Source organism: Rhizobium brockwellii (genome assembly GCF_000769405.2).
Classification (GTDB): Bacteria; Pseudomonadota; Alphaproteobacteria; order Rhizobiales; family Rhizobiaceae; genus Rhizobium; species Rhizobium brockwellii.
This window is the reverse complement of the sequence record NZ_CP053440.1, coordinates 400,452-511,318: the sequence shown is the minus strand read 5'-3', so window position 1 is coordinate 511,318 and position 110,867 is coordinate 400,452. Positions and strand designations below refer to the sequence as shown.

Here is a 110,867-nt window from a genome sequence, read left to right as displayed (position 1 = left end):
TAAACCCAGTGGAGACATTGATGACACGGCCATTATCGCGAATGTGGTCGGCCACTGCCTGGATCAGGAAGAACGGCGCCTTGTAGTTAATCGTCATCACCTCATCGAAAGCAGCTTCGCTCGTCTGCTTCAACGGCAGTGCCGGCGCAATGCCTGCATTGTTCACCAGAATATCAAGAGCGGACGAGCCCGTCTCGGTACGCGCGGCTTCGCTGAACTGCGCCCAGAGATTGTCGGCCGCCTCCTTGCCTTGTCTCAGATCAGCCTTCACACCGACAGCCTTGACACCAAGCGCCTCGATGTCGCGTACGGTGGCATTGGCCGCATCCGCGTTGGCGCTGTAGTGCACGCCAATCAGCGCCGCACCCTCCTTCGCAAACGTAAGAGCAACCGCCCGACCGATACCGCGCGAACTTCCAGTGATCAGGGCTATCTTATTTACTAGTCTTTGAGACATGGATCTCACTCCGTTGCTAAATTAAATAGTGATCCCTATGATAAGAGGTGAAGCCAGCCTGTCAACTATTTAATAGGGGTCGCTATTTTAATGACGAATCCGGTCCGCAAACGAGGCAGACCACGCGTGCTTGATCGCGACGTCGGGCTCGACATCGCGGCACGCTTGTTCTGGGAACGCGGCTACGAAGGAACCTCGACGGCCGACCTCACGAAGGCCATGGGGATCAATCCGCCGACTCTCTATTCGATGTTCGGCTCAAAGGAGGAATTGTACCGTCAGTCGCTCGACTTCAGCATTGCCCGTGAAAACAGTCGCCGGTTGGAAATCTTGCAATCCGACCTCCCGGTTCATGAAGCCCTAAGCCTCTACCTTTACGATATCGCTGATGGTGACACCCAGCCGGACAGGCCGCGAGGTTGCATGGTCTCGACGGCGGTCCTGCAGCACGCGGAAGAGAATGCGTCAGTGGCGCGGATGACGGCGGCATTGCGCGAGACCTCGATGCAGACCCTTAAAGCTCGCTTCGACCGGGCCGTCGAGGAAGGCGAATTGCCGGCGCAAACGGATACCGATACGCTCGCGCGCTTCTATGGCGCGATTATCCAGGGCATGTCCGCACAGGCCTGCGATGGAGCCTGCAATGCGCGGCTGAAGCGGATGATCGACATCGCACTCACGGCCTGGCCCGGGAAGCGTAGCACCTAACGGGGAGCTCGGCCCTAAGGCTCGTGAACTGCTCGTGCTGACCGCAAGCGTCACAGAACTTTTTTGGTGATTGCCCACGGGCGCCTTGAGCGGACACGAGCTCTCGACATCATATTTGTCTTCGCCGCTTTCGCATTAAGTCAACTGCTTGGCATTCGAAGCGGAAGACAGCCTACTCTCCAAACGGAAGTTCAATTTCTTCGCGGTTTTTTCTTGCTCCCTCGATCAGGACCGTGTGGAGCCGCTCGGCATCTTGTGCCGGCAGCATTCCCGCCCCGGTTCGAATACCTTCTTGCCACGCAGACCCGCGCTCCCATGCTTCGTTGTAGACGAGCGCCAAGTCGGCAGATCGCCTTGTCTGCTGCAGGGCTTCAAAGAGCCGCGCAGCTTGACGAACGTCCTTCTCTCGCTTCGCCGGCCCCTGCCCGTCAGTGTGTCGGCGGCTGGCGACTATGAGCTTGTGGACCGCATACCGGGACGGATCGGGGACGACGACTGGGACACCGCTTCGGTGGAGCAGCATTGTCCTGACGGGTTCCCTTATGAGGAAGTCGAGAAAGCGTAGTGGGTCCGCGCCGGCGCCACCAAGGGCAGGCATTTTCGCCGGCTGGTCAATGTAATCATCCGAACCACGATTCGACGTCAGGAATTCAACCCTGTAGCCGTCGGCATTCTGAAACGCCGACGAGGCCGCGGATCCCGATCGATGTGGGACTGGCCGGAAGCTGGCGTCGACGCCCTGCAGCAGCTCAACGATCGGCGGCAGACTGTCTTCAAACTCCCGACTGATGGCATAGTTCTGGGCGATGTCCGCATCGCCGGTCAGGATCGCAGCCATCGTCGCTTATTATCTCCTCTTGCCTGTGCTTTCCGAATTCCTACAGCTTTACCCGGAGGTCGAACTCGATCTGGATTTTAACGACCGCATCGTCGATCTCATCGACGAGGGCGTCGACATGGCGATCCGAAGCGGACTATTGCCGACAGCCGGATCATGATGCGCGCGCTGCGTCCCTTTCAAATGCTTCTCTGCGCATCTCCAGCCTATCTAGAACGGCAGGGGACGCCCACCTGCCCACGCGACCTCTCCACTCATGTCGGGATTGGATTTCGCTTTCCCAATAGCGGGAAGATCCAAGATTGGCCGCTCGTCCTTCCCACTGGAGAGCCCGAGGTCCGGATCCACCATATCCTGACCTGCAACAATATGGAGGCATTGCGAGGCGCGGTGCTGCGCGGCTTGGGCATCGGCTGCATGCCGGATTTTCTGGCGGCGGCGTCGCTGAAAACGGGCGAACTGGTGCCGCTGCTGGTCGATCACCTCGATGCGCCCGGCCAGTTCAACCTGATCTGGCCATCAAGCCGGCATCTTTCACCAAAAGTCCGTGTGTTCGTCGACTTCACCAGCCGCAGGCTGTTTTCCAGCGAATGTCAGTTACCGCCCGCGATATGACGTTGAGATTAGCGGTCTTGAGTTCATTTACCAGAACGCGTTTGCTGCGGTTTGAAAAAAGGTTCTTAGACTGCACAGAAGCATGCCGGGCGTCGATCCAGCCCGAATGACAGCCACTGTTGTCGAGGCGCTCGCGAGCAAGGGCAAGCGGGGCATCTTGGCTCTTAGAGGCGATGCCCTGATCGCAGAACGTAAATCCAAGCACGTTCATGTCGTCCGCGGCGCCCCTCACGACAGGTTGTTTCGGGAGGTGAGTGCGATCATCCACCACGGCGGCGCCGGAACGACCGCCGCCGTTCTTCGGGCCGGCAAACCTGATCATTTGCCCGTTCTTTGGCGATCAACCGTTCTGGGCAAGGCGATTAACGGACCTCGGCGTCGGACTGTCACTCGATCGCAGAGCATTCACTGTTGACAGCTTGACAGAAGCACTCGCAGCCATAACCGATCCACTTATGCGACGCCAGGCACACGCGGTCGGCGCACGGATACGGGACGAGGGTGGCGTCGGTTCCGCAATCGCAGCGGGGGAGCCAGGGAGCGAGCCAGATGCCTTTGGCGTTCAACCGCCTAAGGACTTCAGATAATACTCTCGCTCATCCGATGTAAATTTATTGGCGGCTCCGATGGGTCCGAAAGCTCCTCGAGAGATGACCCTTGGTTTGCCGCGGTCGTCGCTGGATCCACTGACGGAAATGTGGGGCTGGCTGCGTGCCCTCATCCCACTCATCATAGCGACGACGTCCGCCCCGAGGGACAGCAAGCCTAAACTGAGTGCGTGGAACGTGAGCCTCCGTGCTTCAGCACGCCCGCCATCCTGCTCACGTTCGATATGTTGCAATTGGGGGTGATCTTCGGGCGCGATGGCGCTAGTAAAGGACAACCCCGCCCCGCATCGCCGAGCCCGACATGCCACCATCCTATCGATATTCGAAGCTCTTTCGCCGCTCCCGCGTCTTATGGGGCTCTTTCTCGCTTTGGCAGCCGAGGCTGGTATTTTGGTGCGGGGCATTGGCAATCGGGGTGATCAGCGTTGGCTTTGCGAAGCTTGCGGATCTGGCGCAGAAGGGCTTCGGGTCTCTCACCTCGTCCGGTGAATGGGCCTTCCTGCTGCCACTTGCGCTGACCCCGCTCGGCTTCATGCTGTCGGCTTATCTGGCGGCGACGCTGTTTCCAAATTCTGGTGGTAGCGGCATCCCCCAGGCGATAGCCGCCCGACATTTGAGAGACGAGGAAGATCGGACGCGGCTGCTGTCGCTGAAGATTGCCATCGGCAAGATTGTGCTGACGGTGCTCGGGCTGTTCTCTGGCGCCTCGATCGGCCGCGAGGGTCCGACCGTGCAGGTCGGCGCGTCGATCATGCTCGCCGTCGCCCGGTTCAGTGGCATGGCGCAGGCGCGCGGACTGATCCTTGCCGGTTCGGCGGCGGGAATTGCGGCCGCTTTCAACACGCCGCTTGCCGGTATCGTCTTCGCGATAGAGGAAATGAGCCGGACCTACGAGTCTCGGGCGAACGGGCTGGTGCTCACGGCCGTCATCCTCTCCGGTCTCGCGGCACTCGGGCTTTCGGGCAGCTACAACTATTTCGGCATGGCATCGGCTGCCCCCGCGGAGCTTCGCGACTGGGGGCTGGTTCTGATCTGTGGCATTGGCGGTGGTGCACTCGGAGCGGCCTTCAGCGGCTTCGCGTTGCACTTCGGCCAGAAGATCCGCCGCTGGGCGCAACCACAGCCGCTGAAGCGCCTGCTGGCACTTGCGGGCATCTGCGGACTGGCGATCGCAGTCATCGGTGTGGCGTCGGGAGGCACGACTTTCGGCACCGGCTACGAGCAGGCACGAGCTGCGGTCGAAGGCAATGCCCTGCCTCTGCTCTTCTTCGTTGAAAAGCTCGCCGCCAGCTTCCTGTCCATGCTGTCAGGTATTCCGGGCGGCATCTTTGCGCCGTCGCTTGCCGTCGGCGCCGGTTTCGGCAGCACCGTCGGCTCCCTGCTCGGAACCAGCATCGCACTGGCGGCCATCCTCGGCATGGCCGGCTATTTCGCGGGCGTCGTGCAGGCCCCGATGACGGCCTTCGTCATCATCCTGGAAATGACCGGCGACCACCAGGCAGTCATCCCGATCATGGCGGTGTCGATGATCGGCTACGTGACGTCGCGGATCCTATCGCGCGAACCCCTCTACCACGGTCTTTCACGGGTCTTTATCGCGTCGGCGATCCGGGCGCGGCGTGTTGTCGAAAGGGAATCGGAGTAGCGTGCCTACACGGACGAGCGACGAACCTACGCAGTTATCTCGTTGACTGGTATGCTACGGCGTGGAAACGCCTCGCGGGCTGTGCTTGATCCGTCCTCCAGCCTCGCGGCGTCGACGACAAAAGGCTGATCATTTCGAAAAGGATTGCGTCGAAGTCTTGCCGTATCGTCATGAGCGCCCCCGTCGAGCAACGGCAGAGGCAAGCTCCGAAACAGCGTCGTGGCACATGCGGTTGGCTTCGCGGACATCAATTAGGAGGAGCACGGAATGAGACGAGCGGCCACTTGTTCATGCGGCCCGCTTTCGATAATCGCCGACGGAGAGCCCGTCAAAATCTCCGTCTGCCATTGCCGGGCCCCGCGCTATCTATCGCGACGCTTGTCACGTGCCCAATCCGCAGGTCGCAGATCGTCTCGCGGGTGCGCGATGCGGCGAACGTACCCGGCGATGACAGGGTCGTCGGTCAAATGCCTCTGGAACTGCACCTCGTCCATTCGGCCGGCGCGATAGGCATTTATGATCTCTTCTTGGGCGGCGGTTAAGGTTGCCTGACCCTCAGGCTCTGGCGAGACGACGCCGAGCTGGGTAGGCAAAGAGCCCGTAGCGCCTTCTTTTTTCTCACTATCGTCCACCGTAACCTCCTCCAAGGCGCGATCGCTCACGGCACCATCAAGCTAGTGCTCTTGATGCATGTCGCGATGGTGCACGAATGGATAACATGGCCGTTAGCCGTTAGTTCCAGCGTCACTCGAGTAGAATTTTCCTCGAGAAGACATTGAATCCGAAATTTCGTGAACGCTGGCGATAGTCCCCACTCGCGGAAAGACTTGAAAATCGTGTTTTACCCAGCGTCGGCTCGGAGTGGGGCCGGCGCGAAGTTGTCACCCAGGTCGGACACCTTCAGCTTGGCCGCCTTGAAGGTTTCGAACTTAAGACCCGTCGTTGCCTCAACGAGGGTCAAGCTGCAACCCGAGTGGACGATCGTTCGCCCCTAAAATCGGTGCGCAGGACTGGTGGCCCTGGCACCCGCGAAAACACTGCCCGGAAACTCGAACAAGTTCAGGCGGATCGTCATCCAGGTGCAGTCGGGATTGACTGCCTACGGTTATTACGCTGGCTTCCTGACCGGCGTCGACGACGAAGATACCGGTCTCGACGACACCTTCTCGAGGACACGTTGAACGGCCCAAGGAATGACTAGGTCGGCGCCATACGGCTATCGAAAACTCTCGATGCCGAACCGGCTGTCCTGCTTGAGCATTTCTGCCGCCTCGGGCTGGAAGGCATCGTCGACAAGCACCGGCCCTATCGCTCGGGCCGAACCGGGGATTGGGTAAAATGCGTCCAGAGCGAGGCCTTCTTCATCGTTGGGTATGAGAGGTCGGCAGCGTCCCCGGCCGGCAACGAGGAACGGAGGGCCGAAGGTCGTGAGCCGATCCAGATCGGCATCGGCCTGCACTATGGGGAAGTCGTTGTCGGCAACACCGGCCACACCCACCGGCTGGAATACACGGTGCTCGGCGACACAGTGAATGTCGCAAGCAGACTTGAGCGTCTTACGAGGGAAACGCAGTCCCATGTGATGGCAAGCAACGACCTCGTGTCGTCGGTTAAACTCCCGCGGGGTGGACGCAACAGACGTAATGCCCGGCCTGTACCCCGACATCTCGCGTCGCGTTCGTGGGCTAACTGCTCCAATTGCGGTATGGTGTCGCGCAACTACAACATGACCATCACGCATGCGTGAAATGTTCAGTGGAGATTTTCAGAACGAACGGGGTATAATCCTCCTTCCAATATGAGAAGGCTTCATGAATGGCTCGCGAGTCTATAGGTGATTTGAATGCGTTTGCGTTGGTCGCACGGGAGCGAAGTTTTACCCGGGCAGCAGCGAAAGTCGGGGTATCTCAGTCGGCGCTCAGCCACACCATCAGACAACTTGAAGCCAGACTCGGCGTACGCTTGCTGACCCGCACAACTCGAGCCGTTTCGCTCACGGAGGCCGGAGAGCGGCTACTCGACGGCATCGGACCTCATCTGGATGAGATCGACGCCCAGGTTGAGGCCTTGAGTGCTCTTCGTGACAAACCAGCTGGCACCATCCGACTTTCGGCAGCCGACTATGCCATCACTCATGTCCTCTGGCCAAAGCTGAGGAAATTCCTGCCCCAGTATCCCGACATCAAGGTCGAACTGATCCTCGACAACGGCCTGACGGACATTGTGAACGAGCGATACGATGCTGGCGTTCGTATGGGAGAGCATCTCGCGAAAGATATGATCTCCGCGCGGATCGGACCGGACTTCAGCTTGGCGGTTGTTGGTTCGCCCTCCTACTTCAAGGAGCATGGCATTCCGTCGCACCCAAAGGACCTAGTGGGGCACACCTGCATCAACTTCCGGCTTCCAAGCTCGGGCGGTCTCTACGTCTGGGAGTTCGAGGAAAACGGGCAGGAAATCAAGATACGGGTGGATGGGCAGCTCGCATTCAATAACATTTTCAACGCGCTTGAGGCTGCGCTTGACGGCTTCGGCATGGCTTACATCCCGCTGGAGATCGTGCAGCCTCTCGTTAATGAGCGAAAACTTGAGCACGTTCTTCAAGAGTTTTCACCCCCGTGGGACGGCTACTACCTCTACTATCCAAGCCGTCGCCAATCCTCTCCGGCATTCGCGGCATTGCTCGATGCATTACGGCATCGAGCTTGACGCCCATCGTCCATCTAAGCTCCCCTGATAGAGGGCGAGTTCCTTAGGCCCGCCCATCTCCAAATTGCCATGAGCGAATGGGTGATAATCGCGGGCACAGTGAAAACCGCGAGCCAGTGTCCGAAGAACGGTGCGACGGAAGCAGTAAAATCCCAGAAATCCAGACTGTAATTGAACGTCAGCTTCGTCCACACACCAAGGGTCTGAAAGCTTGCGAGCCCTTGCAGAAGGAAGGCAGCCCCCAGCGCGAGAAATATGGCCCGCAGTACGGGGTTCGTGGATCTGAGACCCAAGAGGTTCAGCAGGCTGGCCCGCAAACGCTCCCAATGGAGCCCCGCGTGGATACCGGTAACGATCATGACCCAATAGGCCGAGAACCAATGTATTTCTCTTAGGTAGATGGAATCCGGGATAGGCAGCCAGGCAAAGACCGACTTGGATATGACCACGCTCGTGATCAGCAAAACCGCCATGTTCACAATCAGGCTAGTATGCAGGACGACGCGGACCACTCGCCTGGCGTCGTACTTACCACGCGTCAGGTTCCTGAACCAGGCCCGATTGACGTAGATATGCCAACAGAGCAAGCCAAAGAGCACGGTGCCGAAGACCTCATGGGGAACGTTATCCAGCCACCAGTAGGCGAGCGAGAAAAGCAACAACGCGAGCATCAGCGACGGCAGCATCACTCGCTGCAAAAGGAAGCTTTTGACCATGGGGATTAAAGCGCCTCTGTGCGTGATCACTTAAACGAAAGCGCGTCTGTGAAGGTGAACATGAACTGGCGATCCTCGCGCGAGCGGTGGCACGAGTAGCACTGCGCTACATTTTCGTCAGCCTTGATGGACTTGTCAGGCCAGAACCATTGGTAAGCCCAGTCCGAAGAGCCTACGCCCATCTTCTGCGCGACGAGGTAGCGGTGCAGCACGTCACTCTGGTAGTCGACCAGAACCATGTGCGTCCCTGCCGCTACTGGCTGACCAGCCTTAATCGCGGCGAGAGCCTCAGGGTTTGTGAGCATGTGTTCACGCGTCACGCCACGCCGCACCGTCGTATAGTGCACAAGCTGGTCCAAAGGGGGAAATGTGACGGCGTTTTCTGCTGCGGTAGCTGGCGTGATTTCATTGATGGCGGGGCCAGAAAAATAGCCTGCCGCGAAGACAACTGAACCGACGGCGACAGCACAGGCCAAGCCCGCAAAGGTCTGACGTGGCATTCCATAAATCCTTTCGTTGTCGGTCCTCCCCACCGAACGAGATCAAGACGTCAATACCGCTTGCTCCGGTGCGATCCGGAGACGGTCAGACAACAGATAGCAAAGACAATAGACCAGGATTAGAGCCCGCAACCGTTTGACGTTATGAGGTTATTTCATCAATCGGCAGATGATTTCGGACAGCTCGGGCGAGACGGAGAGCGAACAATTTACTTTCGAACGCTCATCGAATAAGCCAGCCACCGTCCGCCGTATAGACTGACCCGTGGACAAAACTCGCCTCACCGCCAGCGAGGAAGAGTGCAACGTTCGCTATCTCGGATGCTTTTGCCATCCTGCCGGCGGGCGCTTGCGGGAATTCGCTGCATGACCGTCAAGTCGGGCTCGGCGTCCAACCCGGCGGCAACGTCACCGCGAACCGCAACGCGATCGCGCGCCCAGTTGCCGACACAGCACCTGTGACCACAGCCCACTTTCCGTGCAGTCGCTGTCGATGATGGACAGACGCTTCAAGCGATCCGACCTCCAATCCGACCTCCATATGATTCTCTTCCTGAAATGGCCGTTAGCTGGCAAGCGAGGCGGGATGCATATCGCTTTCGTTCGAAGTCCAAGTGGAATGAAGACAGTTGGCGTGTCCGCGGCATTGCCCGACACGCCATTCGAAGGTCAGCCGTCGAGCTTGATGTTCAACGAACGGATCAGGGGTTGCCAGGTGGCTTTGTCGCTCTCCCATCGACGAGACATGCTTTCGGGATCGCTTGGAGGCATATCGAGGCCTAGCTCAGCGTACCGGGTCTTCACCAACGGGTCCTGCAACGCCTTGCGAAGTGCCTCGGACAAAGTTGCGACCACGTCGTCTGGCGTGGCCTTAGGTACGATCAGCGAGTGCCACGCCCCTGCGGAGAAGCCCGGCACGCCCTGCTCAGCCATCGTCGGAACATCCGGAAGTACCGTGAGACGTTTTTCAGAGAAAACCGCAATCGCCCGGATTTTCCCATCCTTGATCTGAGAATTGGCCGTCGTGTAATCGATCACGATACTGTCAACTATACCGGCCAAGACGTCGTTCAGCGCCGGGGCCATGCCCTTATACGCAACGTGTTTGAGATGCACGTTGGCGTCGCGGGCAAGACGCTCCATCGCAAGGTGCAGCGGCGTCCCGATACCGGGGCTGGCGTAGAGAAGCGGCTCCGGCGCGCCCTTTGCCTTTTCCAGGTATTCCGCGGCCGTTTTGATCGGCGAGCTGCTGGGAACGCAAAGCAACAGGTTGATGCCGGCATACATGCCCACTGGCCTGAAGTCGCGGTCCGGGTCGTACTGGATTTTGGGATAGACCACCGGATTAATGATCAGCGTCCCATTATCGGCGCTTCCGACGGTATAGCCGTCCGCGGGGGAACTGGCCAATGCCGCCGCCCCAACGGAGCTGCCCGCACCTGGGCGATTGTCGACGACGATCGGCTTCCCCAGCGCTTCTGACATCGGATGGCCAACCAGGCGAGCGACGGTGTCCGTAGCGCCACCCGGTGGAAAGCCGACGATCCACTTGACGGGTTTGTCTGGATAAGCGGCCCATGCTGGGCCCGACACAGCAAGGGTTGCGGCCGTTGCTGCTCCGGTCATCAAGAACCGGCGTCGTGTAATTTCAAAGCTTGGCATGCTATTCTCCTCCCATTGAGATACATGGCTGTTTCGATATCCGGGGACGTGTCCGCCGCCCCCGGGAGAAACCCGCGTCGCGGGCTATGCGGACTTTCGGTGTGCGACATCGATGTTGGAAACGGCAGCCGCGACGATCTCCCGGACGTCACAGATGCTTTCGAGCGCCTTCAGCGAGTTACAAAGCTCGACAATCCTGTCGGCCGACAGTGGTGAGACCGCGGCACGCGCGCAGGAACCAAACTTGTGGAAGAGTTCGTCCCAAGTCATCGGCAATTCGACCGAGCCCGGCACTCTCGACCCAAGACGAGAGACATGGGTCCCGTCTCCGAGAACCACTTCGATCTTTCCATCGGGCAGTTTGGAGGTCCAGTTATAGCTGCTGTCCGGTACCGGAACGACTTTCCTTGCCAAAGCGAGAACAGTTTGGTCTTTCAGCGCTTCGCTCGTGAAGTCCCCGACCTCCATCTGCCCCTTCACCAGTGCAAGCGCGACAAGGAAAGGAAGGCTGAACTTCGCGTCGACAAGCGTGTTCGGAACCTGCCGCTCCGCCAGTGGGGAGCACATCCTCTGCTGGAAGTCACCGACATAGACTTTCACCCGGGCAACCTGATCCAAGTCGACGCTGTTTTCCTTCATCAACTCGATTGCCGCGTGAATGTAGGTATGAGCGTTCCCGACGGCCGGCCAATATTTGTAGGTCATCCCTCCACTGAGGAATTCCTTGCCGAGGTTGGCGACCATCTTGTCGCGATCGTACTCTCCCTTGAAGTAGACCTTGAAGACCCCCGCCTCGCCTTCGAAGAGGTTGCGGATGCCGGTCATCCCGCGTGCCGCAAGCCTGACGGCGTTGACGCTGGCCTGCGAGCTGAACCCGGCGTACATGCCCCTGAGGTCACTCCCGAGCCCGAAAATCTGCTCCATCGTGCCGCTGGACTGCAGGCTGGCGATCCCGAGCGCGTTGGCGAGCTGTGTCGGGTCGAGCTTGAAGATCGAGCCGCCCGCCGCGGTCGCCGAGAAGCAGCCGACGACAGTCGAGAGGTTCCAGTCCATATGCCAGCCGACATTGCAGCGAAGGCGAATGAAAATCTCCTGTCCGATGGCGACTGCCGTGATCAGCTCCTCTCCGGTCACACCCTCGCGCAGTTCCGCCAATGCGAGCACCGTCGGAATGATCGAGCTGTCGGCGTGCGCTCCCCATGGCGTCTGACTGTCAAAGTCGAGGCCGTGCGCGAGCGCGCCATTGGCGAAAGCCGCAGCGCCGGCCGGAACCCGGTCGCCAAAGCCCAAAACGGTCGCCTCGCCCTTGCCGCCGCTCTCTTGCACCAGTTCGACGATCGGCCTGACCGCAGGTTCCGTCCCACTCGCAGCAAGCATGACCCCGATCGTATCCAGGACACTCTTCTTCGCGGCTTCGACCGCTGTCGGCGGCAGATCGGCGAACCTGGTGTTTGCCGCGAATTCGGCAAGCTCCTGTGAAAGGTCGGCAGTGATGGTCATTTCAAAGTCATCCTCGTTTTGATTTCAAATTGCCGGTCAACCGGCGAACCGGGTCTCGGGAAGTCCTTTGACCCCGAGACCATGAATGGCGAACAGGCCCCCGGCACCGTGTTCCTTGGGCGGGATGCCGCGCATCGGGCGTCCCATGCTGGTGAAATAAAGAATGTCCAGGTCGGGGCCGCCGAACATGATGCTCGTCACGTTGCGCACCGGCACGTCGACTACCCGGTCGATGATCCCATCCGGCCTGTATCGGACGATCCGGCCCCCAAGGACCTTTGCGTTCCAAATGAAGCCGTCGGTGTCGACGGTCGCGCCGTCTACCGTGCTTACGTAGCCCGCGTCGGATACAAAGAGACGCTTGTCGCTGACGTCACCCGTTTCAAGATCGTAGTTGTACGCCCAGATGGCCTTGTGCTCGGAGTCACCGCAGTAGAACGTCCGGCTGTTCGGGCTCCAGCACGGTGCATTGAAGCAGATGAACCCCGTGTCCACCTGAGTTACGCGAAGGTCGGGGTCCAAGCGGTACAGCGACCCGTTCCTGGAGGGGTTTCTGGGTATGGTCACATCAAGCGGATGGAAGTCGTAGCCCATGCACCCCGCGAAAAACCTGCCTCGTCGATCGACCTTGCCGTCGTTGAACCTGTAGTCGGGTTGGTCGGCCAGCGGATTTCCAACGTACTCGATCCGCTGGGAATTGAACTCGTAGAGGGCGAACCCGCTTGCCAGCGCCAGCACAGCGCCTCCGTTTTCACGGAGGGCCATGGAACCGATGTACGTCGGCACATAGAAAGTGCGAACGTCGCTTCCGTCTTCACGACAGGACCATATCTCCCCTGCCGTGCTGTCCACCCAGTACAAGCGCTGTTCGCGGACGTCCCAAACCGGGCCTTCGCCGAGATTGTTTTTGCAGTCCACTAAAAGTCGAATTTCGGCCAACGCATCCTCCCTCGTTGGTCAGCACCAACAGATCAAAGGCAAGCGGTCTGGCCTCCGTCGACCGAGACAATCGCGCCGGTCATGAAGCTTGCATCCTTGGTCAGAAGGAAGACGATGACAGCCGCAATTTCCTCGGGCTCTCCCATTCTGCCGATCGGATGCTTGGCATTGACCCGCTCCACGGCAGCCGGATCCTGCAGCATGTATTCGGTGAACGGTGTTTTAGTCATGCCCGGCGCTACCGCGTTCACGCGAATGCCAAGCGGCCCGAGTTCAGGCGACATCGATTTCGTGATGCCGGACACCGCGAACTTGGAGGCCACGTAAGGTAGCCTGTTCGCAACGCCCATCACACCCGCGCCAGAGGAGATGTTCACGATCGCGCGGTCACCGGTATCGTCTTTCACGGCTTGCACGAAGGCTTGGCAGAGGTTGATCGTGCCCTCGAGGTTAACCGCCATGACGCGACCGAAGCTCTCCGGTTCGACATCCACGATGCTGCCGACGCCCTTGATGCCAGCACAATTGACCAGGCCGTGTAGCGCCCCGTGGCGTTTGCGCACATCCGCAACCGTCTCGATGGACGCAGAATGGTCGCAGACATCCAGTGCGAGGCCTTCCACTCTCGTCCGGTCGCCGATCTCCTGGACAACCTTAGAGACACCCTCCTCCGTGACGTCAACGGCAATCACGGTCGCGCCTTCGGCGTGCAGCCGCTTAACGGTAGCCGCGCCAATGCCGCTGCCTGCTCCCGTCACCAAGACTACTTTGCCCTCAAATCTCTGCATGCCTGCTCCTCCATGGCGGCCACCCCAGCCGGGGAAAGCTCGTATAATTTTGTATATGAAATAGGCTTTCATATGTTGAAGATGCCGTCAACGTTTTATTTGCGCAATGCGGTTTCAAATACAAAAGGGCCCGGCAATCTGCCGAGCCCTCCAAAAGTGCCTTGTTCAAGGAGACTACCGATCGACGGCTGCTCCCGCGCCCATCCTTTTCGAGAGGTCCCGACAGGTCTCAAGGAGCGCGTTACGCGCCTCGGGCACCGGCACGTGCGATGCGCTGTTTAGCCGGTGTATGAATGGCGTGGTAATCGCGGCGACAGCCTTGCCGGTGTAGTCGAAAATAGGTGCGGATAAGTTCGTCACACCGGCGAGCGTAAGTGACGGGCCCTCGCAATAACCCACATCGCGCACCCCGGGAAGATCGGCCAGAAACCTGTCGCGGCGCTCTCCGGCTTCCGTTCCGGCCAAAGTGAGCAGGTGCTCCAAAGCCGCGTCATCCATGAACGCAGCCAGCACGCGGCCTGATGCCGAATCGAAAATCGGGATTTGCGCCCCGAGCCGAACGGAATTCAGGTTGTTGTCGGGGCAGTCCACCTGGGCGACGACCAACAGCCGCCCACCCTGCAAAATACACAGGTGGATGGATTGGTTGATCCGGTTTGCCAGCTTCTGCATCGCGTCGCCTGCAATCGCGGTTAGCCGGCGGATCGGAGGATGGCGGTGGGCGACTTCGAACAACTTTGTTGTCAACTGGTAGCGGTCATCTCCGCTAAGCTCGACGTAGCCCCGCTGGCTGAGCACCACAAGCATGCGGAAGATTTCGGACGTCGTTCGGCCGAGCATCTTTCCGATCTCGACCTGGGTAAGTCCATCGCTGGCGGATGCCAGTAGCTCCAAAATGTCGAGGCCTTTCGTGAGCGCCGGCGCGCGATATTTCTCGTCTTCGGCGGACATGTCGGTCACTGTCACTTCATCCTCGATTAGCTGCGCGTTTCAACCACATTCCATCAGATAGCGATTTCATCGGCTCACGATAAGCGTCTAAATGGCAAGCGCGCCACCCCAAAAATACACCATCCCGTGGGACCGCAAAGCTCAGACGTGGGGGGATTCGACACGGTCACCCCGGCCCCCAGCATATAACACGCGCTTATAACCTTTGGCGTTAGATCGGGTTTTCGGCTTTACAGAGTCGGCTCGACGGGTTCGATTAAGCGCGTCGCAGGCCACTATCGGCAGTTTGCGCTGGAGCCCGACGGGAGGTCGGGCGGTGCTGATCGCGGCACGGATGTTTACCAGGGGGAGAATTCCATGATTACGAGACGAAACGTTTTGCTCGGTACGACTGCAGCTATTTCAGCAGGACTGTTGACGCGGGTATCGGATGCCCGCGCAGCCGAGTGGCCGGTACGACCTATCACCATCAACATCGGGAACGCGCCTGGCGGGGATGATGACACGCTCAGCCGCTTCCTGGCGCAGACAGCGAGCGAGGAACTCGGACAGCCTGTTGTGATCGAAAATCGTGCAGGCGGCTCAACGACTGTGGCAGGAAGTGCTGTCGCCGGAGCCAAGCCAGACGGATACAACATCCTCTGCCTGATCACTGCCGGACTGGTTCAGACCGTCCTCAGAGATAACCTCCAGTACGGCCTCGATGACTTTGTACCGATTGTCGAAATCGGCGGCTACCCGCTGGCGCTCATCGTCTCCGCCAAGGCAGGAATCACGAGCATCGACGAGTTGATGGCTGTGGCCAAGTCACCCGATGGCGTGACATTTGCCAGCGGTGGCGTAGGCACCGTGGGTCACCTGACATCCACGATGTTCCTCAAGGAGGCCGGGGGCAAAGGTGTCCACGTCTCCTACAAGAACAATCCCGAGGGCATTCAGGCTCTCGCAGGCGGCTTCACCCAAATGATCTTCGCGTCGGCTCGAGAGGCCGCGTTGCTCAAGGATGATCCCAACGTACGAGTCTTGGCGGTCACTTCCCCTGCCCGAACAACCAACTTGCCGAACGTCCCAACGACGGCGGAGATCGGCTATCCGCAGGTCAACTCGCGCGTCTGGTACAGCTATGCCGCCCCAAAGGGGGTTCCCGACGAAGTGGTGACGAAGTTCTCCGCGGCGATCGTGAAGGGCGTCAAGGACCCCAAGTTCCAGGAGCGCTTCACGCCGCTGTCTTTCCAGACCGACATCAAGACCGGCGACGAACTCACGGCTTTCCTGAAGGCCGAGCAGGACAAATTTCGCAAGGTCATTACGGAAAACAACATTCGACTGAACAACTGAGCTGGCGGCAATGGCCGCCAGCAAATGAACGGCGGACGGGTGCGGACCGCTGTGCAATCGCCGATGGGACCCGTTTTCGCTGCGGGCTCCCATCGGCGAAACGCAATTCGCTGCCCAGCAAGACGAATTCAAGGAGTGAAGATGCGCAGCTACCAACTTTTCATTGACGGGCAGTTCACCGACGGAGAACGCGGAGAGCATATCGAAACTCTGGACCCCTATCATGGCAAGCCGTGGGCTGAATTGGCTCGAGCGACGCGGGGAGACGTGGACCGCGCGGTAAAGGCGGCCCGCGAAGCGCTCGACAACGGCCCCTGGTCAAAGCTGACAGCGACTGCACGCGGCAGGATCATGCGGAAGATCGGCGATCTCATCACGCGTGATGCCGATCGGATTGCCGAGATCGAAGCTCGGGACAACGGCAAACTGCTCGCCGAAGTCCGTGGCCAGCTTAACGGCGTGGCCGAGTGCTGGTACTACTACGCTGGTCTCGCCGACAAGATCGAAGGCGCATGGATACCTGTCGAGAAGCCAGACACCATGGCGTTCACGATGCGCGAACCCATCGGCGTGGTAGCCGCCCTAACCGCCTGGAATTCACCGATCTGGTTTGCCACCGTAAAATGCGCGCCTGCCCTGGCGGCCGGCTGCACCGTCGTCGTGAAGCCGTCCGAATTCGCCTCGGCCAGCACGCTGGAACTTGCAGCGATCGTCAAGGAAGCCGGGATGCCAGACGGGGCGTTCAACGTTGTCACGGGCTATGGACATGATGCAGGCGCGGCACTTGTCGAACATCCCGATGTCGCGATGATAACCTTCACGGGCTCCGATTTGACCGGAGCGAAAATCTACGAGACCGCTGCCAAGCAGATGAAGCGAGTCGCGCTTGAGCTGGGCGGCAAGTCACCCAACATCGTATTCGAAGACGCCGATCTCGACCTGGCTGCGGCGGGCGTCGTGTCCGGCATCTTCGGTGCAGCTGGACAGATGTGCACCGCCGGCTCCCGCCTACTGGTCCAGAAGTCGATCAAGGACGTTTTCACGACCAAACTCGTGGATCTCGCTCGGTACATCAGGATGGGCGATCCGATGGACCCGAACACCAACGTCGGTCCGATTTCGACACCTCCGCAGTTTCAAAAAGTCCTGGATTACATAGAGATCGCCCGCAAAGACGGCGCGCGATGCATCCTCGGCGGCAACAGAGCCACCGGTGCGGGCCTGAGTGCTGGCCAGTTCGTGGAGCCGACCATCTTCTCCGACGTCACCAACGACATGAGGATCGCACAGGAGGAGGTCTTCGGCCCTGTCCTGTCCATCATCGAGTTCGATACCGAAGAAGATGCCACAAGGATCGGCAACGACATCGCCTATGGCCTCGTCGCTGGCGTGTGGACGCAGAACATCGGCCGCGCGATGCGCATGACGAAGGCCCTCAAGGTAGGAACCGTCTGGGTGAATACCTACCGTGCCTACAGCTTCATGATGCCGTTCGGCGGAACCAAGAAATCCGGCCTTGGGCGAGAGAACGGGATCGAGGCGATCAACGAATATCTCGAGACCAAGAGCGTCTTCCTGTCCACGGCGACCGAAGGCCCAACCAATCCCTTCATCATGCGGTGATGGCCCGTTTCCACGCGCGAAGCGCAGACTGCACCAAGCGAACTTAATACAAGAAAGTAAACCGCAATGAGCGTGTCACCCCTTTCAACCTCGGCACATACCACAGGCCAATCCGTAAGACTGGCCGGCCGAAGGATTATTGTCACGGGAGCTGCCTCGGGTATCGGCCGCACCACAGCCGCCCTGTTTGCGGCGGAAGGCGCGAAAGTCACTCTCTTCGACCGAAACACCGACGCGGTTCAAAAGGTCGCCGAGGAGATTGCTGCCGGCTTCTGCAGCGTCGACATCACTAATGAACCTGACGTTGCACGGGCCGTCGAAAAGGCCGCGTCCGAGATGGATGGCATCGATGGAGTGATCAATGCGGCAGGTATCATGTCCAAGGGGCTTGCTACCGAGGTGCCGGCCGACGATTGGCGTCGGATCATCGAAGTCAATCTGACCGGCACATACATCGTCGCGCGCTGCTGCATTCCGTTCCTGCAGTTGCACGAGCACTCCACGATCGTGAACATCGCCTCGGCTCAGGGACTTCTGCCGAACGCACCCGGCCACACGGCCTACGCGGCATCCAAGGGCGGCGTGGTAAACCTGACCCGCGCGCTTGCTGCGGAACTCGCTCCGAAGATCAGGGTCAACAGCATCGCACCCGGTATGGTGGACACGCCAATGGCGGATGGCTACCGCGCCAATGTGGGCAACTACGCGCTCAAGCGGTTGGCCGATCCAGAAGAAATTGCGCGAGCGCTTCTGTTCCTTACGTCATCGGAATCCTCCTACGTCACGGGCGCAGCGCTAGCGGTCGATGGCGGCCGTTCCTTCCACTGAAAACAAAACCGGGGAACACTCAAATGCAAAACGATCAACCAGTTCCGTCTCCACGCCGTCCGCTGGGAGCGAAAGATGTGACGGCCGGGGTGTTCCTGGTCGCCGTCGCTCTAGCCGGGCTCTACTATAATCAGGACTACGAAATCGGTTCGGCCGCCCAAATGGGGGCCGGCTACATGCCGATGCTTGTCTTCGGTTTGCTGGGCCTGCTCGGCGCAGCGGTTGCCATTCTCGGCATCAAAGGCGAGCACGATCCCCTGGAAAGTTGGGCTTGGAGGGAGATGGTCCTGATCCTTGGCGCGATGGCGGCATTCGGCGTCCTGATCGAGCGTGTCGGGATGGCCGTCTCGGTCGCGGTCGTCGTCGTGATCAGTGGCCTCGCTGACAGGGAGCAGACCATCCGGGGGATCGCCGGTCTGACTTTGGCGCTCGTTGCGATCTGTTGGGCAGTATTCACTCTCGGGCTTGGCTTGAACGTGTCGTTCCTGCCTCCCGCCCTCACCCAGTTCTGAGCGAGAAAGCCATGATCGAGAACCTCGCCCTCGGCCTTTCGGTCGCGATGACTTTTCACAACCTCGGATTCGCCTTCATCGGTTGCATGATCGGAACGGCAATCGGGGTCCTTCCCGGTATCGGTCCGCTCGCGACCATCGCCCTCCTGCTCCCGCTGACCTTTGCATTGGACCCGATTACAGCGCTGATCATGCTTTCCGGCATCTACTACGGCGCTCAGTACGGCGGGTCCACGTCGGCGATCCTCTTGAACCTGCCAGGCGAAGTCACGGCTGTCGTGACGACACTGGAGGGTCACAAGATGGCGAAACGGGGCCGAGCTGGCGCGGCCTTGGCCACAGCGGCGATAGGATCGTTTTTCGCTGGAACCGTGGCCACGCTGGTAGTCGCCGCTTCCGGCCCCCTACTGACGAACCTCGCGCTCTCTTTTGGCCCGGCAGAGTATTTCTCACTGATCCTCCTTGGCCTGATCATCGCAACGGTGCTCGCCCAAGGTAGCATCTTCAAGTCGATCGCCATGCTCGTGCTCGGGGTGGCGCTCGGCCTCGTCGGCACAGACGTCCAGAGCGGCCAGGTCCGGTTTTCGTTCGGCTTTTTCGAACTTTTCGAGGGCATCGACTTCGTAGCCGTGGCAATGGGGATATTCGGTGTCGCCGAAATCATCCGCAATCTTGAACACCCGGAAAACCGGAGCGGGACGGTCGCCAAGGTGGGGAGCTTGATGCTGACCAAGGAAGAATTCAAGCGGGCAACGCCGTCGGTGATCCGCGGCACCATCGTGGGATCAATTCTTGGCATCCTCCCCGGTGGCGGATTGGCGCTGTCAACCTTTGCCTCATACATGCTCGAGAGGAAGGTCTCGAAATACGGCCACGAGTTCGGCACCGGAGCAATCGAGGGTGTCGCCGGCCCTGAAAGCGCGAACAACGCTGCTTCACAGACCTCGTTCATTCCGATGCTCACCCTCGGCATCCCTGCAAATGCAGTTATGGCTCTCATGATCGGCGGCCTGATGATCCACGGTATTCAGCCCGGCCCTGGCGTGATCCAGGCCCAGCCCGCTTTGTTCTGGGGTCTGATTGTCAGCATGTGGATCGGGAACCTGATGTTGCTTGTGATCAATCTGCCATTGATCGGGATGTGGGTGTCGCTCCTGAGGCTTCCATACAAGTACCTGTATCCGGCGATCCTCGTGTTCTGCGCAATCGGCGTCTACTCGGTAAACTATTCGCCGTTCAATGTGTTTGAGACGGTTCTGTTCGGCTTTCTGGGATACCTGTTTTTCAAGCTCGCGCTTGAGCCGGCACCGTTGCTTATCGGCTTCGTCCTGGGACCAATGCTGGAAGAGTATCTGAGGCGGGCCATGGTCGTATCCCGCGGCAGCGCTTGGGTCTTCGTAGAGCGTCCTGTCAGCGCCGTGCTCCTCGCGATCGCGGCCCTCGCTCTCGGCGCAATGCTTCTTCCTTCGATCCGCCGGAAGAAGGACCAAGCGCTCGAAGAGTAGCAACACTTACCCTCGATCAATCAGAAGCACGGAACTCACCGGGATATCCAGCGCAAAGCTACGAATTTGACGGCTTGCTTGCTGCATAGCGAAGGTTGACCATCCCGTGACCGAGCTGCTGGCATTCAATCAAGGAGAGTTCCACCTTGCCAGCTAGGCCATCGGTGCCGAACTCCACCACGCTGTCGGTGCCGGACCGTGCTTCCAAGGCCGGCGCAACGATGAAGTTGAGTTCATCCAACAATCCACTGGCCAGCAATGCACCGTTGGTCGCCGCGCCGCCTTCAAGCACGATCCGTTCGATACCAAGCTCCCGATTCACGACAGCCAGCAATTCCCCGACGTCAAAATCGGCAGTCTCGGCGACGACGTACGAGACGCCGTCTGCCGCCAACTCAGCAAGATAGCTGTCAGGAACATCGTGCCCGAGTAGCGCAATGATGTGATCGCCGAAGAGGTCCGGTCCTCTGTAGTGAACAGCGCCCGATCGGTCGATCGCGATCCCAAAGCTCTTCGCCTCGCGGTTTGCGAAATGGGTAGGCCTGGCCACCTTTTGCGAACCTTCAGGTGCGTGGGGAGCACCTTTCGCCATCTCCGCCATGGTCGCGCGACCCACCATCCATGCTTGGCACCGAAGTTCCTCGCGCACCTTGTCGCAGATTTTCGAAAAGTCGGAACGGTCTCCGTCCGGTGACTTGGTCCATCGACTTGGATGAAGGCTTCCATCCGGTGACGTCAGCATCAAACATGCGATAAAAGGTTTCACGAGCGATACCTGCTTCTTCGATTTCGATCGGACGGATTTGGAGTTCAGCGTCTGCCAGTCTCAGATGGCGCAATATCCTACGCCACCAAGAGAATAAGTCCGTCAATCGACTTCTTGGCATCACCATAGAACATCCGGGTAATCTCCCTAAAAATAGGGGGTTTTCGATCCCGGAGTATGCCGTCCCCTGCCCGCGTTTCTTGCAAGATCGCGACGTAGGCGCGAAGCCGGCCGTGACAGCGCCCTTAATCGAACACGAACACGCCCTTGCCGATTTTCCGCTGCTCGAAGAGAGCGTAGGCCTCGACGGCCTGATCAAGCTGGAACTCGTGTGTAAAGAGCGCGTCCACGTCTATACCGCGTTCGGCGACGAAGCCCGCGCACTCATCCTGAAGGTTCTTGTTGAAGGTGAGCGAGCCCACGAGGTTTTTCTGATTGGTGATGAGTTCGTCGCACTCAAACTGCATCAAGCCATGGACCCCTACCAGGCAGGTAGTTCCCCACCGCTTGATAGCCTGAAGGGCCTGCTGGCGCGCCACCGAGTTGGAACTACATTCGATCGCCTTGTCTGCTCCCAGGCCACCTTTCGTGAGGTCGCGTATTGCTTTCACGGGATCATCTTTCATCGGGTTTATGACGAAGTCCGCCCCGAAATCTTTGGCCATTTGCAGGCGTTCTTCACCGACGTCGAGGGCGATGACGCGCGCACCGAAGGCCTTGGCGAAGACGGTGCAACTCAGGCCCACCGGCCCCTGTCCGAAGATCGCGATCGTCTCGTCCGCAAGCAAATTGACCCTTTTCAAAGCGGCGTAAGCCGTTCCGCTGCCACATCCGACGGCTGCTCCCGCGTTGAATGAAAGCCGCCCCGGAAGCTTGATGAGCGTGTGAGCCGGCACCTTCATGAAAGGAGCGTGCGCCCCATGGCCATTCCCGCCGAACGCGATCCGGGTGTTGTCGCAGTTCTGCATCCAACCGGTGCGGCAGTTCGGGCACGTGCGGCATCCGTCATAGTGATATACCATGACCCGATCACCGACCCGCGCTTCCCATGGACGAACAGCGGAACCGACTTCTTCGATGATGCCGCAGGGCTCATGCCCTTCGATGACGATTTGATCCTCGCGCCTCTTGGGCTCGTTGAGGTGGTTCAGGTCGCTACCGCACATTCCGGAGGCCTTGATCCTTACGATAACCTCATCAGGACCGGGAAGTGGATCGGGATAGTCCCGAAACTCCATCTTCCCCTCGCCTAGAAACACGAGACCCTTCATAATCTTTCCTCCACCTCAATGGTTCGGGCCTGGCCCGCCCATTTACCCCGCTGCGCGCCTGGAACGCAGTTGCTGCTCGCAAATCTCGCGCATCAGCACAATAACGATAAGGGGCGAAAGCGGCTCAGGCCGCGTGGCTTATAGCTCGGGATTATAACCCGTCATAGCGCTGAGGCTGCAGTCTAGTCTCTATCAGAGAAGCGCTAAGCCAATGCTTTAGGGCCTATCCGGCGCGATCTGCCGTTATAACCTTACATTATACCATCTAGGTCGCCCCACTGTTTTGAGCAGTTCTAGCGTGTTACCCAATTTAATCAGGAGGCACGAGACGCCGGCCATTTGGGAGCAAAGGCCGCGCTCGCAAAGCCCAACAGATTACTTGGCAATACTAGCTGTTTGGCCAGGTGGAAATACCGGAGACCGATGCCGGAGACCCACGTCTTCAGACGCTGGGATCGGAGGAGCAACATGCATGAGGGAGGTTTCCATGCACGCTACGCAGAATAGATACCGCACACACTCCAGGTCCGTATCAGGCTCGATTTTCCGGTCGTCAGCTTTGACGCTAACAACCCTGCTCTTCGCCGGTTCCGCAATGGCGAAAGACCTGACCTTCGGCTACGTTCCGGCGAGCCTCGAATATCCCTACAACGTCATGACGGCCAAGGGCTTCGAGGAGGCCGCCAAAGAAAAGGGCGTTAAAACAGTCGTCATTGACCCGCGCGGCAGCGTAGAAAAGCAGGGGAACTCCCTCGACGATCTGCTATCTCAGAAGGTCGATGCAATTGGTTTCCTCCCGCTCGACTCCGTCGTCGCGGAAGGGTTTGTTGACAAGGTCAGCGACGCAAAGGTGCCAATCGTAGCTATCGCTTTACAGGTCGGCGATTCAGCGAAGCGTCAACTGAAAGACCCCTACCCAGGCCTATCGGCCCTGGTTGCAACGGACAACTATCAGTCCGGAGTTGTTGCTGGCGAGATGGCAGCTGGTCTGTTGCCAAAGGACAAGACAGCTAAAATTGGCATCGTCATGGGTGATCCGGCCTACACGATCGTCAAGCTCGATACCGACGGTTTCAAAGCCGCACTGGACAAGGCTGGGGCGAAATACACCATCGTTGCGGAGCAGCCGACGAACTGGACACCTGATGAAGGCGAAGCCGTTTGCCAGAACTTCCTGACGGCTCATCCTGACATCGACTTGATTTACAGCCATGCCGACGACATGGCGATCGGATGTGCACGCGCAATCGATGCATCAGCCTCGAAGCCGAAGCTAATCGCGACCGGCGGTGGATCTAAACTCGGCCACGACGCAATCCTTGCCGGGGAAATGTATGGGTCGGTCTGCACGAGACCTCAACTTCTCGGCAAGCTGATGTTTGATGCCCTCTACGAGGCTGCGACAAAGCCGGAAACTCCCAAAGGTCGCTTCGTGACTTACGACATGCCTCCGATCACCAAGGAAACCATCGACTCCTGCCCTGAGCAGTGGTGAGATCTTTCGATTGATGAATGGGAGGTGTCCTTTGCAACACGAAAACCCGATCATGCAATTACGTGGTGTTGTTAAGGGATTTCCCAATGGCACACTCGCCCTGCGCGGTGTCGATCTCGACATCGAGCAGGGCAAAGTCCACGGCCTGCTTGGCGCGAATGGCGCTGGCAAATCCACGCTGATCAAAATCCTGTCCGGCGCGTATTGGGCCACGCTGGGCGACATAATCTGGCGAGGTGAGCCAGTGAAATGGGATAGCCCCAAGGCAGCCAACGACATGGGGGTTGCCACCGTTCACCAACACATTCCCTTGGTCCCGACACTCTCCGTTATCGAGAATATCTTCCTCGGCAACCGCGGTCTCTGGCGTCTCTCCACGGGCATCCGCCGGGAATACGAGACCCTGTGCGAACGCATTGGCTATCGTCTCGATCCCGATGCGCTGGTGGGTGATCTCTCCATCGGCGAGCGCCAAATGGTGTCCATCATGACAGCTGTGGGGACCGGAGCCGATCTGATCGTCATGGATGAGCCTACGGCCTCCTTGGCAGCGGACGAGCGTGAGCTGGTTTACGCCACCGTACGGCGGCTCTCAAAGGGGGAAAACAAAGCGATCTTGTTCGTCAGCCACTTCTTGGATGAAGTGATGGCGCTGACTGACCAAGTTACTGTCTTGCGAGACGGAACGGCCGTCCTCCGTGCCAACACTGCGGACCTGGACGAAGACCGTATTGCCGAAGCCATTGTCGGAAAGCAGATTGTCGCCCTCGAGCGACAAGCGCAAGAACGGACACCAACCATTGGAACGGCGCGTCTGCAGTTGCAGAACCTGGCCTCCAAGGGTCGCTTTGGCCCTATTTCGCTGGATGTCGCTCGTGGAGAGGTCTTAGGCGTTGCCGGGCTTCTGGGCTCTGGCCGGAGCGACTTCCTCCACGCGATCTATGGCTCCGACCGAAACGCTACCGGGACAGTGCTGCTCGACGGATTGGCGGTTGCGCGCAACACCGGAGCGGCCGTGAAGGCGGGGATGGGTATGGTCCCGGAAGACCGAATGGCTCAGGGCTTAGTCCCGGAGTTCGAGATTTGGCGAAACACCACATTGCCAGCACTGGGCGGCGTCTCTGTTCTGAATTCAATGCCAGTCGAGGAACGCGAGCGCGAACGCGGTTGGGAAGCGATCCGCACTCTATCGATCAAGGCAAGTTCGCCCGACATCCTTGTGAAGGACCTCAGCGGTGGTAATGCGCAGAAGGTTACCATCGCCAAGTGGCTCTATAGCAACGTGAAGCTATTCCTGCTTGACGAGCCCACGGCCGGCATCGACATCGGAGCAAAGACTGACATCCTGCGTCTTGTTCGCAAACTGGCCAGCGAAGGTCAGTCAGTCATCATAGTCTCTTCCGAATTCGAAGAGCTGCTCGCGGTCTCGGATCGCATCATCGTTCTGCGGGACGGTCATTGCGTAGCGGTTCGCAGTGCCCATGAAACATCCGAACACGAATTGCTTCTGCTTGCCGGCGGGCAGGCTGCTTCCCTTGAAGCGGCCGTCCACTAACCGGCATCGTTGAGAAAGCGAGAGAACGCCATGAATACAATTACCCAAAGCCCGGTCGAGAAAATCCCGGAAGCTCCCCAAATCAACTACGCTGCGCCGGCCACCAACTGGCGTCGCCTGTTCGGTCTGAGAGAGCGTGGCGTCTATTACGCCCTGCTGCTGTTGATTGCCGTGATAACGCTACTCACGAGTTACCTCGGTCAGTCAAACTACCTGAGTGTTTTGAACCTCTCGAACGTGGTCTATCAGTCATCGTTGATGGCCATCATGGCGGTCGCTATGACCGTCGTGCTCATCAGCGGAAACTTCGACCTCTCTGTCGCTTCGGTCGCGGCGCTAGCTGCCGTGATCCTGATCGGCAATGCTGACGCGATTGGTTTCATTCCAGCTGCGGCCCTTGCTATGGCAGTGGCTATGGCAATCGGCCTGATCAATGGATCGATCGTCCAGTTCCTGGGCATTAACGCCTTCATCGTCACCCTGGGCACGATGACTGCCGTACGCGGTCTCGTTCTGATCTACACAGACGGTCGCTCGCTGTCTGCGTCGGACCCCGACGTCATCGCAACAATGAAGGCCTTCGAGGGCGGTCGCCACGATGGTTTCTGGCTGATTGTCGCGGGCGGCGTCTTACTGCTGGCTTTGGGAGCTATCGGCCTGGCGAGGACGCTGAGCAACAAAGCCCCAATGCGCCCCTCCTCTATCGGGATGACGATTGGCGGCATCGCGCTTCTTCTGCTCGCTTGGGCGTCGGGCGGTGAGCTGACTCTGCGCAATCCGGTAATCTACCTCGCCATCTTCACCACGATTGTCTGGTTCACGTTGACCTTCACAATGGTGGGACGCCGCGTATACGCCGTCGGCGGCAACTCCGAAGCAGCCAGGCTTTCCGGCATCAATGTGCTTCTCTACAAGCTGATGGCCTTCGTCTTCTGCAGCGGAGCAGCAGGGTTCGCCGGCATCCTTTTCGCCAGCCGGCTGCGCTCCATCAATCCCGCTGGCCTCCAAGGCGCTGAGCTTACAGTTATAGCGGCGGCCATCCTCGGTGGGACGTCCCTGTTCGGCGGCGCGGGCAGCGTGATCAAAACCCTTGCGGGCGCGCTCCTCCTGTTCTCCCTCACGAATGGCTTCAACATCTTGAACCTTGGCGCGAACTGGCAGGGCCTGATCGAGGGCATTGTCGTGGTCGTAGCCGCCGCGATCTACACGGTCGGTGGGAACAAGTCGAAGTCAAAGACCGGCGGCTGACCTGACATACGTTCAGACCGCCCGGTCCACTGACGGACGGTCTTTTCTTCAATATCTGAACACTGGAGTGCATTTCGTGACCGATATTCCAAGAGTAGACTACGCCGGCAAGGTTGCCTTCGTGACCGGAGCCGGAAGCGGCGTCGGAAGGGCTACGGCTCTGGCATTCGCCAAGGCTGGTGCTTCGGTTGCCGCCGTCGATATCAACGAAGTCGGCCTGAATGAGACCGCTGCCATCATCCGTGACGCAGGCGGAAAAGTCCTCCCGATCACATGCGATGTCACCAAGGGTGACCAGGTGAAGGGCGCAATCGACAAGACGGTGGAGACGTTCGGACGACTGGATGCGGCCCACAACAACGCCGGTATCGAACAGCCGGCGCAACCGATCGGCGACATTTCAGAGGAGCTTTGGGACCGCGTCATCGCGGTGAACCTCAAGAGCGTGTTCCTCTGCATGAAGTACCAGATCGAAATCATGCTGAAGCAAGGCAGCGGGGCCATCGTAAACACGGCGTCGGGTGCCGGTGTCCTCGCTATCAGAAACCAATCCAGCTACTGCGCATCGAAGTTTGGCGTGGTCGCGGCTAGCAAGGTGGCAGCACTAGAGTATGCCGACAAAGGCATCCGAGTGAACGCCATTTGCCCTGGCATCATCGATACCCCCATGATCTCCCGTTACACCAATGACACGGACGAAGGCCGCGCCTTTATGATTGCCCAGGAGCCTATAGGTCGAATGGGTCGTCCCGAGGAAATCGCGGGTACGGTGCTTTGGCTTTGCTCCGAGGCGGGCGGGTTTGTCACGGGTCACGCCATGATCGTTGACGGCGGTCAGACAGCGGGCATCTGAAGCGCGACGAGAACGCTGGTCAGGCGAGGCACCTGACCAATTCGGCTGCATCATCGAGCGTTTCCAATCGTTCGGCGAGGGCCACGGCTCTCGCCGAAATTGCTTCCGGGACCGGATCTTTCGCAACGGACGCGCATTCGAAAAACTTCACACAGACATCCTCCCAGCTCATCGGATTGTCCGCGTTGCCGGGAACACGACGCCCTTCCTCGATCCACCGGCCGCCCCCACCGGTGGTTATTTCCACGCGCCCTGGCGGCAGCTCCAGCTTCCAATCCAGTGTGGAATCTCGCACCAAGGTCATCTTCTGGCCCACTGACAGCACTTTCTTGTCGTTGAGCGACGCTTCCGTGAAGTCGGTAACGCTCATTCCCCTCCGCACGACGGCTACCGAGACCAAATACGGAAGGCTGAACTTGGCGTCGGCGAGAGTTGCGGGCGCGCGCCGCTCATCAAGCGGCTGACACATCAGATCGTGATAATCGCCGACGTGCAGGCGGATTTCAGCAATTTCATCCGGCTGTATGTTGTTACGGGTCACGATGTCAATGGCGGCCTTCATGTGGCTGTGCGCGGTGCCGACACATGGCCAACGCTTGTACAGCGTTCCACTCCCGAGGAATTCCCGCCCGAGGTCGGCAACTATCTTTTCGCGATCGTAGCGGCCGCCGAAATAGGTATTCAAGAAACCGTATTGCCCCTCGAAGGCCTTGTCGATGCCCGTAACGCCCTTCTCGGCCATCATCGCGGCAAGCACAGCTCCCTTGGCCGAAAACCCCGCATACATTCCACGCAGGTCACTTCCCCTGCCCGCTACCATCTCCATGATCCCTGAAGACTGCATGGTCGCGATCCCCATAGCGGCTGCCGTCTGCGAGGGTGACAGACCCATCACGCGACTGGCGGATGCTGCCGCCGCAAAGACCGCCAACACAGTCGATAGGTTCCAGTCTTTGTTCCATCCGACATTGCACCTGAGCCGGGCGAAGATGTCCTGGCCAGCGGCCACCGCGGCGATCAGATCTCTCCCATGCACTCCACCTTGCCGCTCCGCGACAGCGAACACGGCCGGCACAATCGAGCTGGCGGTATGTTGTCCCCACGGCGTTTGGTCATCGTAGTCGAGGCAATGAGCCAGGGCACCGTTCGCCATGGCCGCCATGAGGGCCGGAGCCTTCCCTCCGAACCCGAGGACCGTGCAGTCTGGCCGCCCTCCGGTTTCGGCGACGATTTCCGCGACTGCCTGAACTGCCGGTTCCATACCGCTGGCGGCAAGGATGACGCCAAGCGTGTCCAGGATGCTCTTTTTCGCCGCCCAACGTGCGCTTTCATCGAGTCGATCGATGTCGACCTCGGCAGCGTGAGTACCGAAGATATGGACAAGATCGCGCGTTTCATCAGTCATTGTCGAAAACCCTATTCCTAGTCAGTAAGCTGATGTTGCACGAACCGAAACTGATCTCATCACCAACCTGCATCAACGAGGTCCCCCAAACGCGATGATATAACTTTAAGTTATATCGTCCTGGTCGCTAGCGACATTGGTGGTTCTCAATTCAGCTCCAAAGTGGAAAGTTCTAAGAATGAACATGGAGGAGAATATGCCGTCACTAAATGGCAAAACCGTATTGATCACAGGTGCACTGGGAACGATCGGTAGATCTTTGGTCGAACGCTATGGCCAGGAAGGAGCGCGGGTCATCGCGTCCGATCTTCCGGGGGCGGAAAACGCCGATGAAACGGTTCGCGGTCTGGCGCAGGAAGCCCGCTATTTCGGCGCGGATCTGAACCAACTCTCCGATCTCGAATCCGCGGTCACGAAGCTTGCCGACGACGTCGGCGGCATCGATATCCTGGTGAACAACGCGGCATTCGTGGTCAACAAACCCCACGAGGAGTTCTCCATAGAAGAATACGAGGAGGAGGTCCGCGTCAACTCTACTGCCGCCTTCGTGCTGGCAAGAGCCTGCAGCAAGCACATGAAGCAGAAGATGTACGGCAAGATCATCAATCTGACTTCTCTGACCCTCAACGGAAACTGGGAGGGTTTCGTACCGTACGTCGCCTCCAAGGGCGCGATGTTCGGGCTGGTGAAGTCGATGGCGCGGGAACTTGGCAAGTACAAGATCACCGTGAACGGCATCTCCCCTGGCGCGGTCGTCTCGGACGCTGAATGGAGGCATTTCGGCGAGAAACGAGAAGCCTATCACCAGTGGATTCTTGAGCGTCAGAGTATCAAACGTAGGATCGAGCCGGTCGATATCGCCAACCTGGCCGTGTTCTTATCCAGCCCGCAGGCGGACCTTATTAGCGGACAGGACGTACACTGCGACGGCGGCTGGTAAGCCATCGGTACTGGGAGGAAATGTAATGGGAGTGGAACACCCGCGGTTGCTCGCGGACGGCTTTCTATTTCTGGAGGCCCCAAAGTGGCATGATGGCCGCCTGTGGCTGTCCGACGTATTCGATCACAAAGTCCACGCTCTGGACGCCAGTGGCAAGCGCAGCGAATATCTGGAGATACCGAACAGGCCATCGGGGCTGGGGTTCATGTCTGATGGATCCCTGGTGATTGTGTCGGCCATGGATCGCAAGCTTCTGCGTTTCGATGGATCGGCGATCAGCGAATACGCCGATCTTTCAGCTCATACGAAGTGGTGGCTGAACGACTTCGCGATAGACGCTTCGGATCGCATCTACATCGGAGACTTCGGCTACGACTTCGTCGCCAATGATCCGCCCTGCTCTACGACGCTCCATCGAGTGGACAGAGACGGGTCAATCTCGGTGGCAGCGAGCGATGTGGACTTCCCGAACGGCTCCGTTGTCATCGATGGCGGGCGCACTCTTGTAGTTGCCGAGACCTGGAAAGCCCGCATCAGCGCGTTCGACATCGATACGCAAGGAAACCTGAGCAACCGTCGCATTTTTGCCGATCTCGATGGCCGCCAACCGGATGGGCTCTGCGCTGACGCGGACGGTGGCGTCTGGGCCGGCATATACAACACCGGCGAGTTTGTCCGGGTGCTCGACGGGGGCCGGATCACCAACACCTTCAAGTTCGATGGCTCTGCAATATCGTGCACACTCGGAGCAAAGAGCGGCCGCCGTCTTTTCATGACGGCGTTCTTGGGCTCCGAGGCTGATATGGCTGCAGGCCTGCGCAAAAGCGCGGTTTTCTATGCCGATCTTTGAAGTGCCGCGTGGATATAACCTAAAGCTATACCCACGCCACCGAACGCGTTGCGACCCGTCTCGTCGGCCGATAGCCTGACGCCAACTCAACCAAATCGAAGCTGCCATGACTGTAAAATCCATCCTGTCATTCCCGCCGCTCGCCGGCATGACCTACCCAAATCTCGATCAATCGGACCTGATCCGGATCGTGGCCGGCCCCGAAGGCGTCGCCGAGGTGTCCGAGGCAGATAGATCGGCCGTGCGGGTTCTGATGACGAGCGCCACAAGAGGATGCAGCGCAGAGCTTGCCGATAAGCTGCCCAATCTGGGCTTTGTGGTTTCGCAGGGAGCTGGAAGTGACAAGATCGACATTCCGGGTCTTGAAAAGCGCGGCGTGCGGGTTCGTTGCGTTGGCGAGGCGTTGACCGACGACGTCGCTGATCTTGCCATGACGTTGACCATCATGCTCTGCCGCGATCTCGTCCGGGCGGATGCCTTTGCGCGGGGCGGCGAGTGGGAACGCGGTAGATTTGATGTCGGCGATAGCCCGGTCGGCATGACGATCGGCATCGGCGGGCTGAGCGGCCGCATTGGTCAAGCAATCGCCGCGCGTGCCTCTGCCTCGAAAATGAAGATCGCGGGATTGAAAAGGGGATCGAACGAGGGTCTCGGCGCATCCCTTTACGACGGATGGGAGGCACTGGCCGAAGCGAGCGATGTCCTCGTCCTGGCCGTTCCCGGCACAGCGGACCTCAAGCATGTGATCGGATCGCGAGAGCTTGCAGCTCTTGGGCCGAAAGGACGGCTCATAAATGTCGGCCGCGGTAACCTCGTCGACACAGAAGCGCTCATCGTCGCTCTGGAGACCAAGGCGATCGCTGGTGCAGCGCTTGACGTTCTCGACACAGAACCAGTGATCCCTCCCCGGCTGGCGGCTTTGCCCAATGTGATCCTGACACCGCACATCGGCGGACAGACTTGGGGGCAGCGCTCTCGAGGTGCCCGGATCGCCGAGGATGAGGTCCTCGCATTTCTTGCGACCGCGCACTCGCGGCAAAACTAACCTGCCGACATCAATCAGAAGCGAGATCGATGCCGATCGATTTCCAAAGGACCGACGAAATGACTGACAAACAGCAATGTACTTACCCGAAGATTGGGCTCCTGATTGATGGAGAATGGATTTACGACCGCGAGGCGCTCTGCGACGTGGAAAACCCCAGCGACGAGTCGATCCTCGGCCAAGTGCCCAAGGCCACGGCACGGGATCTGCAGAACGCATTGGAATCGTCAGCGCGCGGTTTCGAGACGTGGCGTAGGACACCTCCAACGGCAAGGGCAGCGGTGATGCGGCGCGCCGCGGCGCTTGTTCGTGAACGTGCAAAAGACATCGCACCAATCTTCACGGCTGAATCGGGGCGGACCTACGCTGAGGTCCGGGCCGAAATCGAACGGTCCGCGACGTTCCTGGACTGGGACTCCGAAGAAATCCGCCGCCTGTATGGCCGGATAGTGCCAACCGACCCGCCCATCCAACAATTTGTGGTCCGCGAACCTGTTGGTCCAGTCGCAGCCTTTACGCCGTGGAACGTTCCGATGAGCGCTCCTTCCCGCAAGATCAGCGCGTCGCTGGCTGCCGGCTGCTCGATCATCCTCAAACCCGCCGAGGAAACCCCAGCAACGGCGTGCCTGTTCGCTCAGTGCTTCCTTGATGCCGGCCTTCCGAAGGGCGTCCTGAACGTCGTGTTCGGCGATCCGGATGAGGTGTCACGCACACTGGTGCTCTCGCCTATCACCAGGCTTGTCACGCTCACCGGTTCGATCAACGTGGGCAAGCACCTTACAAGACTGGCAGTCGAAACAATGAAGCCCGTCCTTATGGAGCTTGGCGGTCATGCGCCTGTTATTATCGATGAGAACACCAACGCCGACGAGATCGCCCAGCTGGCCGTGAACTGGAAGTTCAGAATGGCAGGGCAGTTTTGCTCCGCCCCCTCTCGTTTCCTGATCCATCGCTCCCGTTACGATGATTTCGTCTCTAGCATCTCTGAGAAGGCCAGCAAGCTGAAGGTCGGCGATGGCTTTACCGAAGGTGTGCAGATGGGTCCGCTCGCCAATCGACGGCGTTTGGCCGCCATGGCTGACCTCGTTGAGGATGCGGTTTCCCATGGGGCGAGAGTCACAACCGGCGGCAAGCGTGTCGGGAACCGTGGATGGTTCTATGAGCCCACGGTTTTGGCGGACGTGCCGCTGGACGCCCGGGTCATGAGCGAGGAACCCTTCGGTCCGATCGCTCCGTGCATGGCGGTGGATTCCATGGACGAAGCCCTGAAGATCAGCAACAGCCTGAGCATGGGGCTTGCCGCTTTCGTGTTCACCAACGACATGGAGCGCGCCGACTATCTGTCGCGGGAGCTTCAGGTTGGATCGGTCGCCCTCAACGTCTTCACCAGTCCGGGGGGCGACGCGCCCTTCGGCGGCGTTCGCGAAAGTGGTATTGGCCGCGAGGGCGGAACGGAAATGTACCACAGCTATACGGTTGCGAAGACGATCGCGGAGCGTCGGGTAAAAGTTTGATTTTCAAGCTCAAAGGCTTAGACTCATCTTCGAACCAATGGAGGTGAGTTCTAGCGATGGCGCTTGAGATCGATCCCAAAAAGCTTCTCTATTTTGCCGCCGTCATCGAGCAAGGCAGCCTGAATCGCGCGGCGCGCCAGTTGAGCGTGTCGCAGCCGGCCTTGTCGACATCGATGGATCGCCTGGAGGCCGAGCTTGGGATGCAACTTCTCGAGCGCGGCCCTAAAGGCATTGTCGCGACAAGGAAAGGCGACATCCTTTACTGTCATGCGCGTCTCATCAGGGAAGAGATTCAGCTCGCGGAACGGGACCTTTTGAACGCGGACGATTGTCGGAGCGAGTCCATTCGCATCGGCAGCCTACCAAGCCTTGCCAGCAAAATCGTGCCGATGGCGCTCAGCAAATGGCGCGAGACCCACGAGGGCGGCCATCTCGAGGTCGTCGAAAACGCTCAAGTCGATCTTCTCACGGGTCTTCTTCGTCGCGATTTTGATTTCGTGATCGGGTTCACAAAGGTCTTCGATATGCTCGACGGCCTACGTCAGAGGGTGCTCTTCCGCGACACCCTGCGTGTGATCGCTGGAATAAATCATCCGCTGCGGGAATTGGAAACGCTTACCTGGGGCGATCTGGTGAAATATCCGTGGATCAGCCCAACGTCGCGCAGGACACACACGGTCTTGGATCACATCATGCAGACCATGGACGCTCCCCTTCCCCAGATTACGGTCTGCGGATCGGTGTCCTTGCTCAAGTCATTGGTGGCAGAGACCGAGCACTTGGCCCTCTTGCCGGCCCATGCTGTCCGCGAGGAGGTCGCCGAGCAAAGGCTCTACGAACTGCCTTTCTTCGATCCCACGCTCAATAGAGATATCGCAGTCTTTTTCCGTGAGGGTTACGTCATGGATCAGCCACGGAAAGACCTTGTCGCGTGTGTGACCGAGGTCGGCATGGAGCTTTGCAGGGACAAGAAGTTGGACGAAGTTCCAGCTTAACGCCATCATGCGCAACCGCCCCTCCCCAACCGAGACCGAGTGAGCTTCAGCGTCCCGTCTGCGGGTTCTGTAGCGGAGCCGTTTGGCCTTGATGCTGAAAGTTGAGCTATCGTTGGCTCGACAAAAGTTTAGGCACGTTCGATGCGGACCGAGAAATTTCCTCGAATGCGCAGCGGATCAAAGCCATCCTCGAACCGACCGAGACGGATCAGGCCATCCCATTTGTAGCCGCCATAGAAAAGCGCCAGATTTCCCCACGGCTTGAAATAGCAGAGGTCTCCGGGTCGCTCGTTATCAAAAGGCCCACTTCCCTCTTCGGTTAGCTTTCTGGGTAGCCGAACGATCTTTTCGTTATGACTGTAGTCCTCGATTGTGAGGTCCAAAGGCAACATCGATGCGAAGTCCCCCGCGGACGGACTGTCGTTGAGTGTGGCGGTCATTGTGGAGTCGCCAAAGGTAAATCTCACCCGTACAGCAGTCGAACTGTTTCCGTTGACCTGGGCAGGTTGTTGGCCGAGTCCAGCATTTGGTACGATCATGGCGGCACCTATCCCGAGAAGAATGTTTCTGCGACGAGTAATCATGGCTTCACGGTTGCACGCCATACGAGGACCGCAAACATAGACGACCCAACGAGAGTGACCGCAGCGAACAGAAAAGTAGTTTGCCAGCCCGCTCCATCAAACAGCACCCCACCCAACGAAGCGCCGAACGTGATGGCGAGCTGGATTGTCGCAACCTGAAGGCCGCCCCCCGCCTCCGCGTCATCAGGCATCGCTCTGGTAAGCCATGTCCCCCAACCAACGGGTACCGCCGTCCCCAAGAGTCCCCAGCCCACAAGAAGAATTGCTGTGATCGGAACTGAGGTGCCGAAAGCCACCAGACCTACGGCGACTGCTGCCATGGCAATCGGAACTACGCTCAGAACGCCGAATAGCCGGGTCTGCAGCAAACCACTGATCAAGTAGGTCCCCGCAACGCCCGCCAATCCCATCAGCAGGAGGAGAAGCGAAAGGGTCGACACAGATACCGCCGTCACAGTCTCTAGAAAGGGTCGGAGATACGTGAACAGGGCGAACTGTCCGGCGAACAGCAGGGTAATGGACGCCATCCCGAGAGCTACCTGTTTACGCCGGAGCAATCTGATGACGTGTGGCGGCCCCTCTCTCTTCCGTGGCGGGAGGGACGGAAGGCTGACCCATTGCCAAACAAGCGAAATCAACGCGAGCGGGACAACAGCAAAGAACGCGCCACGCCACCCGACATAGCTCCCCACCATGCTCCCCAAAGGCGCTGAGATCGTTGCCGCGATGGCATTGCCAGCGTTGAGCGTGGCCAGCGCTTTGGGAACCGAGTCGGCAGGGACTAGGCGCATGACTATGGCGGTGGACATGGACCAGAAACCGCCGATGGCGACGCCCAGAAGAGCGCGTCCGACCATCAAAACTGAGTAGTATTGCGCAAAGGTGACGACCAGCCCCGAGATCACAAGGATTAGCGACAGCGATACCAACACGAGGCGTCGGTCGATCCTGCGGGTGAAGTTCGACACGAAGAGGCTGGTGACAACCGCGAAGATGCCGGAGACCGATATCGCCTGACCAGCGCGACCGTCGGTGATCCCGAGGTCGCCAGCTATAGGTGACAGCAGGCTGACTGGCATAAACTCAGAAGCGATCAGCACCGCGACGCAGAGGGCCATTGCGAAAACCGCACCCCATGCCGCAGGAACTGCTTGGGACTCGGGATGGATGCTGGATTGGATTACAGATTGATGTGTCATTCCTCAAAGGTAAGCCAGGCGACGTTATTTGATTACCCGCTGCAATTCGCTTGTACTTATCGATGACAGTCATCAATCGGCGTCATCGCTAGGCAAGTTGTGGGGTGAAAGTTGAACGAGGCGGTGTCTAGAACACCGGCCAAGATCAGAAAAGGGACCGAAAAGACGGTGAGCCCTGAAGTTGGCAACGCCAGAGTCTATGATCGCGGGTTACATCGAACGTGGAGAACTGACCCAAGTGCTTAGTGTCCATTGTTCGAGGAATACGACCTCTACTATCCCAACCGCAGGCAGAAGAATCCTGCGCTCTCGCTGACAGCGGATGCCCTGCGGTCCGGGGTCGGACAGGACCAATGCGCCAAACACAATAATGCCGGCGTGACGGGTCACGCCGGCATTTTGAGTTATCAGAACTTTGGCAGCGTAACCGAGAAGAACAGGGAATCTTCGTTCGCCTTGATGTCAACCGGAGCGTCGGACGGCACCAGTTCAATGGCCGTCTTATCGCCATAGGTCTTTCCGTTGACGGTGATATTGCCCTTGCTCATGAAAAGCACTTCGATCTGGGACCGGGTGCCCGTGTTGAACGTTGCGCCGCCGTCGACCTTCACGAAACCGATCTTGGTATCGCGTTCGGTGAACGTGCCCAGGAGCTTCCTGGATACGCCGGACGTCCCGGTCTCGATCCAATCGTACGAATCCGGGTCCATCATGACGACATCGTCGTAGCGAGGCTTGGCAAGAACCATCTTCTTACCCATGGCTTCTTCGTAGCAAGCCGTCGCGCCGTCCACGTTGTGCTTCTGACCCTTGTCGTCGATCCAGGTGAAGATGCCGTCCTTGAACTCGCCCTTGGCCTTGAGGGCCTCATTCGCTTCTTCCCGACGCGGCGTGCTGAGGAAGCCTTCTCCGCTCGCGCCACCGAACTGGATCACCATCATTTCGAGGCCTTCCGGACGATCCTGCGGCCCGTAGTGGACGCTTTCCGGGAAGTACGCGACGGAGCCTTCGCCCATGATCTTGTGCGGCGATGCCGGATACTTGCCCTTTAGGACATAACGGATTTGATCGAAGTTGTGGCGATGGCGTGGGGTACCCCAACCCCCGGAGCCCGTGAGGCCTACGTTGAGCAGGTAGTTGTTCGGAGAGCCATCCTCTCCTTGCAGCAGGAACTTCTGATCGAGCTTGCCTACACGCATCGATCCGACTGCGCCGCCCTCTGCACTAGCTACATCTGAAATACGCATCTCTCACTCCTCTCTTGTCTTCGGTGAAAACCGTCCGGTTGACTCCAGATAATAGAAAAGTGGGTCGCTCCGTAATCCTCCCCAAAATCGAGCTATAACATCTTGTTATTACTCTGGGCCCTCGCCCCGCCGACGCTCTTGATCGCGGCCATGGTTGCCTGCACAACCTTAGCACAGCCAAACGGCACGAATGATGAAGTCAGAACGCGAGACCCCTCGCGAGTTTGGAATTCCATATGCATCCGATCGAAACGCCTATAAAAAACCTGATGAAGGCACGCATGAACGCCGGCGAGGTAGCCGTTGGCATGATCGTGCGCATCGTCCGCGGCGTCGAGATCGCAGCGATTGCCCGCAGCGCGGGCTTCGACTGCCTCTATATCGACCTGGAGCACAACAGTTTCTCGCTCGAGACCGTCAGCCAGATCAGTATCACGGCGGCCGCACTTGGAGTGACGCCGCTTGTTCGTGTAGCCGGGCACAACAAGGCCGACATCAGCCGCACGCTCGAAACAGGTGCGCAGGGCGTGATCGTCCCTCACGTGGAAACCCGGGCTCAAGCGGAAGACATCGTCGAAGCGGCATTGTTCGCGCCCAAGGGTGATCGATCGCTCCTCGCGACCAACGCCCACACACTTTTTCGCGGGGGGCCGGCTGCCGAAACCATGGCGAAGATGAATGAAGCGACCTTGGTCGTTGGGATGATCGAGTCCGTAAACGCCGTTGAGAATGCGGCGGACATCGCGTCGGTGGCCGGCATGGACATGCTGCTCGTGGGCACCAACGATCTCTGCAACTCGCTCGGTATTCCGGGCCAGCTCGATAGCCCGAAAGTCTTGGAAGCCTACAAGCACGTCCTCGACGTCTGCAATGCGAAAGGCAAGCACCTGGGAGTGGGTGGGCTCAATACGCGTCCTGAAACCGCGAAGGAAATCCTCCGCATGGGCGCGCGGTATGTTTCGACGGGTAGTGACACAGGCTTCCTGACGAACACGGCGATAGCAACGGCCGCTTCGTTTCGCTGAGCCCAACAAGAATATAGCCGTCCAGTTGGCGGCCTGAGGAATCACATCTCGATCCATTGGACCGCAAAGCGAGAGTCCAGTTGGAAAGTCTATCGGAGGACTATCGTGAACATTGGAACCGCCTCGAACAACGTTGCTTCAGCTCTCCTGGCCGAAGCTCGAGATTTCAGCGTCAAAGACCGGGTCGTCCTCGTGACTGGTTCCGGTCAAGGCATCGGCCGCGAACTTGCCCGGCAGTTCGCCGCAGCGGGAGCGATAGCTGTCATCGCCGACCTCAGCATAACCAACTCCGAAAACGTCGCGAAAGAGATCTCGGAGGCCGGCGGCAGGTCGTTGGCGTTGTCGGTGGACGTCTCCCAGAAGGACTCTGTCGATGCGATGGTCGCTGCGGTTAAGAAGGAATTCGGCCGCATCGATGTCCTGGTCAACAACGCTTCCCTCTTCTCCGCACTCGTAAAACGTCCGTTCGATGAAATACCGGCTTCGGAATGGCAGAAGGTAATGGACGTCAATGTGAATGGCGTCTTCTTCTGTGCTGCCGCTGCAGCGCCCGGAATGCGGGACCGCGGATTTGGTCGCATCATCAACATCTCTTCCGCCTCCGTCCACCGGGGAACGAAGAACTACCTGCACTATGTAACCTCTAAGTCGGCCCTCATCGGGATGACCAACTCGCTCGCCCGTGAGCTTGGGCCGTTTGGCGTCACCGCTAACTGCATTCGTCCCGGCACCGTCGCGACCGAGGTGGCAGAGCGCAAGGCCGGCCTGACTCAGGAAATCCTTCAGCGAAACATCGATCTCCAATGCATACCACGCACCATCGTCCCCTCGGACCTGGTTGGTATCACGATGTTCCTCGCCTCGCCGGCTGCGTCCTTCATCACCGGGCAGACGATCGCTTGCGACGGTGGTTACACACATAGCTTCTGATCGGTCGATCAAGCGGAGTAAGTTGATGAGACATTACGGAAACCTTTACATCGATGGCCGCTGGCAAGAGCCCGCCAAGGCCGGCCAGAAGCTGTTGACAGACCCGTACACGGAGACACCGTTTGCTTCCGTTACCACGGGCGGCATGGCGGCCGACGTGGACAAGGCGGCTTTGGCAGCCCGCCGGGCCCTTAAGACCTTCTCGAGGACATCGCTGGAAGAGCGGGCAGCACTGATCGACCGCATCATCGCGGCCTACGAAGAGCGTGTCGATGAGTTCGCCGACGTGATGGCGCAAGAAGTGGGTATTCCTGTCAGCGCACGGGCGCAGGCAACCGGTCCCATCGGCCATATGAAGGTCGCGCGCGACCTCCTGCGGACATATCATTTCGAAAGCCGCCTCGGGGACACGATCATCCGTCGCGAGCCGATCGGGGTTTGCGCCCTGATCTCGCCCTGGAATTGGCCCGTCCAAACGCCGGTTATCAAAGCGATCTACGGCATCGCTGCCGGCTGCACCCTGCTTCTGAAGCCTTCAGACGCATCGCCCATCAGTTCAATCATCCTTGCCGAGGTCTTCGAGAAAGCCGGCGTACCCGCTGGCGTCTTCAATCTGCTCATCGGCAGGGGCAGCGAAGTTGGCGCAGCGATGTCGACCCATCCCGAGGTCGATATGATCTCGTTCACAGGCTCGACATCCGCCGGTGCGCGTGTTGGCGAGGCCGCTGCCCAGACGATCAAGCGTGTGTCGCTGGAGCTTGGCGGCAAATCGGCGAACATCGTCCTCGAGGACGCCGACTTGGAGAAAGCCGCCCGGTGGAACATCCAGCGCTGCTTCTTCAACGCAGGCCAATCGTGCCATGCTCCCAGCCGGATGCTTGTTCACGAAAGCCAGATCGACGAAGTCTCCAATTACCTGGTCGACGAAGTTTCCAAGTACAAGCTGGGCGATCCTCGTGATCCGGCCACCACCATGGGTCCCGTGGTCAATCAGTCTCAGTATGATAGCATCCAGCGCTATATCCAGATCGGCATCGACGAAGGTGCCCGCCTCGCTTGCGGCGGTACCGGGAAACCCGAGGGCCGTAACCAGGGTTATTTCGTCAAACCGACGGTGTTCACCCACGTCACGCCGGAGATGACTATCGCCAAGGAAGAAATTTTTGGTCCGGTGCTTGCTGTCATCCCCTACTCTTCCGAGGAACAGGCCTTGGAGATCGCGAACGACGGTCCCTACGGCTTGGGCGGCTACGTCTTCGCTGGCGACAGAAAAAAGGGATACGATTTCTCTGCCGGCCTTCGTGCAGGACGCATCTGCTTTAATGGAGCTGCTACCAATTCGGTCACGCCGATGGGCGGCTACAAGCAGTCCGGCATCGGACGGTCCATGGGCAGCGTCGGCCTCGAGGAATACCTTGAGACGAAATCCGTCTACGGGTTTGAGGAGGAGGCAACTTCGTTGCCAGAGTTCGCATGACATCCCCATCTGGAGATCGCACCCACAAAATCGCCGCGATACCCGCCGATGGTATCGGGCCGGAAGTCATCGGTGCGGGTCTCGAAGTTCTGCGTGCCCTTCAGCAGCGCTCAGATGGATTGCGCTTCGAGATCACGCAATTCGACTGGGGTTCCGACTACTACCGCAAGCACGGCAAGATGATGCCGGAAGGCGGTCTCGCGCAGCTGCGGAAGCATGATGCGATATATTTCGGCGCTGTTGGCGCACCCGACATTGCAGACCACATCACCCTGTGGGGCCTGCGGCTTCAGATCTGCCAGGGCTTTGATCAATACGCGAATGTCCGCCCAACGCGGATTCTCCCGGGGATACCGACTCCTCTACGCGACAGAGGGGTCGGTGACCTCGACTGGGTTATCGTCCGCGAGAACTCGGAAGGCGAATACTCCGGCCACGGCGGCCGCGCACACCGAGGCTTGCCAGAGGAAGTGGCTACCGAGGTAGCCATCTTCACCCGTGTGGGCGTCACCCGCATCATGCGCTTTGCATTCCGCATTGCTCAATCACGACCGCGAAAGCTGCTTACCGTGGTCACGAAATCCAACGCGCAGCGCTTCGGACTGGTGCTGTGGGACGAGATCGCGGCTGAGGTGTCCACGGAATTCCCCGACGTCAAATGGGACAAGGTTCTTGTCGACGCCATGACAGTCCGAATGACCCTTCATCCGGAAAGCCTCGACACGATTGTCGCCACAAACCTCCACGCCGACATCCTGTCGGATTTGGCCGGCGCACTCGCCGGCAGCCTCGGTGTGGCTCCGACGGCCAACATAGACCCCGAACGGCGATTTCCCTCGATGTTCGAGCCCATCCACGGATCGGCCTTCGACATCACCGGAAAAGGCATCGCAAATCCGATCGCCTCGTTTTGGACCGCATGCCAGATGCTCGACCATCTGGGCGAAGCCGAAGCTTCGGCCCGCCTTATGAAGGCAATCGAGACGGTGTGCTCGGCTGGGATTTCAACGCCTGACGTGGGCGGGACAGCTACTACCCGCGAAGTTACAGACGCAGTGATCAAGGCAATCTTTGGATCCAACGCCTGATCGTTGGAACGTATGGAGCAGTAAAATGAAAGTTGGTGTTTTCGGACTGGGCTCGATGGGATTCGGGATGGCTTCCTCCCTCGTTCGGGCAGGCCATGAAGTCTTCGGTGCAGACGTGAACCCCGAGGCTGTAAAGCGCCTTCGCGCCGCCGGGGGCTCTGAGACCGATCTCAATGCGGCCGCGGGTGAACTCGATGCAGTCGTCGTTGTCGTTCTGAATTCGGCACAGACCGAAGAAGTGCTGTTCGGCAAGGATGGCGTTGTCTCGAAGCTTTCGCCCGGTGCCGTCGTGATCATGTGCGTCACCGTTGCCCCGGACTATGCGAGAAGAGCGGCCGAGCGCTGTTCGGAACGAGGCATTCACTTTCTCGACGCGCCGATCTCGGGCGGTTCCGTCAAAGCCGCCAACGGCAAACTTTCGATCATGGCTTCCGGTACTTCCGAGGCGTTCTCATGCGCCCGCCCCGCCCTGGATGCGCTTGCGGAGACCGTCTTCGAGCTGGGTGATGCCGCTGGCGTAGGTTCGGCCATGAAGGCAGTCAACCAGATGCTCGCCGGCACGCACATCGCGGCAATGGCCGAGGCCATTACTTTCGGCATTACGCAGGGCATTGATCCCGAGACATTCCTCAAGGTTATTCCGCAATGCGCCGGTACAAGCTGGATGCTGGAGAACCGCGCCCCGCACGTAGCATCCGGCGACTATACGCCTCATTCGGCTGTCGACATCTGGCCCAAGGACCTTGGCATTGTCCTCGACGTCGCGAGAGCATCGAAGTTCGCAGCTCCACTCACTGCTGCGGCGCTCCAGCAATTCGTTGCTGCCTCGGGCATGGGACTTGGTCGTGAAGATGATGCCGCAGTGGCCAAGATTTACGCACGCAACGCCGGCATCGAGCTTCCCGGCGTGAAGCCCGGGTCGTGAGCTAATCCGGTAGGGACAGACAATATGGCAACATTCTTTGGCGCAATCGCCGATGACTTCACCGGCGCGACCGATCTGGCTGGGTTGCTTGCCCGATCGGGCGTTCCGGTCTCCCTTAGGATTGGTGTGCCGGCCGAACCGCCGCAGGACACCGCGCCCCTGGAGATTATCGCTCTCAAGTGCCGCACCAGCCCCGTCAATGAAGCGGTGCAAGAGACACAGGCAGCTCTCCAATGGCTGAAGGACGCTGGTGCGCAGCGCTTCTTCTGGAAGTATTGCTCTACGTTCGACTCAACAGCTAAGGGCAACATCGGTCCCGTGGCCGAGGCCCTAATGGAGTCGCTCGGCGTCAGCCAGACCATCTATTGCCCCGCATTTCCGGAGAACGGCCGCGCCATCTTCATGGGAAATTTGTTCGTGGGTGAGCAGCCTCTTTCCGAAAGCCCAATGAAGGATCATCCCCTCACCCCGATGCGGGACTCCAACCTTGCCCGCCTTCTCGCGCCCCAGGTCACGAAGCCCGTCGGTTTGGCAAACCGCCTGTCTGTCGCCAAAGGCCCTGCTTCCCTAACCGACCGACTGTCGAAGCTTGCCTCGGAGGGCGTTGCCCACGTCGTTGTCGACGCGGTCGCCAACGATGACCTCTATATCATCGCGGAAGCTTGCCAGGACATGGTTCTTCTGACGGGAGGCAGCGCCGTAGCAATGCCCCTGCCCGAGCTGTGGGCAAAACAAGGTCGGATCGAGAGATCGGCGGCATCCGGTTCCCGCTCGTTCGATCCCGGTCCCGCTATTGTGCTGTCCGGCAGTTGCTCTGCGATGACCAACCGCCAAGTCGCCGAGTTCTTGTCGAAGGGCGGACCCAGCTTCAGACTCGATCCCCTGGAGATCGCCGAGACCGGCAATGCAAAGGTGCTTAACTGGTTGGCTGCGCAGAATTCTTCCGTCACTCCCCTGATCTACGCAACCGCGGCATCTGACGCAGTCCGTGCTGCGCAGGAACGATTGGGCGTAGATCGTGCTGGCTCTCTGATTGAGCAAACCTTGGCGGCATGTGCGGAGGAAGCTCGAAATAGCGGCTACCGCAGGTTTGTTGTTGCGGGTGGCGAGACCTCAGGCTCGGTGACAAAGGCTTTGAGTGTGAGCCGCCTCAACATCGGGGCTGAGATCGCACCTGGCGTTCCGTGGTGTTTCGCGACGTCGCAGAAAGCCAGGATCGCGGTCACTCTCAAATCCGGTAACTTTGGTAGCGAGGAATTCTTCTCGAGGGCCTTGGAGGTTCTCGATCAATGACGGAAGAAGCTCGCCTACGCGAACAAATCTGCGATCTTGCAAAGTCACTTTTCGACCGAGGGCTCACGCACGGATCGACGGGCAACATATCGGCGCGCATCTCGGACGGCGGTCTGTTGGTATCTCCGACGGGGACAAGTTTCGGTCGCCTCGATCCGTCGCGCCTAAGCCGCATTGATAACGACGGCCGGCACGTTGAAGGCGACAAACCCACCAAGGAAATGCCTCTCCACTCCGCATTCTACGACACCCGAAGCCAAGCGGGCGCTGTTGTTCACCTGCACTCCTGCCATGCAGTCGCCTGGTCGATGATGCCGGATGTCAACGAGGACGACTTTCTCCCGCCTCTCACGCCATACGCGATCATGCAGCTCGGCCGCGTCAAACTGCTGCCCTTCTTCCGACCGGGCGACCCCGCGATGGGTGAAGCCGTCCGCGGCCTGGCGGGAAAGCGTACTGCCGTGATGCTTGCCAATCATGGGCCGGTCGTCACCGGGAAAGACGTGGAGGCGGCTTGCAATGCGATCGAGGAGCTGGAGGCCACAGCGCGGCTCGCGATGCTGACCTGCGGATGCCGCCCCCGCCAGCTCAAGGCGGAGGAGATTCTCGGCGTCGTGACATCATTCAATGTGGAGTGGGAAGCATGAAATTCTCGGCGAACCTGGGCTTCCTCTGGAATGATCGTCCGCTGCCCGATGCTATCAGGGCTGCTAAGGATGCAGGCTTCGATGCGGTGGAGTGCCATTGGCCGTATGCGGCTCTTGCCTCGGACGTCAAAGCGGCCTTGGAGCAGACCGGGCTCAAGATGCTCGGTTTGAACACCTCGCGCGGCAGTGTTTCAGTTGGTGAAAACGGATTGTCCGCCCTTCCTGGGCGCGAAGAGGAAGCGCGCGCTGCAATTGACCAGGCCGTTCAATACGCGACCGAGATTTCAGCCGGCGCGATCCATGTCATGGCAGGAAATTCGAGCGGCCCCCGCGCGCGCTCGGCGTTCATCGAGAACCTCGCATACGCCTGTGAGAAAGCGGGATCGAACATCAGGATCTTGATCGAACCCCTGAACCACTACAATGCACCCGGGTACTTTCTCAGCACTGTCGAGCAGGCAGCGGACATCATCCGCGAGGTAGCGAGACCGAACCTCAAGATGATGTTCGACTTTTATCATGTCCAGATCATGGGTGGTGATGTCACGCGCCGTTTTGAGGCGAACCTGCCCTTGATCGGCCATGTGCAGATTGCCTCGGTGCCGGATCGTGGAAGCCCCGACCATGGCGAGCTTGATTACTCGTTCGCGCTGAGCCGCGTTCGCGAATTCGGTTGGGCGCAGCCAATCGGTGCCGAGTATCTGCCGGCGAACGGGCCGGTGCCCGATCTCGCCTGGCTTTCTTCATTCAGAGACTGACAGCGAATTTCGGAGAGGAGATAACCATGAGCAACAAACCAGTCATCGGCTTCATCGGTGTCGGCATGATGGGACACGGGATGGCGAAGAACATTCGCACCAAGGGCTACGAACTTTGGTTCCTGGATCAGCGCCCGATGCCCACGCTTCTGGAGATCGGTGCGAAAAGCGCTTCCAGCCCCAAAGATATGGCCGAACGGTGCGACATCATCCACATCTGCCTCCAGAACTCAGGCCAAGTGGAAAAGGTCGTGAAAGGTAACGATGGCATTATTGCCGGCGCGCGTCCTGGCTTGATCGTAATCGATACATCGACCTCCGACCCCTCATCTACCTTGCTGCTGGCACAGGAGCTTCAGGCGGCTGGCGCTACCTTGATCGACGCCTCACTCGGCCGCACGCCCAAGGAGGCTGAAGAAGGCACTCTCGACGCGATGGTCGCAGGCGACGACGAAGTTTTCGAGCGTGTGAAGCCTGTCATCGAATGCTGGGCCGGTCGGATCATCCGGGTAGGTGCCGTGGGGAACGGCCACAAGATGAAGTTGCTGATGAACTTCATCGGAATGAGCTATGGTGCGCTCTATGCCGAAGCGGTTGTCCTCGGAGCAAAAATCGGCATCTCGCCACAGGCGATACGTGATGTCATCACGGGTAGCCGGATGGACAGCGGCTTCTTCGGCACCTTCATGAAATACGTCGTCGAACGTGACCGCGATGCCCACAGGTTCATGATCTCATACGCGGCGAAAGACCTTCGCTACGTCAACAACATGGCTGCCGACTCCAAGGTGACCAGCGTGATGGCGTCTGCTGCGGTCCAGTACTACACGCATGCCGAAGCGATTGGCCATGGCGACGACTTCGTTCCGATGCTCAGCGACCTGGTCGGGAAGCTCAATGGCGTGGACATGGAAGAAGAAGTTCGCAAGGGAGCGCGGTAACGCACGCAAGGATTCGACCGCCATTTAACCAAAAGCTGGCCGCTATCTCAGTGGCCCGCTTTTTTGTCATCGTGCCTGCGGCCAATACTCATTGCGCCCAGAAAACAGGGGCGTGGCGTATTTTCTGGCGGTAAATAGCGACTTTTCCGTTTTTCCGTCCGCGTTGTATTGCCTCGGTTGTATTAGCCGAGACCAAACAATAGAAACTGTCAAAGGCAGGGCATCCTTTTGGCTCAGCTGCCGGCTTGTCCACGCCTAATGATAAACAGTGCCACGAACGTTGATAGCGACACGAAACCACCCGTTGTCACGAAGATGGCCGGCAGCCCGGCGACATCACCAACCAACCCCAGCGCCGGCCCGCTGAAGGCAAGCGCGACATCAAGACAGGCTGAATACAGTCCCATGGCCATGCCGCGACTTTGCGAGGGCGCGGCCCGGACGACTGCGATGCCAAACCCCGGGAAAACGAGGGAATAACCGAAGCCTACCAAGGCGGCTCCCGCCAGGGCGACGATCGGCTGGGAGGCGAGTCCCATCGTCACAAGACCGATCGCTTCGACGATGGCAAACACCAGTGCGGTAAACGGACCGCCAAGCCTGTCGGGGAGATGTCCAAGCAAGATACGACTTGCGACCAACGCCGTCGCGAAAGACGTCACGGCAAGCCACCCGTCTGCCCACTGGCGGTCAACGAATAACAGACTGGAGAATGCAAGGATGCTTCCGTAACCGAGACTTGCAAATGCAGAACCGAGCCCGGGGAGCCAAACTGCTCTGATGACGCTAAGCCTGGATGCCGAGGGCGAAGAGCGGCCTGACACGGGCTCAAGCGGTGCAATCATTGCAGCCATCAACAGCGGCAACAAGATTGTCGCCGACGCGATCGCCGCAAAGCCTTGCATCGCAAACAAGGCGCTTCCGATGGGGGCACCTGCAGCGAGCGCTCCAAACATTGCGGTGCCGATCCACGCAATCACTTTCCCTGAATGCTGTGATCCGACGGTGGCCAGGCCCCAAGCTACTGAGCCGGTGATGATAAGACTCTCCCCGGCACCAAGCACACCGCGCCCGGCGACAAGGATCGCGGCAGACAAGACAGGTTGACTAATGGTGATCAAGGAAGCGAGATACAGTGCGCCGGCGGCAGCCGCCAAGGACAGTCCCAAGATGACCGCTTTTTTCGGCCCCTTACGATCCGCAAAATCGCCGGCCCACAATCTCGTCATCAGGGACGCACAGAATTGGCTGCCTGTTATCAGCCCGATCACGAACGTGCCGAAGCCCAAGTCACTACTGACGTGGATCGGAAGCACGGTTATCCCCATACCGGCTATGAGGAAGCCCACGAAAACGACCGCCATTTTGGGCGCGAGTGTAACGAGGACATTGGTTCGCCCTGTCAATGTTCATGCTCCAAGCTCAAGGAGTATAAGACGACATGAGCCATCGTCCCGAACATGCTCACCGGCCTGAAATCGGACGTACCCGGATTACAACGTCGATATTGGCTATCTCAAATCCTTCCGGCGGCTCGGGAATGTTGGCTATCGAGATGCTGCTGGCATCGATGTCCCGGATTTCGCCGTCGCCCTCAACATAAAAATGGTGGTGATCCGAAATGTTGGTGTCGAACCAGGTGCGCGCGCCTTCGACTGCGAGCACTCGAACCAGCCCGGCTACGGTGAAATCGTTCAGGGCATTGTAGACCGTAGCGACCGACAGACTGATCCCATGCGCAAGCACTTCCGCATGAAGCTCCTCGGCTGTGACATGGCGATGGCCGCCGGCAAAGAGGAGGTTGAACAAAGCAATGCGTTGCTCGGTCGGCCTCAGTCCCACCGCACGCAGGTCTCTGGCAACCGAAGATGTGCGTTCCATGCTGTTCACCCAAGTTCCACTTTGTGATCCCCCCACCTATATCCTCGCTGTAGCTCGCCCGGCTACATCGACCTTAACTGCCCTATAACGCAGCGTTATTGCCTCATGATTGAGGCCCAACAGTTGGCTGGACCAGCTTGTGATTGAGTGTAGGGCCGCATCAGCGGCCCTTCTCGCGAGGCAACAGCGCCAAGCGCCAAGCTCGCTTCGACGACACGCTGCCGCATTGATGAAAATTTCTCATAATAACGAGCGAAACGCCTGACCTAATCGCAAGGCATGGTGTCCATTACATCTCCGTCAGGCAGCCACAACAACTGGAGATCGACATGAACACATCCAACGAAACCGTCAATCATGAGGAACCCGACGCTGGACGCCGCACTTTGCTGAAGATGACCGGTGTGGGGGTGGCAGCGCTTGGCGTCGCATCGGTCGCCGGCGCGCCCGCGTTCGCACAGGGAAATGCAGAATGGGACAAGGTCTTCCCGAAGAGCAGTAAGGTCGACCACGAGAAGGTGAGCTTCCAGAACCGCTATGGCATCACTCTGGTCGGCGATCTCTATCTGCCGAAAAACCGTAGCACCGGTACTCTGCCGGCCATTGTGGTCGGCGGCCCGTTTGGCGCGGTGAAGGAACAATCCTCAGGCCTCTACGCTCAGACCATGGCGGAACGTGGTTTCATCACAATCGCCTTCGATCCATCCTATACTGGGGAAAGCAGCGGCGAGCCGCGGAATGTCGCTTCCCCTGACATCAACACCGAGGACTTCAGTGCTGCAGTAGACTTCATTGGTCTGCGCCCTGAAGTGGACCGCGAGCGGATCGGCGTGATCGGTGTTTGCGGTTGGGGCGGCATGGCGTTGAACGCCGTCGCCGTGGACAAACGCGTGAAGGCCGTCGTTGCCAGCACCATGTATGACATGACGCGCGTCATGTCCAAGGGCTACAACGACAGTGTAACCCTAGAACAGCGCACACAAGCGCTGGAGCAGATGAGCCGCCAGCGTTGGGCGGATGCCGAAAAAGGGAACCCCGCCTATCAGCCGCCTTACAATGTGCTCAAGGGTGGCGAAGCGCAGTTCCTGGTCGACTACCATGACTACTACAGCACGCCGCGCGGCTATCATAAGCGCGCTGTCAACTCCGGCAACGCCTGGACGCAGACCACCCCACTGTCGTTCATGAACATGCCGATCCTGACTTACATCGCGGAAATCTCACCGCGCCCGGTCCTGTTCATTCATGGCGAGAAGGCTCACTCTCTGTATTTTGCGGAAACCGCCTATGCCGCAGCCGCGGAGCCTAAGGAATTGATGATTATCCCGGGGGCGAACCACACTGACCTCTATGACAAGGTTGACGTCATCCCGTTTGATAAGCTTCAGCAGTTCTTCGAACAGCACCTTAGCGTCTAACGTCTGGCAATACGATCGCGCTACCGGATGGGCCTCTCATCCGGTACGCGGCAGGCAACCAGACGGCGCTTCGTGTTCAAAGCCGGCCGCATGCGCATCACTGTGCAGCCATGCACATGCTGCAATACAATATCGATCCTGCTATTTCGACCACTACGGTCGAGACGCGGCTTTCGCTGTGCTGGGCTCGAAACCGAGAACGAACTCGATCACCTTGGCGGAGGACATTTCGCAGGGCTTCAGGATGGGCCCGGGTCCAGCCAATCGATAGAGGTTGAAGCTGACGATATCCGTCCCACTACGTTCCTCGCCATAGAGCCAGGTCCGTTTGCCATCCTCCGACCGCTTGACGGTCACACCCCATGATCGATTACCAAAATATCCGTCGACATAGCCGTCCGGCAATTTCGCAAGCGCGTCTTCGAACGTCGCCTGAACCAATGGAGGTGTTTTGCCGCCGGCGGTCATGGTGCCAGGCATTCGTCGCAGATCCCGCAGCCATCATCATCCATGCTTGAGGCCGGACGTAACGTTCGACAGCATGAACATGTCGTTGCATCCGGTGCACACGCTTCATCGCTGTCCGGCTTAAGAATTTCGATGCAGGCTTTCGACAGCATATCGGCCGCGCTTCGATCCATGGCGATGCTCCGGTTTGGGGTACACTAGAGATATTAAGCCTCGACGCTGCACAAGCCGGCAGAGGTCGCGGTCAGAGACGATCCGATTCCAATTCAGTTCCACAATCAAGCGGCCTTCTTGACGATCGTCGCCTGACCTTGTTCATTCGTACGATGTTCAAAGCCGCAAACGCTGCGCAGGTCAGAGTTTCCATCGACGAGATCCAGCCGGACGTCTGGCGCCGATTGGTCCTGCCAGTGCACTGGAACCTGGAGCATCTGCATCTCGGTATTCTTACTTCGCCGGTTTGTCCGCGATGATACCTAATTTATGAATTTCCGGTGTTTTGGCGAATATGTCGCCTGCCTTGATTTTTTCCATCAACGTAGCGGCGACCTCTCCATTGAGATGCGCGTCGCGTCCAGCCTCGTCATCAAAGGTATCGAATATCGCGAAAGAGGAAGTCCCCTCTTGAATCGCATACCACGAAATCGTCCGGGCTCGGTATTCACCAAGGGAACCGCCGACCGCAAGAAGTCCGCTCGCCGCGACTACGACGGTCAGGCTGGCCCGCCCGGTCATCCCGATCTCAAGGGCTTCGGCGCCAACGGCCGGATATTCTTCTGGCTACGTGCGGGCATGGCCGCACCCGGGGCCGTGCACGTCGGTCTCGTCGCGGTCTCCGAAGCGATGGTGAACGCCGCCCATGCCGAGGCCCTGGCGGCCGGCGCGACCGAAATCCATCCACCGGCTCCGCAGCCTCACTACGATCCCCGCTATTATGCGGCGCAGGTCAAGGACCCCGACGGCTACGGTCTCGAGTTCGTCTTCAAGAGCTGGCAGCACGGGAGTTGATGCGATGACCGCTACCATCTTGCGCGCGAAAGCGGATGCGCTGATCACTGCCACCAACGCCTTCGATACCGAGGCGGCAGTGACCTTGTTCACGCCGGATGCGGTGATCGACGACCCGTCGACCGACCACAGTTTCGACGGTCACGCCGGGATCCGCGACTACGACCTCAGGCGCAAGCTCACGGAATTTTGCCAGCTGCTTCTCGCGGGATTCCGGCGAGGATGGGGCCGCATACCCACCCGTTGCAGCACCATCCTGGGCCGCGTCAAAATCGAGATAGACGAACTGCGCGCCCATGCTCCCCTCTTTAAGGAGACGTTGATGAAAGAAGGATGCCTATATGTTATTCTGAATCGTTATGGGCCGGTTATCGAGGCCAGTTTGAGATCGACAACGGTAACGGAATGAGATTGGATCATTGATGATCTAACCCTCGCCTTGAACCAGTTCGAACCAACGACCATTGATTCTCAGCATTGAGAACGAAGCCTAACTCGTTGGCAAAGTGTCTGGCCATTCGTGCGCGCCATGGAGGACGCGAAGGATACGAACCGCTGTTTCGGTGATTGCATACGCTGCGACGTAGGGCGTACCGTTAATTAACAGCTCGCGGGTGCCAGCAATTCTGCCAACACGACCGCTCGCGGGAAAATCTATCAACCGGCGGACAGCAGCAACAATCCGTTCGTCAACCAGAATGGCGGCTAACGGATTCTCTGCTTCTATGTATGTGAAGATGGCGTCGCGATCAAGGTCGACGAAGAGTACCCGCCGGCTAAATAGCGTGCTACTCCTCGGGCCGAGCCAGCACGAAATCGTGCTCTATCTGCCAGAACTTGCCTGAGAAACCGAGCTCGTTAGAGCGTACCGAATCCTCAACGTGCTGGAATTGGGCAAGCAAGCTCTCCTTCACACCGAAGACGGCGTCAGATTGGATGTACGGGTCGTCCGGATCGAAGATGTGTGTCGTGAGCGTCTCGAAGCCGTGGGCCTTGACGATGTAGTGCAGGTGGGCGGGCCGGTAGGGATGGCGACCGAGCACACCGAGCAGTTTGCCAACGGGTCCGTCGTCGGGAATGGGATAATATTTCGGCTTGACCGCCCGGAACCAGTAGCGGCCGTCGGCGCCAGTCCGGAACACGCCGCGAAGGTTGAAGTCTGGTTGGATTCCCTGCTGCTGCACGTCGTAGAAACCCTCGTCATTGGCCTGCCAGACGTCGATAACCGCATCGTTGATGGGCTGCCCCGCGGTATCAATGATCCGCCCGCCGATCACCATGTCCTCGCCCTTGGCGTCGAGGCAGATATTGGCGCCCATCTCCAGTTCCGGCGCGCCCTCGACATGGAAAGGGCCGAGCACCGTGCTTTCTGATGCGCCCGACGGCTTGCGGTTGTTGATCGCGTCCACCAGCATCGAGACCCCGAGAACATCAGACAGCAGGATGAATTCCTGCCTCCATTCGTTGCACATCTGGCCGGTGCGGGTCAGGAACAGGATCGCCTGCATCCATTCGTCCTGCGTCGGCTCGATCTCCTTCACCGCCTCGTGCAGCTTGCGAGTGACCACCTCCATGATCTGCTTCAGCCGCTCGTCCTTGGCGTTTTTGTTGCGGCCGGTGACGACCTCGACGGAGTTCTCTTCGGTGAAGAAGCCTTTCTCATGCGCGTCCATCACGGTCTCACTTTCCAAGAATTGCTGTCAGCACGCGGCGCAGTTCAGTCGTAGGATCGTCGGTCATCGCCTCGCGCCGCCAGGCGACGTGATGGTCGGGACGAACGAGCAGGATGCCGCTGTCCCGGATCTCGCGCATATTGGCCCAGTCGCCGGTAAAATCCTGCCATGGCTGGCGGGGGCCGATGACATGGGCGACGATCTCCGTGCCGAATTCTTTGCTCAAACTGCGGGACGCATCGACCCAGCCCTGCCCTCCTATACCCGTCAGCACGGTGAATTTGCCATGGCCGGTGAGATCGAGCGTCGAAACCTTCTCGCCGGTCGCGGAGAAGAGCCAGGCATGCGGCAGCCGCGCGCCGGGCCAGCTCGTCTGCTGGCAATGCAGTTCAGGGTCCTTGGTGAATACAGGTTCGGCCTGTCCATCGGTGACCGCAGCACCCGAGCGATAGCGCTGGTTCATCTCGACCCCATGGCAATCGAACTCGTAGACCTTGTCGGCGATCGCCTTGCGGATCGCGGCGCGCTGCTCCTCGGCGGCGACAGTGTTGTTGCAGCGGGCGTCCATGTTCTGCTGCATCTTCACCGGGTCGATGGAATCGAGCAGTCCGAGCGCCTTGAAGATCGGCCCGAATTCCTCGATCGACTTGTTGGCGCGGGTGACTATCTGCTTGGCAACAGGCGCGCGCTCGGCCTGATAGCTGTCGAGAAGTTTCGCGCCTGCGGCCCCCTTCAGAACGAAGGCGAGTTTCCAGGCGAGATTGAAAGCGTCCTGGATCGAGGTATTGGAGCCAAGGCCGTTCGACGGCGGATGGCGATGGGTGGCATCGCCCATGCAGAAGACGCGGCCATTCGACATTGTGGTGGCGTACATATTGTTGACGGTCCAGGTCGAGACCGACTTGATGGTCATCTGGAGATCGGGATCGCCGACCAGATCGCGCACCACTTTCTTCGCATGCGCTTCGTCCACTTCAGGCGCCGGCTGGTTGATGTCGTAACCCCAGACGATCAGCCACTCGTCCCAGGGCCTGACCATCCGCACCAGACCCATGCCGATGCCGCCGACGTCAGCACCCGGTTGCAGCACCCAGTAAAGCACCGAGGGACGATGAGCGACCAGTCGCGACAGATCGGCCTTGAACAGGATGTTCATCGAGCCGGCAACGCCCATCTTGCCTTCGAAGGCAAGGCCCGCATGTTCCGCAACCTTGGAATTGCCGCCATCGGCGCCGACCAGATATTTCGAGCGGACGGCGAACTCCTTGCCGGTCAGCCGGTCGAGACAGGTCGTCGTGACCCCGTCTTCGTCCTGCACATGGCTCAGATATTCCGTCGACATGCGCGACTGGCTGCCGCGCGAACAGGCCGTCTTGAACAGCAGCGGCTCCATGAAGGTCTGCGGCAGGTCGTTCATATGGGTCGGCGAAGACAGCTGGTGCTCGGCGCGCGACAGGGGATGTTTGCCCCAGCTCTTCATCCGGCCGATCTCTTCGCCGGTGAGCGAGGTGCAGAAGACGTTCTCGCCCATCAGATCCTGCTCGGCCGCAAACATATAGGCCTCATCCTCAACGTCGCGTCCGAGATCGCGCAGTACTTCCATGGTGCGCTGGTTGGTGATGTGGGCGCGCGGCGTACTGGCGAGCCAGCGGTACCGGTTGATCACCAGGTTCTCGATCCCGTAGGACGACAACAGGGCCGCGGTGGCCGAGCCCGCCGGGCCGGTGCCGATGATGAGTACGTCGGTGGTAATGTCAGCCATGAGGCCCTCCCCTATGCGTGAGATCGAGCGGCCCGCCCTTTAGGACGCGGCGAACCGGGAAAAGCTGGATGCCGGTGCGGCCGGAGAACAATCCCCAGAGGCCGCGCGGCGCGAAAAGCATGATGGCGATACCGAGAAGACCCAGCATCAGCAGGTACCAGGAGCCGTAGTCGGCCAGCAGGTTCTGCAGGAGAAAGAAGATGATGACGCCGAGGATCGGTCCCTCGATCGTGCCGATGCCGCCGATCACGACGATGAAGATCACATAGGCCGTCCAGTCGGTGACCGAAAAGGCGGCATCTGGCGAGATGCGCGCCTTCTGCACATAGATCAGCGCCCCGGCGATACCTGTCATGAAGGCGGTGGCAAGATAGACCAGCGTCTTCATCCGCCGCGCATCGACGCCGACGGCACGGGCCGCCTGCTCGTTGTCACGGACGGCGGCAAGGCCGAGGCCTTGCTTGCTGCGCAGCAGCCCATAGATGAAACCGATTGTGGCGACGACGAGGATCAGCGCCAGCCAGTAGGTCAGCGCGTCGCCCGCCTCGGAAGCCTTCATGCCGAAGAGATCGCGCATCATGCCGACACCCATCATGTCGCGGGTCGCATCGCGCGGCAGCGAGGTGCCGGTGCCGCCGCCGAGCGCCTTCCACTGGGCGAGCAGCAGCCGCACAACCTCGGCCACCACCCAGGTGCCTATGGCGAAGTAGGGGCCGTAGAGCCGGAAGGTGAAGAAGGCTGTCGGAATGGCGAGAGCGACAGAAAACAGCCCGGCAATCAGGATGGCGACAACAGGATCAACGCCGAAAAGGATGACGGCACCGAACATGGTATAGGCGCCGAAGCCGACGAAGACCTGCTGGCCGACCGAGATCAGCCCGGCATAACCGGCAAGCAGGTTCCAGTTCTGCGCCAGCACCAGCATGGTGAGGATGAAGAACAGATCCTGGATGACGCCGCGCGAGACGATGAAGGGTGCGGCAAAGGCAAGCAGCAAGAGAGCAACGACCGCGACAGCTGACAATCCCGATGCCCTGGTGCGTGTCTCGACGGTGAAGGAGGGAATGGCCATGGTCATCGATACACCTCAATCCACCGCGCGCGGGAAGAGGCCGCGCGGCTTGAACAGGAGAACGGCGAGGAATGCCAGATGGCCGGCAAGGATCTGCCATTCCGGATTGATCGCAGCGCCCACCGTCTGGGCGACGCCGAGGATGATGCCACCGGCAAGCGTGCCCCAGAGCGAGCCGAGCCCGCCGATGATCACCGCCTCGAAGGCATAGATCAGCCGCGACGGTCCGGACGTTGGATCGAAATTGGCCCGCGTCCCGAGATAGAGAGCTGCGATCGTCACCACGACCATGGCAAGCCCCGTTGCCATGGCGAAGATGCGCTGTGGCCGGATGCCCATCAGCCCCGCCGTCACCGGATCGTCGGAGGTTGCGCGGAAGGCGCGGCCGACGGATGTGCGGTAGATGAACTGGTTGAGACAGACGATGACGGCGACCGCCGAAAAGAAGGTCATCAGCGGCATGATGCCGGCGGTGACGGGGCCGAGATTGACCGAGGCGCTCTCGAGGCTACCGGCAAAGACGCGGCGGCTATCGGCCGAAAAACCTTCGAGCAGCCCATTCTGGATGACGATCGACAGGCCGAAGGTGACGAGCAGCGGCGGCAGGATATCCTTGCCGAGCGTGCGGTTGAGCAGGAAATATTGCAAGCCCCAGCCGATGGCAAACATCAACGGCATGGCGATCAGAGCAGCAACGAACGGGTTAAGCCCGAGCGTCGTCACCAGGACCAGAATGAGGAAGGCGGCCAGCACGATGAGGTCGCCATGGGCGAGGTTGACCAACCGCATGATGCCGAAGACGAGGCTCAAGCCTGCCGCAAACAGCGCATAGAGCCCACCGAGCAGCACGCCCTGGAGAATGGTATCAAGCCAGTTCATGATGGTCCGTCCCGAAATAGGCTTTGTGGATGTCGTCGCGGCTGAGATCGGCGGCACGGCCGGAGAGCGTCACCCGCCCTTCCATCATGCAGTAGACGCGGTCGGCCACCTTCAGCGCCTGGGCGATGTCCTGCTCGACGATGACGATCGAAGCGCCGGTCTCGCGGATACTGGGAAAGGCGGCGTAGATATCGCGGACCACGACAGGCGCCAGACCAAGGCTGATCTCGTCGCAGAGCAGCAACGCCGGATTGGACATCAGCCCACGGCCGATCGCCACCATCTGTTGCTGCCCGCCTGATAGTGCCGTGGCCGGATTGTTGCGCCGCTCCTTCAGGATCGGGAACAGCGCAAAAACGCTTTCGAGCGTCCACGGACCATCGACCTTACGGCCATAATTGCCGATCAGCAGGTTTTCCTCAACGCTCAGCGACGGAAAGAGCTTTCGCCCTTCCGGCACCATGGCGATGCCGCGTGCCAGAATGTCAGGCGCCGGCAGCGCTCCGATCGGATCGTCGCGATAAAGGATCGACGCCGGCGCATTTGTAAGCACGCCCGAAATCGAGCGCATCAGCGTCGTCTTGCCGGCCCCGTTGGCGCCGATGATGGCGATGGTCTCTCCGGCGCCGACCGTGATATCGACACCGAACAGCGCCTGGAAATCGCCGTAGGAAGCGGTCAAGCCTCTGGTTTCGAGCAGCGCCATCATATCTCGATCCCCAGATAGATTTCACGCACATCGCGCGAGGCCATGATGTCCTCCGGCTTGCCGATGCCGATGACCCTGCCGAAATGCAGCACCAGCAGCCGCTCGACGACGGAATTCAGCGCGTGCAGCACATGCTCGATCCAGATGACGGCAACGCCTCGCGCATGAATGGCGCGGATGGTGGCAACAAGCGACCGGCATTCGCCCTCGGTCAGTCCCCCGGCGATTTCATCGAGCAGCAGCAGCTTCGGCTCCGTCGCCAGCGCGCGCGCCAGTTCCAGCCGCTTGCGCTGCAGCAGCGACAGGCTTCCGGCCAGCACATTCGCCTTGTCGATCAGCCCTGTGTCCACCAGGATTTCGGCGCAGCGGTCCGACACCTCGGCCTCGCGCCGCCGCGAGCCGAAGGCGCCGGCGACCAGGAGGTTTTCGAAGACCGTCAGCTTCTCGAACGGCTGCGGGATCTGAAAGGTGCGGCCCATGCCCGACAGGCAGCGCGCCATCGGCGGCGTGCGCGTCACGTCGTTGCCGAGAAAGCGGATACTGCCACTATCGGCGGGGATATTGCCGGTGATCAGGTTGAACAGTGTCGACTTGCCGGCACCGTTCGGCCCGATAATGCCAAGCGCCTCGCCTTCGCCGACGGCAAAGGAAATCTGCTCGGCGACGGTCAATGCGCCGAATTTCTTCGAGACCCCATCGAGTTCGAGAATTGCCAAACCCATTCCTCCCAGAACAGGCGGGGCCTGGCAGGCCCCGCGCCAAAAATCAGGCGCCCAAAATCAGGCGATCGCTTCCATCTTGCCGCCGGTCGGAATGTTCGGCGCGGTTTTGTTGTCGGTGATGACGAGATCGTAGCCGCCGCCGTCCTTCAACCGCCACTGGCCGCCGACGAGTGGCGTCTTGGCGATGTTCTTGGCGGCGAACGGCGGCAGGCCCTTGCCGTCCCAGGCGATCGGCCCGACCAGCGTATCGAGCTTGGTGGCGGCAATTGCCTCTGCGACCGCATCCCCGTCCGCGGGGTCTCCTGACCGCTTCATCACATCCACCGCCAGTTCGAACAGGGCATGGGCAAAGCCGATCGGCTGCGTCCAGGGCCTGCTGGTCGCCTTGGTGAAGGCCGCGGCTACCTCAGCTGCACTTTCCCTCGTCAGGGACGACTTGAACGGATGGCTCGGTGTCCACCAGACTTCCGAGGACAGATTGTGCCCGGCATTGCCGAGCGCCTCCACGGTCTGCGGGAAGAGCAGCGCCTTGCCGATCGAGGCGATCTTCGGGGCGAAACCCTGCTGCTTGGCCTGGTTCCAGAAGGTGGTGAAGTCAGGTGGGATGACCACGCCGGTAATGATTTCGCACTGGCCTGACTTGAAGGCGTTGATCTGCGCCGAAAAATCATCCGTCATGTTCTGGTAGCGGCCGGGGTCGATCAGGCCGTAACCCATCTTTTCCAGCACCGGCGGGAAGCCGACGACCTTGTCGCCCCAGGCATTGCCGTCGCCATCATTGGGGAAGAGCCCGCCGACCTTTTTGTTTGTCTCGATCTGCGACCACATGTTGGTGAAGACCGATATGACGTCCTCGAGACCCCAGAAGAAGTGGTAGGCATAGTTGAACGGCTTCCACGACGTGGGATCGCCGGGATTGCCCTGTTGGCCGATGAACCACGGCTGCCAGGGAGCGACCGTCGAAATGCAGGGCATTTCCTCAGCCTCGCAGGTGGTCGCCACCGGATTGGTGGTCTCCGGCGTCGAAGCGACGAGGATCAGGTTCACCTCGTCGGTGACGATCAGTTCCTTGGCGACTTCGGCTGCCCGGTTCGGATTGGACTGGCTGTCCTTGACGACGACCTCATAGTTGAGACCCATCGACTTGGTGGTCGCCAGAAAACTGTCGATGATGAATTTGTCGGCCTCGCCGAAGGCGGCGAGCGGCCCCGTCTGCGGGCTGACATAGCCGAGCTTGACCGCAGCATTCTGTGCGATCGCCGGGGCCGCGAGCCCGGATGTTGCCGCCAATGCACCGGTGGCGGCCGTCGTCTTCAGAAAATCGCGTCTCGTAAACATGTTTCCTCCTCCCATTTTTCTCTCCTCCCAGAGAGCGTGATGTCTGTCGTCAGCCTATGCCGGCCGCTTGCCCTCCCAGGCATCCTGCAGCAGGGCACGAATGGATTGCCGGTCGATCGGCCTTGGATTCCAGTAGGGATTTTCGGTGGCAATATCAGAGACGCGGTCGAGATCGGCTTCGGTGAGGCCCAGATCCTTTAGCGCCAGCGGCGAGCCGATTTGCCTGGCGAAATCCCAGAGCCCACCGCCGACCGAGCCGCCGAAGATATCGGCGACTGGCGCCAGAAGCTCCGGCACGGCTGCGGCATTGTAGGCGGCTGTGTGCGGCAGCATGATCGCATGCGTATCGGCATGCGGCGTATCGAAGGTGCCGCCCAGCGTGTGGCAGATCTTGTGATGCAGCGCCATACCAACCGTGCCGAGCACCGTGCCGCAGAGCCAGGCGCCGTAGAGCGCATCGGCACGGGCATCGGGGCCCCGGGGCTTGGCGATGATGTCAGGCAGGCTGGTCTTGAAGGCCCGCAGTCCCTCGGCCGCCATCAGCGTCGAAATCGGGTTGCGATCCCTGGCATAGAGCGCCTCGACCGCGTGGGCCATGGCATTCAGCCCCGAGGTGACGCTCATGCCGACCGGCAATCCAAGCGTCAGCGCCGGGTCGTAGATCACCACCTCAGGCAGGATGCTCGCATGGCGCACGGTCGTCTTGCGGCCGCCCTCTGTCTGGCCGAGTATCGGCGTCACTTCCGATCCGGCATAGGTCGTTGGAATGACGATCTGCGGCAGGTCCGTGCGATAGGCGATTGCCTTGCCGAGCCCGGTGGTCGAGCCGCCGCCAAGCGAGACGACGCAATCGGCCTTCGTCTGGCGAACCACCTCCATCGCCCTTTCGGTGACATCAACAGGCGTGTGCATGACGGCGCCGGTAAAGACGCTGGCGGCAAGCGGGCCCAGCCGCTCCGCAAGGGCCTCCACGTCCGCCTTCTGTTGCGGCGTCGAAAGGACAAGCGCCCTGTTGCATCCGAGCTTTTCCGCCCATTCGCCGGCGGCGGCGCTCTTGCCTTCACCGAAGACGATATGGGCGGGGCTGCCGTTATAGATGAAATCGCGGCTCATGTGTCGGCTCCCTGTCTGGCGCGGACCATGACGAAGGCGAGGTCCAACAGCCATGCCGCCGCGCCCTTGCCCTGCCGTTCGAAGGTTCTGACAAGGTCCGGCTTGACGCCGAAGATCGCGTCCTCGGCCAGATGCGGATCGCTGCCGTCATAGATATGCGTGGTGATCGTCTCGAAACCCGGCGCCTTGATGATGAAATGAAGATGCGCGGGGCGGTGCAGCGGATAACCCGCCTGTCGCAGAAGCTTTCCCACCGGACCATCGTCCGGCACGCCATAGCCGCAGGGCTTGATGGTCCGATAATGGAAATGTCCATCCGCATCCGTGCGGAAGCTGCCGCGCAGATTGAATTCCGGCTGCAGATCCGGCTGCTGGTTTTCGTAGAACCCTTGAGCATTGGCCTGCCAGGTGATGATCTCGGCATTCGCAATGGGATCGCCATCGAGATCCTGCACGCGGCCGGAAACATCCAGCGCCTCGCCGATGCCATCGAGCGAGATATTGCTGCCGAGCGCCAGTTGCGGAACGTCGGCGCGGAAGAAGGGTCCGCGCACGGTGTTGGGCGTCGCGGTCTTCGGACGGCGCGAATTGATTTCCTCGACCAGCGCCGAAGCGCCGAGCAGATCCGACAGAAGCACCCATTCCTGGCGGCGCTCGTCGCTCGCATGGCCGACATCGGTCAGGAATTCGATCACCTTGCGCCAGTCGGCCTGGGTCGGCCGCAATTCCCGGATGAGGGCATGAAGATGCGTCACCGCAGCCGCCAGAATCTGCGGCAGGCTGTCATCCCTAGATTGCGGAAGTCGTTGCGCGAAAATGTCATGCGAGGTGGCCTCGCTGAAATTCGGCGCTGTCGGACCCGGCATCATGCGTCTTCTCCAGAGCATTGGCTGGTAGAGAATAAATTAGCGCGACATCACGTTGACTGTGATGATTTTATTCCGACTTAATATATCATATCGTTATGAAGATAGATGAAAGACACCTTGTCCAGCTGGCTGCGGTCGTCAAAACCGGCGGGGTCACCGAAGGCGCGGCGCTGCTCGGCCTCTCCCAGCCGGCGGTGTCGCGCACGCTCTCCATGCTGGAAGCGCGGATCGGCGAGCCGCTCTTCATCAAGGGCCGCCGTCCGCTGCAGCCGACGCCGCTCGGCCGCGCCTTGGCCGACCACGGCCAGACTATGCTCTCGGCATCGCGCAAGGCGTCCGATGTCGTCGAGAGTTTTCGGGTCGGCAAAAGCGGCGTCGTGCGCGTCGGCGGCACGCCCTTCTTCATGGATGCGCTGATCGCCGGCATGATCGCGGAGTTCCAGAACCAGCATCCGGATGTGCGCGTCGACCAGACCTACGGTTATTTCCCGGACCTGCGCGCAGCACTTCACGCCGACCAGATCGATCTCGCCATCTGTCCGATCGATATTCTCGACGAAGGGTCCGGCCTCGAATTCCAGCAGATCCTGCCCGGCCGCAACGTCGTCGCCTGCCGGGTCACCCACCCGCTGCTCATGAAGCGGCGACCGCAACCGGTGCATCTCCTCGATTTCCCCTGGGTCGCACCGCCGCCGGGCAGCCCGCTGCTCGCCGACTTGCGCAGCATGCTCCTCTCCTTCGGCGCAACCGAGGTCAAGATCCGCTATTCGGGCGGTTCCCTCATGAGCGTCGTCCACTACATGAAGGCGGCCGATGCGCTGACCATCATGCCGCACAGCGTCGTCTTCGCATTGCGCAACGACAAATCCATCACCGCCCTGCCCGTGCCTATACCCCACCCGGAACGCGCGCTCGGTCTGCTGAAGCGTTCGGACGCACCTCGCACGCCCGCCGTCGATCACTTCGCCCGCCACATCCGCACGGGCTTCGATAACCTCAAGCACCTGATCAAGCGGCACGAGCAATCAGTTGTCTGGGGCTCTTGAACAATATGCGAGAGCGTGCTGCAGGCAGTTGGCGCGCCTCACCGTTTGGTCTGGGCAAGGATCTCGGCGGCGGCGCGATCAGGGTGCGGAGCGGCGCGTCGGCTGGCCATCCGGTCGAGACATTAACCCGCACCGGCATTGGGTGCCGGCTCCTCCGTCGAAATAGCATCTGTTGTCCGGCCGGGAGCTTCTGGCGATCCGTCGGCATGCTCGATGTTAATCTTCACCGGTCCTGCCTCCATTTCGCCGAATGGAGAGGCGAATGCGATTTCGGCGGCGTCGCGGCCGACGCCGATTCTGACCAGGCCATCGAGGTTCGCTTGCCGCGTCGCGTCGAACAACCACCATCGACCGTCGAGATAAGCCTCGAAGACCGCGTGGAAATCGGACGGCTCAAGACCGTAGGCATAACAGCTGACGAAGCGAGCCGGTATATTCAGCGCGCGACAGAAGGCAATACCGATATGGGCGAAGTCGCGGCAGACCCCCGCCCGGCTCAACAGACTTTCGTCTGCGGTGGTCTGCTCGTCCGACGATCCGCGCTGATAGTCGATCGTCTCGTAGATCCAGTTGCAGATCGCCGTGACCCGCTGATGGCCTTGCGGCAGATCGCCAAACTCGCGCTCGGCGAAGGTCGCCAGCCGATCGGACGAGACATACCGAGATGGCAGCAGAAACGGCATTATGTCGAGCGGCATTTCCGTCAAAGGCGTTTCGTTGACGCAGGCGGGATCCGTTCGAAAAACCTCAAGCGTCACTTCAGCCTCATAGCGGATATCGAGAGGCCCAGCGTCCGCATTGATGCTGAAATACCGGTTGCGAACATCGGGCACGATATAGGTACGCCTTGGCAGATCTGGACTGATGGTCAGCCGTTCGGCCAGGTTCCGGTGTCGAACGAGCTTGGCAACTTCAAGGTTGAAGATGAACGTGGTCGGGCTTTTGACCTCGTAGGATAGTTCGCAGCCCAGCCTATAACGCACCGTCATTGTCGTTTCCCGCATTTTCGGCAGTGCTTTGCGTGTCGCAAGGCTTCGCGCCCTTCTACAGTCGACCGAGAAGCTCGCTCTTCTTCGCTTCGAATTCCTTGTCCGTCACGATGCCCTTCGCGTGTAACGAGGCAAGCCGCTCGATTTTGTCGAAGATGTTGTCTTCGAGATTTGCGGAGCTCCGAGCTGGATTGTTCGAGTGCTCCCCAGAGTTTTCCGATGACGCCGCTTTCCCCTCATCCGGAGCCGCTGGTCGGTTCGTGACCGGCTCACCAGACGTGGAAACTTTATCCAGCTGTGACGGGTCGATCGGGCCATGTTGCGAGCTGAATGTCACGCGTTGATCGCCCGACTGCTGTTGCGAGAAGCCGCTGATGAGGTGATCCTTGGTGTCATAGATCGTGACTTGGCCAGCCAGTGCGAGAGCGAGCCGCCGGCTAGCTGGAAAGAAGGCGTAGCGCAAATCGTTCTGCGCTCCGGTCGCGGATGGCGTACCCAACTCCTTCGGCCACCAATTCGACGCGGCGGGCGCCACGCGAAGGTGCTCTCCACCGCCCTGGTACTGCGACTGGTGTTGAGCAGATCGCGGCTTCGCATCCGCCGCGCGGTGAGCTATTTCGGCAAGGTCCGAGCAGAGCGCCGCTACCCTCGCCTTCAGGCTATGATTGAACATATCGCCGATCATCAGCATGCCGCCTTGGGACCACTGGCCCATACCGCCGAATTCCGGATGATAGAACTGCGCCTGCAAGCCACCAGCTGCGACAAGAGCGCCAAAGAGATGTCCGACCGCATCCAGGCTGAAGTTATGTCGTTCTGCAATGCCCCGCAGTTCAGCGGATATTTCGCCGTTATCGTCGAGGCTCATGGAAGTTTTGCCAGTTCATCTCGCGTGACGAAGACGTCCGTGTTGCCCGCTTCGTGCTCGGGATGCGAATATGCCATACACTCGGCCTCCCGCATATCGAGTGCATGCTTGACGCTGACGATTCCCAAAGGCGCCGGGACTTCGCCATTGGTAGCGACCACCTCGACAATATGTTCATTGGCCATCGCATATCCTTGAAAGAAGAGAGAGTGTGTGGCGACTGGCTCGGCAAACGGATCACATTGAGCACATGCGTTCACACCACCCTCACGCGACAAATGCACGTATTAACAAAAAGTTCCGGGTCTTTTTCCCTTTGCCTCTGGCAGCCTACGGTGTAAGCAAGGTTTCGCCCTCAAGGCGAAGGGCCTGAAGACCCGCACAACCTCAATTTAACACCCTGGCGTTGACCTCGTCGCCGTTTGCAGAAGAAGGGCGTCCTGAACGGAATCGTACCGCCGTGCGACCAGCATGTCTGCTAACGCCGGGAACGCCTATTTTTGTGCTCACGTGCTTCAGCGCAACCCGCTGCCAGGCACGAAGTGGATGGTGGATGCTTTTCACTTTTCACTTTGACCTCGTGCTTATCATCACTCGTCGATTGACACGTTTCGATCGCAAATAAGTGCCAGCGGGAGGGTTAGCCATTTCGGCTGCGCAGACCGCATTAGCTGTGATTGGTGGTGAAGCTTCAGACTACGATGCCCGCTCCGGACCCTCTTGTGATCCCGGTGGCAAGCCCAGATTGTTCCTCGCCGAGATACGGTGGCGATTTCCTGCGCGCCGAGTTGGTGGTCGATGGTCGCGCGACGAATATCCTTCGCCTTGATTGGGATCGAACCGACCACCTCACGATGCGATGTTCAACTTGGAGCTAGCGACGCTTTACTTCGAACTCGCAGCCGCGCCATCGACGTCGCAAAAGAGACAGTCGTTCTCTGTGGAAGCGCGCGTATTGCCACCCGGAGGTTATCCGCAAACCGTTAGCCAGGTCGTCGTAGGGTGGCGAGAAAGAATCTCTTGCCGGGACCTCAAATAGATATTGCTGGACTTGAACCGACATTCGCCGAACCTTTGAGCCCGAAGCGCTGCCAGCAAGGCGGAGAAACATGGGGCTGATATGTCTTCCCAACGCGATATAACGGATCCCTTCGTGGCCAGGGCTATCGAGCTGCAGGCGATTTTTCATCGAGACGCGGTCGAGCGCGATAAGAAGGGCGGTCGGCCGATCGAGCAGATCCGGCTTCTGAAAGAAACGACTTGCCGTCAGCCCAGATCCCGGTCGGCTACGGCGGACAAGGAGCCTCCTGGCTGTCGATCCTGCGTGTCGTGCGAGAATTTGCCCGGACAGACGGCTCGCTGGCCCATCTCTTCGGCTATCATCATCTTCCTCTCAACCTCGTCCTTTTTCGTGGCTCGAGCGCGCAGAAAGACCACTGGCTGCGCGCGTCAGCCGCCGGAAATCTGATGTGGGGCAATTCCGACAATGCGATGTCGAAAACCTCGTCGGGCCGACGCGTTGATTATGGTTTATACGCAGCGCGTTTCCGACATAACGGCGATAGTAGTCAAGCCCCATTACAGCCATCATCACCTTGTTTTTGTTCTATTTATTTCGGGTCTAGATGCGTGATCAATCGCGATCCCGACAAAAGGGGGATAAAGACAGAGCGCCGTATCTAGGTCATCGGGGCGACCTGCTTCTCCCTTGCCGCATTCAAAACGCGGATAAAACGCGTCGCTCACTTCTTATTACCATCGCATTGTTTTTGCTGAAAAAACTCACCCCTCTCACCTGAGCGGACCGTGACGATAGGGGCGAATCTGATATAAGGGGGATAAAACGAGGAAACGAAATGCCTTGCGACGTCACGGCCTTTCCCTCCATCGCCGGGAAAGCCGTTCGCATCGTCAAATATACCGGCCGCGATAAATCTCGATCCGACTTCGAACAGGAAGGCAAGAAGGGCTACGCCGTCGGTTTCACCGGCATGATGAGATTCCTGATGGAACGCCTGCCTAAGGACGAACGCTATATCGACGGGGTTCGACGCATGGTTCCGCACTTCCCGGAAACAGCTATCCGGGAAGTGATTGCCAACGCACTCATCCACCAGGATTTCATGGCGACTGGCGTCGGTCCTGTAGTCGAGATCTATGATAACCGGATCGAGGTCAGCAATCCGGGTAACTCTCTGATCAGTACCGACCGAATCCTCGACGAACGACGCTCCCGAAACGAAAAACTGGCAGCGACTATGCGTTCATTCGGCCTCTGTGAGGAACGCGGTGGCGGTCTCGACAAGACGCTAATTGAGATCGAAGCAGAGCATCTCCCGGCCCCCGATTTCATCTCATCCGAAAACTCAATGCGTGTCGTGCTGTTCGCGCCCAAAAGCTTCAACCAGATGTCGAAGGCGGAGAAAAGTAAACGGTGTGCCGCTGGCACCTTGACTAGCTTGCTCAAAATTGGACGTGATCATTTGCCAGTCGCTGACGCTGGTGATAAAGATGCACCATGGAATTTGTTCGCGCTTTCACTGTGATTATTATCACCATTCATCGAGTGGTGGGTTAAGCACGTCATATTTCCAGACAAAGCAACCCGCCGCGAGGCGGGTTTTGTTTTTCCGCTCGCGGCCATTTTGGAGTCCAGAATGTCCGACCATCCCTTGAAAGCCCTTATCGAATCTGCAGACCGTTCCATATCGGCCAAAGACTTCGACGGCTTGATGCGATTTTACACCGATGATGCCACCTTAGTGGTCAAGGCAGGCATGTACGCCAAAGGCAAAGACCAGATCAGGAAAGCGTTCGAAGCAATCTCTGCTCATTTCCAAGGTAAATTGAAAGTCCGCCAAGGGCGGATGGAGGTGATCGAGGGCGGAGACACAGCGTTGGTCATCATGGAAACGTGGTTGGATGCCGTCGACGAAAGCGGCATTGCGACGTCGACGGTACGACGTGCCACCTATGTGTTTCGTAGAGACTCGTCTGGCACCTGGTTATGCGCTGTAGACAATTCCTACGGCACGGCTCTCCTCGATAGTTGAGAATGCCCCCGGCCCGGTGCCCACGTTGGGTCGGGGACAGCGTTCCGGTTGGCGCAGATTACGTTGCCGCATACTGCCACGGCAGAAGCTCATCAATCCGGTTCTGCCTGTGGCCGTTGACAATGGCGGTGAGCGTGGCGGTCAGGTAGGCCTGCGGATCAACCGAATTGAGCTTACACGTCTCGATGAGCGAGGCGATGGTCGCCCAGTTCTCAGCACCAGTGTCGTGCCCGGCAAAGAGCGCATTCTTACGATTGAGGGCTATCGGCCGGATGGTCCGCTCGACACTGTTGTTGTCGATCTCGATGCGGCCATCGGTCAGGAAGAGCTTCAGACCATCCCAGTATTTGGCAATGTAGGCCAAGGCCTCGCCGAGTGGGGACTTGGTTGAGACACGGGCACGGTGATGGACAAGCCAGGTTTGCATGTCGGCGACGAGTGGCGCTGACCGCTCCTGCCGTCCAGCGAGACGAACCTGCGGATCACGGCCGCGCAGTTCGGCCTCGATGCGATACAGTTCACCGATCCGTTTGACGCCGTCTTCGGCAATCGGTGCTATTCCGTTGTGGGTGATCTCCACCAACTTGCGACGGGCGTGTGCCCAACAATAGGCAAGCCGAATGTCCGGGCCAACGCGCTCTGGTGCGATCAGCCTGTTGTATCCGGTATAGCCATCGACCTGCAGGATACCGGAGAAGCCCCGCAATATTCGTTCTGCATGAATGCCTCCTCGACCAGGCGCATAGGTGAAGGCCACGCCCGGTGGAGCGCCGCCGCCCCATGGGCGATCATCCCGCGCGAGCGCCCAGAAGTATCCGGTCTTGGTTTTGCGGGAGCCAGGATCAAGCACCGGAGCACGGGTTTCGTCCATGAACAGCTTGGTCGAGCGCTTCAGGTCGGCAATCAGTGCATCGAAGACGGGCCGCAATTCATAGGCTGCCCGACCGACCCAGTCTGCGAGCGTGGAGCGGTCGAGATCGACACCCTGGCGGCTCATGATCTGGGCCTGGCGGTAAAGCGGAAGGTGATCGGCATATTTGGAGACCAGAACATGCGCGACGGTCGCTTCGGTCGGTAGGCCTGCCTGGATCAGCCGTGCTGGAGCTGGGGCCTGAAGGACGCCGTCGGTGCAGGCACGGCACGCATATTTGGGACGACGCGTGACGATGACGCGCAATTGCGCCGGGACCACGTCCAAACGCTCCGAGACATCCTCGCCAATGCAATGCAGGCATCCACCGCAGGCGCAGATTAGGCTTTCCGGCTCGATCACCTCTTCGACACGGGGAAGGTGCTTTGGAAGGGAGCCGCGATTGATCGCGTGTGCCTTGGCAATCCTGTTTCCAGCAGGAACGTCCGCCTCATCCTCGGCATGGATCGCTGCAATGGCCGTTTCCAGGTCTTCCAGTGCCAGATCAAACTGGCAGGGATCGGTCTTCTCAGACTTGCGCCCGAAGGCTGCCTGCTTGAACGCTGCGACCAGCTTCTCAAGCCGTTCGATCCGCTCATCCTTGCGGGCTATCTGGGCGTCTTTGCCTGCCTCGCGTGCCTGGGCTGCGAGCAGCATCGCCTTCAGGGCGGCAACATCATCGGGAAGGTCGGCGGCGTCTAGCATGGCTAGAACCTACCAAAATCCAGCCCGTTTTGCCTTTGGAATTTATAGTCCTGAGTCATCGTGCCGCAGCTATTCGATGACCTCCGGGGTTCTCGTCTGTATGGCATGAACCCGCCGCCAATCGAGGCCCGCAAACAGAGCTTCGAACTGGGCGTGGGTGAGCGTCATCAATCCATCCTTGATGCCTGGCCAAGTGAACGTCTGCTCTTCCAGCCGTTTGTAGGCCATGACGATCCCGGAGCCATCCCAGTAGATCAGCTTCAACCGGTCCGCCTTGCGTGATCGGAACACGAAGACCGTTCCGGTAAACGGGTCCTTGTGCAGCTCATTCTTCACCAGCGCCGCCAAGCCGTCATGACCCTTGCGGAAGTCTACGGGTTTGGTGGCCACCATGATCCTGACGAGGTTTGACGGAAAGATCATGTCGCCGCCGCCAGGGCGCGAGCGATTGCAGCGATCCGGGTCGCAGATGCGCCTTCCTCCAGGCGGATCGTGACCGGACCAACGACGATCTCGGCACGGGAAACGGCTTTGACCTTCGACGGCACAGGCAACGGCGGCTCGACAACCATGGCCGCGAATTCGACGGCGTCTTCTGGCTCTGGCAACACCAGCTTGCCCTGCCGCGCCATCGTCCGCCAGGTGGAAAGGCTGTTGGCTCGCAATCCATAGCGCTGCGCAACTTCATTGACTGTCGTGTCAGGCCTCAAGCTTTCCGAAACAATCTTCGCCTTGACCTCGTCCGGCCAATGTCGGTGAACCTCACGTCCAGGCTTCCTGGTTGTGAGAAACTCCAATGTAGTCTCCATGGAGAAACTCCCGTTCTTCATCCATGGAAAGCCGATCACAGATTAGACGGCAGCGAGCAATGTGGGAGTGGAACAGCGGTTACGGAGAAAATGCGGGCGTGCTTCTTTCATTGTATTCTGCGCTGGCTAACTCACGATTACATGAGCAACGCAACTCTCCGGGAACGGTTCTCGCTTCCGGCCGAAGAGTATCAGGCAGTTTCCGCAATTATCGCGGAATCGATCAAACTCGGCCGCATCGCACCGGCAGATCCGGACCAGGGCAGGAGAAACGCGAGATACGTTCCTTACTGGGCCGTCTAAGGCAAGTGACCGCCTTGAATAGATTCGAACCTACGACCACTGTTGGGCTGGCTCGGACGGAATGGATAATCAATCGGTTGCCTGCGTTGTGTGCTGCTCCGAATGCAATAGTCATCACTTGCGTACAGTACGCTAATCGCATACCCTTCCGCGCTAAATCGGAGGCTGGAAACTATGGCGACGGTCGAGAAAATCACGATTGCACTAACATCCGAAATGGCGGGCTTTGTGCGAAGCGCGGTCGATGCTGGCGAATATGCATCGACGAGTGAAGCCATCCGTGATGCCGTCCGCGAGTGGAAGGAGCGACGTGATTTGCTCGGCTACACCGTCGAGGATCTGCGAGCGCTCGTGCAGGAGGGCATCGAAAGCGGCCCAAGTTCGCGCAGGACAATGGCGGAGGTAAAAGCTGCAGCGCGCGAACGATTAAAATCTTCAAGACATGAACTTTAACCATGCTTCCAGTTATCCGAACCAATCGTGCGGACGAGGCCCTGATCGAGATATGGTCCTTCATGGCCATTGGCAACATATCTGCAGCTGACCGTGTTCTTGACGCGATTGAAGCACGCTGGGACAATCTCGCCCGACACCCCTACTCGGGAGTTGCGCGCGACGATATCGCGCCTGGCATTCGGCATCTCATCTCAGGTGAGTATCTGACTCTTTATCGGCTCAGTGGCAGTGCCATTGAAATCGTCCGCGTCCTGCACGGGCGCCGAAAGATATCCTCCAAAGAAATTGCATAAGCGGCGGGCTAACGGGACCCTTCATATAGACCCCGGATGGCACGTGTGTCAGGCGTAAGCAGATTTATGGAACTTATGCTCAGTTCGCAGCCCATTTGAGCAGGCGACTTCTGATGTGCGTAGGTGTTGTAGATCCACTGAATGACTTCCTCGCGGAGCTCGTGCTCGAAGTCGACGTCGATATCCGGCGGCTCGTAGCGCTCCTGGGAAACGAACCGCTCGAAGAGCAGGTCGTTCGTCTCTGGGTCGATGGACGTGATCCCGAGAATGTAACAGACGCCGAGTTCGCGGCAGATCCCCGCCCCTGGCAGAGAATGCCTTGCGAGCGGGCATAACGGACGATAGAAAACACCATCAGGAAGTAGGGTGCGTATTTCATAGTCCGGATGAGGTCGAGCTCGTGTCGGATGATTTTCAGAACGCTGTTCGGCAGACCTTCCGGATACCGCCCAGGCGCACATTCCCTGACATAATGCTCGAGAGACGCTTGCGCGTCCTTGCCTGGGACAATCGCTTCTCCAGGAAATTGATAGGTCAGTTCCTCGAGCGAGAACCGACAGCGCGGACCATCCCGAGGCGTTCTGCCGCACGCGCAGTTCCCTATCCTGCCACACCCTTCCCATTCGTTCGGCAAGCCATCTCTTTTGATGTGTATCAAGGAATGCTTTTCGAACCGGGGTAAGGTTTCCAACAACTTGCCGAGGCAGTCCAGGAGCTTTCCTGCGGCAGGTTTTCCTGGGAGATCAACCGGTCCGGAGATAAAGTGATGTCATTAAAGCTAATCAGTGGAATGATGAAGTCGTCCGGCGACGAAGCGTTGCTTGCGATGGATGCAGGCGGCGCAAATCAGATGGTCGTCATCGACAGGGGAGCCCTTCTGGAGGTCGCAGAACCACGACGTTGCGACGAGAACCGGCTTCAGGAAAATATCGATCTGTTCAGCCGGATTGCGTCCGCCAAATATGAACGCGGCGACTCGAACCGGATGGGCGCATCCGAATTGGCGCAGATGATCTCCTTGCATGGCGGCAAGGAGATCATGTCAAAAGCAAGCCGACAAGTGTTGCGTGGATTTCGGAGTGAAAACTCGAAAGTGTGGCCGGAGCCCCGCAACGGCCACCTCGAACGTCCGTGAACGACCCCGATGACTTGGCTTGAAGGGCCCATGCTTTGCGCCGGCTGGAAGGCAAGTGCCGGCCCGATAAGATTGGGCCAACATGCCCATCGATCAACGCCGACGCCATTGGGAATGGGCGCCATCTTTGACGCACGTCAATTCATATTTCCAGGGCGGTGCCCGACTGTGACGAATATCAGGTCTCGCCTCTTTCCGTCTGGAGATTAGCATGAAGCAACACCTCTTTCTTCCACTCCTCACCTATCCGGATGCGACGTCGGAGTTCATGATTGCCAACGCCGTCGCACTTGCGCACCACGTGCAGGCGACGCTTACCGTCTGTGCGGTGGAGATTACCGTTCCCGACGTTTCCAATGCCCTGTCGTCGCTGATCATCGATGCGGCGAAGATGGCGCGGGATGCCGGGGCGCTCAGTCGCAAGCGTGCCTCGGCGCTGACTCGGATGGCGGTCGATGCGGCAAAAGCTGCTTGCGTGGATCTACGCACGCGCGAGATCAAGACTACGGAGCCTTTCGTCGTCGACGCGCTCGCGGAAGCATCGCGCGCCTACGATCTCGTGCTGCTGGAATCAGCCGGGATCTCCTGTCCGATCGTAGGGGCGGTGTTATTTGCATCCGGTCGGCCGCTCATCCTGTATCCGTCTGCACCTTTCGGTGGCCGAATGGATCATGTCGCCATCGCCTGGGATGGCAGCCGCGCTGCCGCACGGGCGGCACATGATGCCTCGATTTTCCTGGAGCGGGCTTCCAAGGTCTGCCTGCTTTCGGTCATCGACGAGAAGCCCATGAAATACGAGACGGGCGATTATCTCATCGAGAATCTGCTGAACAGCGGCGTAGTCGCGGAGGCGACACGCGTGCGCGCGCGCGGCGAACCGGTCGGAACGGTGCTGCAGTCCAAGGCCTTCGAGTTGCGAGCAGACCTTCTCGTCATGGGCGGTTTCGGCCATTCGCGTCTGCGCGAATTCGTGCTCGGCGGCGCTACCCAAGCGGTGCTGACCAATATCAATCTGCCGATCCTACTGTCGCATTGAGCGTTGCCACGCCATCGTCAACAATCGAATTTGCAGCAATCGGCTCCGAACTCGTATCGCGAGAACAGTCAACGCATGAAACATATGGACACCGGATGTTCTCCCTTCTAAGCCTAGCGACCGGAAGGACCATGCATCGCCCTTAGCCGACGAATCGTCTCGCAGCCGCCCGGCGTTGATGAAACTGTCGTCTTCCTGCCGGCCGCTTCGGCCGCCGCCTCCACCAGCTGAAAAGCATATTCCACCGCCGCTTCCGTGTCATCGTGGCAGAGTTTTTCCGCCTGGCAGCGGGTTTCGAGCGACCGCCTGATCCGGCGTTTGATTGCAGGCATAACGGCATCGTTCGCGTGAGCGAAAAGCTGTCTCAGGCAGCTGACAGCGATCACTTCGGAAACCAGAAGTTTTCCGTCGATTTCACCGAGCGTCGGCACGGCAAATCGCGCTCCTCCGGTCTGACAGTCACGATCTGTAACCAACATCATTGTTCTCCCATTACGTCAGTCTTCCATCGGTTCATCGTTGAGCGCTCTTTTCACCCGACGCAGGATCACCGCTCGTCCCTTTCGATCAGGTCTGCGACGCAAGCGCTCTTCCAAATCGATAACGAACGACTGGTACTCATTGTGCCAATCAGGATGTCCAACCTCTTGTGCTGCAAGACGCGGGCGCGAGGAAGCAGGAGCCAAGAGTTCCGCGCCTTGCCTCGTCAGGCGGTAACTAGCATCGAGCGAGGGGGTGAAGACCGTGATATCCGGCTGCTCCAAAGCCAAACGGGATTTCAACTGGTCGCGCGCAGTTACCTCGCCATGGACCAAGAACAATCCTGTTCGAATTGGCTTCCGCGCTACCACCCACTGCATCAATTCGGTCGCGTCGGCATGACCACTGTAAGCCTCCAGAGAGCGAATGGTTGCTCGCACGACGATTTCATCGCCTTGGATCTTGACCGTGCGCGCTCCTTCCTGGAGTAACCGTCCAAGCGTTCCCTCCGCCTGGAATCCGACGATGAGAACACTGCCCTCGTCGCGCCAAAGCCAGTTCTTGAGCCGATGGCGAATACGCCCAGCTTCGCACATTCCGCTCGCCGCGATGATTATGTGGAAGCCACGGAGAAGGTCGAGTGCCTTCGATTGCTCTGCTGTTTCCGTGAAGCGCACGTTCTTCGAATTCAACGCTTTGACCAGCAAATTGCCATTCGCCATGGCGCGCGCGTGACGCTTGAATATCGCAGTGGCACGTGAAGCGAGCGGTGAGTCGATTACGATCGGACAGCGCGGCAGACTGCCTTCGTCCATCAGGATGTTGAGATCGGCCAGAAGCTCCTGGGTTCGTTCGACTGCAAAGGACGGGATCAGCAAAGCGCCGCTTGGATGATGCGCCTTCAGCACAATCTCACGAAGCAGCCCGCGCCGCGCTTCATCCGAAACTTCCTCCCGCTCACGATCGCCATACGTGCTTTCGCAGATGATATAGTCGAACCCCTGGGGCGCTTCAGGCGCAGCCTCGAGCAGTTTATGCTGAGGACCGATATCGCCCGAAAATAGCAATCGGATCGGTCGATCCGTTCCCGAAAGCTCGATCTCGACCGACGCGGAGCCGAGAAGATGGCCGGCGTCCCAGAACCGGAACCGGAGGTGGCCAGAAAGCTCGTGCCATTCTTTATGAGCGACGGCTTGAAATTGCGTCATCGCTACTCGCGCGTCATCCGCATTGTATATTGGCTCTATGATGTCGCGTGATCTCCAACGATTGCGCCGATTGAGCTGCTCGACCTCCGATTCCTGGATATGCCCGGAGTCCTGGAGCATGATCGCGCACAAGTCCAAGGTGGCGACGGTACAGTATATATGTCCGCCAAACCCCGCCTTCACCAGCTTGGGGACAAGCCCCGAATGATCGATATGTGCGTGGGTCAAAATGACCGCGTCAACGGCAGCCGGCTCGAAGGGGAAGGGTCGGTAGTTTAGTTCCTTCTCCGTTTTCGCCCCCTGGAACAGGCCACAATCGATCATGGTTCGAACACCACGATATTCCAAAACAAAGCAGGAGCCGGTGACTGATCCGGCTGCGCCGTGAAAATACAAGACTGGATCTGACATGGCCTGCCCTCGATTGTTCAAGCATCCTAGCCGGCGGGAACACTGCCCGCTTTGCGTCAGATCAATGAATGGGAGAGCAAGGAAGATTAGGGTTGGTCAATTCCAACAAGAGAGGCAACTGGTTATGACCATCAAAACTGTTTTGAGTGTCCTCGGCGTCAATCACTTCGATGAAGACCTGAAGGGCGCCATCGACTTTTGCGAAACCCACGGTGCCCATCTCACCGCAATGGCGATTTCGATGGGCACAGCGCCCCCTATCGGTTCCTACGAGGTTGTCTCGACGGTCTGGATCGAAGAACGTCAGCGCGAAATCGATCGCCTGGCCGATAAGGCTTCCGAGATCAAAGCGATCCTCGCAAGGAGCGAGGCCTCTTTCGAGGTGCAGGAGATCTATACCGAATTCGCCTGGGCGGATGAAGATATTGCAGAGCGGGCACTATATGCCGATCTCGTCCTTGTCGGCCCTCAAGCCGCCCGTGACGAAGAACTTCGGCGCAGGGTTATCGATGGCGCCCTGTTCCGGTCGCCGACACCGATGCTGATCAACCCAAAAAAGACCAATGTCGGGCTTGCTCCAAAAGCGATCCTGCTGGCTTGGGACTCCAGCGACGAGGCTTCGCGCGCGGCACGTCAGTCGATCGAGTTCCTACAGGCTGCTGAATCGGTGCATGTTACCCTCGTCGACCCACAGGCATCATCATCAGCGAATGGCGAAGAACCAGGCGCTGACGTTGCCACCTTTCTGGCACGGCACGGGGTCAAGGTTGATGTGGATTGCGTCGCAAGCGGCGGTCGTCGCGTCGATGAGGTGCTGCGCAAGCATGCCGTTGATGTCGCCGCCGACATGATCGTCATGGGCGCATATAATCATTCTCGACTGCAGCAACGTCTTTTTGGCGGCGTAACGCAGTCGATGCTGGGAGAAACCAGCGTTCCTCTGTTCCTCGCCCACTGAGCAAGACGCCCGGGGTAATCTCCGAGCATCCTTCGGCGGCGTTTTCGGTCAATCAACCGGAAGCGCCGTTCGACCGGTAACTTCACGAACAAATATGCCGTAAAATATGTGCTCAGACGCCGAGGCCGTTGACTGCGCCTGCGGCTTCAACGCGCCGATTTCCCACCAATCGAAGTGTTTTTGCAGCAAAGACCAGGCTTGCAACCTTTCATTATGCCAAAGATCCGTATCCGGAAACTCCTCGAAGCGCCCCTCGACGACGACGCTCGTCCACCCCCTGCCCGTGCCATGCTGGTCGATTTGCAGACAGACGTTTTCGTTCGTGCGCATCCAGTCGACTTTTCGACCGAGCATTGAAAAGCTGTAGATCGCACCTTTTGCATAAGCGAAATAGATCGGAACCACGTAGGGTTGGTTATCCTTGCAACAGGCCAGGTGGCCAAACCGGGACTGCTCAAGAATGGCGAAGCATTCTGCTTGCGTCAGTTCTTTTAGGGTGTAGCTCATCGGTAGCCCTCCTTGCAGCGACAAGTTCATATATTACCATCTGATTGCACCCCGTCGTTGATAGAGCGCAATGACTGAAGCTCCAAAGCGGCGAGACTCTCCCCACCTTGGAGATGCGGCTAATTCGACAAAAGGCGGTTGATGGCGTTGTGATCGAGCAGCGTGCGGGTTACCCCTCCGAAGACCCACTCCCGAAATCGGCTATGGCTATAAGCGCCTGCGACAATCAGATCTGCCGCGAGCCTATCTGCAGCTTCAATGATCTTCATCCCTACATCGCCTGTCTGTCGCGGCTCGATAATGCTCCGGGCTGGAACCGAATGGCGGGTGAGAAACCGAACAACATCACTCAGCGCTTGCTCATCGATCGGGTGGCTCTCCTCGATCGAAAGGACGACCACGTCTTGTGCCAAGATCAAGAGAGGCATCGCGTCGACGATTGCCCGCCTCGATTCTTTGGCGTCCTTCCAGGCAATCACAATCGTCTGAGCTTCTAGAGGAGCCTTGGAGGCCGAAGCTAGGAGCGCCGGTCGCCCCACCGAGAGCAGGACGTCTGGTATGTTGACCGTGCGTCGGTAATCGCGTGCCTGACCTTTTTCGACATCAAAGAGGACAATAAGGTCGGCCGTTCGTGCATTTTCAAAAACGAACGTCGCCGGATCCGCAGCCTTGGTTTGCCAGGAGACGTGGTTCCTGAACGGCGCATGTCGCATGATCCGCTCGTGCAGTTCACGTTGTCGCGTGTCGACCGCCTCGAGCTCTTCACGCATGGCGAGAAAGAGGAGGATCGAAAGGGCGGCGATCGCGATCTGATGATGGCGACCCATCAGGAGCACGAAACCGAACAAGCTTTTCGGCATTTTGTCGTCTTGCTCCCACTCTTGTGCTTCAGGAAAGGTCTCGGTCGGAATGTCAGAGGCTGACGCCACACCCGCCTTCACTAGTGCGGCCGTCGCCGCCGGTGCGTGCGGCGGTTCCTGGCGGCTGCCATCCAAGCGGCAGGAAGGAAGAGGAGCACGGCACAGGCGACCGTACTCCAGAGCATTTGGCGACGAACCACTGGGAAGAAGGTAGCGTCGATGAAAGTGGGATGCTTTGATCGACGTCAAAATTGAAGAGGCAAACAGACATGGACGCGGGCAGCTGCACAGGGCATTTTGCCCATCGGCCAGCGCGTCACCATGGTAACGCTCGCAGCCGTCCGTATGACATCAATGATCAACGCATGTTACGGTACAGCCGTTCTGCGCCTGACGGAAATGCCGATGTCCCGCTGCTTCCGGGGCGGCGGGGATCTGCGCAGCGGCCGGCTAGGCAACGGACTGTCTCTGCGTCGCGAATGCGCTCGCCTGCCCGGCGATGTCGAGCACCATGCGCCCCTCGATGGTTCCCGCCTTCAGACCGGCAAAGATATCGTTGACATCATCGAGCGGCGCCTTGGCGATCTCGGCCCGGACACGACCTTCGGTGGCGAATGCGAGCGCTTCATCGAGGTCACGGCGCGTTCCGACGATCGAACCACGCACGGTGATGCGTTTCAGCACCACGTCGAAGATCGGCATCGGGAAGTTGCCCGGCGGCAGACCGACAAGGCTGACGGTGCCTTTGCGACGCACCATGCTGAGTGCCTGCGAGAAAGCAGGCCGTGAGACGGCGGTGACAAGCACCCCATGCGCGCCGCCGCTTGTCACCTTCAGCACTTTCTCGATTGTGTCTTCGGACAGTGCATTGAGTGCGAGATCGGCGCCGACCTGGCGGGCGAGGTCGAGCTTGGCGGCGGCGACATCGAGGGCGACCACCTTGAAGCCCATCGCCTTGGCATATTGGATCGCGACATGACCGAGACCGCCGACACCCGAAATCGCCACCCAATCACCTGGCCGCGCCTCGGTTTCCTTCAGGCCCTTGTACGTCGTGACGCCGGCACAGAGGATCGGCGCGATCTCGGCGAAGTTGACGTTTTGGGGAAGGCGGGCGGCGAAGGCGGCGGAGGCGATGACGTACTCGGCAAAGCCGCCGTTGCAGCTGTAGCCGGTATTGTGTTGGTGTTCGCAAAGCGTTTCCCAGCCGGTTTCGCAATATTCGCAACGAAGGCAGGCATCGTGCAGCCAGGCGACGCCGACGGCATCGCCTTCCTTGAATTCGGTGACGCCGGGACCGAGGGCGGCAACGATGCCGGCCGCCTCATGGCCTGGAATGAAGGGCGGCGTCGGTTTGACAGGCCAGTCGCCTTCGGCTGCGTGCAGATCGGTATGGCAGACGCCGCATGCGACGACCTTCACCAGAATTTCGCCTGGGCCGGGTACAGGCACAGGCACGCATTCGATTGCGAGCGGTTTGCCGAATTCGCGCACTACCGCCGCCTTCATCAGCTTGTTCGTCAAGATCGTCATCCTTTCACGATGTTTGTTCGGCGGGGATGATGAAGACGGTGCCCGGCGGCGCATTGATCCATCGCAAGCGGCCCGCGACGGCGTTCGAGTTGCCCGCGTTCAAATCTTGACGCCGATCGAGGCCTAAGCGCACGCCGGCCTGATCCCGCCTCGTTCGACGGGTCAGAGGCGTGCGGAGGCCAAGGAGATCGCGATCCCGAGCGCCAGAACATGTTGGCGATGAAACTGCTTCACGAGGTCATCGGTGGACTGACGATGGCCGCAGCAAACGTCACCATTTCCTGAAACCGTCAATCCAGCCTGGCGGTGAAAACGTAGCCGACGCCGCGCACGGCCTTGATGAATTGCGGCCTCTTTGGATCGGTCTCAATCTTGCGGCGCAGCCGGACGATCTGGGCATCGATCGTCCGGTCAAAGGCTTCGAGATTTCGGCCCCGGGTCAGATCCATCAGCACTTCACGGGTAAGGACCCGGCCGGCATGCCGCACGAAGGTCGCCAGCATGTCGAATTCCCCGGTCGTCATTTCGATCTCCGCACCTTCGGGATCGAGAAGCTGGCGACGACTGAGGTTGAGCTTCCAATCCTCGAAACCGACGATTTCCTCGCTGACCGGCTCGGCATTGCGTGACGAAGATTGCCGCCGACGCAGGATCGACTTCAGCCGAGCATGGACTTCTCTAAGGTGGAAGGGTTTGGCGATGTAATCGTCGGCGCCGATTTCCAAACCTACGATCCGGTCGACGACGTCGTCGCGGCCCGTCAGCATCATCATCGGAACGTCGGATTGGGCACGAATTTCGCGGGCAAGATCAAGCCCGTCCGCGCCGCCGGGAAGGACAAGGTCGAGCAGGATAGCATCGAAATTCTGCTGGCGCATGCGCGCCCGCATCTCGATCCCATCGGAGGCGGACGAGACAGCGTAACCTTCGTCCTCGAAATAGCGCGTCAGCATCTGACGAATGCGCGGATCGTCGTCGACGACGAGAAGATGCGCGTCATGCTGAAGTGTTGCCATCGCCCATCCGTCAAGCCGTGCTGTCACAGACTGTTACTGAATTGCACCGTCTTTAACACGCGCGGCATCGGTGTGTCACCAGAAGCCGGTCAATTGTCCTCATCGACAGCACAGAGGGACGATCATGCTGCACACAACCCGTTTTCACCCTGCTCTGGAAATCGCCAACGGCGCGCTTTTCGGCTCCGAGCCGAACTGCTTGCAGGCGCTTTTCAGAAAGCAGCCAGTCGAACATCTGGCCGCCGGCCAGTCACTGTTCTTCGAGGGCGATGCCGCCAAACACCTCTTTGAAGTTGTTGAGGGGAACCTGCGCATCTTCCGGATCATCTCCGATGGCCGGCGGGTCATCACCGATTTCCTCCATGCGGGCGACATTGTCGGCGTATCGTTGAAAAACCACTATCTCTACAGCGCCGAGGCCGTCACCGATACCAAGGTTCGCCGCTTCTCACGCAAGGCTTTCGAGGCTGAGGTCAGCAACTCGCCGGAGCTGCGGCCGGAAGTCTTCGCCCGGCTTCGCGACGAGATGGCCGCCGCTCAGGATCAGATGGTGCTTCTGTCCTGCAAGGACGCCGAGGAGCGGCTCTGCAGCTTCCTGTTGAAGCAGCTTCGCCGTGACCCAGGCCATTGCCGGTCCAGTGCGATCGTCGAGCTGCCGATGACACGGCTCGACATGGCCGACTATCTCGGCCTGACGATCGAAACCGTGTCGCGGACGATGACGAAGCTAACCAACAAGGGCGTCCTGATGGCCGCCGGCCGGCATTGCGTGCGCATCATGAAATACGCGACGCTCGTACAGCTCTCCGGCGATAATGATGAATATGACAGCGACGAGCGCGGCTTGATTGCTTACGCCGGAAGGCAGCGCCAATGATCCCCAAATGACGAAAGCCAGAGTGCCTGGTGGCGCGCCACATGAATGAGATTCACGCGACGCGCTTAAATGACGCGGCATCGCGCGGTGCAGCTTATATCCCCGCTGCCACTTCGGACGATTGCCACGCGCGGCGCCATCTGCGGACGTCGTTTGCCGTGACCAGGACCACGTCGCCGCCGGACTTCTTTGAACCAAGGCCGCTCGCCACGATTTCACAGAACGCGTCGACGTACTGAAGAAAGCGGACTTCGGTTGCGCGAGGCGGCGAGGCTACGGATAGCAGTGCGCGCCTGGAGACAACGACCGTTTTCATGTCTGCGCCGAAACGCACATCGATGCACCCCGACTTATCTTGCGCGTTCAGGCTTGCGTTGATGACATCGTGCTGCACTTTCATCTCCCTCGAGCAGAATCCTGCGTTGCATGAACCGCTGCCAGCCATTGATGCTCCCAGGTTCCTTCCAAGGTACGACATCGGTGCAATGACACTTTGACCTCGGTCAACTCGGCATCATTTGCCGTTCGACAACTCTTGGGGCTTATGGCCATGACGGCGTGTGCCAATATGCGTTCGCCTGTAAGTCAATGGATCAGCGGCCGCCATTCGGCGGTGGGCAACGTCCGGATCTATGTGGGACCTCGGTTACGAGTGGACGCCACATTGATTTAGAACAAGGAAGGTCGCGCAATTCGACCTCATAAATCATCCTGTTTTTGTAAAAGGATGCGACAATGTCCGACAGTCTGGTCGCCAAGTATGGCGACGCGCGGTTCCCGCGCTACACGAGCTATCCAACGGCGCCAGCCTTTTCAGCCACTGTGGGACCGGATGAATATGCGAGGGGACTCGCAAACATTCAAAAAGCCGGACCCGTCTCCGTCTATCTCCACGTCCCGTTCTGCCGCTCGATGTGCTGGTACTGCGGTTGTCACACGAGCATCACCCGACAGGATGGCCCGGTTCGCGAATACCTGGATGTCATGAGCCAGGAGATCGAGCTTGTATCCTTTGCTGCCGGTAACGAGGTTCCCGTAAAGAACGTTCATTTCGGCGGCGGCACCCCGACGATTATGAGGCCGCAGGAGTTTGCCGCAATCATGGCAAAGCTGCGGAGCGCCTTCAGGTTTGAGGCAGATGCGAGCATCGCGGTTGAAATCGATCCACGCACATTGGCCGTTCCGATGATCGAAGCGCTGGGCGAAAGCGGTGTCGATCGCGCAAGCCTCGGCGTTCAGAGCTTTGACCCGATCGTGCAAGCCACGATCAACCGAAAGCAATCGTTCGAGCAGACGGAGATTGCGGTCAGCGGGCTACGCTCCGTGGGCATCTCCAGTATAAACTTCGATTTGATCTACGGTCTTCCGAAACAGACGGTGCAATCCTGCATCGAAACCGTCAGACTGGCCGCACAGCTGCGTCCCGAGCGTTTCGCCGTTTTCGGTTATGCGCACATACCGGCCTTCAAGAAACACCAGCGCCTCATAGATGAGGCGTCGCTTCCTGGTGCAAAACAGCGAAACGAGCAGGCCGAAGCCATCGCGGAAGAGCTTGTAAAGACCGGGTATGCACGCATTGGGCTCGATCATTTTGCGCTGCCGGACGATCAACTCGCGGTCGCTGCGCGCAGCGGCACGATGAGAAGGAATTTCCAAGGCTACACCACGGATGATTGCGATACGCTGATCGGCCTCGGTGCTTCGGCGATTGGGCGGTTGCCGACCGGCTATATCCAGAACCATGTGCCATTGGGTCTATATCAGGAGCGGGTTGCTTCCGGCATCCTGCCGACAGCCAGGGGATATCTTCTGACAGAAGAGGACAAGCTTCGAGCCAGAATAATCGAGCGGCTTATGTGTGATTTCGAAGTTGATCTCGGACGATTGAGCAAGGCGTCGGGTTTTGACATCGAATTCCTCCTCGAACGAAACGATCGACTCAACGAACTCGTCGCCGATGGCGTCGCGACGATTTCCGGAGATCGGATTGTCGTGTCTCAGGACGCACGGTTCATGGTCCGCGCCGTTGCGGCGGCATTCGACGCGTATTTCGGTTCGCACGGCCGCACGCACAGCAAGGCCGCTTGATCGAGAAACCAACCTTTTTCGGCGTCCCGCCTTCAGGACCGGGAATATCGTCGCGAGATGTATCCCGCTACCTCTTTGATCGAGCGCAAAGAGTCCACCGATCGGACAGGCTAGGTTTCAGGTGAAAGGAGGCCGTGATGACTGGTGCGCAGACAGGGTTATCGAGAGGAACATCCGTGATCGTCCTGTTTGCAATCACTGCTGCCAGATCGGTGTCCTGGAACGAATGGGCATTGCTAGCGCGGTTCTCGCCGCCATGGCGATCGCTCGCCAGCTTGTTGCTACAGAGGTAATCGGATGAAGAACCCAATCCTGAACAGTTTCGAAGAACTCGAAAGCTGCTATGACCAGCTTATGTCGTGGTGCGACGTGCTACAGGCAATCGCCGACTTTCTGCCTTGCCATATCGATGAAAGCCTTTGCGGCCGTATTTCACGCGGTCTGATCCCGCTGTTGCTGACGACGCACCAGCTCGAAGAGCGATCGATCTCGTCGGCACTCGGATTGATCATGGAGGTCGAAGAGCTTGCCGATGCAAGGGAACGCCGGCACGCCGGTCGTTTATTCGATCATGATGCGGGGCAGCACGTCGTCTTCACGCTGGAAACTCTAAGTGAGGGGCGCTGCCGGCTCTCCTGGGAAGCTATAGGATATCAGCTGCGTTCGTTCTGCTGTTCGATGCGCAGGCATATCAAGTCGGAACGGGAGGTCATCAGGTTGCTTCGACGGGCAATGGACGGTGATCCGGCGTCGCGTTCGCCCGATGCGACAGCTCAAACGGAAGCGGCCTGAGCAGCGCGCTGCGGCCGCGAGCTGCCAAAGACCTGCCGTGTCGACAATCACGAAGCATTGCCGCGGGCCGGAACATGACGGTTCTGATCGTGCGGGACGGCGCGCAAGCGCCGCCATCCGCACCTGTCGGTCAATCACTGGGTGATCTGAGCCTGAGTGATCTGCGCGAGGTCGGCATCCAGCCTCTTGCGCACCATGTTCGGCACCTTGGCGATCTTGATCGCCCCAAGATTGACCGGACTGTCGCCAACCTGGATCAATGCAACCATGCCCATGCCCACGTGTGGCGTGCACTTCAAGACATATGCGCCCGGAATGTCGAACTTCACCTGATACTGTTCGCTCGGCCTGGATTTGAACTCAGAAACGCCGTCGGGAATGAGACCCCTGAACGTCTCGACGTTGTGACTCTTGTCGGTGGGAATGAACGTGACAGTATCGCCGGGAGCAATCTTCATAAAGCCGGGCTCAAACACCATCGCACCGTCGGTGCCCTTGTTCAGCATCTGAACCTGGTGGTCGGCAGCCATCAACGGCGCAGCTGAAGTGATCAGGGCTGCCGTTGCAACGATCAGACCGAATTTCAAGCGCATTTGCATATCTCCTGTTTTGCGAGGCCTGATTTAGCCTCGCGAACATCTTCTAAGACATGCTGGACGCCGGTTCTTTGACTCTGGTCAAACGCGGGAAAAAGCGCGCACTCCGCGCGTTCGCGCGGGCCAGGACGCATGGGCGGGTGGCGAGACGAACTGCCTCCCTGGATGTCATTTCGCGTCGAGAAGCTCGCGGATCCGCAACGCCAGCTCCTTTGCGGTATAGGGTTTGCGCAGCCATTGCGCGCCCGGAACCGTATCATTGCCTGCGAGACCCGGTTCGGAATATCCCGACGTGAAGAGCACGGCAATGTCCGGCCGTAAAATACGCACCTCTCTTGCGAGTTCGTCACCCGTCATCCCGCCCGGCATCACGATGTCGGTAAAGAGGAGCCCGACGTCGGTACTTTCTTTCAGGAGATCGAGGGCGCGGCGACCGTTTTCGGCTTCACGCACCGTATAGCCCATCGACGCAAGCCTGGCGACGGCAACGCGGCGGACACGGGCGTCATCCTCAACGACCAGCACCACCTCGTCCCCTTGCGGCAGTTGGCTCTCGTCGGAGCCGTGGTCCGGTGCAGCCTCTTGAGGCTTGGCGCCATTGATGGCGGGGAGGTATATACGGACTGTCGTGCCGCGCTCCACCTCGCTGTAAAGCTGGAGATGCCCGCCCGATTGCTTCACGAAACCATAGACCATGCTGAGCCCGAGACCTGTGCCCGAGCCGACGTCCTTCGTCGTGAAAAATGGTTCTATCGCGTGCTGCCTGACCTCCTCGGTCATACCAGAACCTGTATCCGTCATCGAGACGAGCACGAAGTTGCCGCTACGCAGCTCCGGAGACATTTTCGCATAGTCGGCATCGAGATGGACCCGCGAGATCGTCGTCGTGAGACTGCCGCCCTTGGGCATGGCGTCCCTGGCGTTCAAAGCGATGTTCAGAATGGCGTTCTGAAGCTGCGAGCTATCCACAAGGACATTCAGGCCTGATCCATCGATGACGGTCGACAACCTGATATCTTCGCCGAGCGTTCGCCGGAGCAAATCCGAAAAGCCACTCACAAGCTGACCAAGATCCGCGTGCCTTGGATTCAACGGCTGCCGTCGGCCGAAAGCGAGCAATTGAGCCGTGAGCACCGCTCCGTCCGCCGCCGCGGCCTGAGCCTCTCCTAGAATTTCACGAAGGCTGCCGGGTGGCAGCTTATCCTCGATCATTTCGAGGTTGCCGCTGATGACGGTAAGCAGGTTGTTGAAGTCGTGCGCAATGCCTCCGGTCAACTGCCCAACAGCTTCCATCTTCTGCGACTGGCGAAGATCTTCCTCGATTTTGTAACGGCTGGTGAGATCGCGGACAAAACCGGTGAAAATCCGCTCTCCGTTTGCCGTCGCCTCGCCGACATGCAGTTCCATCGGGAACTGGGACCCGTCAGCCCGTTGTCCGGTGACGATGCGCCCGTAGCCGATGATGCGTTTCTCGTCCGTATCGAGATAATGATTGATGTAGTCGTCGTGAGCATCGCGGTAGGGGTTTGGCATCAGGTTGCTGACGTTGCGGCCGCAAATCTGGTCTGAAGACATTCCAAACAGCTTCTCGGCGGCCTTGCTGAAGGAAAGCACCACTCCCTTGTCATCGATCACCACCATGGCGTCCGGCACGGTGTCAAGGATCGAACTCAGGTGCGCCTCGCGGGATTTGACCACTTCTTGGGCTCGCCGCAACGCGCTGACATCGCTGTTCGTCTCTATGACGGCAAGATCCCCATCCGGCAAATTGACCAGCACGCAGCGTGACGCGACATGAATGTCGTGCCCGCTCTTGTGACGATGAATGATTTCACCCTGCCAGAAGCCACGCGACTTCAGCTGGTCGCGGATGTTTTCCACCGGTTCGGGGAACTGCGTCGCCAGCAGTTCGTGCACCTTCTCCCCGACAGCTTCCTCTCTTGCCCAGCCATACATGTTCTCGCAGCCAATGGACCAATGCGTGACGGTTCCGTCAAACCGATGGATCAGGATATCAGCTCCGTCCAGCACGTGCACCATTGCATCCAGCTCGTGGGACGATACGGTTCTCGGCGATACGAGGCGGTGGGGCATGAACGTCGATCCTGCGGCTTCGTTGCGTCAGTGCATGTTGACCCTATGACAGGATTTATCCGAAAAATCATCAGCGTCGCCGGATAACTGCGTCAGGCAGGCGAGATTGACGATTCGCAAGTCGTGCCTGCCCTCGGGAATAACGACGTTTCGGGATGCAAGTCTGGTGATTGTGCGAGACACGGTTTCAATGGTCAGACCGAGATGGTCTGCAATGTCCTGCCGGTTCATGGGGACGCGCAGCAGGCCCTGCCACGTCCGAGGATTGCGGCGAGAGGCGAGCATCAGGATGAAGCTGCACAGGCGCTCCTCGGCATTCTTCTTCGAGAGCAGCACCATCTGTTCGTGTGCGGCGGCCGTCTCCTGGCAGAGCAGGGAGATGTAGGCGATGTGAAGAGCATCCGACCGGGCGACTTCGTCGTGGAAGCTCTTCCGAGATACGCGGCGAATCTTGCATTCGGTAACGGCCTCTGCTGTGAAAAGGAAATCGCCTTGCAGCGATGCGCCGATGAGGTCGCCGGCGAATTGAAACGCGGTGATCACACGACGACCTTCGCCGACGATGCGATAAAGACGAACGACCCCCTCTACGACCTGGAAAAGATGTTTCGCCTCGTCGCCCTCCCAGCAGATGGCTCTCCCGGCGGGGACGAGTTCCGTCGCCGAGGTGAGGAAGAGCGCTGACAGAGATTGACCGGCGTGAATCGCCTCGCTCGTCATTTCGGCATGTTCGAACGCTTGGTTTTTCTGCATCAGCATCGACGTGTCCCCCGTTGTCACGAGGTGTACTAGAACGCCCCCTGCGTCACACCGGAATGAGCGGCCGGTGCCAAAGGGTGAAAGTTTGTAACAGTTTGTAACGGCGGCGGTCCGCACCCGTCTTACTGTCTGATCGTTGATGTAGATCAAGGAGCAATTCCCGGCTTCGTGACAGTCCTGCGGAGAAAGCCGGCCGCGACGCGGTCGTCTGTGCACTGGGGACGACATCATGAATTACACAACGGAAACGATGGTGATCACGGTCGCGGCGTTTCTAGCGCTGCTAGGAGCCGCATTCGCACATGATCATCTCTTTGCGGTCCATATGGGCATACTTTGCTTCTGCCTCGCCGTTGGGGCCGCTCTGCTGGTCAGGAACGTTGATTTTTCGCCGGCGGGCCAACAGCGCAAAGTCGATATATCCGGCTATTTCGACGAGGTCATACGGTATGGCTTGATCGCCACGGTGTTTTGGGGCGTGGTTGGCTTCCTGGTTGGCGTGATCATCGCGCTGCAACTGGCCTTTCCTGACCTCAACGTCGCCCCTTATCTCAATTTCGGAAGACTGCGGCCCGTTCACACGTCGGCAGTCATCTTCGCCTTTGGCGGCAACGCGCTGATCATGACGTCGTTCTACGTGGTGCAACGCACCTGTCGCGCACGTCTTTTCGGCGGCAACCTGGCTTGGTTCGTATTCTGGGGCTATCAGCTTTTTATCGTGATGGCTGCTACCGGATACGTTCTCGGAATCACCCAGGCCCGTGAATATGCCGAACCTGAGTGGTACGTCGACCTCTGGCTGACCATCGTCTGGGTCGCCTACCTAGCAGTATATCTTGGAACAATCCTGAAGCGCAAAGAGCCGCACATCTACGTGGCAAACTGGTTCTATCTCAGCTTCATCGTCACCATTGCGATGCTGCACGTGGTCAACAACCTGGCGGTTCCCGCCTCGTTCCTGGGCTCCAAGAGCTATTCTGTCTTCTCGGGCGTTCAGGACGCGCTGACCCAATGGTGGTACGGCCACAACGCCGTCGGCTTCTTCCTCACCGCCGGCTTCCTCGGCATGATGTACTATTTCGTGCCGAAGCAGGCCAACCGACCCGTCTATTCATACCGGCTTTCGATCATCCACTTCTGGGCGCTGATCTTCATGTACATCTGGGCCGGTCCGCATCACCTGCATTACACGGCGCTGCCCGACTGGGCCCAGACGCTCGGCATGGTTTTCTCGGTAATGCTCTGGATGCCCTCCTGGGGCGGCATGATCAACGGTCTCATGACCATTTCGGGCGCCTGGGACAAGATCCGCACCGATCCGATCATCCGTATGATGATCGTCGCCATCGCCTTTTACGGGATGTCGACCTTCGAAGGCCCGATGATGTCGGTGAAAACCGTCAATTCGCTCAGCCACTATACCGAATGGACGATCGGCCACGTGCATTCCGGCGCTCTCGGTTGGGTGGGAATGATCACCTTCGGGGCGATCTACTACCTGACGCCGAAGCTATGGGGACGCGAGCGTCTCTACAGCCTGCGGATGGTCAACTGGCACTTCTGGCTCGCAACCCTCGGGATCGTCGTCTACGCCGCCGTGCTTTGGGTTGCTGGCATCCAGCAGGGGCTGATGTGGCGCGAATACAATTCCCAGGGCTTCCTCGTCTACTCCTTCGCGGAGACGGTCGCGGCGATGTTCCCCTACTACGTGCTGCGCGCGGTCGGCGGAACGCTTTACCTGGCGGGCGGTCTCGTCATGGCCTGGAACGTGTTCATGACGATCCGCGGCCATCTGCGCGACGAAGCTGCAATCCCAACCACTTTCGTGCCCCAAGCACAGCCTGCCGAATGAGGTGAGACATGGCATCGATACTAGATAAACATCAGATCCTCGAGAAGAACGCGACGCTTCTTCTCGTCGGCTCGCTGCTCGTCGTGAGCATCGGCGGCATCGTCGAAATCGCACCGCTGTTCTACCTGCAGAACACGATTGAAAAGGTGGAAGGCATGCGGCCGTATACGCCGCTCGAGCTGGCCGGCCGGAACATCTACATCCGCGAAGGCTGCTACCTCTGCCACAGCCAGATGATCAGGCCGTTCCGCGACGAGGTCGAACGCTACGGCCATTACTCGCTCGCGGCCGAGTCGATGTACGATCATCCTTTCCAGTGGGGATCCAAGCGAACCGGGCCGGATCTGGCCCGTGTCGGCGCCCGCTACTCCAACGAATGGCATGTCCAGCATCTCGCGGATCCACGGGCAGTCGTGCCGGAGTCGATCATGCCGAGTTACGCCTTCCTCAAAGAGCAGAGGGTGACGGTCAAGGACGTGGGAATGGACCTGAAGGCCAACGAGGATGTGGGGGTGCCTTATAACGACGACATGCTGGCGAACGCGGAAGCCGACATGAAGGCCCAAGCCGATCCGAACGCAGATACGCCGGCCCTGCTTGCCCGCTATCCTAAGGCGAAGACCGGCGATTTCGACGGCGATCCTGCTGCGCTGACCGAAATGGATGCCTTGGTGTCCTACCTGCAGATGCTCGGAACGTTGGTCGATTTCTCGACCTACGACGACGCGACCGGCTACCGATGAGGTGATCCATGGAAACCTATACTGCAATGAGACACTTCGCCGACAGCTGGGGCCTCCTGGCAATGGCGGCATTCTTCGTCGGCGTCGTTGTCTTCACCCTTCGCCCAGGCAGCAAGCAAACGGCGAAAGAGGCCGCCGATATTCCCTTGAAGGATGATTGAGATGTCGGAAAAACATATCGATGAATTTAGCGGCGTCGAAACGACCGGACATGAATGGGACGGCATCCGCGAACTCAACAATCCGATGCCCCGCTGGTGGGTGTGGACCTTCTACGCCACCATTGTCTGGGCGTTGGGCTATGCGATCGCATATCCCGCGATCCCGATGATGACCGACGCCACGAAGGGTGTGCTGGGCTTTTCCAGCCGCGCCGAGCTGCAGCAGAACCTGGATCAGGCCAAAGCATCGCAGACGACACTTCATGATCTGATCGCCGCCAAGACGGTGCACGAGATCGATTCCGATTCTGCCCTTCGCGAATTCGCGGTCGCCGGCGGCGCGTCTGCATTCAAGGTGAACTGCGCGCCGTGCCATGGCTCGGGAGCAAGCGGCCGCCCGGGATTTCCGAACCTCAACGACGACGATTGGCTGTGGGGCGGAGACCTCGATGCCATCCAGGCGACGATCGCCCATGGGATTCGCTTCGACGGGGATACGGACACTCATGCTTCCGAGATGCCGCCCTTTGCCGATGTTCTGGATCCCGTCCAGACAAGGCAGGTCGCGGCTTACGTCTGGGGACTGACCAATACACCGTCGGACCCCGGTCTCGCAGAGGCAGGAAAACAGGTCTTCGTCGATAACTGTGCCGCATGTCACGGCAACGACGCCAAAGGAAAAGCCGAAATGGGCGCGCCGGATCTCGCCGATGCGATCTGGCTGAAGGCACGTGGGGAGGATGCGATCATCCGTCAGGTGGCCGCTCCCAAGCATGGCGTCATGCCTGCCTGGGCAGGGCGTCTCGGCGATACGACGGTCAAGGAACTTACCATTTTCGTGCATTCGCTTGGCGGCGGGACGTGAGGAGAAAAGCCATGGCAGCTCACGGCCACAACCCGATCCTCGATCTCTATGGCACGCCGCGCGCTACCATACGATCACGTGTGTCGGCGCGCGCCAAGGCCACACCGCCACCGTCCGATCAGGACGACCCGGCAAAGATCGGCAGTTCGATCGTCAGTTCGACCTGCCTCAAAGACCACGAGCAGACAAGCCGCTAGCTGTAGACTTGTCGAGGACGTCCCAGCGGTGGTTGTTCCCCCGCAGCTCCTCCAGGCCACGCCCTCACTCCAGGGCGTGGCCTTTTCCTTTCGCGTGAAGGCCTTCCCTCTTGATTTGCATCAAGGAACGGATGCGCGGCAGATGGGACAAGGGCGGGTGAACTCGGATAGGGCCCATGAACCTCTACACCGCACCAGATCCCGATAACATCGAGCGGCTCAATGTCGAGCCGGTCAATGCCCGTCGCAACCGGCAGCCTCTCTACGCACCTCGGAAGAAGGTGTTTCCCAAGCGTGCAGAGGGACGATTCCGTCGGTTCAAGTGGATCGTCATGCTGATTACGCTCGGCATCTACTATCTCGCGCCATGGATTCGCTGGGATCGCGGTCCTTACGCGCCTGACCAGGCAATCCTCATCGACCTGTCTTCACGGCGCTTCTTCTTTTTCTTCATCGAAATCTGGCCTCAGGAATTTTATTATGTAGCGGGTCTCCTCGTCATGGCGGGGTTCGGCCTGTTTCTCGTCACTTCCGCGGTTGGCCGCGCATGGTGCGGCTACGCTTGTCCGCAGACCGTCTGGGTTGATCTCTTTCTCGTCGTCGAACGTGCGATCGAAGGCGATCGAAACGCGCGAATGAAGCTTGACGCTGGTCCCATGAGCTTTGCCAAGCTGAGGAAGCTTGTGGTCAAACATTCGATCTGGCTGTTGATCGGCGTCGTCACGGGCGGAGCGTGGATCTTTTATTTTGCCGACGCGCCGAGCCTGCTTGTTTCCCTGTTCACCGGCCGCGCGCCTGCAGCCGCCTACACCACCGTCGCCATCCTTACCGCAACGACCTATGTGCTCGGCGGTCTGATGCGAGAGCAGGTGTGCACCTATATGTGCCCGTGGCCACGCATCCAGGGCGCAATGCTCGACGAAAATTCTCTCGTCGTCACCTACAATGACTGGCGGGGCGAGCAGCGGTCGCGTCACGCCAAGAAGGCTCAAGTCAAGGGCCTGCCGGTCGGGGATTGCGTCGATTGCAATGCCTGCGTGGCGGTGTGTCCGATGGGAATCGACATTCGCGATGGACAGCAGATGGAGTGCATCACATGCGCTCTCTGCATCGACGCCTGCGACGGTGTCATGGACAAGCTCGGAAAGCCTCGCGGCCTGATTGCCTATGCAACGCTGAGCGAATACTCGACCAACATGTCGCTCGCCACAGACGAAGGACGAACGGCCATCCAGCCATCCAGGGTTCGAAACGAGGATGGGACCTTCGTTCCGGCGATCCGCCACTTCGACTGGCGTATCATCTTTCGTCCGAGAACCGTCTTTTACGCGGTCGCCTGGGCGTCAGTCGGCATGGCTATGCTCGTCCATCTCGCCTTTCGGGAACGCCTTGAACTCAACGTCGTTCACGACCGAAACCCCCAATATGTTCTGGAAAGCGACGGCTCTCTGCGGAATGGCTACACGCTTCGTGTCCTGAACATGGTGCCGACGCCGAGGGATGTGAACATAAGCCTGGTCGGGCTGGAGGGGGCGACGATGCGCATTCCCGAGTTCGGCAAGGAAGACGCTCGCAGCTTTACAGTCCACGCCGAACCCGACGCGGCCACGACGCTCAAGGTCTTCGTCACGCGCAAGCCTACCGGAGCCGCGATCAATGAATTTCTGTTCGTTATCGAAGATACCGATCATGCCGATCGGGCAACCTACCGCGCGGCGTTCAATGCACCGGGAGACATCAAATGAAGACCTCCGCTCAAGGTTTTACAGGCCTGCACATGCTGCTTGCGACCTCGGCATTCTTTGGCGTGGTGATCGCGGTAAACGTCACCATGGCCTTCTATGCCTCCTCCAGCTGGAGCGGTCTGGTCGTGGAAAACACCTATGTCGCCAGTCAGGAGTTCAACCGCAAAGCGGCGGCGATGAAGGCAATGGCCGCTTCCGGCATCGAGGGCAACCTCTCCATAAAGGGGCACGAGATCCGCTACGACATTCACGACAAGAGCGGATCGCCTGCGATCGTCGACGACGTCGTTCTGAATTTCAAACGGCCCGTCGGAGACCACGAGGACTTCCACCTTACGCTCAGGAGGACAGCCGCGGGGCGGTTCGAAGCGGAGCATGGCCTAGCCGAAGGTGACTGGATCGTCGAGGCCATCTCGCGAAACGGCGGCGTGGTCGTCATGCATGAGGCAAAACGCATCGATACCGCGGAGTTAGGCCAATGACCTGCTGTACCATGGACGCAGAAAGCGTGCTTGCCCTCAGCACGACATCATCCAGTGCCGAAGAGGTTCGCCTTGTCAGCCAGCCGCTCGGCGAGGGATTGCGTCAGTTGGACCTGAGTGTTCCCGACGTTCACTGCGGCGGCTGCATTTCGACTATCGAAAGGGCGTTGTTGTCGCTTCCCTTCGTCAAGACAGCGCGAGTCAATCTCACAGCTCGAAGGGTGACCTGCGTTTACCAGGAGGAGGTCGAGACGCGTGCAACCGATCCGTCCAAGATCCTCGCAGCGATCAACTCGGCCGGATATCGCGCGCATCTCTTCACGCCCCAAGCTCCCGAGAACGACAAGACCAGAAATCAGCTTCTCCTCGCGATCGGCGTTTCCGGTTTTGCGGCCGCCAACATCATGTTGCTCTCGGTATCGGTCTGGTCGGGCGCGGATGCCGCGACGCGCGACATGTTTCATTGGATCTCGGCGATGATAGCAGCGCCCGCGCTGGTTTATGCGGGGCGCTTCTTCTTCAAATCGGCCCGGAATGCGCTGCGGCACGGGCGCACCAACATGGACGTTCCGATCTCGCTCGCCGTGACGCTCTCCTATGCCGTTTCATTGTGGGAGACCGTCCATCACGGCGAGCATGCATGGTTCGACGCTTCGGTCTCGCTGCTCTTCTTCCTGCTGATCGGCAGAACCCTCGATCATGTCATGCGGGAAAAGGCTCGGGCGGCGATCAACGGACTAGCACGACTGGCCCCGCGCGGAGCATTGCTGATCAATCCGGACGGGTCGCGACATTACATTGCGATAGAAGAGATCGCAGCGGGGGATGAAATCTCGATAGCCGCAGGCGAAAGGGTTCCCGTCGATGGCATAGTCGTCAGCGGAGAAAGCGACGTGGATCTCTCCATCGTCACCGGCGAAAGCAGCCCCGTCGCCGTTGCCAGCAACAGCGAAGTGAGTTCTGGGGCAATGAATCTGACCGGCTCGCTGGTGCTGCGGGCAACGAAAATTGCCAAGAATTCGCTTCTCTCCGAGATCATCGGCCTGATGGAGGCCGCCGAGGGCGGAAGGGCTCGCTATCGCAGGATCGCCGATCGCGCTGCCGCACTCTATTCCCCGGTCGTGCATCTGTTGGCGTTGGTCTCTTTCCTTGGCTGGGGCTTCCTGGGCGGAGACTGGAAACAGGGCATGCTGGTCGCCGTAGCGGTGCTGATCATTACCTGCCCATGTGCGTTGGGTCTTGCCGTGCCCGTTGTCCAGGTCGTCGCTGCGGGGGAGCTTTTCCGGAAAGGCATCATGGTGAAGGATGGTTCAGCACTCGAAAGACTGGCCGAGGCCGACACCGTGGCCTTTGACAAAACGGGCACCTTGACAATGGGCAGTCCGCGCCTTGTCGGAGTGGGCACCATGGACGAGAGCGCCACCGCAATCGCCCATGGATTGGCCACGCATTCACGGCATCCTCTATCTCGGGCTCTGGTTCGGGAGACCAAAACCGCCCCCATGTCCTTCGACAGCGTCACGGAAATCCCCGGCGGAGGACTGGAGGCCAGGAATGGAGCGGATGTCTATCGTTTGGGCAACACGGCGTTTGCCTGCGGAACCAGCGTCGTGCCCCGGACTGCCGATAGTCCGTTTTCGGAAGTGGTCTTGTCGAAGAATGGCGTCGATTTTGCCCGCTTCTTCTTCGACGACACGCTTCGTCCGGGTGCTTGCGAGGCCATCGACCGGCTCGGTGCAGCCGGCCTTGAAACGCTGATCGTGTCCGGTGACAGGCAGACCGTCGTCGACAACACGGCGCATGCTCTCGGTATCGACAGGGCTTTTGGCTCTCTGACGCCAAAACAGAAGGTCGAGGAATGCCAGAGGCTGAATGGCCAAGGTCGTCGCGTGCTGATGGTTGGCGACGGTATCAACGACGCCCCGGCACTTGCAGCGGCGCATGTCTCGATGGCGCCGGCCACGGCATCCGATATCGGCAGACAGGCCGCCGACCTCGTTTTCTTCAATGATCGCCTTGACGCTGTTCCGGAAGCAATCGCTGTTGCGCGAAGATCCGCCAGCCTCATCCGGCAGAACTTCGCTCTCGCCATCGGTTACAACGTTCTGGCGGTGCCGATCGCCATCGCCGGATTGGCGACACCGCTCATAGCGGCGGTGGCGATGTCGACATCGTCGATCATCGTCGTGACGAACGCCCTGCGTCTGAACGCGTTCGGCAAGCGTCGAGATATGCAAATTCGAGGGGGTATCGGCAGGAGCGCGGAGGTCAAAGCCGCATGAACATGTTGATCTATCTCATACCGATCGCGCTGCTGATGGGAGGAATGGGACTTCTGGCATTCCTTTGGTCGCTGAGGAGCGGCCAGTATGACGACCTTCAAGGCGCCGCCTGGCGAATCCTCGCCGAGGACGAAACCGATCAACGAAAACCCTAACCACACACTGGGTCCAAACACGAAAGGAAGATGGATGCTTGCGAAAAATTCTGTGCTTCTGCAGTCTGAGCTGTTCGCTGGTTTGGATCAGGCGACTGTGGAGCAATTCACGGCAATGGCTGAGCTTCGAAGCTTCGCTGCTGACGAGAAGATCGTAGCCGAGGGCCAGAAGGCGTCGTTCGTCTACTGCGTCATGAACGGGTTTGTCCGACTTTCAAAATCGGAATCCACCGGGCGCGAGGCGGATATCTGCGTGTGCGAGCCGGGCGACACCTTTGGGGAATATCTCCTCTCGGGGGGCGGCTCCTACGCTTATAGCGCGCGGTCCGCCGACGGGGCCGAGGTCGCGCTGTTCGCGCTTGCGGACTTGCAGGCATTCGCCGACCAACATCCGATCGTACACCGGAATGTCATGCGCATCATGGTCAGGCACCTGCTCGGTGCGATGGATTGTATTGCGGGAGACCGATTGCTCACAGCCGCGCAACGGGTGGCAAACTACCTTGTGAGCCGCTGCCCCGCCTCGACGATCACCTCGCGGGTCACGTTCCGCCTTCCTTACCGGAAGAGAATCCTGGCCGGCAAACTGGGACTGGCGCCGGAAGCCCTTTCCCGCGCGTTTGCGGCGCTGGCGGCATCGGGCGTCGAAGTCAGAGGCAAGGTCGTCCTGGTCGATAACGTCGATCAGCTTCGCGAAGCGTGCTGAACTTGCAAAATTGGGATTGGAAGAGCTCGTCGTAGTTGACCGCGGTCAATGTGCCGCCCTCCAGCCTCGGTATGTTCAAGCGCAAAAAGGCGTCTGGACGTTATGGTTATTTGGATTGTTTTCGCGGTCATCACGGCTGCCATAATCGCCTCTCTTCTTCATCCGCTTGCGTCAGGCCGCGTCCGGGTCAACGGCGGCGAGGCTGACGCGGCTCGGGTCTATCGAGACCAACTTCTCGAACTCGACAGAGAATTGCAGGCGAACGAAATCGGCCGAAACGAGTATGAATACGCGCGAGCCGAAACGGCGCGGCGGCTTTTCAAGGCAAGCGAGCCGAAGCGCGAAGAACGCCAGAGATTGCCGCATCCGCGTCATCCGCGTCGGTGGCTGAGGTTGGCGGTGGTCGCATTTCTTCCTCTGGCAAGCATCGGCCTCTATGTTCTCGTGGGTTCCCCAGACATGCCGTCGCGGCCGTTGCAAGCACGGTTGGAAGAGCCTGGCCAGGATATTGCAATACTGGTCGCGAAAGCAGAGCGCCATCTCGCGAGCCAGCCGGATGATGGTCGCGGATGGGATGTGATCGCCCCGATCTACCTGAGGACCAGCCGAGTCGTCGACGCAAGGTCAGCTTACCGCAATACCCTGCGTCTGCTCGGCCCGAACGTTCATCGCCTGGGTGGCCTTGCAGAGGCCCTGATGGCTGAGGCGCATGGTTCGGTGACCGAGGAGACGTTCGATGTCCTGCGACAGATACTTCAGCTCGAACCGGAAAACCCGCGTGCCCGCTTCTACATCGCCCTCAGCATGGAGCAGGCGGGACGGCCAAACGAGGCGCGCCAGGCTTTCGAGACGCTGGCAAAACAATCACCCGCCGATGCGCCCTGGCTGCCGTTGGTCAACGAGCATATCGCCATGAACGGCGGCGCTAAGGCAGGCGCCGATCCGGCGGGCGCCAATCCGGCTGCCCCGGGCGCCGATCCAAGTGCCCCGGGCAATCCCACGCAGCAAGATGTGGCAGCGGCCGAGACGATGAACGCCGGCGACCGGCAGCAGATGATCCGCGGCATGGTCGAGAGCCTCGATGCCAAGCTCAGCGAGGATCCGAACAATTTCGAGGGATGGATGCGGCTCGTCCGCTCTTACGCCGTATTGAACGACAAGGATCGCGCCGCCGGCGCCCTGAAACGCGGGCTTGCGGCCTTTCCGCCGCCTGGCGAACAGGGCAGGCAATTGCTGGCGCTTGCCAGGGAACTCGGCATAGCCACGGAGGAAGCGACGCAATGACGCGCAAGCAGAAGCGCCTGGCGGTGATTGCCGGCGGCATGGGCTTCATCCTCGCCGCCGTGCTGCTGGTGATGTTCGCCTTCAGCCAGTCAGTCGCCTATTTCTACATGCCGGCGGATCTCGCCAAGACGCCGGTGGCGCCGGAAACCCGCATCCGGCTCGGCGGCCTGGTCGGTGAGGGCAGTGTCGTGCGCGGCACCGGCTCAACGGTGGAATTTGCCGTCACCGACGGCAGCACCAATGCCGTGAAGGTCAAATATACCGGCATCCTTCCCGATCTCTTCCGCGAGGGCCAGGGCGTCGTCACCGAAGGCATGTTTGCCGCCGGGACCAACGTCTTCGTCGCCGACACCGTGCTTGCCAAGCACGACGAGACCTATATGCCGAAGGACGTCGCCGACAGGCTGAAATCCCAAGGGCTGTGGAAGGAAGGCCAAGGCCAGGAGAACCCTGGGAAGGAAGCTCAGGGAAAGCAAGCTCAGGGACAGGAAGTGAAGGCGACGCCATGATCATCGAGATCGGCCATTACGCGCTGGTGCTGGCGCTGGCAACGGCGCTCATTCTCTCCATCGTTCCAGTGATCGGAGCCCGCCGTCATGACCGGGCGATGATGGATGTGGCGACGATCGGCTCGCTGGCGATGTTTGCGCTGGTGGCTTTCTCCTTCGGTGTGTTGACTTATGCCCATGTCGTCTCGGATTTCTCGGTCGAGAACGTCTGGGAGAATTCGCATTCGCTGGTGCCGCTGCTCTATAAATATTCCGGCGTCTGGGGCAATCACGAGGGATCGATGCTGCTCTGGCTGTTGATCCTGACGCTGTTCAGCGCGCTGGTCGCCGTCTTCGGCCGCAATCTGCCGGAGACGCTGAAGGCCAACGTATTGGCCGTGCAGGCCTGGATTTCGGTCGCCTTCACGCTGTTCATCCTGCTGACCTCCAATCCCTTCCTCCGTCTCGATCCGGCGCCGGCCGAGGGCCGCGATCTCAACCCGGTTCTTCAGGATGTCGGCCTCGCGATCCATCCGCCGCTGCTCTATCTCGGTTATGTCGGCTTCTCCGTCTGCTTTTCCTTTGCCGTTGCGGCCCTTCTGGAAGGGCGCATCGACGCCGCCTGGGCACGCTGGGTGCGGCCCTGGACGCTGGCTGCCTGGACCTTTCTGACGCTTGGCATCGCCATGGGCTCCTACTGGGCCTATTATGAGCTCGGCTGGGGCGGCTGGTGGTTCTGGGACCCGGTGGAAAACGCCTCCTTCATGCCGTGGCTCGCCGGCACCGCCTTGCTGCATTCGGCGCTTGTCATGGAAAAGCGCGAGGCGCTGAAGATCTGGACGGTGCTGCTCGCCATCCTCACCTTCTCGCTGTCGCTGATGGGCACCTTCCTGGTGCGCTCCGGCGTGCTGACCTCGGTGCATGCCTTTGCCAGCGATCCCTCCCGCGGCGTCTTCATTCTCTGCATTCTGCTGATCTTCATCGGCGGGGCGCTGTCGCTCTTCGCCTTCCGCGCGCCGAAGCTGTCGGCCGGCGGGCTGTTTGCGCCGATTTCGCGCGAGGGCGCGCTCGTCGTCAACAATCTGATCCTGACGGTCGCCTGCGGCACGGTGCTCACAGGCACGCTCTATCCGCTGCTGCTGGAAACGCTGACCGGCGACAAGATTTCCGTCGGAGCGCCCTTCTTCAACCTGACCTTCGGCCTGCTGATGGCGCCGCTGGTCGTCATCGTGCCCTTCGGGCCGATGCTCGCCTGGAAGCGCGGCGATCTGCTGGGTGCCCTGCAGCGGCTCTATGTCGTCGCGGGTCTGGCCTTCCTTGCCGCAGTGGTCTTCTTCTACGTCCAACATGGCGGGCCGGTGCTTGCCGTCCTCGGCCTCGCTGCCGGGCTGTTCCTGATCCTCGGTGCGGTAGCCGATCTCTGGTACCGCGCCGGCATCGGCAAGGTCGCGGGCAGTCTCGCCTGGCGCCGGCTTTCCGGCCTGCCGCGTTCGGCCTTTGGCACGGCCCTTGCCCATGCCGGGCTCGGCGTCACCGTGCTCGGCATCGTTGCGGTGACGACGTTCCAGAGCGAGCATGTCATCGAGATGAAGCCGGGCGAGGTGACCGAGGCCGGTGGTTACAGTCTGCATTTCGACGGCATGCAGCCGGCGACCGGGCCGAACTATACCGAGGAACGCGGCCACTTCACCATCCGGCGCGCCGGTGTCGTGGTTGCCGATACCTGGTCGGCCAAGCGCCTCTATACCGCCCGACAGATGCCGACGACAGAGGCCGGCATTCTGACCTTCGGGCTTAGCCAGCTCTATGTCTCCCTGGGCGACGCCACCAAGGACGGCGGTATCGTCGTGCGCATCTGGTGGAAGCCGTTCATTCTCTGCATCTGGGGTGGAGCGGTGTTCATGGCCTTCGGCGGCCTCGTCTCGCTCAGCGACCGGCGCCTGCGTGTCGGCGCCCCGCGCCGCAAGGCGAAGCCGGCAAGGCCGGCAGCTCCCGCACTGGAGCCGGCGGAATGATGCGGCGTCTGCTCCTGGCTTTCGCTATGCTGCTGATGGCGGCCCCCGCCTTTGCCGTCAATCCGGACGAGGTGCTGGCCGATCCGGCGCTCGAGGCGCGGGCCCGCACCCTTTCGGCGGAACTGCGCTGCATGGTCTGCCAGAACCAGTCGATCGACGATTCCAATGCCGATCTGGCCAAGGACCTGCGCCTGCTGGTGCGCGAGCGCATCACCGACGGCGACAGCGACGAGGCGGTGCTGACCTATATCGTCTCGCGCTACGGCGAGTTCGTGCTCTTGAAGCCGCGTGTCAGCATGAAGACGGTGCTGCTCTGGGGTGCCCCTGTGCTGCTGGTGCTGGCCGGCGGGCTGTCGCTGCTGGTCTTTGCGCGCAAGAGGGCCGGCAAGCCGACCGGCAGCAAGCTGACGGCAGACGAGCGGGCGCGGCTGAGCGAGCTGCTTCGTGACGATCGCATTGTTTGACGAAGATCAATGGCGGCTCGACGAGGTCGCACTATGGTCGTCCCAGCAACAATTCCCATAAACGAGGCAGGACAAATGCAGGCGAAGGAGATAATGACCACTAACGTGGTGTCGATCGGTCCAGCGGTCGGTATACGCCACGCCGTCGCTGTCATGATGCAAAACAACGTCAGCGGCCTTCCTGTCATTGATGATGAAGGCCGCGTCTGCGGAATGCTGACAGAGGGCGATCTGCTGTTGCGGAGAGAGATTCGGTTCGCTCCCCGCGCCGCCCGCGCACCCGAAATCATATCCGAGATCGATCTTGAGCGATATATCTCCAGCAATGGCTGGTGTGTCGCCGATGTCATGGCTCACGATGTGATCGTGGCGAGCCCCGACAGCGAGGTAGCGGATATCGCCGAAAGCCTCCAGGCGCACCGGATCAAGCGTCTGCCGATCGTCGAGGAGGGGCGCCTAGTCGGGATTGTCAGCCGCAGGGACATCCTCGGCCTGATCATCGACGCCCAGACGGCGCCACTGCCAAAAGAAGATGAATCGATCAAGCTGGCGGTCCGAACGCGCCTGAGGTCGGACTTGGGGATAACGCCCCAGAAGGTCCAGGTGACCGTCAAGAACGGCCAGGTGACACTCGATGGCAACGTGGAGTCGGAGCTGAAGCAAAAGGCTGTTCGCACCCTGGTCGAAAGCCTGGGCGTCGGCGCCTATCGTGACCGGCTCCAGATCGCCCGGCTGACAGGCACCGAGGTGGGCTAAGACAGCCCTCTATGCTGTTAAGCGCCCAGCAATATCGGCACATCCGCGGATACCAATTTCCGGATATCGGAGCATATGCGGCGATAATGCATCGTATGGGCACCCGCTGGTGTTCGACCCGCTTCTCTCGCAAAGATTTAGCGAAATCGCTGCTTGCCTCAACCAGACAATCTCGCGGGTTTTGGACACCCGAAGTTCTAAAGCTTGCGGCACTGCCGCCCGCGCCTAACGGCGCGGCTTCGGCCGGCGCTCGTTGTTGAGAGCGAATTTGACGCGAGGAGGCTCGCTCGGTGTTGCGCCCTAACCGAGCGAGCCTCTGTCAAGTTTCCCCCTTGACACGGGAATATCCCGACCCGCCAAACTGACATACTCAATAAGCGAGGCCGTTTCTTTGATAGAGGTCAAACACGGCTGGAAGAGGCAGTGCTCATTCGGCGGCGATGATCTCTTCTAAAACAGGCAGAATATCCATCGTGAGGCTTTTTTCGTCGATCGGTCCCACATGTCTCAAGACAATTCGCCCCGTGCGATCGATAACGAATGTTTCCGGGACGCCATAGGCTCCCCAGTCGATCGGGCTTCTTCCCGTGGTGTCGATTCCGATTGCCGCGAACGGATTGCCGTTCTCCTGAAGGAAGGCTGCGGCCTTCTCTGGGGCGTCCTTGAAGTTGATGCCGACCAGCTTTATGCGAGGATCTTTGGCAAGTTCCATCGGCGCCGGATGTTCTAGCCGACAGGGAACGCACCAGAACGCGAAGATGTTGACGACGGCGATATGACCATCCAGTGTCTGATCGTTCAGGCTTGGCGCTTGAAGACCGGCAAGCGGCGCGAGATCGACGGCTGGATGTCGGCGTCTCGCCAACGCCGACGATTGCGTTTATAAGATGTGTGATTGGGCTCATACCTTCGAGCCTTAATCCCAGACGCCGCTCCGATAATTGATACTGATAAAACAACCGGCTTATCGACCGCAAAGATTGGAATGACGGAGCGCGACCAGGCGCTCCTCGGTGCATCGCGGCAGTTCCTCAAAGTTCCTTCAGCCGAAGCGTTAGCCGCCCGGCGCGCGGCCTTCGTCCGACTTGATCGAGATCAATTACGCTGCAACCCTCACCATGTATTGGTCCGATCACACAGGGGAGCGTGCACATGGATTTCGAAGCGTTTTTCAAAAACGAGCTGGACGGGCTTCATACCGAGGGCCGTTACCGCGTTTTTGCCGATCTCGAACGTCACCGCGGCAATTTTCCCCGCGCGACGCGTTACACCGCGGACGGCGAGAAGGAAGTCACGGTCTGGTGCTCCAACGACTATCTCGGCATGGGCCAGCATCCGAAGGTGATCGAGGCGATGAAGAACGCCATCGACCACTGTGGCGCGGGTGCGGGAGGCACCCGGAATATTTCTGGCACCAACCACCATCACGTCATGCTCGAGCGTGAGCTTGCCGATCTGCACGGCAAGGAAGCAGCGCTGATCTTCACATCGGGTTATGTTTCCAACTGGGCAGCCCTTGGTACGCTCGGCGCAAAGATCCCCGGCCTCATCATCTTCTCCGACGCGCTGAACCATGCCTCGATGATCGAGGGCATCCGCTATGCCAAGTGCGAGAAGGTGATCTGGAAGCACAATGACGTGGCCGATCTCGAAGCCAAGCTCAAGGCCGCCGATCCGAAGGCGCCGAAGCTGATCGCCTTCGAGAGTGTTTATTCGATGGACGGGGATATCGCCCCGATCAAAGAGATTTGCGATCTCGCCGACAAATATGGCGCGATGACCTATCTCGACGAAGTGCATGGCGTCGGTATGTACGGTCCGCGCGGCGGCGGCATTGCCGAGCGCGAGGGGCTGATGGACCGGTTGACGGTGATCGAGGGTACGCTCGGCAAGGCTTTCGGGGTGATGGGCGGCTATATCGCCGCTTCAACGGCACTTTGCGATTTCATCCGCTCGTTTGCCTCCGGCTTCATCTTCACCACGGCGCTGCCGCCGGCACTGGCCGCCGGCGCTGTCGCCTCGATCCAGCACCTGAAGGTCAGCCAGTTCGAGCGCGCCCGGCATCAGAACCGTGTCCGCAAGCTGAGAGCACTGCTCGACCAGCGCGGCATTCCGCATATGCCCAATCCGAGCCATATTGTGCCGGTGCTGGTCGGCGATGCGGCCAAGTGCAAGTGGATCTCCGACCTGCTGCTCGACAATTGCGGCGTCTACGTCCAGCCGATCAACTATCCCACCGTGCCGAAGAAGACCGAGCGCCTGCGCATCACGCCGACGCCGCTGCATTCCGACGCCGATATCGCCCATCTGGTCGAGGCACTGCATTCGCTCTGGTCGCGCTGCGCATTGGCGCGGATGGTTGCTTGACTGCCGGCCCAGTAATTTGATTTGGATCAATTCCTTAAGCTTCGGTTAACCGTGAGGCGCCATAACTGGGGTTCTTCGCGGTATCAATCGAGGCCCTTATGCCGGTCAGCGCTCTCTCTGTCCTTTCACCGAACGCCCTGGACGATTATGTCGACCTTCGTTCGGTTCCCAAGCTCCGTCACTTCGGAAAAAATGACGTTATCGACCGACTGCGTCTGGCGGTGCCCTTCGACTACATCTTCATCTCCGGCCTGGACGTCGATCATTATCGTTTCGGCGAGGGGTTTTCGATCGACACCGATTTGCCGCCAGCCTACCTCGAGGCATACGAAGCCGATCAACTGATTCGCGTGGACCCTTTCGTGCAAGCGGCCAAGTCTGCCACGACGGTGGTCGCGGAGAACGAAGTCTACAAGGAACAGGAGCCTCCGCAGAGGTTGCTCTACCTGCAGCGCACATTTGGCGTATTCAACAGGACGATTGTTCCGATCCACCGGGACAGTACGGTCTACGGTGCTGTCGGCTTCACTCGAGCGACTGCGTTTGATGACGACGAAATCACCTTTCTGGCTCTTGTGTCCGAAGCAATTCACACTGCCGTAACCAAACCTCTGATGGAGCGATTCGCGGCCGAACACATGCGACTGTCGAAGGGCGAGATGGCTTGCCTCGCCCAGGCGAGCCTTGGGTTGACCAGCGAGGGCATCGCCAAGTCCACCGGCTACCAGCTGGATACGGTGAACAGCTACGTCAAGTCGGCGACAAAGAAGCTGGGCGCCGTGAATCGAACGCAAGCCATCGCTGAGGCGATACGTCGGCGACTTATCGCCTGACATGGTTTTTCAGCCGGGCGGCGCCTCCAAGGGCGCCGGGTGCGGGCGTCCGCCGACAGCCCGCGGACACGCGTTGCTTACGCAAGCGTATGGGCTTTGGGCACCGGGTGAGGCGACAATATTCGGCGAAATTTCCCTCTTCAGGCAGTCGCATCGCGGCCAATGTCAGCGTCCGCTACCAAACTCTCTCAGGAAATTGGTTTCCTCCGATGACCGGCGCCCGCGCACGACCGTAAACGTTTAGATGGCGTTTACCCTGCTCCGACGAGCGTCCCTAAAATCATGTTCCTATTCGAATTTACTACATTAGATTTACCTCCCATGAACTTGTTCACCCTAGATTTGGGGTGTCCCGGCGAGAGTGCTGAGGCTGACATGATGTCGGCTATGATCTGAAGGCGCTCTGGAGGAGCGTCCAGGAACCAGGACCCCGCCGATCCGGCATGCGTTCTGGCGATCCGGCACCTTGTTTGCCGGTAGATCAAGGTTTCCCATGCGTTCTCTTCTCAGGTCGGCAGCCATGGCTGCCGTCATATTTCTTCCTGCCTCCTCATTTGCGCTCGATGCCCCAAAGGGCGAGGTGATCCTGACCGTCACCGGCAAACTCGATCATCCGAATGTGGGAGATACGGCTCAATTCGATCTTGCCATGCTTGAAGCTCTCGACAGCCGTAACGGCACGATGGAGACGCCATGGACCACGGGAAAAGTCGAATTCTCAGGGCCTTTGTTTCGTGCGGTTCTCGAGGCTGCCGGGGCCCATGCGGACAAATTCAAGTTGATAGCCCTGAACGACTACGCGGCTGAAGTTCCCGCGGAGGATGCTTTGAAAATCGACAGCATGCTGGCAACGCGGATGGATGGCTTGCCCATGTCTGTCCGCGACAAGGGGCCACTATTCCTCATCTATCCCTTTGACACAGACAGGTCGCTCTACAACGAGAAGTACTTTTCGCGTTCCGTCTGGCAGATCAAAACGATCGAGGCGGAATGATGAACGAGAATGCCCGCAAGAATGGCGACGTCATCAGACGAGCCAGCAAGGCAACCGCGTTCCTTCAATTGTTCGCGACATTGTTGATGGTCGGCCTGATCTACCTTCTTTCGGGAATTTACGAAAAATATGAGGCACTTCAGGACGGCATTCGAGAAAATACCCTGTGGTCCGTTTACCAGCTGGACCGCGAAGCGCGCCGTCTGCTTGAGCTTGCTCATGTCATGGGTGCCGACAAAGACCTGACGCTGGCCTCGATGAAGACGCTCTCGACAAGGTTCGACATCCTGTATTCTCGCATGGGTATTCTCAAGAAGGCGAATTTCGATCTGCGCCTCCAGGATAGTCCGGAACTTCAGACCCTGGTGTCCGAGATCGAGCCGCTCGTTGTCGCAAAAGCACCTTGGTTCGACGCCATTGCAAGTGGGAGAGATATCGATATCGCGCACCTTCGCGCCTTCACCTCTAGCCTGATCCCACTCGTCGAGAACACAGGCAAGCTTCTGATGAGTGCCAATAACAAGGTGAGCGCCGAACGTGCGGATACCCGAGATGCACTCCAGTCCCTTCAGTTGAAGTCCGGTGTGGTAACGGCTCTACTTGCGGCCTCCGTGGGTGTGCTGGTGATCATGCTGCGCAGACAATTGCGCTCCGTGCGTGCCGCCGGTCTCGTTTTTGAACGGATGGCGCACGAACTCAACGTGGCCTATGCCCACGCCGAGGCTGGAAACCGCGCGAAGTCTCAATTCATGGCGACGATGGGCCATGAAGTCCGAACACCACTCAATGCGATCCTAGGTACGGCCGAGCTTCTGGAACTGGGAGATCTTCCGGAGCGGGTTCGTTGGAGCGTTCAGACCATCCGGCGCTCGGGACAATCCCTCCTTGAGATTCTCAACGAGATCCTGGACTTCGCGAAGATGGAAAACGGCCGGATAGACGTCTGTCTGGCGCCGGCCGATATCAGAGTCCTTGCGGGCAGCGCAGTCGAGATGATGCGCGACCGCGCAGCCGAGCATGGCAATACACTGATTTCCGACATACCTGACAATTGGGCCACCGACACGATCATGACTGATGCGACACGTGTTCGTCAGGTCGTCCTCAACCTTCTCAGCAATGCGATCAAGTTCACCTCGAACGGTGCCGTCGTCTTGAAAATGACCGAGGGGCAATCTCAGGGCAAGCCGGTCGTCCGCTTCGCCGTCAGCGACACCGGGATCGGCATCGACAAGGAAGGGCAAGAAAAGCTTTTCAAGCCCTTCTCGCAGGTCGATGCGACGATTAGCAGAAAATACGGAGGCACAGGCCTCGGCCTGACCATCTGCAAAGAGATTATCGACTCGCTCGATGGGATGATTGGAGTCTCGAGCATCAAGGGTGAAGGAAGCACGTTCTGGTTCGAAATTCCGGCGGAGCCCGCTCAAGCGGGCGAGCCCATTGTCGATTGCGCAAGGGAGAAAGACAAGCTTGCAAGACAACGGAAGAATATCTTGTTGGTCGAGGACAATATCGTGAACCAGCAGGTGGCCGCGGGCTTTCTCCGTCACCTTGGCCAGAACGTGACCGTTGCAGGCGATGGTTTGGAAGCGCTCGATGCCATGGCGACGAAAGATTTCGATCTCGTGCTGATGGACATGCAGATGCCGAACATGGACGGTATCGAAGCGACGCGCTGCATTCGGGCAATGGAGACGGCCAAGGGAGCAGTCCCGATCATCGCGATGACGGCGAACGCTTCCGATGATGACAGACGCCTTTGCCTGGAAGCCGGCATGAACGGTTTCCAATCCAAGCCGATCACCCTCAGCCAACTCGCAGGCATTCTGGACCGCGTTGAAAGCACCGCCGAACGGAATGATCCGCCCTCCGGAGTCACGCTGGAGGAGGGATCGGCAATGAATCCGCGGCAGGAAGAGATTGTCGAGGTACTGGGCCGGGAGGTCTTTGAAGAGCTCCTCGACAGCTTCTTCTCGGATGCCGTCTTCATTCTTTCAGCCGTCTCCAGCGCCATGCGGGACGACAACACCAACAATCTCGATCGCCTGCTGCACTCGCTCAAGGGGGCGGCAAGCAATGTCGGCCTGCAGGATATTGCCGACCGGGCCCAGCGATTGCGAGAATCCCCGATTTCGGAACGCCGACTGCTCGATCTGATGCGGGCGGTTGACGAGCAACGGCGAACGCGCGCCGCATAGGAGCAATGCATGCGTATCCTTCTGGTCGACGACAACAAAACCAATCTCATTTTCCTAACGAGGCTCGTTGACAAGCTGCCCAATTGCGAAGCTGTCGGCTTTTCCAATCCGGCAGACGTCCTAGCTGCGATACCGCGGCTCGATTTCGATATCGCGGTCATCGACTACCAGATGCCGGACTACAATGGCGTCGAACTCCTGCAGGAGATCAACATGTTCGAGCAATACAGGAGCAAGCCGGTCGTCATGATCACCGCAGATACCGACATGGCCACCCGAATGGCGTGCCTGGATGCAGGGTCCATCGATTTCCTGAACAAGCCGGTCAATCCTCTTGAGTTCCAGGCGCGCATGAAGAACCTCCTCGCGCTCGTCGATGCACGCAACAAGCTGGCCGACAAAGCGGAGTGGCTTCGCCAGGAAGTCGACAAGGCGACGCTGGAGATCCGGGAGCGTGAAGAGGAGATCATCGATCGCCTGTCCATTGCTGCGAGCTTCAAGGATTCGGAGACGGGCCTGCACACGAAACGAGTCGGGGAATATTCGGTGCTGATCGCCAGGGCTTTGGGTCTGCCCGCCGATCAATGCGCCGACATCAGACTTGCCGCACCCATGCACGACGTCGGCAAGGTTGGCATCCCCGATGCGGTGCTGCTCAAGAAAGGAAAACTAACGGAGCAGGAATTCGCGTCGATGCAAAATCACACGCTCCTCGGCTGCGACATACTGGGAGAGTCGCAGTCCAGTCTTCTGCAACTTGCCGCGTTGATTGCAGCCACCCACCACGAGCGCTGGGATGGGCAGGGATACCCGAGACGCATGTCGGGCGCCGATATACCGATCGCTGGCAGGATCGTTGCCGTTGCCGATAACTTCGACGCTCTTACGACGGCGCGACCCTATAAGGAGGCCTGGACCGTAGACCAGGCGGTCTCTCATATCAGGGAACGTTCCGGAACGCAGTTCGATCCAGCATGCGTCGCCGCATTTGAAATCGCCCTGCCGGAAATACTGAGAGCACGCGATGCTCTTCAGGATTTCAGCTGCATTTCGCTTCAGCGAAGCGCTTGAACAGGCTCGTCGACATTACCGATGGCGAGACCCGAAAGCCACCGACCGCCTGATTTGAGTTGGAAGACCACCGCCTTGACCGCAAGATATTCTCCGTCGCGTCCGAATATCTCGGCATCGACGATGGCCGGCTCTTTCCGAACCGGCCGGATTCGTTCCCAATCGAAGACGAAACATGAAATCGGCATCGAAACGATCTCGATGCCCAGGAGCACCCGCTGTGCCGCGTCACTTGCGAAAACAATCAGTCCCTCATTGGAGACCAGCACGAGAGGAAACCGCAGGCTCTTCAAAGTGTCGAAGGCGGGGTCGGTCATAAACAAATCTCCAGCTTCTTGTCCGGAGCATTGGAGCAGATCCTGGATGCAGATCGCCGTAGATCATCCCCGCGACAGAGTGTTGTCACGGGGATGGGCGTCGACTCGTCAGGCGGCACGGATGGCCCGAGAGCTTGCGGCCCGGTTATACGCACCGTTGCGTTCCACCTCTGAGCCGGGTTCGCGAATGGCACCGCGGCGGTTCAGCTTGAAGCGTCCGACAAGGCCGGCAAGCCGTTGAACCCCGTCGGCCAAGGCGTGACTGACGGCGCTGGTTTCTTCGACCATAGCGGCATTCTGTTGCGTCATCTGATCGATCTCATTGACGGCCGAGGCAATCTGCTGGAGCCCGACCGACTGTTCGCTTGCGGCCGTTGCGATGGCGTCGATGTTCTGATCGATGCGGCGGACGAAGGTATCTATCTGATCGATGGCGCGGCCTGCTTCACCCACGTGCTTAACCCCTTTGGAAACTTCTTGGGTCGAATTGCCGATGAGATCCTTGATTTCCCTGGCCGCCCGCGCCGATCTCTGCGCCAATTCGCGAACTTCTTGCGCGACGACGGCAAATCCCTTCCCCGAGTCACCCGCGCGGGCCGCTTCCACGCCGGCATTGAGGGCGAGCAAGTTCGTCTGGAATGCAATCTCGTCAATGACGCCGATGATTTGTGCGATCTCTTGCGAAGCCGTCTCGATCCTGCTCATGGCCGCAACGGCATCCTTGACGATCTTTCCCGATGCGGCAGCGCATTCCTTGGTCTCACGCACGAGCGACCGCGTTTCCAGAGTGTGCTCGGCTGACACCTTTACGGTTGAGGTGACCTGTTCGAGTGCCGCCGAAGTTTCTTCAAGCGCTGCGGCCTGCTGCTCCGTGCGTCGGGCGAGATTGTCGGCCGCAGTTCGCATTTCCTGTCCGCTATCGTCGATCTGGGTGGTCTGGCTCAGAACCTGCTCCAAGGTCGTCTGGAACGCAGCGATAGAATTGTTGAAGTCGTGCCGCAGACGTTCGAACTCGCCGACAAACGGTTGATCGATGGTCATGCGTATGTTGCATTCGGCAAGACGCGCGAGTCCAGCGCCCAGCGTGGCGACGATCTCCTGGAGCTCGGCGGCCTCGCGCGCCGTGCGAGCCTCGCGCTCGGCGCGTTCGGCTTCCGAAACGGCCTGCTCCCGACGAGCCTCGTCTTCGAGACGGATCTTGTCGAGTGATGCTTGACGGAACACGCCGAGCGCTTTGGCCATCAGCCCGATTTCGTCGGCTCTTTTCTCGAAGGGAATTGATCGTTCCAGATCGCCATCAGCCATAGATGCCATCCGGCTGGTCATCCTAGTGACCGCTCCGACGACGTTCAAACGTAGGTAGATTGCACCGCCGATGAAGAGAGCCAAGGCGAGCAATCCAGCGACCAGAGCCAGCAACGTCCGACTTTCGACCTCCTGTTCGGCTGCCTTCTCGGTCCTCGCCTGGTAGTCGTTGGCGGCATCCACCAGTTTCAGGACGGCTGCCTCATGGACGTGATAGCGATCCGCGAGAGCATCCAACGCCTGATCGAGGGCAGCTGCATCCTTCCGGGAAAGCGCGGGAAGATAGGCCTCGTCGACGGCTCTCCAGAACAGGTCACCCGATCCGACCACCTCGTTGGCCAGCTGCGCCTTCAGATGGGACGGAAGGTATGATCTGCCCCAGTGGTCTCGGCGCTGTCCA

At 59.4% G+C, this 110,867-nt stretch carries 109 protein-coding genes and 10 pseudogenes (1 of these 119 only partly in view); 65 read left to right on the top strand and 54 right to left on the bottom strand.

Annotation, left to right across the window (positions count from 1 at the left end; genetic code table 11):
• Positions 1–457, bottom strand: partial view of an SDR family oxidoreductase gene (locus RLCC275e_RS26045; protein ID WP_033184569.1) — the 5' portion only. 317 nt of this gene lie to the left of the window's left edge; 457 of the gene's 774 nt are visible here — the first part of the coding sequence; it begins with the start codon at positions 455–457; its stop codon lies off the left edge, out of view.
• Between the two features lie 90 nt (positions 458–547).
• Between RLCC275e_RS26045 and RLCC275e_RS26040 the strand changes: the two genes are divergently transcribed.
• Positions 548–1,165 (top strand): TetR/AcrR family transcriptional regulator, encoded by a 618-nt coding sequence (locus RLCC275e_RS26040; protein WP_033184570.1) that lies wholly within the window; start codon positions 548–550, stop codon positions 1,163–1,165.
• Between the two features lie 172 nt (positions 1,166–1,337).
• Here RLCC275e_RS26040 and RLCC275e_RS26035 read toward each other — a convergent pair.
• Positions 1,338–2,003, bottom strand: a pseudogene (locus RLCC275e_RS26035) (GSU2403 family nucleotidyltransferase fold protein); the annotation flags it as partial.
• Between RLCC275e_RS26035 and RLCC275e_RS26030 the strand changes: the two are divergent.
• Positions 2,002–2,618: pseudogene (locus RLCC275e_RS26030) on the top strand (LysR substrate-binding domain-containing protein); the annotation flags it as partial. The pseudogenes RLCC275e_RS26035 and RLCC275e_RS26030 sit on opposite strands and share 2 nt — an antisense overlap.
• On the opposite strand, the gene RLCC275e_RS26025 reads toward RLCC275e_RS26030, so the two are convergent.
• Positions 2,566–2,940, bottom strand: coding sequence for a hypothetical protein (locus RLCC275e_RS26025; RefSeq protein ID WP_165418941.1), 375 nt, complete (start codon positions 2,938–2,940; stop codon positions 2,566–2,568). The pseudogene RLCC275e_RS26030 and the gene RLCC275e_RS26025 sit on opposite strands and share 53 nt — an antisense overlap.
• Before the next feature lie 587 nt (positions 2,941–3,527).
• On the opposite strand from RLCC275e_RS26025, the gene RLCC275e_RS26020 reads away from it, so the two are divergent.
• Positions 3,528–4,871 (top strand): chloride channel protein, encoded by a 1,344-nt coding sequence (locus tag RLCC275e_RS26020; protein ID WP_033184572.1) that lies wholly within the window; start codon positions 3,528–3,530, stop codon positions 4,869–4,871.
• Positions 4,872–5,138: 267 nt separating this feature from the next.
• Positions 5,139–5,228: pseudogene (locus RLCC275e_RS34710) on the top strand (GFA family protein); the annotation flags it as partial.
• Positions 5,229–5,233: 5 nt separating this feature from the next.
• Here the strand turns inward: RLCC275e_RS34710 and RLCC275e_RS26015 are convergent.
• On the bottom strand, positions 5,234–5,503 hold the full coding sequence (locus RLCC275e_RS26015) for a hypothetical protein (protein ID WP_033184573.1): 270 nt from the start codon (positions 5,501–5,503) through the stop codon (positions 5,234–5,236).
• Positions 5,504–5,890: 387 nt separating this feature from the next.
• Between RLCC275e_RS26015 and RLCC275e_RS26010 the strand changes: the two are divergent.
• From RLCC275e_RS26010 to RLCC275e_RS26000, 4 genes and pseudogenes are all read left to right on the top strand, one after another.
• Positions 5,891–6,019: pseudogene (locus RLCC275e_RS26010) on the top strand (His-Xaa-Ser repeat protein HxsA); the annotation flags it as partial.
• Positions 6,016–6,273, top strand: a pseudogene (locus RLCC275e_RS34375) (non-homologous end-joining DNA ligase); the annotation flags it as partial. The pseudogenes RLCC275e_RS26010 and RLCC275e_RS34375, both read left to right, overlap by 4 nt.
• A gap of 33 nt (positions 6,274–6,306) precedes the next feature.
• Positions 6,307–6,618 (top strand): adenylate/guanylate cyclase domain-containing protein, encoded by a 312-nt coding sequence (locus RLCC275e_RS26005; protein ID WP_368389632.1) that lies wholly within the window; start codon positions 6,307–6,309, stop codon positions 6,616–6,618.
• 68 nt (positions 6,619–6,686) lie between these two features.
• Positions 6,687–7,580, top strand: coding sequence for a LysR family transcriptional regulator (locus RLCC275e_RS26000; protein WP_011654937.1), 894 nt, complete (start codon positions 6,687–6,689; stop codon positions 7,578–7,580).
• Between the two features lie 14 nt (positions 7,581–7,594).
• On the opposite strand, the gene RLCC275e_RS25995 is transcribed toward RLCC275e_RS26000, so the two are convergent.
• From RLCC275e_RS25995 to RLCC275e_RS25960, 8 genes are all read right to left on the bottom strand, one after another.
• Positions 7,595–8,296, bottom strand: coding sequence for a DUF4405 domain-containing protein (locus tag RLCC275e_RS25995; RefSeq protein ID WP_033184575.1), 702 nt, complete (start codon positions 8,294–8,296; stop codon positions 7,595–7,597).
• Positions 8,297–8,322: 26 nt separating this feature from the next.
• A complete protein-coding gene (locus tag RLCC275e_RS25990) occupies positions 8,323–8,796 on the bottom strand; it encodes a cytochrome P460 family protein (RefSeq protein WP_033184576.1) in 474 nt (157 codons plus the stop codon).
• Between the two features lie 223 nt (positions 8,797–9,019).
• A complete protein-coding gene (locus RLCC275e_RS25985) occupies positions 9,020–9,130 on the bottom strand; it encodes an SDR family oxidoreductase (RefSeq protein ID WP_082229881.1) in 111 nt (36 codons plus the stop codon).
• A gap of 335 nt (positions 9,131–9,465) precedes the next feature.
• A complete protein-coding gene (locus tag RLCC275e_RS25980; protein WP_050516899.1) occupies positions 9,466–10,458 on the bottom strand; it encodes a Bug family tripartite tricarboxylate transporter substrate binding protein in 993 nt (330 codons plus the stop codon).
• An 84-nt stretch (positions 10,459–10,542) separates the two neighbouring features.
• On the bottom strand, positions 10,543–11,958 hold the full coding sequence (locus tag RLCC275e_RS25975; RefSeq protein ID WP_130708032.1) for an MmgE/PrpD family protein: 1,416 nt from the start codon (positions 11,956–11,958) through the stop codon (positions 10,543–10,545).
• 36 nt (positions 11,959–11,994) lie between these two features.
• The gene (locus RLCC275e_RS25970) at positions 11,995–12,897 is read right to left on the bottom strand and encodes an SMP-30/gluconolactonase/LRE family protein (protein WP_033184577.1); all 903 of its coding nucleotides are present in this window, start codon (positions 12,895–12,897) and stop codon (positions 11,995–11,997) included.
• Between the two features lie 32 nt (positions 12,898–12,929).
• The gene (locus tag RLCC275e_RS25965; RefSeq protein WP_245483539.1) at positions 12,930–13,757 is read right to left on the bottom strand and encodes an SDR family NAD(P)-dependent oxidoreductase; all 828 of its coding nucleotides are present in this window, start codon (positions 13,755–13,757) and stop codon (positions 12,930–12,932) included.
• A gap of 102 nt (positions 13,758–13,859) precedes the next feature.
• The gene (locus RLCC275e_RS25960) at positions 13,860–14,636 is read right to left on the bottom strand and encodes an IclR family transcriptional regulator (protein WP_033184628.1); all 777 of its coding nucleotides are present in this window, start codon (positions 14,634–14,636) and stop codon (positions 13,860–13,862) included.
• A 357-nt stretch (positions 14,637–14,993) separates the two neighbouring features.
• Here RLCC275e_RS25960 and RLCC275e_RS25955 point away from each other — a divergent pair, with 357 nt between their 5' ends.
• The 5 genes from RLCC275e_RS25955 (at position 14,994) to RLCC275e_RS25935 (ending at position 20,442) form a co-directional block, all read left to right on the top strand.
• Positions 14,994–15,974 carry a Bug family tripartite tricarboxylate transporter substrate binding protein gene (locus tag RLCC275e_RS25955; protein ID WP_033184579.1) on the top strand — a complete coding sequence of 327 codons (981 nt, stop codon included), beginning with the start codon at positions 14,994–14,996 and terminating at the stop codon, positions 15,972–15,974.
• Positions 15,975–16,115: 141 nt separating this feature from the next.
• On the top strand, positions 16,116–17,597 hold the full coding sequence (locus RLCC275e_RS25950; RefSeq protein WP_033184580.1) for an aldehyde dehydrogenase: 1,482 nt from the start codon (positions 16,116–16,118) through the stop codon (positions 17,595–17,597).
• A gap of 66 nt (positions 17,598–17,663) precedes the next feature.
• A complete protein-coding gene (locus RLCC275e_RS25945) occupies positions 17,664–18,425 on the top strand; it encodes an SDR family NAD(P)-dependent oxidoreductase (protein ID WP_033184581.1) in 762 nt (253 codons plus the stop codon).
• Positions 18,426–18,448: 23 nt separating this feature from the next.
• Positions 18,449–18,937: a tripartite tricarboxylate transporter TctB family protein gene (locus RLCC275e_RS25940; RefSeq protein ID WP_130708035.1), complete on the top strand. Its 489-nt coding sequence runs from the start codon at positions 18,449–18,451 to the stop codon at positions 18,935–18,937.
• A gap of 11 nt (positions 18,938–18,948) precedes the next feature.
• Positions 18,949–20,442: a tripartite tricarboxylate transporter permease gene (locus tag RLCC275e_RS25935; RefSeq protein WP_018494302.1), complete on the top strand. Its 1,494-nt coding sequence runs from the start codon at positions 18,949–18,951 to the stop codon at positions 20,440–20,442.
• Between the two features lie 58 nt (positions 20,443–20,500).
• Here RLCC275e_RS25935 and RLCC275e_RS25930 read toward each other — a convergent pair whose 3' ends face one another.
• From RLCC275e_RS25930 to RLCC275e_RS25925, 3 genes and pseudogenes are all read right to left on the bottom strand, one after another.
• Positions 20,501–21,208 carry a dihydrofolate reductase family protein gene (locus tag RLCC275e_RS25930; RefSeq protein WP_033184582.1) on the bottom strand — a complete coding sequence of 236 codons (708 nt, stop codon included), beginning with the start codon at positions 21,206–21,208 and terminating at the stop codon, positions 20,501–20,503.
• 77 nt (positions 21,209–21,285) lie between these two features.
• Positions 21,286–21,407 (bottom strand): annotated as a pseudogene (locus RLCC275e_RS34795) (NAD(P)(+) transhydrogenase (Re/Si-specific) subunit beta); the annotation flags it as partial.
• 46 nt (positions 21,408–21,453) lie between these two features.
• Positions 21,454–22,479 carry a zinc-dependent alcohol dehydrogenase family protein gene (locus tag RLCC275e_RS25925; RefSeq protein ID WP_033184583.1) on the bottom strand — a complete coding sequence of 342 codons (1,026 nt, stop codon included), beginning with the start codon at positions 22,477–22,479 and terminating at the stop codon, positions 21,454–21,456.
• Between the two features lie 472 nt (positions 22,480–22,951).
• Between RLCC275e_RS25925 and RLCC275e_RS25920 the strand changes: the two genes are divergently transcribed.
• From RLCC275e_RS25920 to RLCC275e_RS25905, 4 genes are all read left to right on the top strand, one after another.
• Positions 22,952–23,974, top strand: coding sequence for a sugar ABC transporter substrate-binding protein (locus tag RLCC275e_RS25920; RefSeq protein ID WP_033184584.1), 1,023 nt, complete (start codon positions 22,952–22,954; stop codon positions 23,972–23,974).
• 52 nt (positions 23,975–24,026) lie between these two features.
• A complete protein-coding gene (locus RLCC275e_RS25915) occupies positions 24,027–25,529 on the top strand; it encodes a sugar ABC transporter ATP-binding protein (RefSeq protein WP_050516900.1) in 1,503 nt (500 codons plus the stop codon).
• Between the two features lie 30 nt (positions 25,530–25,559).
• Positions 25,560–26,777, top strand: a complete 1,218-nt coding sequence (locus tag RLCC275e_RS25910; RefSeq protein WP_033184586.1) for an ABC transporter permease — start codon at positions 25,560–25,562, stop codon at positions 26,775–26,777.
• 67 nt (positions 26,778–26,844) lie between these two features.
• The gene (locus RLCC275e_RS25905; protein WP_082229882.1) at positions 26,845–27,630 is read left to right on the top strand and encodes a glucose 1-dehydrogenase; all 786 of its coding nucleotides are present in this window, start codon (positions 26,845–26,847) and stop codon (positions 27,628–27,630) included.
• A 19-nt stretch (positions 27,631–27,649) separates the two neighbouring features.
• On the opposite strand, the gene RLCC275e_RS25900 is transcribed toward RLCC275e_RS25905, so the two are convergent.
• On the bottom strand, positions 27,650–29,035 hold the full coding sequence (locus RLCC275e_RS25900; RefSeq protein WP_033184587.1) for an MmgE/PrpD family protein: 1,386 nt from the start codon (positions 29,033–29,035) through the stop codon (positions 27,650–27,652).
• 196 nt (positions 29,036–29,231) lie between these two features.
• Between RLCC275e_RS25900 and RLCC275e_RS25895 the strand changes: the two genes are divergently transcribed.
• The 5 genes from RLCC275e_RS25895 to RLCC275e_RS25875 all read left to right on the top strand — a co-directional run bounded on the left by RLCC275e_RS25895 (position 29,232) and on the right by RLCC275e_RS25875 (position 34,379).
• Entirely contained in the window at positions 29,232–29,975 is a 744-nt protein-coding gene (locus RLCC275e_RS25895; RefSeq protein WP_033184630.1) for an SDR family oxidoreductase, read from the top strand.
• Positions 29,976–30,000: 25 nt separating this feature from the next.
• A complete protein-coding gene (locus RLCC275e_RS25890; RefSeq protein ID WP_033184588.1) occupies positions 30,001–30,825 on the top strand; it encodes an SMP-30/gluconolactonase/LRE family protein in 825 nt (274 codons plus the stop codon).
• 106 nt (positions 30,826–30,931) lie between these two features.
• Positions 30,932–31,870, top strand: coding sequence for an NAD(P)-dependent oxidoreductase (locus tag RLCC275e_RS25885; RefSeq protein WP_033184589.1), 939 nt, complete (start codon positions 30,932–30,934; stop codon positions 31,868–31,870).
• A 29-nt stretch (positions 31,871–31,899) separates the two neighbouring features.
• Positions 31,900–33,384 carry an NAD-dependent succinate-semialdehyde dehydrogenase gene (locus RLCC275e_RS25880; protein WP_246713891.1) on the top strand — a complete coding sequence of 495 codons (1,485 nt, stop codon included), beginning with the start codon at positions 31,900–31,902 and terminating at the stop codon, positions 33,382–33,384.
• A gap of 56 nt (positions 33,385–33,440) precedes the next feature.
• Positions 33,441–34,379 (top strand): LysR family transcriptional regulator, encoded by a 939-nt coding sequence (locus RLCC275e_RS25875; RefSeq protein WP_033184590.1) that lies wholly within the window; start codon positions 33,441–33,443, stop codon positions 34,377–34,379.
• 128 nt (positions 34,380–34,507) lie between these two features.
• Here the strand turns inward: RLCC275e_RS25875 and RLCC275e_RS25870 are convergent, their stop codons facing one another.
• From RLCC275e_RS25870 to RLCC275e_RS25860, 3 genes are all read right to left on the bottom strand, one after another.
• Complete coding sequence (locus tag RLCC275e_RS25870) at positions 34,508–34,963, bottom strand: cyclophilin-like fold protein (RefSeq protein ID WP_033184591.1); 456 nt, start codon at positions 34,961–34,963, stop codon at positions 34,508–34,510.
• On the bottom strand, positions 34,960–36,162 hold the full coding sequence (locus RLCC275e_RS25865) for an MFS transporter (protein WP_050516901.1): 1,203 nt from the start codon (positions 36,160–36,162) through the stop codon (positions 34,960–34,962). The genes RLCC275e_RS25870 and RLCC275e_RS25865 overlap by 4 nt, the downstream gene beginning before the upstream one ends.
• A gap of 407 nt (positions 36,163–36,569) precedes the next feature.
• The gene (locus RLCC275e_RS25860; protein WP_011654909.1) at positions 36,570–37,409 is read right to left on the bottom strand and encodes a cupin domain-containing protein; all 840 of its coding nucleotides are present in this window, start codon (positions 37,407–37,409) and stop codon (positions 36,570–36,572) included.
• A gap of 236 nt (positions 37,410–37,645) precedes the next feature.
• Between RLCC275e_RS25860 and RLCC275e_RS25855 the strand changes: the two genes are divergently transcribed.
• The 9 genes from RLCC275e_RS25855 (at position 37,646) to RLCC275e_RS25815 (ending at position 46,493) form a co-directional block, all read left to right on the top strand.
• Positions 37,646–38,434: an HpcH/HpaI aldolase family protein gene (locus RLCC275e_RS25855; protein ID WP_033184592.1), complete on the top strand. Its 789-nt coding sequence runs from the start codon at positions 37,646–37,648 to the stop codon at positions 38,432–38,434.
• A gap of 105 nt (positions 38,435–38,539) precedes the next feature.
• Positions 38,540–39,364, top strand: coding sequence for an SDR family NAD(P)-dependent oxidoreductase (locus RLCC275e_RS25850; protein WP_033184593.1), 825 nt, complete (start codon positions 38,540–38,542; stop codon positions 39,362–39,364).
• 25 nt (positions 39,365–39,389) lie between these two features.
• Positions 39,390–40,841, top strand: coding sequence for an aldehyde dehydrogenase family protein (locus tag RLCC275e_RS25845; protein ID WP_033184594.1), 1,452 nt, complete (start codon positions 39,390–39,392; stop codon positions 40,839–40,841).
• Positions 40,838–41,929 carry a tartrate dehydrogenase gene (locus tag RLCC275e_RS25840; protein WP_033184595.1) on the top strand — a complete coding sequence of 364 codons (1,092 nt, stop codon included), beginning with the start codon at positions 40,838–40,840 and terminating at the stop codon, positions 41,927–41,929. Before RLCC275e_RS25845 ends, RLCC275e_RS25840 begins: the two co-directional genes overlap by 4 nt.
• A gap of 25 nt (positions 41,930–41,954) precedes the next feature.
• Positions 41,955–42,854: an L-threonate dehydrogenase gene (gene ltnD / locus RLCC275e_RS25835; RefSeq protein WP_018494284.1), complete on the top strand. Its 900-nt coding sequence runs from the start codon at positions 41,955–41,957 to the stop codon at positions 42,852–42,854.
• A 24-nt stretch (positions 42,855–42,878) separates the two neighbouring features.
• On the top strand, positions 42,879–44,147 hold the full coding sequence (gene otnK, locus RLCC275e_RS25830) for a 3-oxo-tetronate kinase (protein WP_033184596.1): 1,269 nt from the start codon (positions 42,879–42,881) through the stop codon (positions 44,145–44,147).
• Complete coding sequence (gene otnC, locus RLCC275e_RS25825) at positions 44,144–44,794, top strand: 3-oxo-tetronate 4-phosphate decarboxylase (RefSeq protein WP_033184597.1); 651 nt, start codon at positions 44,144–44,146, stop codon at positions 44,792–44,794. Before otnK ends, otnC begins: the two co-directional genes overlap by 4 nt.
• Positions 44,791–45,552, top strand: coding sequence for a hydroxypyruvate isomerase family protein (locus tag RLCC275e_RS25820; RefSeq protein ID WP_033184598.1), 762 nt, complete (start codon positions 44,791–44,793; stop codon positions 45,550–45,552). Before otnC ends, RLCC275e_RS25820 begins: the two co-directional genes overlap by 4 nt.
• A 26-nt stretch (positions 45,553–45,578) precedes the next feature.
• Positions 45,579–46,493, top strand: coding sequence for an NAD(P)-dependent oxidoreductase (locus RLCC275e_RS25815; protein WP_018494280.1), 915 nt, complete (start codon positions 45,579–45,581; stop codon positions 46,491–46,493).
• A 233-nt stretch (positions 46,494–46,726) separates the two neighbouring features.
• Here RLCC275e_RS25815 and RLCC275e_RS25810 read toward each other — a convergent pair whose 3' ends face one another.
• On the bottom strand, positions 46,727–47,857 hold the full coding sequence (locus RLCC275e_RS25810) for an arabinose transporter (RefSeq protein WP_245494084.1): 1,131 nt from the start codon (positions 47,855–47,857) through the stop codon (positions 46,727–46,729).
• A 100-nt stretch (positions 47,858–47,957) separates the two neighbouring features.
• Positions 47,958–48,374 (bottom strand): iron response transcriptional regulator IrrA, encoded by a 417-nt coding sequence (gene irrA / locus RLCC275e_RS25805; protein WP_026238542.1) that lies wholly within the window; start codon positions 48,372–48,374, stop codon positions 47,958–47,960.
• A gap of 329 nt (positions 48,375–48,703) precedes the next feature.
• Here irrA and RLCC275e_RS25800 point away from each other — a divergent pair, with 329 nt between their 5' ends.
• Positions 48,704–49,792: an alpha/beta hydrolase gene (locus RLCC275e_RS25800; RefSeq protein ID WP_033184600.1), complete on the top strand. Its 1,089-nt coding sequence runs from the start codon at positions 48,704–48,706 to the stop codon at positions 49,790–49,792.
• A 153-nt stretch (positions 49,793–49,945) separates the two neighbouring features.
• On the opposite strand, the gene RLCC275e_RS25795 is transcribed toward RLCC275e_RS25800, so the two are convergent.
• Together RLCC275e_RS25795 and RLCC275e_RS34790 are read right to left on the bottom strand one after the other, a co-directional pair.
• Positions 49,946–50,272, bottom strand: coding sequence for a hypothetical protein (locus tag RLCC275e_RS25795; protein WP_033184601.1), 327 nt, complete (start codon positions 50,270–50,272; stop codon positions 49,946–49,948).
• Between the two features lie 266 nt (positions 50,273–50,538).
• Positions 50,539–50,697: a hypothetical protein gene (locus RLCC275e_RS34790; protein WP_171817002.1), complete on the bottom strand. Its 159-nt coding sequence runs from the start codon at positions 50,695–50,697 to the stop codon at positions 50,539–50,541.
• A gap of 196 nt (positions 50,698–50,893) precedes the next feature.
• Here RLCC275e_RS34790 and RLCC275e_RS25785 point away from each other — a divergent pair, with 196 nt between their 5' ends.
• Entirely contained in the window at positions 50,894–51,268 is a 375-nt protein-coding gene (locus RLCC275e_RS25785) for a VOC family protein (protein ID WP_050516903.1), read from the top strand.
• A gap of 118 nt (positions 51,269–51,386) precedes the next feature.
• On the opposite strand, the pseudogene RLCC275e_RS34785 reads toward RLCC275e_RS25785, so the two are convergent.
• The 11 genes and pseudogenes from RLCC275e_RS34785 to RLCC275e_RS25730 all read right to left on the bottom strand — a co-directional run.
• Positions 51,387–51,569: pseudogene (locus tag RLCC275e_RS34785) on the bottom strand (Re/Si-specific NAD(P)(+) transhydrogenase subunit alpha); the annotation flags it as partial.
• 189 nt (positions 51,570–51,758) lie between these two features.
• Positions 51,759–52,007 carry a type II toxin-antitoxin system RelE/ParE family toxin gene (locus tag RLCC275e_RS25775; protein ID WP_082229885.1) on the bottom strand — a complete coding sequence of 83 codons (249 nt, stop codon included), beginning with the start codon at positions 52,005–52,007 and terminating at the stop codon, positions 51,759–51,761.
• A 49-nt stretch (positions 52,008–52,056) separates the two neighbouring features.
• On the bottom strand, positions 52,057–52,941 hold the full coding sequence (locus RLCC275e_RS25770; protein ID WP_033184603.1) for an intradiol ring-cleavage dioxygenase: 885 nt from the start codon (positions 52,939–52,941) through the stop codon (positions 52,057–52,059).
• Positions 52,942–52,948: 7 nt separating this feature from the next.
• Positions 52,949–54,703, bottom strand: a complete 1,755-nt coding sequence (locus RLCC275e_RS25765) for an FAD-dependent oxidoreductase (RefSeq protein ID WP_033184604.1) — start codon at positions 54,701–54,703, stop codon at positions 52,949–52,951.
• Positions 54,696–55,781 carry a branched-chain amino acid ABC transporter permease gene (locus RLCC275e_RS25760; protein ID WP_033184605.1) on the bottom strand — a complete coding sequence of 362 codons (1,086 nt, stop codon included), beginning with the start codon at positions 55,779–55,781 and terminating at the stop codon, positions 54,696–54,698. The genes RLCC275e_RS25765 and RLCC275e_RS25760 overlap by 8 nt, the downstream gene beginning before the upstream one ends.
• Before the next feature lie 9 nt (positions 55,782–55,790).
• Complete coding sequence (locus RLCC275e_RS25755) at positions 55,791–56,654, bottom strand: branched-chain amino acid ABC transporter permease (RefSeq protein WP_033184606.1); 864 nt, start codon at positions 56,652–56,654, stop codon at positions 55,791–55,793.
• On the bottom strand, positions 56,641–57,360 hold the full coding sequence (locus RLCC275e_RS25750; protein WP_033184607.1) for an ABC transporter ATP-binding protein: 720 nt from the start codon (positions 57,358–57,360) through the stop codon (positions 56,641–56,643). Before RLCC275e_RS25750 ends, RLCC275e_RS25755 begins: the two co-directional genes overlap by 14 nt.
• Positions 57,360–58,079: an ABC transporter ATP-binding protein gene (locus RLCC275e_RS25745; protein ID WP_033184634.1), complete on the bottom strand. Its 720-nt coding sequence runs from the start codon at positions 58,077–58,079 to the stop codon at positions 57,360–57,362. The genes RLCC275e_RS25750 and RLCC275e_RS25745 overlap by 1 nt, the downstream gene beginning before the upstream one ends.
• A gap of 63 nt (positions 58,080–58,142) precedes the next feature.
• Positions 58,143–59,423 carry an ABC transporter substrate-binding protein gene (locus tag RLCC275e_RS25740; RefSeq protein WP_033184608.1) on the bottom strand — a complete coding sequence of 427 codons (1,281 nt, stop codon included), beginning with the start codon at positions 59,421–59,423 and terminating at the stop codon, positions 58,143–58,145.
• Positions 59,424–59,477: 54 nt separating this feature from the next.
• Positions 59,478–60,536 carry a maleylacetate reductase gene (locus RLCC275e_RS25735; RefSeq protein WP_033184609.1) on the bottom strand — a complete coding sequence of 353 codons (1,059 nt, stop codon included), beginning with the start codon at positions 60,534–60,536 and terminating at the stop codon, positions 59,478–59,480.
• Positions 60,533–61,405 (bottom strand): dioxygenase family protein, encoded by an 873-nt coding sequence (locus tag RLCC275e_RS25730; protein WP_033184610.1) that lies wholly within the window; start codon positions 61,403–61,405, stop codon positions 60,533–60,535. The genes RLCC275e_RS25735 and RLCC275e_RS25730 overlap by 4 nt, the downstream gene beginning before the upstream one ends.
• A gap of 95 nt (positions 61,406–61,500) precedes the next feature.
• On the opposite strand from RLCC275e_RS25730, the gene RLCC275e_RS25725 reads away from it, so the two are divergent.
• Complete coding sequence (locus RLCC275e_RS25725) at positions 61,501–62,451, top strand: LysR family transcriptional regulator (protein WP_033184611.1); 951 nt, start codon at positions 61,501–61,503, stop codon at positions 62,449–62,451.
• Between the two features lie 122 nt (positions 62,452–62,573).
• On the opposite strand, the gene RLCC275e_RS25720 is transcribed toward RLCC275e_RS25725, so the two are convergent.
• From RLCC275e_RS25720 to RLCC275e_RS25710, 3 genes are all read right to left on the bottom strand, one after another.
• Entirely contained in the window at positions 62,574–63,434 is an 861-nt protein-coding gene (locus RLCC275e_RS25720) for a transglutaminase-like domain-containing protein (RefSeq protein WP_171891372.1), read from the bottom strand.
• 61 nt (positions 63,435–63,495) lie between these two features.
• Positions 63,496–64,308 (bottom strand): SHOCT domain-containing protein, encoded by an 813-nt coding sequence (locus RLCC275e_RS25715; protein WP_033184612.1) that lies wholly within the window; start codon positions 64,306–64,308, stop codon positions 63,496–63,498.
• A complete protein-coding gene (locus RLCC275e_RS25710; RefSeq protein ID WP_033184613.1) occupies positions 64,305–64,493 on the bottom strand; it encodes a hypothetical protein in 189 nt (62 codons plus the stop codon). The genes RLCC275e_RS25715 and RLCC275e_RS25710 overlap by 4 nt, the downstream gene beginning before the upstream one ends.
• Positions 64,494–65,428: 935 nt before the next feature.
• On the opposite strand from RLCC275e_RS25710, the pseudogene RLCC275e_RS34705 reads away from it, so the two are divergent.
• The 3 genes and pseudogenes from RLCC275e_RS34705 to RLCC275e_RS25695 form a co-directional block, all read left to right on the top strand.
• Positions 65,429–65,838 (top strand): annotated as a pseudogene (locus tag RLCC275e_RS34705) (acyl-CoA dehydrogenase family protein); the annotation flags it as partial.
• Positions 65,839–66,164: 326 nt separating this feature from the next.
• Entirely contained in the window at positions 66,165–66,854 is a 690-nt protein-coding gene (locus RLCC275e_RS25700; RefSeq protein WP_245494087.1) for an ATP-binding protein, read from the top strand.
• 111 nt (positions 66,855–66,965) lie between these two features.
• Positions 66,966–67,361 (top strand): YybH family protein, encoded by a 396-nt coding sequence (locus RLCC275e_RS25695; protein ID WP_033184615.1) that lies wholly within the window; start codon positions 66,966–66,968, stop codon positions 67,359–67,361.
• A 58-nt stretch (positions 67,362–67,419) separates the two neighbouring features.
• On the opposite strand, the gene tnpC is transcribed toward RLCC275e_RS25695, so the two are convergent.
• From tnpC to tnpA, 3 genes are all read right to left on the bottom strand, one after another.
• The gene (tnpC, locus tag RLCC275e_RS25690; RefSeq protein WP_033184616.1) at positions 67,420–68,976 is read right to left on the bottom strand and encodes an IS66 family transposase; all 1,557 of its coding nucleotides are present in this window, start codon (positions 68,974–68,976) and stop codon (positions 67,420–67,422) included.
• A 69-nt stretch (positions 68,977–69,045) separates the two neighbouring features.
• Entirely contained in the window at positions 69,046–69,399 is a 354-nt protein-coding gene (gene tnpB / locus RLCC275e_RS25685; protein ID WP_033184617.1) for an IS66 family insertion sequence element accessory protein TnpB, read from the bottom strand.
• Positions 69,396–69,785, bottom strand: coding sequence for an IS66-like element accessory protein TnpA (tnpA, locus tag RLCC275e_RS25680; protein WP_033184618.1), 390 nt, complete (start codon positions 69,783–69,785; stop codon positions 69,396–69,398). Before tnpA ends, tnpB begins: the two co-directional genes overlap by 4 nt.
• Before the next feature lie 477 nt (positions 69,786–70,262).
• Between tnpA and RLCC275e_RS25675 the strand changes: the two genes are divergently transcribed.
• Together RLCC275e_RS25675 and RLCC275e_RS25670 are read left to right on the top strand one after the other, a co-directional pair.
• Positions 70,263–70,541, top strand: coding sequence for a type II toxin-antitoxin system ParD family antitoxin (locus tag RLCC275e_RS25675; RefSeq protein ID WP_082229760.1), 279 nt, complete (start codon positions 70,263–70,265; stop codon positions 70,539–70,541).
• Positions 70,542–70,543: 2 nt separating this feature from the next.
• On the top strand, positions 70,544–70,837 hold the full coding sequence (locus tag RLCC275e_RS25670) for a type II toxin-antitoxin system RelE/ParE family toxin (RefSeq protein WP_033181317.1): 294 nt from the start codon (positions 70,544–70,546) through the stop codon (positions 70,835–70,837).
• A gap of 104 nt (positions 70,838–70,941) precedes the next feature.
• On the opposite strand, the pseudogene dnaE2 reads toward RLCC275e_RS25670, so the two are convergent.
• Positions 70,942–71,399 (bottom strand): annotated as a pseudogene (dnaE2, locus tag RLCC275e_RS25665) (error-prone DNA polymerase); the annotation flags it as partial.
• Between the two features lie 201 nt (positions 71,400–71,600).
• Here dnaE2 and RLCC275e_RS25660 point away from each other — a divergent pair.
• Both RLCC275e_RS25660 and RLCC275e_RS25655 read left to right on the top strand, forming a co-directional pair.
• Entirely contained in the window at positions 71,601–71,972 is a 372-nt protein-coding gene (locus tag RLCC275e_RS25660; RefSeq protein ID WP_246723439.1) for a hypothetical protein, read from the top strand.
• A gap of 211 nt (positions 71,973–72,183) precedes the next feature.
• Entirely contained in the window at positions 72,184–73,008 is an 825-nt protein-coding gene (locus tag RLCC275e_RS25655) for a universal stress protein (protein ID WP_033181319.1), read from the top strand.
• Between the two features lie 113 nt (positions 73,009–73,121).
• Here RLCC275e_RS25655 and RLCC275e_RS25650 read toward each other — a convergent pair whose 3' ends face one another.
• Together RLCC275e_RS25650 and RLCC275e_RS25645 are read right to left on the bottom strand one after the other, a co-directional pair.
• Positions 73,122–73,487, bottom strand: coding sequence for a hypothetical protein (locus tag RLCC275e_RS25650; protein ID WP_033181320.1), 366 nt, complete (start codon positions 73,485–73,487; stop codon positions 73,122–73,124).
• An 18-nt stretch (positions 73,488–73,505) separates the two neighbouring features.
• A complete protein-coding gene (locus RLCC275e_RS25645) occupies positions 73,506–75,107 on the bottom strand; it encodes an MBL fold metallo-hydrolase (RefSeq protein ID WP_033181321.1) in 1,602 nt (533 codons plus the stop codon).
• Between the two features lie 124 nt (positions 75,108–75,231).
• On the opposite strand from RLCC275e_RS25645, the gene RLCC275e_RS25640 reads away from it, so the two are divergent.
• Positions 75,232–76,065, top strand: a complete 834-nt coding sequence (locus RLCC275e_RS25640) for a universal stress protein (RefSeq protein ID WP_033181322.1) — start codon at positions 75,232–75,234, stop codon at positions 76,063–76,065.
• A 48-nt stretch (positions 76,066–76,113) separates the two neighbouring features.
• Here the strand turns inward: RLCC275e_RS25640 and RLCC275e_RS25635 are convergent, their stop codons facing one another.
• The 4 genes from RLCC275e_RS25635 to RLCC275e_RS25620 form a co-directional block, all read right to left on the bottom strand.
• Entirely contained in the window at positions 76,114–76,572 is a 459-nt protein-coding gene (locus RLCC275e_RS25635) for a pyridoxamine 5'-phosphate oxidase family protein (RefSeq protein ID WP_033181323.1), read from the bottom strand.
• A gap of 119 nt (positions 76,573–76,691) precedes the next feature.
• Positions 76,692–77,501 (bottom strand): universal stress protein, encoded by an 810-nt coding sequence (locus RLCC275e_RS25630; protein ID WP_245496289.1) that lies wholly within the window; start codon positions 77,499–77,501, stop codon positions 76,692–76,694.
• A 381-nt stretch (positions 77,502–77,882) separates the two neighbouring features.
• Complete coding sequence (gene adhP / locus RLCC275e_RS25625) at positions 77,883–78,965, bottom strand: alcohol dehydrogenase AdhP (protein WP_033181324.1); 1,083 nt, start codon at positions 78,963–78,965, stop codon at positions 77,883–77,885.
• A 290-nt stretch (positions 78,966–79,255) separates the two neighbouring features.
• Positions 79,256–79,981, bottom strand: coding sequence for a response regulator (locus tag RLCC275e_RS25620; RefSeq protein ID WP_033181325.1), 726 nt, complete (start codon positions 79,979–79,981; stop codon positions 79,256–79,258).
• Between the two features lie 124 nt (positions 79,982–80,105).
• Here RLCC275e_RS25620 and RLCC275e_RS25615 point away from each other — a divergent pair, with 124 nt between their 5' ends.
• A complete protein-coding gene (locus tag RLCC275e_RS25615) occupies positions 80,106–80,858 on the top strand; it encodes a Crp/Fnr family transcriptional regulator (protein WP_033181326.1) in 753 nt (250 codons plus the stop codon).
• Between the two features lie 94 nt (positions 80,859–80,952).
• Here RLCC275e_RS25615 and RLCC275e_RS25610 read toward each other — a convergent pair whose 3' ends face one another.
• Positions 80,953–81,303: a hypothetical protein gene (locus RLCC275e_RS25610; protein ID WP_033181327.1), complete on the bottom strand. Its 351-nt coding sequence runs from the start codon at positions 81,301–81,303 to the stop codon at positions 80,953–80,955.
• A gap of 290 nt (positions 81,304–81,593) precedes the next feature.
• Here RLCC275e_RS25610 and hemN point away from each other — a divergent pair, with 290 nt between their 5' ends.
• The gene (hemN, locus tag RLCC275e_RS25605; RefSeq protein ID WP_033181328.1) at positions 81,594–82,946 is read left to right on the top strand and encodes an oxygen-independent coproporphyrinogen III oxidase; all 1,353 of its coding nucleotides are present in this window, start codon (positions 81,594–81,596) and stop codon (positions 82,944–82,946) included.
• Between the two features lie 297 nt (positions 82,947–83,243).
• A complete protein-coding gene (locus tag RLCC275e_RS25600; protein ID WP_033183468.1) occupies positions 83,244–83,738 on the top strand; it encodes a hypothetical protein in 495 nt (164 codons plus the stop codon).
• Positions 83,739–83,872: 134 nt separating this feature from the next.
• Here the strand turns inward: RLCC275e_RS25600 and RLCC275e_RS25595 are convergent, their stop codons facing one another.
• The 3 genes from RLCC275e_RS25595 to RLCC275e_RS25585 form a co-directional block, all read right to left on the bottom strand.
• Positions 83,873–84,331, bottom strand: a complete 459-nt coding sequence (locus RLCC275e_RS25595; protein WP_033183467.1) for a pseudoazurin — start codon at positions 84,329–84,331, stop codon at positions 83,873–83,875.
• A gap of 171 nt (positions 84,332–84,502) precedes the next feature.
• Positions 84,503–86,428 carry a hybrid sensor histidine kinase/response regulator gene (locus RLCC275e_RS25590; RefSeq protein WP_033183466.1) on the bottom strand — a complete coding sequence of 642 codons (1,926 nt, stop codon included), beginning with the start codon at positions 86,426–86,428 and terminating at the stop codon, positions 84,503–84,505.
• Between the two features lie 27 nt (positions 86,429–86,455).
• Entirely contained in the window at positions 86,456–87,187 is a 732-nt protein-coding gene (locus tag RLCC275e_RS25585; RefSeq protein ID WP_033183465.1) for a Crp/Fnr family transcriptional regulator, read from the bottom strand.
• A 229-nt stretch (positions 87,188–87,416) separates the two neighbouring features.
• Here RLCC275e_RS25585 and ccoN point away from each other — a divergent pair, with 229 nt between their 5' ends.
• The 15 genes from ccoN (at position 87,417) to RLCC275e_RS25510 (ending at position 101,382) form a co-directional block, all read left to right on the top strand.
• On the top strand, positions 87,417–89,039 hold the full coding sequence (gene ccoN / locus RLCC275e_RS25580; protein WP_033183464.1) for a cytochrome-c oxidase, cbb3-type subunit I: 1,623 nt from the start codon (positions 87,417–87,419) through the stop codon (positions 89,037–89,039).
• A gap of 8 nt (positions 89,040–89,047) precedes the next feature.
• The gene (gene ccoO, locus RLCC275e_RS25575; RefSeq protein ID WP_033183463.1) at positions 89,048–89,782 is read left to right on the top strand and encodes a cytochrome-c oxidase, cbb3-type subunit II; all 735 of its coding nucleotides are present in this window, start codon (positions 89,048–89,050) and stop codon (positions 89,780–89,782) included.
• Positions 89,783–89,790: 8 nt separating this feature from the next.
• Positions 89,791–89,943, top strand: a complete 153-nt coding sequence (locus RLCC275e_RS25570; protein WP_017969139.1) for a CcoQ/FixQ family Cbb3-type cytochrome c oxidase assembly chaperone — start codon at positions 89,791–89,793, stop codon at positions 89,941–89,943.
• 1 nt (position 89,944) lies between these two features.
• A complete protein-coding gene (gene ccoP, locus RLCC275e_RS25565) occupies positions 89,945–90,808 on the top strand; it encodes a cytochrome-c oxidase, cbb3-type subunit III (protein ID WP_033183462.1) in 864 nt (287 codons plus the stop codon).
• Positions 90,809–90,819: 11 nt separating this feature from the next.
• Entirely contained in the window at positions 90,820–91,005 is a 186-nt protein-coding gene (locus tag RLCC275e_RS25560) for a hypothetical protein (RefSeq protein ID WP_033183461.1), read from the top strand.
• A 176-nt stretch (positions 91,006–91,181) separates the two neighbouring features.
• Positions 91,182–92,750, top strand: a complete 1,569-nt coding sequence (gene ccoG / locus RLCC275e_RS25555; protein WP_033183460.1) for a cytochrome c oxidase accessory protein CcoG — start codon at positions 91,182–91,184, stop codon at positions 92,748–92,750.
• Positions 92,747–93,232 (top strand): FixH family protein, encoded by a 486-nt coding sequence (locus tag RLCC275e_RS25550; protein ID WP_033183459.1) that lies wholly within the window; start codon positions 92,747–92,749, stop codon positions 93,230–93,232. The genes ccoG and RLCC275e_RS25550 overlap by 4 nt, the downstream gene beginning before the upstream one ends.
• Positions 93,229–95,514 carry a cation-translocating P-type ATPase gene (locus RLCC275e_RS25545; RefSeq protein ID WP_033183458.1) on the top strand — a complete coding sequence of 762 codons (2,286 nt, stop codon included), beginning with the start codon at positions 93,229–93,231 and terminating at the stop codon, positions 95,512–95,514. The genes RLCC275e_RS25550 and RLCC275e_RS25545 overlap by 4 nt, the downstream gene beginning before the upstream one ends.
• On the top strand, positions 95,511–95,669 hold the full coding sequence (gene ccoS, locus RLCC275e_RS25540) for a cbb3-type cytochrome oxidase assembly protein CcoS (RefSeq protein ID WP_033183457.1): 159 nt from the start codon (positions 95,511–95,513) through the stop codon (positions 95,667–95,669). The genes RLCC275e_RS25545 and ccoS overlap by 4 nt, the downstream gene beginning before the upstream one ends.
• A 34-nt stretch (positions 95,670–95,703) precedes the next feature.
• Positions 95,704–96,375 (top strand): Crp/Fnr family transcriptional regulator, encoded by a 672-nt coding sequence (locus RLCC275e_RS25535; protein WP_033183456.1) that lies wholly within the window; start codon positions 95,704–95,706, stop codon positions 96,373–96,375.
• A 102-nt stretch (positions 96,376–96,477) separates the two neighbouring features.
• On the top strand, positions 96,478–97,659 hold the full coding sequence (gene ccmI / locus RLCC275e_RS25530; protein WP_171891370.1) for a c-type cytochrome biogenesis protein CcmI: 1,182 nt from the start codon (positions 96,478–96,480) through the stop codon (positions 97,657–97,659).
• Positions 97,656–98,168, top strand: a complete 513-nt coding sequence (gene ccmE / locus RLCC275e_RS25525; RefSeq protein ID WP_003557939.1) for a cytochrome c maturation protein CcmE — start codon at positions 97,656–97,658, stop codon at positions 98,166–98,168. Before ccmI ends, ccmE begins: the two co-directional genes overlap by 4 nt.
• Positions 98,165–100,162, top strand: coding sequence for a heme lyase CcmF/NrfE family subunit (locus RLCC275e_RS25520; protein WP_171891369.1), 1,998 nt, complete (start codon positions 98,165–98,167; stop codon positions 100,160–100,162). The genes ccmE and RLCC275e_RS25520 overlap by 4 nt, the downstream gene beginning before the upstream one ends.
• Positions 100,159–100,626 carry a cytochrome c-type biogenesis protein gene (locus RLCC275e_RS25515; RefSeq protein WP_171891368.1) on the top strand — a complete coding sequence of 156 codons (468 nt, stop codon included), beginning with the start codon at positions 100,159–100,161 and terminating at the stop codon, positions 100,624–100,626. Before RLCC275e_RS25520 ends, RLCC275e_RS25515 begins: the two co-directional genes overlap by 4 nt.
• Positions 100,627–100,701: 75 nt before the next feature.
• Positions 100,702–101,382 carry a CBS domain-containing protein gene (locus tag RLCC275e_RS25510; RefSeq protein ID WP_033184497.1) on the top strand — a complete coding sequence of 227 codons (681 nt, stop codon included), beginning with the start codon at positions 100,702–100,704 and terminating at the stop codon, positions 101,380–101,382.
• A gap of 427 nt (positions 101,383–101,809) precedes the next feature.
• On the opposite strand, the gene RLCC275e_RS25505 is transcribed toward RLCC275e_RS25510, so the two are convergent.
• Positions 101,810–102,247: a DsbE family thiol:disulfide interchange protein gene (locus RLCC275e_RS25505; RefSeq protein WP_050516892.1), complete on the bottom strand. Its 438-nt coding sequence runs from the start codon at positions 102,245–102,247 to the stop codon at positions 101,810–101,812.
• Positions 102,248–102,534: 287 nt separating this feature from the next.
• Between RLCC275e_RS25505 and hemA the strand changes: the two genes are divergently transcribed.
• The 5 genes from hemA (at position 102,535) to RLCC275e_RS25480 (ending at position 108,845) form a co-directional block, all read left to right on the top strand.
• Entirely contained in the window at positions 102,535–103,749 is a 1,215-nt protein-coding gene (gene hemA / locus RLCC275e_RS25500) for a 5-aminolevulinate synthase (protein WP_171891367.1), read from the top strand.
• 98 nt (positions 103,750–103,847) lie between these two features.
• The gene (locus tag RLCC275e_RS25495) at positions 103,848–104,582 is read left to right on the top strand and encodes a helix-turn-helix transcriptional regulator (RefSeq protein WP_033184488.1); all 735 of its coding nucleotides are present in this window, start codon (positions 103,848–103,850) and stop codon (positions 104,580–104,582) included.
• Between the two features lie 520 nt (positions 104,583–105,102).
• Positions 105,103–105,576, top strand: a complete 474-nt coding sequence (locus RLCC275e_RS25490) for a putative pterin-binding protein (protein ID WP_245496290.1) — start codon at positions 105,103–105,105, stop codon at positions 105,574–105,576.
• Positions 105,576–107,774 carry an ATP-binding protein gene (locus RLCC275e_RS25485; protein WP_210271251.1) on the top strand — a complete coding sequence of 733 codons (2,199 nt, stop codon included), beginning with the start codon at positions 105,576–105,578 and terminating at the stop codon, positions 107,772–107,774. Before RLCC275e_RS25490 ends, RLCC275e_RS25485 begins: the two co-directional genes overlap by 1 nt.
• 9 nt (positions 107,775–107,783) lie before the next feature.
• Positions 107,784–108,845 (top strand): HD-GYP domain-containing protein, encoded by a 1,062-nt coding sequence (locus tag RLCC275e_RS25480; protein ID WP_033184490.1) that lies wholly within the window; start codon positions 107,784–107,786, stop codon positions 108,843–108,845.
• Here RLCC275e_RS25480 and RLCC275e_RS25475 read toward each other — a convergent pair.
• Positions 108,830–109,162: a hypothetical protein gene (locus RLCC275e_RS25475; RefSeq protein ID WP_033184491.1), complete on the bottom strand. Its 333-nt coding sequence runs from the start codon at positions 109,160–109,162 to the stop codon at positions 108,830–108,832. The genes RLCC275e_RS25480 and RLCC275e_RS25475 overlap by 16 nt on opposite strands.
• A gap of 108 nt (positions 109,163–109,270) precedes the next feature.
• Positions 109,271–109,873, bottom strand: a pseudogene (locus tag RLCC275e_RS34780) (methyl-accepting chemotaxis protein); the annotation flags it as partial.
• Positions 109,874–110,867: the final 994 nt, after the last annotated feature.

Excerpts from the sequence above, each read along its gene's own strand:
- ltnD (WP_018494284.1), top strand. The coding sequence starts at position 41,955 with ATGAAAGTTGGTGTTTTCGGACTGGGCTCGATGGGATTCGGGATGGCT.
- RLCC275e_RS25670 (WP_033181317.1), top strand. The coding sequence starts at position 70,544 with ATGCTTCCAGTTATCCGAACCAATCGTGCGGACGAGGCCCTGATCGAG.
- RLCC275e_RS25725 (WP_033184611.1), top strand. The coding sequence starts at position 61,501 with ATGAAGATAGATGAAAGACACCTTGTCCAGCTGGCTGCGGTCGTCAAA.
- RLCC275e_RS25845 (WP_033184594.1), top strand. The coding sequence starts at position 39,390 with ATGAGACATTACGGAAACCTTTACATCGATGGCCGCTGGCAAGAGCCC.
- RLCC275e_RS26000 (WP_011654937.1), top strand. The coding sequence starts at position 6,687 with ATGGCTCGCGAGTCTATAGGTGATTTGAATGCGTTTGCGTTGGTCGCA.
- RLCC275e_RS25710 (WP_033184613.1), bottom strand. The coding sequence starts at position 64,493 with ATGGCCAATGAACATATTGTCGAGGTGGTCGCTACCAATGGCGAAGTC.
- RLCC275e_RS25760 (WP_033184605.1), bottom strand. The coding sequence starts at position 55,781 with ATGACCATGGCCATTCCCTCCTTCACCGTCGAGACACGCACCAGGGCA.
- RLCC275e_RS25715 (WP_033184612.1), bottom strand. The coding sequence starts at position 64,308 with ATGAGCCTCGACGATAACGGCGAAATATCCGCTGAACTGCGGGGCATT.
- RLCC275e_RS25875 (WP_033184590.1), top strand. The coding sequence starts at position 33,441 with ATGGCGCTTGAGATCGATCCCAAAAAGCTTCTCTATTTTGCCGCCGTC.
- RLCC275e_RS25945 (WP_033184581.1), top strand. The coding sequence starts at position 17,664 with ATGAGCGTGTCACCCCTTTCAACCTCGGCACATACCACAGGCCAATCC.
- RLCC275e_RS25650 (WP_033181320.1), bottom strand. The coding sequence starts at position 73,487 with ATGTTGGTTACAGATCGTGACTGTCAGACCGGAGGAGCGCGATTTGCC.
- RLCC275e_RS25615 (WP_033181326.1), top strand. The coding sequence starts at position 80,106 with ATGCTGCACACAACCCGTTTTCACCCTGCTCTGGAAATCGCCAACGGC.
- tnpC (WP_033184616.1), bottom strand. The coding sequence starts at position 68,976 with ATGCTAGACGCCGCCGACCTTCCCGATGATGTTGCCGCCCTGAAGGCG.
- RLCC275e_RS25955 (WP_033184579.1), top strand. The coding sequence starts at position 14,994 with ATGATTACGAGACGAAACGTTTTGCTCGGTACGACTGCAGCTATTTCA.
- RLCC275e_RS25950 (WP_033184580.1), top strand. The coding sequence starts at position 16,116 with ATGCGCAGCTACCAACTTTTCATTGACGGGCAGTTCACCGACGGAGAA.
- RLCC275e_RS25960 (WP_033184628.1), bottom strand. The coding sequence starts at position 14,636 with ATGTCCGCCGAAGACGAGAAATATCGCGCGCCGGCGCTCACGAAAGGC.
- RLCC275e_RS25885 (WP_033184589.1), top strand. The coding sequence starts at position 30,932 with ATGACTGTAAAATCCATCCTGTCATTCCCGCCGCTCGCCGGCATGACC.
- RLCC275e_RS25935 (WP_018494302.1), top strand. The coding sequence starts at position 18,949 with ATGATCGAGAACCTCGCCCTCGGCCTTTCGGTCGCGATGACTTTTCAC.
- RLCC275e_RS25770 (WP_033184603.1), bottom strand. The coding sequence starts at position 52,941 with ATGGACGCGCATGAGAAAGGCTTCTTCACCGAAGAGAACTCCGTCGAG.
- RLCC275e_RS25550 (WP_033183459.1), top strand. The coding sequence starts at position 92,747 with ATGAAGACCTCCGCTCAAGGTTTTACAGGCCTGCACATGCTGCTTGCG.
- RLCC275e_RS25655 (WP_033181319.1), top strand. The coding sequence starts at position 72,184 with ATGAAGCAACACCTCTTTCTTCCACTCCTCACCTATCCGGATGCGACG.
- RLCC275e_RS25620 (WP_033181325.1), bottom strand. The coding sequence starts at position 79,981 with ATGGCAACACTTCAGCATGACGCGCATCTTCTCGTCGTCGACGACGAT.
- tnpA (WP_033184618.1), bottom strand. The coding sequence starts at position 69,785 with ATGGAGACTACATTGGAGTTTCTCACAACCAGGAAGCCTGGACGTGAG.
- RLCC275e_RS25925 (WP_033184583.1), bottom strand. The coding sequence starts at position 22,479 with ATGAAGGGTCTCGTGTTTCTAGGCGAGGGGAAGATGGAGTTTCGGGAC.
- RLCC275e_RS26040 (WP_033184570.1), top strand. The coding sequence starts at position 548 with ATGACGAATCCGGTCCGCAAACGAGGCAGACCACGCGTGCTTGATCGC.
- RLCC275e_RS25590 (WP_033183466.1), bottom strand. The coding sequence starts at position 86,428 with ATGCCCCACCGCCTCGTATCGCCGAGAACCGTATCGTCCCACGAGCTG.
- RLCC275e_RS25985 (WP_082229881.1), bottom strand. The coding sequence starts at position 9,130 with ATGGCAAAAGCATCCGAGATAGCGAACGTTGCACTCTTCCTCGCTGGC.
- tnpB (WP_033184617.1), bottom strand. The coding sequence starts at position 69,399 with ATGATCTTTCCGTCAAACCTCGTCAGGATCATGGTGGCCACCAAACCC.
- otnK (WP_033184596.1), top strand. The coding sequence starts at position 42,879 with ATGGCAACATTCTTTGGCGCAATCGCCGATGACTTCACCGGCGCGACC.
- RLCC275e_RS25560 (WP_033183461.1), top strand. The coding sequence starts at position 90,820 with ATGGCAGCTCACGGCCACAACCCGATCCTCGATCTCTATGGCACGCCG.
- RLCC275e_RS25730 (WP_033184610.1), bottom strand. The coding sequence starts at position 61,405 with ATGATGCCGGGTCCGACAGCGCCGAATTTCAGCGAGGCCACCTCGCAT.
- irrA (WP_026238542.1), bottom strand. The coding sequence starts at position 48,374 with ATGGAACGCACATCTTCGGTTGCCAGAGACCTGCGTGCGGTGGGACTG.
- RLCC275e_RS25700 (WP_245494087.1), top strand. The coding sequence starts at position 66,165 with ATGCCTTGCGACGTCACGGCCTTTCCCTCCATCGCCGGGAAAGCCGTT.
- RLCC275e_RS25475 (WP_033184491.1), bottom strand. The coding sequence starts at position 109,162 with ATGACCGACCCCGCCTTCGACACTTTGAAGAGCCTGCGGTTTCCTCTC.
- ccoP (WP_033183462.1), top strand. The coding sequence starts at position 89,945 with ATGTCGGAAAAACATATCGATGAATTTAGCGGCGTCGAAACGACCGGA.
- RLCC275e_RS25645 (WP_033181321.1), bottom strand. The coding sequence starts at position 75,107 with ATGTCAGATCCAGTCTTGTATTTTCACGGCGCAGCCGGATCAGTCACC.
- RLCC275e_RS25820 (WP_033184598.1), top strand. The coding sequence starts at position 44,791 with ATGAAATTCTCGGCGAACCTGGGCTTCCTCTGGAATGATCGTCCGCTG.
- RLCC275e_RS25980 (WP_050516899.1), bottom strand. The coding sequence starts at position 10,458 with ATGCCAAGCTTTGAAATTACACGACGCCGGTTCTTGATGACCGGAGCA.
- RLCC275e_RS25855 (WP_033184592.1), top strand. The coding sequence starts at position 37,646 with ATGCATCCGATCGAAACGCCTATAAAAAACCTGATGAAGGCACGCATG.
- RLCC275e_RS25740 (WP_033184608.1), bottom strand. The coding sequence starts at position 59,423 with ATGTTTACGAGACGCGATTTTCTGAAGACGACGGCCGCCACCGGTGCA.
- RLCC275e_RS25990 (WP_033184576.1), bottom strand. The coding sequence starts at position 8,796 with ATGCCACGTCAGACCTTTGCGGGCTTGGCCTGTGCTGTCGCCGTCGGT.
- RLCC275e_RS25795 (WP_033184601.1), bottom strand. The coding sequence starts at position 50,272 with ATGCCTGGCACCATGACCGCCGGCGGCAAAACACCTCCATTGGTTCAG.
- RLCC275e_RS25600 (WP_033183468.1), top strand. The coding sequence starts at position 83,244 with ATGAAGAACCCAATCCTGAACAGTTTCGAAGAACTCGAAAGCTGCTAT.
- hemN (WP_033181328.1), top strand. The coding sequence starts at position 81,594 with ATGTCCGACAGTCTGGTCGCCAAGTATGGCGACGCGCGGTTCCCGCGC.
- RLCC275e_RS25485 (WP_210271251.1), top strand. The coding sequence starts at position 105,576 with ATGAACGAGAATGCCCGCAAGAATGGCGACGTCATCAGACGAGCCAGC.
- RLCC275e_RS25675 (WP_082229760.1), top strand. The coding sequence starts at position 70,263 with ATGGCGACGGTCGAGAAAATCACGATTGCACTAACATCCGAAATGGCG.
- RLCC275e_RS25900 (WP_033184587.1), bottom strand. The coding sequence starts at position 29,035 with ATGACTGATGAAACGCGCGATCTTGTCCATATCTTCGGTACTCACGCT.
- RLCC275e_RS25940 (WP_130708035.1), top strand. The coding sequence starts at position 18,449 with ATGCAAAACGATCAACCAGTTCCGTCTCCACGCCGTCCGCTGGGAGCG.
- RLCC275e_RS25635 (WP_033181323.1), bottom strand. The coding sequence starts at position 76,572 with ATGAGCTACACCCTAAAAGAACTGACGCAAGCAGAATGCTTCGCCATT.
- ccoG (WP_033183460.1), top strand. The coding sequence starts at position 91,182 with ATGAACCTCTACACCGCACCAGATCCCGATAACATCGAGCGGCTCAAT.
- RLCC275e_RS25915 (WP_050516900.1), top strand. The coding sequence starts at position 24,027 with ATGCAATTACGTGGTGTTGTTAAGGGATTTCCCAATGGCACACTCGCC.
- RLCC275e_RS25840 (WP_033184595.1), top strand. The coding sequence starts at position 40,838 with ATGACATCCCCATCTGGAGATCGCACCCACAAAATCGCCGCGATACCC.
- RLCC275e_RS25585 (WP_033183465.1), bottom strand. The coding sequence starts at position 87,187 with ATGCTGATGCAGAAAAACCAAGCGTTCGAACATGCCGAAATGACGAGC.
- RLCC275e_RS25880 (WP_246713891.1), top strand. The coding sequence starts at position 31,900 with ATGCCGATCGATTTCCAAAGGACCGACGAAATGACTGACAAACAGCAA.
- RLCC275e_RS25810 (WP_245494084.1), bottom strand. The coding sequence starts at position 47,857 with ATGGCGGTCGTTTTCGTGGGCTTCCTCATAGCCGGTATGGGGATAACC.
- otnC (WP_033184597.1), top strand. The coding sequence starts at position 44,144 with ATGACGGAAGAAGCTCGCCTACGCGAACAAATCTGCGATCTTGCAAAG.
- RLCC275e_RS25535 (WP_033183456.1), top strand. The coding sequence starts at position 95,704 with ATGCTTGCGAAAAATTCTGTGCTTCTGCAGTCTGAGCTGTTCGCTGGT.
- RLCC275e_RS34790 (WP_171817002.1), bottom strand. The coding sequence starts at position 50,697 with ATGCAGATGCTCCAGGTTCCAGTGCACTGGCAGGACCAATCGGCGCCA.
- RLCC275e_RS25910 (WP_033184586.1), top strand. The coding sequence starts at position 25,560 with ATGAATACAATTACCCAAAGCCCGGTCGAGAAAATCCCGGAAGCTCCC.
- RLCC275e_RS25495 (WP_033184488.1), top strand. The coding sequence starts at position 103,848 with ATGCCGGTCAGCGCTCTCTCTGTCCTTTCACCGAACGCCCTGGACGAT.
- RLCC275e_RS25975 (WP_130708032.1), bottom strand. The coding sequence starts at position 11,958 with ATGACCATCACTGCCGACCTTTCACAGGAGCTTGCCGAATTCGCGGCA.
- RLCC275e_RS25755 (WP_033184606.1), bottom strand. The coding sequence starts at position 56,654 with ATGAACTGGCTTGATACCATTCTCCAGGGCGTGCTGCTCGGTGGGCTC.
- RLCC275e_RS25570 (WP_017969139.1), top strand. The coding sequence starts at position 89,791 with ATGGAAACCTATACTGCAATGAGACACTTCGCCGACAGCTGGGGCCTC.
- ccmE (WP_003557939.1), top strand. The coding sequence starts at position 97,656 with ATGACGCGCAAGCAGAAGCGCCTGGCGGTGATTGCCGGCGGCATGGGC.
- RLCC275e_RS25510 (WP_033184497.1), top strand. The coding sequence starts at position 100,702 with ATGCAGGCGAAGGAGATAATGACCACTAACGTGGTGTCGATCGGTCCA.
- RLCC275e_RS25695 (WP_033184615.1), top strand. The coding sequence starts at position 66,966 with ATGTCCGACCATCCCTTGAAAGCCCTTATCGAATCTGCAGACCGTTCC.
- RLCC275e_RS25520 (WP_171891369.1), top strand. The coding sequence starts at position 98,165 with ATGATCATCGAGATCGGCCATTACGCGCTGGTGCTGGCGCTGGCAACG.
- hemA (WP_171891367.1), top strand. The coding sequence starts at position 102,535 with ATGGATTTCGAAGCGTTTTTCAAAAACGAGCTGGACGGGCTTCATACC.
- RLCC275e_RS25965 (WP_245483539.1), bottom strand. The coding sequence starts at position 13,757 with ATGAAAGCCTATTTCATATACAAAATTATACGAGCTTTCCCCGGCTGG.
- RLCC275e_RS25890 (WP_033184588.1), top strand. The coding sequence starts at position 30,001 with ATGGGAGTGGAACACCCGCGGTTGCTCGCGGACGGCTTTCTATTTCTG.
- RLCC275e_RS25610 (WP_033181327.1), bottom strand. The coding sequence starts at position 81,303 with ATGGCTGGCAGCGGTTCATGCAACGCAGGATTCTGCTCGAGGGAGATG.
- RLCC275e_RS25995 (WP_033184575.1), bottom strand. The coding sequence starts at position 8,296 with ATGGTCAAAAGCTTCCTTTTGCAGCGAGTGATGCTGCCGTCGCTGATG.
- RLCC275e_RS25865 (WP_050516901.1), bottom strand. The coding sequence starts at position 36,162 with ATGACACATCAATCTGTAATCCAATCCAGCATCCATCCCGAGTCCCAA.
- RLCC275e_RS25480 (WP_033184490.1), top strand. The coding sequence starts at position 107,784 with ATGCGTATCCTTCTGGTCGACGACAACAAAACCAATCTCATTTTCCTA.
- RLCC275e_RS25735 (WP_033184609.1), bottom strand. The coding sequence starts at position 60,536 with ATGAGCCGCGATTTCATCTATAACGGCAGCCCCGCCCATATCGTCTTC.
- RLCC275e_RS25750 (WP_033184607.1), bottom strand. The coding sequence starts at position 57,360 with ATGGCGCTGCTCGAAACCAGAGGCTTGACCGCTTCCTACGGCGATTTC.
- RLCC275e_RS25545 (WP_033183458.1), top strand. The coding sequence starts at position 93,229 with ATGACCTGCTGTACCATGGACGCAGAAAGCGTGCTTGCCCTCAGCACG.
- RLCC275e_RS25860 (WP_011654909.1), bottom strand. The coding sequence starts at position 37,409 with ATGCGTATTTCAGATGTAGCTAGTGCAGAGGGCGGCGCAGTCGGATCG.
- RLCC275e_RS26020 (WP_033184572.1), top strand. The coding sequence starts at position 3,528 with ATGCCACCATCCTATCGATATTCGAAGCTCTTTCGCCGCTCCCGCGTC.
- RLCC275e_RS25640 (WP_033181322.1), top strand. The coding sequence starts at position 75,232 with ATGACCATCAAAACTGTTTTGAGTGTCCTCGGCGTCAATCACTTCGAT.
- adhP (WP_033181324.1), bottom strand. The coding sequence starts at position 78,965 with ATGACGATCTTGACGAACAAGCTGATGAAGGCGGCGGTAGTGCGCGAA.
- RLCC275e_RS25595 (WP_033183467.1), bottom strand. The coding sequence starts at position 84,331 with ATGCGCTTGAAATTCGGTCTGATCGTTGCAACGGCAGCCCTGATCACT.
- ccmI (WP_171891370.1), top strand. The coding sequence starts at position 96,478 with ATGGTTATTTGGATTGTTTTCGCGGTCATCACGGCTGCCATAATCGCC.
- RLCC275e_RS25515 (WP_171891368.1), top strand. The coding sequence starts at position 100,159 with ATGATGCGGCGTCTGCTCCTGGCTTTCGCTATGCTGCTGATGGCGGCC.
- RLCC275e_RS25490 (WP_245496290.1), top strand. The coding sequence starts at position 105,103 with ATGGCTGCCGTCATATTTCTTCCTGCCTCCTCATTTGCGCTCGATGCC.
- ccoN (WP_033183464.1), top strand. The coding sequence starts at position 87,417 with ATGAATTACACAACGGAAACGATGGTGATCACGGTCGCGGCGTTTCTA.
- ccoO (WP_033183463.1), top strand. The coding sequence starts at position 89,048 with ATGGCATCGATACTAGATAAACATCAGATCCTCGAGAAGAACGCGACG.
- RLCC275e_RS25895 (WP_033184630.1), top strand. The coding sequence starts at position 29,232 with ATGCCGTCACTAAATGGCAAAACCGTATTGATCACAGGTGCACTGGGA.
- RLCC275e_RS25800 (WP_033184600.1), top strand. The coding sequence starts at position 48,704 with ATGAACACATCCAACGAAACCGTCAATCATGAGGAACCCGACGCTGGA.
- ccoS (WP_033183457.1), top strand. The coding sequence starts at position 95,511 with ATGAACATGTTGATCTATCTCATACCGATCGCGCTGCTGATGGGAGGA.
- RLCC275e_RS25870 (WP_033184591.1), bottom strand. The coding sequence starts at position 34,963 with ATGATTACTCGTCGCAGAAACATTCTTCTCGGGATAGGTGCCGCCATG.
- RLCC275e_RS25920 (WP_033184584.1), top strand. The coding sequence starts at position 22,952 with ATGAGGGAGGTTTCCATGCACGCTACGCAGAATAGATACCGCACACAC.
- RLCC275e_RS25765 (WP_033184604.1), bottom strand. The coding sequence starts at position 54,703 with ATGGCTGACATTACCACCGACGTACTCATCATCGGCACCGGCCCGGCG.
- RLCC275e_RS26025 (WP_165418941.1), bottom strand. The coding sequence starts at position 2,940 with ATGATCAGGTTTGCCGGCCCGAAGAACGGCGGCGGTCGTTCCGGCGCC.
- RLCC275e_RS25815 (WP_018494280.1), top strand. The coding sequence starts at position 45,579 with ATGAGCAACAAACCAGTCATCGGCTTCATCGGTGTCGGCATGATGGGA.